The organism is Halomonas sp. DN3 (assembly GCF_024137905.1).
In the GTDB taxonomy this organism is placed as follows: domain Bacteria; phylum Pseudomonadota; class Gammaproteobacteria; order Pseudomonadales; family Halomonadaceae; genus Halomonas; species Halomonas litopenaei.
This window is the reverse complement of the sequence record NZ_CP099965.1, coordinates 4365654-4479509: the sequence shown is the minus strand read 5'-3', so window position 1 is coordinate 4479509 and position 113856 is coordinate 4365654. Positions and strand designations below refer to the sequence as shown.

Annotated in this window: 108 protein-coding genes (2 of these 108 running past the window's edge); 64 read left to right on the top strand and 44 right to left on the bottom strand. The window is 65.8% G+C overall.

Annotated features, from left to right (window positions below; genetic code table 11):
* From NKF27_RS19440 to NKF27_RS19405, 8 genes are all read left to right on the top strand, one after another.
* Positions 1-951 carry the 3' portion of a branched-chain amino acid ABC transporter permease gene (locus tag NKF27_RS19440; RefSeq protein ID WP_231498583.1) on the top strand. Its footprint begins 84 nt before the window's first position, so 951 of the gene's 1035 nt are visible here — the last part of the coding sequence; the start codon falls outside the window, past its left edge; the stop codon is at positions 949-951.
* Complete coding sequence (locus NKF27_RS19435) at positions 944-1696, top strand: ABC transporter ATP-binding protein (protein WP_108132113.1); 753 nt, start codon at positions 944-946, stop codon at positions 1694-1696. Before NKF27_RS19440 ends, NKF27_RS19435 begins: the two co-directional genes overlap by 8 nt.
* Positions 1696-2391 (top strand): ABC transporter ATP-binding protein, encoded by a 696-nt coding sequence (locus NKF27_RS19430; RefSeq protein ID WP_108132114.1) that lies wholly within the window; start codon positions 1696-1698, stop codon positions 2389-2391. The genes NKF27_RS19435 and NKF27_RS19430 overlap by 1 nt, the downstream gene beginning before the upstream one ends.
* 27 nt (positions 2392-2418) lie before the next feature.
* The gene (locus NKF27_RS19425; protein ID WP_253554404.1) at positions 2419-3711 is read left to right on the top strand and encodes a Zn-dependent hydrolase; all 1293 of its coding nucleotides are present in this window, start codon (positions 2419-2421) and stop codon (positions 3709-3711) included.
* The gene (locus NKF27_RS19420) at positions 3708-5147 is read left to right on the top strand and encodes an amidase (protein WP_253554402.1); all 1440 of its coding nucleotides are present in this window, start codon (positions 3708-3710) and stop codon (positions 5145-5147) included. The genes NKF27_RS19425 and NKF27_RS19420 overlap by 4 nt, the downstream gene beginning before the upstream one ends.
* Before the next feature lie 439 nt (positions 5148-5586).
* Positions 5587-6558, top strand: coding sequence for a tripartite tricarboxylate transporter substrate binding protein (locus NKF27_RS19415; RefSeq protein ID WP_253554399.1), 972 nt, complete (start codon positions 5587-5589; stop codon positions 6556-6558).
* A 46-nt stretch (positions 6559-6604) separates the two neighbouring features.
* Positions 6605-7156, top strand: coding sequence for a tripartite tricarboxylate transporter TctB family protein (locus NKF27_RS19410; protein WP_253554396.1), 552 nt, complete (start codon positions 6605-6607; stop codon positions 7154-7156).
* A 3-nt stretch (positions 7157-7159) separates the two neighbouring features.
* Complete coding sequence (locus NKF27_RS19405) at positions 7160-8674, top strand: tripartite tricarboxylate transporter permease (protein WP_253554394.1); 1515 nt, start codon at positions 7160-7162, stop codon at positions 8672-8674.
* A 203-nt stretch (positions 8675-8877) separates the two neighbouring features.
* Here the strand turns inward: NKF27_RS19405 and hmpA are convergent, their stop codons facing one another.
* A complete protein-coding gene (gene hmpA / locus NKF27_RS19400; RefSeq protein ID WP_253554393.1) occupies positions 8878-10062 on the bottom strand; it encodes an NO-inducible flavohemoprotein in 1185 nt (394 codons plus the stop codon).
* 489 nt (positions 10063-10551) lie between these two features.
* Here hmpA and norR point away from each other — a divergent pair, with 489 nt between their 5' ends.
* From norR to NKF27_RS19360, 8 genes are all read left to right on the top strand, one after another.
* On the top strand, positions 10552-12141 hold the full coding sequence (gene norR, locus NKF27_RS19395; protein WP_253554390.1) for a nitric oxide reductase transcriptional regulator NorR: 1590 nt from the start codon (positions 10552-10554) through the stop codon (positions 12139-12141).
* A 223-nt stretch (positions 12142-12364) separates the two neighbouring features.
* On the top strand, positions 12365-13549 hold the full coding sequence (locus NKF27_RS19390; RefSeq protein WP_253554388.1) for an NnrS family protein: 1185 nt from the start codon (positions 12365-12367) through the stop codon (positions 13547-13549).
* A gap of 6 nt (positions 13550-13555) precedes the next feature.
* Positions 13556-13945, top strand: coding sequence for a SirB2 family protein (locus NKF27_RS19385; protein ID WP_253554385.1), 390 nt, complete (start codon positions 13556-13558; stop codon positions 13943-13945).
* Positions 13946-14231: 286 nt separating this feature from the next.
* Positions 14232-14684: a cytochrome c gene (locus tag NKF27_RS19380; RefSeq protein WP_253554383.1), complete on the top strand. Its 453-nt coding sequence runs from the start codon at positions 14232-14234 to the stop codon at positions 14682-14684.
* A gap of 82 nt (positions 14685-14766) precedes the next feature.
* Positions 14767-16107, top strand: coding sequence for a cbb3-type cytochrome c oxidase subunit I (locus NKF27_RS19375; protein ID WP_108132122.1), 1341 nt, complete (start codon positions 14767-14769; stop codon positions 16105-16107).
* Between the two features lie 52 nt (positions 16108-16159).
* Entirely contained in the window at positions 16160-16987 is an 828-nt protein-coding gene (locus tag NKF27_RS19370) for a CbbQ/NirQ/NorQ/GpvN family protein (RefSeq protein ID WP_301271167.1), read from the top strand.
* Between the two features lie 8 nt (positions 16988-16995).
* The gene (locus NKF27_RS19365) at positions 16996-18987 is read left to right on the top strand and encodes a nitric oxide reductase activation protein NorD (protein WP_253554381.1); all 1992 of its coding nucleotides are present in this window, start codon (positions 16996-16998) and stop codon (positions 18985-18987) included.
* A gap of 5 nt (positions 18988-18992) precedes the next feature.
* On the top strand, positions 18993-19193 hold the full coding sequence (locus NKF27_RS19360; protein ID WP_108132212.1) for a hypothetical protein: 201 nt from the start codon (positions 18993-18995) through the stop codon (positions 19191-19193).
* A 40-nt stretch (positions 19194-19233) separates the two neighbouring features.
* Here NKF27_RS19360 and NKF27_RS19355 read toward each other — a convergent pair whose 3' ends face one another.
* The 6 genes from NKF27_RS19355 to NKF27_RS19330 form a co-directional block, all read right to left on the bottom strand.
* Complete coding sequence (locus tag NKF27_RS19355) at positions 19234-19581, bottom strand: hypothetical protein (protein WP_108132124.1); 348 nt, start codon at positions 19579-19581, stop codon at positions 19234-19236.
* Positions 19578-20009, bottom strand: a complete 432-nt coding sequence (locus NKF27_RS19350) for a hypothetical protein (protein WP_253554380.1) — start codon at positions 20007-20009, stop codon at positions 19578-19580. Before NKF27_RS19350 ends, NKF27_RS19355 begins: the two co-directional genes overlap by 4 nt.
* Before the next feature lie 5 nt (positions 20010-20014).
* Positions 20015-20581 carry a cytochrome c oxidase subunit 3 gene (locus tag NKF27_RS19345; protein ID WP_253554379.1) on the bottom strand — a complete coding sequence of 189 codons (567 nt, stop codon included), beginning with the start codon at positions 20579-20581 and terminating at the stop codon, positions 20015-20017.
* Between the two features lie 83 nt (positions 20582-20664).
* Positions 20665-21135 (bottom strand): hypothetical protein, encoded by a 471-nt coding sequence (locus NKF27_RS19340; RefSeq protein ID WP_253554378.1) that lies wholly within the window; start codon positions 21133-21135, stop codon positions 20665-20667.
* Between the two features lie 16 nt (positions 21136-21151).
* Positions 21152-22477 carry a cytochrome D1 domain-containing protein gene (locus tag NKF27_RS19335; RefSeq protein ID WP_301271166.1) on the bottom strand — a complete coding sequence of 442 codons (1326 nt, stop codon included), beginning with the start codon at positions 22475-22477 and terminating at the stop codon, positions 21152-21154.
* Positions 22474-22728 (bottom strand): cytochrome c, encoded by a 255-nt coding sequence (locus NKF27_RS19330; protein WP_231498585.1) that lies wholly within the window; start codon positions 22726-22728, stop codon positions 22474-22476. Before NKF27_RS19330 ends, NKF27_RS19335 begins: the two co-directional genes overlap by 4 nt.
* Before the next feature lie 786 nt (positions 22729-23514).
* Here NKF27_RS19330 and NKF27_RS19325 point away from each other — a divergent pair.
* The 19 genes from NKF27_RS19325 (at position 23515) to NKF27_RS19235 (ending at position 48148) form a co-directional block, all read left to right on the top strand.
* On the top strand, positions 23515-25239 hold the full coding sequence (locus tag NKF27_RS19325; protein WP_253554377.1) for a nitrite reductase: 1725 nt from the start codon (positions 23515-23517) through the stop codon (positions 25237-25239).
* Between the two features lie 62 nt (positions 25240-25301).
* Complete coding sequence (locus NKF27_RS19320) at positions 25302-25793, top strand: Lrp/AsnC family transcriptional regulator (RefSeq protein ID WP_045993516.1); 492 nt, start codon at positions 25302-25304, stop codon at positions 25791-25793.
* A complete protein-coding gene (locus NKF27_RS19315; RefSeq protein WP_253554376.1) occupies positions 25790-26326 on the top strand; it encodes an AsnC family protein in 537 nt (178 codons plus the stop codon). The genes NKF27_RS19320 and NKF27_RS19315 overlap by 4 nt, the downstream gene beginning before the upstream one ends.
* 16 nt (positions 26327-26342) lie before the next feature.
* Positions 26343-26879 carry an Lrp/AsnC family transcriptional regulator gene (locus NKF27_RS19310; RefSeq protein WP_240184217.1) on the top strand — a complete coding sequence of 179 codons (537 nt, stop codon included), beginning with the start codon at positions 26343-26345 and terminating at the stop codon, positions 26877-26879.
* Positions 26854-27402: an AsnC family transcriptional regulator gene (locus tag NKF27_RS19305; RefSeq protein WP_253554375.1), complete on the top strand. Its 549-nt coding sequence runs from the start codon at positions 26854-26856 to the stop codon at positions 27400-27402. The genes NKF27_RS19310 and NKF27_RS19305 overlap by 26 nt, the downstream gene beginning before the upstream one ends.
* Positions 27390-28568 (top strand): heme d1 biosynthesis radical SAM protein NirJ, encoded by a 1179-nt coding sequence (gene nirJ / locus NKF27_RS19300; RefSeq protein ID WP_253554374.1) that lies wholly within the window; start codon positions 27390-27392, stop codon positions 28566-28568. Before NKF27_RS19305 ends, nirJ begins: the two co-directional genes overlap by 13 nt.
* Before the next feature lie 13 nt (positions 28569-28581).
* Positions 28582-29385: a uroporphyrinogen-III C-methyltransferase gene (cobA, locus tag NKF27_RS19295; RefSeq protein ID WP_253554373.1), complete on the top strand. Its 804-nt coding sequence runs from the start codon at positions 28582-28584 to the stop codon at positions 29383-29385.
* Entirely contained in the window at positions 29382-31001 is a 1620-nt protein-coding gene (locus NKF27_RS19290; protein WP_301271165.1) for a nitrite reductase, read from the top strand. Before cobA ends, NKF27_RS19290 begins: the two co-directional genes overlap by 4 nt.
* A gap of 440 nt (positions 31002-31441) precedes the next feature.
* Complete coding sequence (locus NKF27_RS19285; RefSeq protein WP_045993511.1) at positions 31442-32479, top strand: amino acid ABC transporter substrate-binding protein; 1038 nt, start codon at positions 31442-31444, stop codon at positions 32477-32479.
* Between the two features lie 155 nt (positions 32480-32634).
* A complete protein-coding gene (locus NKF27_RS19280) occupies positions 32635-33810 on the top strand; it encodes an amino acid ABC transporter permease (protein WP_222516371.1) in 1176 nt (391 codons plus the stop codon).
* A gap of 159 nt (positions 33811-33969) precedes the next feature.
* Positions 33970-35046 carry an amino acid ABC transporter permease gene (locus tag NKF27_RS19275; RefSeq protein WP_045993550.1) on the top strand — a complete coding sequence of 359 codons (1077 nt, stop codon included), beginning with the start codon at positions 33970-33972 and terminating at the stop codon, positions 35044-35046.
* A gap of 77 nt (positions 35047-35123) precedes the next feature.
* Positions 35124-35852: an amino acid ABC transporter ATP-binding protein gene (locus tag NKF27_RS19270; RefSeq protein ID WP_045993549.1), complete on the top strand. Its 729-nt coding sequence runs from the start codon at positions 35124-35126 to the stop codon at positions 35850-35852.
* A gap of 284 nt (positions 35853-36136) precedes the next feature.
* Positions 36137-37474, top strand: coding sequence for a VOC family protein (locus tag NKF27_RS19265; protein WP_253554371.1), 1338 nt, complete (start codon positions 36137-36139; stop codon positions 37472-37474).
* A gap of 267 nt (positions 37475-37741) precedes the next feature.
* Complete coding sequence (locus NKF27_RS19260) at positions 37742-38503, top strand: sulfite exporter TauE/SafE family protein (RefSeq protein ID WP_253554370.1); 762 nt, start codon at positions 37742-37744, stop codon at positions 38501-38503.
* A 160-nt stretch (positions 38504-38663) separates the two neighbouring features.
* Positions 38664-41513: an HD domain-containing phosphohydrolase gene (locus tag NKF27_RS19255; RefSeq protein ID WP_253554368.1), complete on the top strand. Its 2850-nt coding sequence runs from the start codon at positions 38664-38666 to the stop codon at positions 41511-41513.
* A gap of 140 nt (positions 41514-41653) precedes the next feature.
* Positions 41654-44524 carry an HD domain-containing phosphohydrolase gene (locus NKF27_RS19250; protein WP_253554366.1) on the top strand — a complete coding sequence of 957 codons (2871 nt, stop codon included), beginning with the start codon at positions 41654-41656 and terminating at the stop codon, positions 44522-44524.
* A gap of 208 nt (positions 44525-44732) precedes the next feature.
* Positions 44733-46265 (top strand): D-alanyl-D-alanine carboxypeptidase, encoded by a 1533-nt coding sequence (locus tag NKF27_RS19245; RefSeq protein ID WP_253554364.1) that lies wholly within the window; start codon positions 44733-44735, stop codon positions 46263-46265.
* Positions 46266-46505: 240 nt separating this feature from the next.
* Positions 46506-47381 (top strand): DMT family transporter, encoded by an 876-nt coding sequence (locus tag NKF27_RS19240; RefSeq protein ID WP_045993504.1) that lies wholly within the window; start codon positions 46506-46508, stop codon positions 47379-47381.
* 203 nt (positions 47382-47584) lie between these two features.
* Entirely contained in the window at positions 47585-48148 is a 564-nt protein-coding gene (locus NKF27_RS19235) for a cytochrome b/b6 domain-containing protein (protein WP_253554362.1), read from the top strand.
* 46 nt (positions 48149-48194) lie between these two features.
* Here NKF27_RS19235 and thiE read toward each other — a convergent pair whose 3' ends face one another.
* The 10 genes from thiE to NKF27_RS19185 all read right to left on the bottom strand — a co-directional run bounded on the left by thiE (position 48195) and on the right by NKF27_RS19185 (position 55413).
* Complete coding sequence (gene thiE, locus NKF27_RS19230) at positions 48195-48857, bottom strand: thiamine phosphate synthase (RefSeq protein ID WP_301271164.1); 663 nt, start codon at positions 48855-48857, stop codon at positions 48195-48197.
* 39 nt (positions 48858-48896) lie between these two features.
* Positions 48897-49715, bottom strand: coding sequence for a hydroxyethylthiazole kinase (gene thiM, locus NKF27_RS19225; RefSeq protein ID WP_253554360.1), 819 nt, complete (start codon positions 49713-49715; stop codon positions 48897-48899).
* Positions 49716-49863: 148 nt separating this feature from the next.
* Positions 49864-50151, bottom strand: coding sequence for a hypothetical protein (locus NKF27_RS19220; RefSeq protein ID WP_045993501.1), 288 nt, complete (start codon positions 50149-50151; stop codon positions 49864-49866).
* 363 nt (positions 50152-50514) lie between these two features.
* Complete coding sequence (locus NKF27_RS19215; RefSeq protein WP_045993500.1) at positions 50515-50850, bottom strand: hypothetical protein; 336 nt, start codon at positions 50848-50850, stop codon at positions 50515-50517.
* A complete protein-coding gene (locus NKF27_RS19210; protein ID WP_253554358.1) occupies positions 50847-51635 on the bottom strand; it encodes an ABC transporter ATP-binding protein in 789 nt (262 codons plus the stop codon). The genes NKF27_RS19215 and NKF27_RS19210 overlap by 4 nt, the downstream gene beginning before the upstream one ends.
* Entirely contained in the window at positions 51623-52384 is a 762-nt protein-coding gene (locus tag NKF27_RS19205) for an ABC transporter permease (RefSeq protein ID WP_253554357.1), read from the bottom strand. The genes NKF27_RS19210 and NKF27_RS19205 overlap by 13 nt, the downstream gene beginning before the upstream one ends.
* Positions 52381-53427, bottom strand: a complete 1047-nt coding sequence (locus NKF27_RS19200) for an ABC transporter substrate-binding protein (protein WP_253554355.1) — start codon at positions 53425-53427, stop codon at positions 52381-52383. The genes NKF27_RS19205 and NKF27_RS19200 overlap by 4 nt, the downstream gene beginning before the upstream one ends.
* Positions 53428-53659: 232 nt before the next feature.
* Positions 53660-54298, bottom strand: a complete 639-nt coding sequence (locus tag NKF27_RS19195) for a peroxiredoxin (RefSeq protein ID WP_108132145.1) — start codon at positions 54296-54298, stop codon at positions 53660-53662.
* 91 nt (positions 54299-54389) lie between these two features.
* Positions 54390-54836, bottom strand: coding sequence for a C40 family peptidase (locus NKF27_RS19190; RefSeq protein ID WP_240184218.1), 447 nt, complete (start codon positions 54834-54836; stop codon positions 54390-54392).
* Positions 54837-55068: 232 nt separating this feature from the next.
* Complete coding sequence (locus NKF27_RS19185) at positions 55069-55413, bottom strand: hypothetical protein (protein WP_045993496.1); 345 nt, start codon at positions 55411-55413, stop codon at positions 55069-55071.
* Between the two features lie 166 nt (positions 55414-55579).
* On the opposite strand from NKF27_RS19185, the gene NKF27_RS19180 reads away from it, so the two are divergent.
* Complete coding sequence (locus NKF27_RS19180; RefSeq protein ID WP_253554353.1) at positions 55580-56545, top strand: ABC transporter substrate-binding protein; 966 nt, start codon at positions 55580-55582, stop codon at positions 56543-56545.
* A 150-nt stretch (positions 56546-56695) separates the two neighbouring features.
* Here NKF27_RS19180 and NKF27_RS19175 read toward each other — a convergent pair whose 3' ends face one another.
* The 4 genes from NKF27_RS19175 to NKF27_RS19160 are packed head-to-tail and all read right to left on the bottom strand — an operon-like array spanning position 56696 to position 59641.
* On the bottom strand, positions 56696-57838 hold the full coding sequence (locus NKF27_RS19175; protein WP_253554351.1) for a zinc ABC transporter substrate-binding protein: 1143 nt from the start codon (positions 57836-57838) through the stop codon (positions 56696-56698).
* Positions 57839-57878: 40 nt separating this feature from the next.
* Positions 57879-58781 carry a metal ABC transporter permease gene (locus NKF27_RS19170; RefSeq protein ID WP_108132148.1) on the bottom strand — a complete coding sequence of 301 codons (903 nt, stop codon included), beginning with the start codon at positions 58779-58781 and terminating at the stop codon, positions 57879-57881.
* Entirely contained in the window at positions 58782-59501 is a 720-nt protein-coding gene (locus NKF27_RS19165) for a metal ABC transporter ATP-binding protein (protein ID WP_253554348.1), read from the bottom strand.
* A complete protein-coding gene (locus NKF27_RS19160) occupies positions 59501-59641 on the bottom strand; it encodes a hypothetical protein (RefSeq protein ID WP_181248609.1) in 141 nt (46 codons plus the stop codon). The genes NKF27_RS19165 and NKF27_RS19160 overlap by 1 nt, the downstream gene beginning before the upstream one ends.
* Before the next feature lie 247 nt (positions 59642-59888).
* Between NKF27_RS19160 and NKF27_RS19155 the strand changes: the two genes are divergently transcribed.
* The 3 genes from NKF27_RS19155 to NKF27_RS19145 all read left to right on the top strand — a co-directional run bounded on the left by NKF27_RS19155 (position 59889) and on the right by NKF27_RS19145 (position 61729).
* Positions 59889-60437 (top strand): outer membrane beta-barrel protein, encoded by a 549-nt coding sequence (locus NKF27_RS19155; RefSeq protein WP_052704403.1) that lies wholly within the window; start codon positions 59889-59891, stop codon positions 60435-60437.
* A gap of 362 nt (positions 60438-60799) precedes the next feature.
* Positions 60800-61087: a hypothetical protein gene (locus NKF27_RS19150; RefSeq protein ID WP_253554346.1), complete on the top strand. Its 288-nt coding sequence runs from the start codon at positions 60800-60802 to the stop codon at positions 61085-61087.
* A 57-nt stretch (positions 61088-61144) separates the two neighbouring features.
* On the top strand, positions 61145-61729 hold the full coding sequence (locus NKF27_RS19145; RefSeq protein WP_253554344.1) for a DUF4202 domain-containing protein: 585 nt from the start codon (positions 61145-61147) through the stop codon (positions 61727-61729).
* 740 nt (positions 61730-62469) lie between these two features.
* On the opposite strand, the gene hydA is transcribed toward NKF27_RS19145, so the two are convergent.
* From hydA to NKF27_RS19120, 5 genes are all read right to left on the bottom strand, one after another.
* Positions 62470-63951, bottom strand: a complete 1482-nt coding sequence (gene hydA, locus NKF27_RS19140) for a dihydropyrimidinase (protein ID WP_301271163.1) — start codon at positions 63949-63951, stop codon at positions 62470-62472.
* A gap of 44 nt (positions 63952-63995) precedes the next feature.
* Positions 63996-65297, bottom strand: a complete 1302-nt coding sequence (locus tag NKF27_RS19135; protein ID WP_253554339.1) for a TRAP transporter large permease — start codon at positions 65295-65297, stop codon at positions 63996-63998.
* Entirely contained in the window at positions 65294-66022 is a 729-nt protein-coding gene (locus tag NKF27_RS19130) for a TRAP transporter small permease subunit (protein ID WP_253554337.1), read from the bottom strand. The genes NKF27_RS19135 and NKF27_RS19130 overlap by 4 nt, the downstream gene beginning before the upstream one ends.
* 74 nt (positions 66023-66096) lie before the next feature.
* Entirely contained in the window at positions 66097-67170 is a 1074-nt protein-coding gene (locus tag NKF27_RS19125; protein WP_253554336.1) for a TRAP transporter substrate-binding protein, read from the bottom strand.
* Positions 67171-67252: 82 nt separating this feature from the next.
* Entirely contained in the window at positions 67253-67987 is a 735-nt protein-coding gene (locus NKF27_RS19120; protein ID WP_253554335.1) for an aspartate/glutamate racemase family protein, read from the bottom strand.
* Between the two features lie 436 nt (positions 67988-68423).
* Here NKF27_RS19120 and NKF27_RS19115 point away from each other — a divergent pair, with 436 nt between their 5' ends.
* The 7 genes from NKF27_RS19115 (at position 68424) to NKF27_RS19085 (ending at position 74540) form a co-directional block, all read left to right on the top strand.
* A complete protein-coding gene (locus NKF27_RS19115) occupies positions 68424-69131 on the top strand; it encodes a GntR family transcriptional regulator (RefSeq protein WP_045992404.1) in 708 nt (235 codons plus the stop codon).
* A gap of 450 nt (positions 69132-69581) precedes the next feature.
* Entirely contained in the window at positions 69582-70577 is a 996-nt protein-coding gene (locus NKF27_RS19110; RefSeq protein ID WP_253554334.1) for a TRAP transporter substrate-binding protein, read from the top strand.
* Positions 70574-71149: a TRAP transporter small permease gene (locus tag NKF27_RS19105; protein ID WP_253554333.1), complete on the top strand. Its 576-nt coding sequence runs from the start codon at positions 70574-70576 to the stop codon at positions 71147-71149. The genes NKF27_RS19110 and NKF27_RS19105 overlap by 4 nt, the downstream gene beginning before the upstream one ends.
* Positions 71146-72426 (top strand): TRAP transporter large permease, encoded by a 1281-nt coding sequence (locus NKF27_RS19100; protein ID WP_253554332.1) that lies wholly within the window; start codon positions 71146-71148, stop codon positions 72424-72426. The genes NKF27_RS19105 and NKF27_RS19100 overlap by 4 nt, the downstream gene beginning before the upstream one ends.
* A 126-nt stretch (positions 72427-72552) precedes the next feature.
* The gene (locus tag NKF27_RS19095) at positions 72553-73296 is read left to right on the top strand and encodes an aspartate/glutamate racemase family protein (protein ID WP_253554331.1); all 744 of its coding nucleotides are present in this window, start codon (positions 72553-72555) and stop codon (positions 73294-73296) included.
* A gap of 88 nt (positions 73297-73384) precedes the next feature.
* Complete coding sequence (locus NKF27_RS19090; RefSeq protein WP_108132156.1) at positions 73385-74107, top strand: GntR family transcriptional regulator; 723 nt, start codon at positions 73385-73387, stop codon at positions 74105-74107.
* Between the two features lie 154 nt (positions 74108-74261).
* Complete coding sequence (locus NKF27_RS19085) at positions 74262-74540, top strand: hypothetical protein (RefSeq protein WP_045992400.1); 279 nt, start codon at positions 74262-74264, stop codon at positions 74538-74540.
* Here the strand turns inward: NKF27_RS19085 and NKF27_RS19080 are convergent.
* Positions 74511-75680, bottom strand: coding sequence for a C45 family peptidase (locus NKF27_RS19080; protein ID WP_253554330.1), 1170 nt, complete (start codon positions 75678-75680; stop codon positions 74511-74513). The two genes, NKF27_RS19085 and NKF27_RS19080, sit on opposite strands and share 30 nt — an antisense overlap.
* A 274-nt stretch (positions 75681-75954) precedes the next feature.
* Here NKF27_RS19080 and NKF27_RS19075 point away from each other — a divergent pair, with 274 nt between their 5' ends.
* Positions 75955-76188 (top strand): hypothetical protein, encoded by a 234-nt coding sequence (locus tag NKF27_RS19075; RefSeq protein ID WP_045992398.1) that lies wholly within the window; start codon positions 75955-75957, stop codon positions 76186-76188.
* Positions 76189-76275: 87 nt separating this feature from the next.
* On the opposite strand, the gene NKF27_RS19070 is transcribed toward NKF27_RS19075, so the two are convergent.
* Both NKF27_RS19070 and NKF27_RS19065 read right to left on the bottom strand, forming a co-directional pair.
* A complete protein-coding gene (locus tag NKF27_RS19070; protein ID WP_108448679.1) occupies positions 76276-77529 on the bottom strand; it encodes a dicarboxylate/amino acid:cation symporter in 1254 nt (417 codons plus the stop codon).
* A gap of 238 nt (positions 77530-77767) precedes the next feature.
* Complete coding sequence (locus NKF27_RS19065) at positions 77768-78541, bottom strand: dienelactone hydrolase family protein (RefSeq protein WP_222568742.1); 774 nt, start codon at positions 78539-78541, stop codon at positions 77768-77770.
* A 251-nt stretch (positions 78542-78792) separates the two neighbouring features.
* Between NKF27_RS19065 and NKF27_RS19060 the strand changes: the two genes are divergently transcribed.
* The 3 genes from NKF27_RS19060 to NKF27_RS19050 all read left to right on the top strand — a co-directional run bounded on the left by NKF27_RS19060 (position 78793) and on the right by NKF27_RS19050 (position 80904).
* Positions 78793-79998 (top strand): ABC transporter substrate-binding protein, encoded by a 1206-nt coding sequence (locus tag NKF27_RS19060; RefSeq protein WP_045992395.1) that lies wholly within the window; start codon positions 78793-78795, stop codon positions 79996-79998.
* A gap of 280 nt (positions 79999-80278) precedes the next feature.
* Positions 80279-80575, top strand: coding sequence for a type II toxin-antitoxin system RelE/ParE family toxin (locus tag NKF27_RS19055; RefSeq protein WP_253554328.1), 297 nt, complete (start codon positions 80279-80281; stop codon positions 80573-80575).
* Positions 80576-80592: 17 nt separating this feature from the next.
* A complete protein-coding gene (locus NKF27_RS19050) occupies positions 80593-80904 on the top strand; it encodes a HigA family addiction module antitoxin (RefSeq protein ID WP_253554326.1) in 312 nt (103 codons plus the stop codon).
* Positions 80905-80995: 91 nt separating this feature from the next.
* On the opposite strand, the gene NKF27_RS19045 is transcribed toward NKF27_RS19050, so the two are convergent.
* From NKF27_RS19045 to NKF27_RS19010, 8 genes are all read right to left on the bottom strand, one after another.
* Entirely contained in the window at positions 80996-82312 is a 1317-nt protein-coding gene (locus NKF27_RS19045; RefSeq protein WP_045992394.1) for a branched-chain amino acid ABC transporter permease, read from the bottom strand.
* Positions 82312-83316 carry a branched-chain amino acid ABC transporter permease gene (locus tag NKF27_RS19040; protein WP_045992393.1) on the bottom strand — a complete coding sequence of 335 codons (1005 nt, stop codon included), beginning with the start codon at positions 83314-83316 and terminating at the stop codon, positions 82312-82314. Before NKF27_RS19040 ends, NKF27_RS19045 begins: the two co-directional genes overlap by 1 nt.
* Before the next feature lie 28 nt (positions 83317-83344).
* Positions 83345-84049, bottom strand: a complete 705-nt coding sequence (locus NKF27_RS19035; RefSeq protein ID WP_045992392.1) for an ABC transporter ATP-binding protein — start codon at positions 84047-84049, stop codon at positions 83345-83347.
* A 108-nt stretch (positions 84050-84157) separates the two neighbouring features.
* Positions 84158-84928 carry an ABC transporter ATP-binding protein gene (locus NKF27_RS19030; RefSeq protein ID WP_045992391.1) on the bottom strand — a complete coding sequence of 257 codons (771 nt, stop codon included), beginning with the start codon at positions 84926-84928 and terminating at the stop codon, positions 84158-84160.
* Between the two features lie 89 nt (positions 84929-85017).
* Entirely contained in the window at positions 85018-86463 is a 1446-nt protein-coding gene (locus NKF27_RS19025) for a sodium-dependent transporter (RefSeq protein ID WP_045992390.1), read from the bottom strand.
* Between the two features lie 170 nt (positions 86464-86633).
* On the bottom strand, positions 86634-86939 hold the full coding sequence (locus NKF27_RS19020) for a hypothetical protein (protein WP_108132161.1): 306 nt from the start codon (positions 86937-86939) through the stop codon (positions 86634-86636).
* Positions 86940-87291: 352 nt separating this feature from the next.
* Positions 87292-89118, bottom strand: a complete 1827-nt coding sequence (typA, locus tag NKF27_RS19015) for a translational GTPase TypA (protein ID WP_253554322.1) — start codon at positions 89116-89118, stop codon at positions 87292-87294.
* Between the two features lie 166 nt (positions 89119-89284).
* Positions 89285-89815 (bottom strand): glycosyltransferase family A protein, encoded by a 531-nt coding sequence (locus tag NKF27_RS19010; RefSeq protein ID WP_253554320.1) that lies wholly within the window; start codon positions 89813-89815, stop codon positions 89285-89287.
* Between the two features lie 514 nt (positions 89816-90329).
* On the opposite strand from NKF27_RS19010, the gene glnA reads away from it, so the two are divergent.
* The 5 genes from glnA (at position 90330) to NKF27_RS18985 (ending at position 96436) form a co-directional block, all read left to right on the top strand.
* Positions 90330-91736, top strand: a complete 1407-nt coding sequence (gene glnA, locus NKF27_RS19005) for a glutamate--ammonia ligase (protein WP_253554318.1) — start codon at positions 90330-90332, stop codon at positions 91734-91736.
* Positions 91737-91887: 151 nt separating this feature from the next.
* Positions 91888-92541 (top strand): DUF4124 domain-containing protein, encoded by a 654-nt coding sequence (locus NKF27_RS19000; RefSeq protein WP_253554316.1) that lies wholly within the window; start codon positions 91888-91890, stop codon positions 92539-92541.
* Between the two features lie 299 nt (positions 92542-92840).
* The gene (gene glnL, locus NKF27_RS18995) at positions 92841-93890 is read left to right on the top strand and encodes a nitrogen regulation protein NR(II) (protein ID WP_253554315.1); all 1050 of its coding nucleotides are present in this window, start codon (positions 92841-92843) and stop codon (positions 93888-93890) included.
* Complete coding sequence (ntrC, locus tag NKF27_RS18990) at positions 93883-95298, top strand: nitrogen regulation protein NR(I) (protein ID WP_253554314.1); 1416 nt, start codon at positions 93883-93885, stop codon at positions 95296-95298. The genes glnL and ntrC overlap by 8 nt, the downstream gene beginning before the upstream one ends.
* A gap of 169 nt (positions 95299-95467) precedes the next feature.
* A complete protein-coding gene (locus NKF27_RS18985) occupies positions 95468-96436 on the top strand; it encodes a hypothetical protein (protein ID WP_253554313.1) in 969 nt (322 codons plus the stop codon).
* Between the two features lie 86 nt (positions 96437-96522).
* On the opposite strand, the gene NKF27_RS18980 is transcribed toward NKF27_RS18985, so the two are convergent.
* Positions 96523-98340 (bottom strand): aminopeptidase P family protein, encoded by a 1818-nt coding sequence (locus NKF27_RS18980; protein ID WP_253554312.1) that lies wholly within the window; start codon positions 98338-98340, stop codon positions 96523-96525.
* Between the two features lie 2 nt (positions 98341-98342).
* Positions 98343-99926 (bottom strand): peptide MFS transporter, encoded by a 1584-nt coding sequence (locus tag NKF27_RS18975; RefSeq protein ID WP_045992381.1) that lies wholly within the window; start codon positions 99924-99926, stop codon positions 98343-98345.
* 301 nt (positions 99927-100227) lie between these two features.
* Between NKF27_RS18975 and NKF27_RS18970 the strand changes: the two genes are divergently transcribed.
* From NKF27_RS18970 to NKF27_RS18940, 7 genes are all read left to right on the top strand, one after another.
* Positions 100228-101184, top strand: a complete 957-nt coding sequence (locus NKF27_RS18970) for a hydroxymethylglutaryl-CoA lyase (RefSeq protein WP_253554310.1) — start codon at positions 100228-100230, stop codon at positions 101182-101184.
* Between the two features lie 67 nt (positions 101185-101251).
* Positions 101252-102505 (top strand): CaiB/BaiF CoA-transferase family protein, encoded by a 1254-nt coding sequence (locus tag NKF27_RS18965; protein ID WP_253554298.1) that lies wholly within the window; start codon positions 101252-101254, stop codon positions 102503-102505.
* 175 nt (positions 102506-102680) lie between these two features.
* Positions 102681-103667 carry a tripartite tricarboxylate transporter substrate binding protein gene (locus tag NKF27_RS18960; protein ID WP_253554292.1) on the top strand — a complete coding sequence of 329 codons (987 nt, stop codon included), beginning with the start codon at positions 102681-102683 and terminating at the stop codon, positions 103665-103667.
* A gap of 5 nt (positions 103668-103672) precedes the next feature.
* The gene (locus tag NKF27_RS18955; RefSeq protein WP_045992378.1) at positions 103673-104152 is read left to right on the top strand and encodes a tripartite tricarboxylate transporter TctB family protein; all 480 of its coding nucleotides are present in this window, start codon (positions 103673-103675) and stop codon (positions 104150-104152) included.
* Between the two features lie 2 nt (positions 104153-104154).
* Positions 104155-105651, top strand: a complete 1497-nt coding sequence (locus NKF27_RS18950) for a tripartite tricarboxylate transporter permease (protein ID WP_253554280.1) — start codon at positions 104155-104157, stop codon at positions 105649-105651.
* 230 nt (positions 105652-105881) lie between these two features.
* Entirely contained in the window at positions 105882-107219 is a 1338-nt protein-coding gene (locus tag NKF27_RS18945; protein WP_213229398.1) for a deoxyguanosinetriphosphate triphosphohydrolase, read from the top strand.
* 174 nt (positions 107220-107393) lie between these two features.
* Positions 107394-109112 carry a BCCT family transporter gene (locus NKF27_RS18940; RefSeq protein WP_253554277.1) on the top strand — a complete coding sequence of 573 codons (1719 nt, stop codon included), beginning with the start codon at positions 107394-107396 and terminating at the stop codon, positions 109110-109112.
* A gap of 116 nt (positions 109113-109228) precedes the next feature.
* Here NKF27_RS18940 and NKF27_RS18935 read toward each other — a convergent pair whose 3' ends face one another.
* On the bottom strand, positions 109229-110008 hold the full coding sequence (locus tag NKF27_RS18935; protein WP_253554274.1) for a RimK family alpha-L-glutamate ligase: 780 nt from the start codon (positions 110006-110008) through the stop codon (positions 109229-109231).
* A gap of 151 nt (positions 110009-110159) precedes the next feature.
* Here NKF27_RS18935 and NKF27_RS18930 point away from each other — a divergent pair, with 151 nt between their 5' ends.
* Entirely contained in the window at positions 110160-110903 is a 744-nt protein-coding gene (locus NKF27_RS18930) for a ribonuclease I (protein WP_253554272.1), read from the top strand.
* Here NKF27_RS18930 and NKF27_RS18925 read toward each other — a convergent pair.
* Positions 110900-111817: a nuclease-related domain-containing protein gene (locus NKF27_RS18925; RefSeq protein ID WP_253554270.1), complete on the bottom strand. Its 918-nt coding sequence runs from the start codon at positions 111815-111817 to the stop codon at positions 110900-110902. The two genes, NKF27_RS18930 and NKF27_RS18925, sit on opposite strands and share 4 nt — an antisense overlap.
* 165 nt (positions 111818-111982) lie before the next feature.
* On the opposite strand from NKF27_RS18925, the gene NKF27_RS18920 reads away from it, so the two are divergent.
* Entirely contained in the window at positions 111983-112867 is an 885-nt protein-coding gene (locus NKF27_RS18920) for an NAD-dependent protein deacetylase (protein ID WP_253554269.1), read from the top strand.
* Positions 112868-112901: 34 nt separating this feature from the next.
* On the opposite strand, the gene NKF27_RS18915 is transcribed toward NKF27_RS18920, so the two are convergent.
* The 3 genes in view from NKF27_RS18915 to panC are tightly spaced (at most 41 nt apart) and all read right to left on the bottom strand, a layout consistent with a single transcriptional unit that may run on beyond the window.
* The gene (locus NKF27_RS18915; protein WP_253554267.1) at positions 112902-113276 is read right to left on the bottom strand and encodes a translation initiation factor Sui1; all 375 of its coding nucleotides are present in this window, start codon (positions 113274-113276) and stop codon (positions 112902-112904) included.
* 41 nt (positions 113277-113317) lie between these two features.
* Positions 113318-113698 carry an aspartate 1-decarboxylase gene (gene panD, locus NKF27_RS18910; RefSeq protein ID WP_045993299.1) on the bottom strand — a complete coding sequence of 127 codons (381 nt, stop codon included), beginning with the start codon at positions 113696-113698 and terminating at the stop codon, positions 113318-113320.
* Positions 113699-113709: 11 nt separating this feature from the next.
* On the bottom strand, positions 113710-113856 hold the final stretch of the coding sequence (gene panC, locus NKF27_RS18905) for a pantoate--beta-alanine ligase (RefSeq protein WP_253554265.1). The gene runs 702 nt beyond the window's last position; the window shows 147 of its 849 coding nt (coding positions 703-849); its start codon lies beyond the right edge, outside the window; the stop codon is at positions 113710-113712.

Sequence of the window (113856 nt, the reverse complement as noted above, 5' to 3'; positions counted from 1 at the left end):
GCGATGCTGGCGGTGATGGTGCTGCTGCCGCTGGTGCTGCCCTCCGCCACCCTGGCCACCGAGATCCTGATCTTTGCCATGGCCGCACTGGCCTGCAATCTGCTGCTCGGCTTCACCGGGCTTCTGTCCTTCGGCCAGGCGATCTTCTTCGGCGCCGGTGCCTACATCAGCGCGCTGGCGATGATCCACCTCGACGCAGGACTGATCGGCGCGCTGCTGATCGCCGTGGTGGCGGGCTGTGTGCTGGCACTCGGCGTGGGCATGCTGTGCATCCGGCGCAAGGGCATCTACTTCGTGATGCTGACCCTGGCGCTGACCCAGATGGCCTACTTCCTAGCCTACACCCTGAGCGACTGGACCGGCGGCGACAATGGCCTGCTCGACGTGCCGCGCCCGCCGCTGGCGGTGGGCGAGACGACCCTGATCAGCTTCGCCTCGCCGCTGGCCTTCTATGCCCTGGTGGCCACCCTGTTCGCGCTGATCTACGTGGTGGCCCGGCGCATCACCGACTCGCCGTTCGGCAGCACCCTGCTGGCGATCCGCGAAAACGAGCAGCGCGCCTCGGCGCTGGGCTACGACACCCGCCTGTTCAAGATCATGGTGTTCGTGCTGTCCGGCGGCATCACCGCCCTGGCCGGGGCGCTCTACGGCATGCTGCTGAACTTTGTGCCGCTGTCCAATATCGAGCTGTTGATGTCCGAGCAGATCCTGATCATGACCATCATCGGCGGGACCGGCTCGCTGTTCGGTTCGCTGCTGGGCGCCGGCGCCATCGTGCTGCTGGGCGACCTGCTGTCGTCGATCTGGCCGCGCTGGATGCTGCTGCTGGGCGTGGCGCTGATCGCGGTGGTGATCTTCATGCGCGGCGGTCTGTGGGGCGGGCTGTCGAGCCTGCTGGAACGACGCCGTGGCAACCACGCCGAACCGCACAAGGAGGCCAGCCATGACTGACGTACTGCTGGAAACCCGCGACCTGGCCTTGGCCTACGGTGCCTTTCGGGCGGTGGACGGAGTCAGCCTGCGCATCGCCCGCGGCAGCATCCATACCGTGATCGGACCCAACGGCGCCGGCAAGACCAGCCTGTTCCATTGCCTCACCGGTGAGCGTCGGCCCACCGCCGGGCGCATCCTGCTTGATGGCCGCGAGATCACCAGGGAGCCGCCCCACGGCCGGGTCGGCCTGGGCATGTCGCGCTCCTTCCAGGTCACCAGCCTGTTCCAGGAGCTCAGCGTCCACGAAAACCTGCGCCTGGCCGCCCAGGGCATCGACGGCTGGCGCGCGCTCAACTTCTGGCAACGCCTGAACAAGCGCCGCGAGCACCTGGCTCGGGCCGACGAGATCCTCGAGCGCATCGGTCTTGCCGAGCGCGCCGGGGTGGCGGCAGGGGAGCTGTCCCACGGCCAGCAGCGCATCCTCGAGGTGGGCATGGCGATCTGCCCGCGGCCCAAGCTGCTGCTGCTGGACGAGCCCACCTCGGGCATGGGCATCGACGATATCCCCAGCATGACCTCGCTGATCGGCGAGCTGGGCAAGGACCACAGCATCCTGCTGATCGAGCACAACATGAGCATCGTGATGTCGATCAGCGACACCATCACCGTGATGAACCGCGGGCAGGTACTGGTCGAGGGCGACCCCGAGACCGTGCGCAGCGATGCCCGCGTGCGTGACGCCTATCTGGGGGAGGCCGCCTGATGCTCGAGATCAAGGATATCCACAGCTACTACGGCAAGAGCCATGTGCTCGAAGGCGTCTCTTTGACGGTGGGCGAGGGCGAGCTGGTGACCCTGCTGGGGCGTAACGGTGCCGGCAAGACCACCACCCTGAAGAGCATCATGGGACTGGTCGACACCCCCGCCGGCAGCATCGAACTCAACGGTCAGTCGCTGCTTGGCCAGCCGCCATTTCGCATCGCCCGCCAGGGCGTGGCGCTGGTGCCGGAGCACCGCGGCATCTTCAGCATCCTAAGCGTGGAGGAAAACCTGCAGATCGCGGTACGCGCCGGCAGTCGCTGGCAGATGGCCGACATCTATCGCTGGTTTCCGCGCCTCGAGGAGCGCCGCCGCAACCGCGGCAACGCCCTGTCCGGGGGCGAGCAGCAGATGCTGGCGATCGCCCGGGCGCTGCTCAACGACCCGCGGATCCTGCTGCTCGACGAGCCCACCGAGGGCCTGGCCCCGGTCATCGTCGACGAGATCGTCAAGATCCTGAAGGCGATCCGCGAGGAGGGCCTGTCGGTGCTGCTGGTCGAGCAGAACCTGCGGGTCTGCGAGGCGGTGGCCGACCGCCACTACATCCTCGAGCAGGGCCAGATCGTCTACACCGGCAGCGCCGACGACTTCCGTGACGATCCCGGCGTGCGTGATCGCTACCTGGCCCTGAGCGCCTGAGACCACTCTTTTGCAAGGACGATACCCATGACCGTTTCCGTGACCCCATCCGAGGCTGCCGGCGCCGTGCTCAAGAGCGACGGCGAGCGCCTGTGGCAATCCTTGATGACCCTGGCCGAGCTGGGCGCGACCCCCAAGGGGGGCGTCAATCGCCAGGCGCTGACCGAGCTCGACCGTCAGGCCCGTGACCTGTTCATCGACTGGTGCCGGGCCGAGGGCTGCCAGATCCGCATCGACGCCATCGGCAACATCTTCGCCCGACGGGAGGGCAGCGAGCCCGGCCTTCCGGCGGTGATGACCGGCAGTCATATCGACACCCAGCCCACCGGCGGCAAGTACGACGGTTGCTTCGGCGTGCTGGCCGGGCTCGAGGTCATCCGCACCCTCAACCAGCACGCCATCACCACCCGGGCTCCGGTCGAGGTGGTGGCCTGGACCAACGAGGAAGGCTGCCGTTTTCCGCCCTGCATGATGGGCTCCGGGGTGTTCACCGGCGAGCTTGGCCTCGATGAGATGCTGGCCCGCTGCGACGACGAAGGGGTCAGTGTCGGTGAGGCGCTGGACGCCATCGGCTATCGCGGCAGCGACCGTGTGGACCTCGACGAGGTGAAGGCCTACTTCGAGGCCCATATCGAGCAGGGGCCGCTGCTCGAGGATACCGCCACCACCCTGGGCGTGGTGATCGGCGCGCTGGGGCAGAAGTGGTTCGATGTCACCCTGACCGGCGTCGAGGCCCACGCAGGCCCCACTCCCATGCACCTGCGCAAGGACGCCCTGGTCGGCGCCGCCGAGATCACCCTGGCGGTCAACCGCATGGCCAACGAGGCGGCGCCCCACGGGCGCGGCACCGTCGGCGTAATGACGCCCCACCCGGGCTCGCGCAATGTGATTCCCGGCCAGGTGCGGATGACCGTCGACCTGCGGCATCTGGAATCGGACGCCCTCGAGGACATGGCCGCCCGGCTCGCCGAGGTGGTGGCCGAGGTCAGCCAGCGTCACGGTCTGCGGGCGGAACTCACGCCCACCGCGGACTTCCCGCCGGAGGCCTTCGACGAGACCTGCGTCAAGGCGGTGCGTGCCGGCGCCGAGGCCCATGGCCTGTCGCACATGGACATCGTCAGTGGTGCCGGTCACGACGCCATCTTCCTTGGCCGGGTGGCGCCCACCGCCATGATCTTCGTGCCCTGTGAAGGCGGCATCAGTCACAACGAGATCGAGTACGCCACGCCGGAGGACCTGCACGCCGGCTGCAACGTGCTGCTCCACGCGGTGCTGGACAGCGCCGGCGTCGCCGCTCGGGCCGAGGGAGGGCAGCGATGAGTCAGGCAACGCTCCCCCCTGGGCGCCAGGCCAGCGACGAGCCGGCCCTGGCCGAGCTGGGCGCCTGCCAGGCGCTCGAGGCCTTTCGCAAGCGACGATTGACCCCGAGTCAGGTGATCGAGGACTGCCTTGCGCGGATCGCCCGGGACAACCCAAGGGTCAACGCCTTCGCCCATGTCGCCGGCGACGAGGCGCTGCGTGCCGCCGAGGCCTCCACCCGGCGCTGGCGCGAGGGCACGCCATGCGGCCCGCTGGATGGCATCCCGGTCACCATCAAGGATTTGACGCTGACCCGTGGCATGCCGACCCGCATGGGCTCGCGCACCAGCGACCCGGACGCCGCGGTGGCGGTGGACGCCCCGGTCAGCGGCTTTCTGCGCCAGGCCGGAGCGATCATCGTCGGCAAGACCCTGTCGCCGGAGTTCGGCTGGAAGGGGGTGACCGACAATCCGCTCCACGGCGTCGCCCGCAATCCCTGGAATCCTGCGCTGACCCCGGGGGGCTCCTCCGGGGGCGCCGGGGCGGCGGCGGCGCTCAACCTCGGCATGCTGCACCAGGGCAGCGACGCCGGCGGTTCCATCCGCATCCCCTGCAGCTTCACCGGCACCTTCGGCATCAAGCCGACCTTCGGCTGGGTGCCCCAGTGGCCGGCCAGCGCCATGAGCACCCTGTCGCATCTGGGACCGATGACCCGCAGTGTCGAGGACAGCGCCCTGATGATGAGCCTGCTGGCGCAGCCGGACGCTCGCGACGGCTACCTTGGCGGCCCCTGTCCCATCGACTGGCGCGCGCCGCCGCCGCAGGACCTGCGTGGCTGGCGCGTCGCGCTGAGCCTGGATCTGGGCTACGTCCAGGTAGCGCCGGATATCCGCGCCCGGGTGGAGCAGGCCGCCAGTGAACTCGAGGCGCTGGGGGCTCGGGTCGAGCGCCTCGACCCGGGCTTCGAGGATCCCATCGACACCTTCAATACGCTGTGGTTCTCCGGCGCCTCCCAGGCCCTTTCGAGGCTGTCGCCACAGCAGCAGGCGCTGCTGGACCCCGGCTTTCTCGAGATCGCCCGTCGCGGCGCCGATATTCCCCTGGCCGAGTATCTCGACGCCCGCCGCCGGCGCGCCGAGCTGACCGCTTGCATGGCCGACTTTCATCGGCGCTTCGATCTGCTGGTGACCCCGACGATGCCGATCTCGCCCTTCGAGGCCGGGCATAATGTACCGCCGGGCGGCCCCTACCGGGAATGGATGGACTGGACCCCCTTCACCTATCCGTTCAACCTGACCCAGCAGCCGGCGGCGTCGCTGCCCTGTGGGCTGGACGACCAGGGGCTGCCGGTGGGGCTGCATCTGGTGGGGCCAAAATTCCGCGATGACAGGGTCATGCAGGCGGCCGCGCTGCTGCAGGCGCGCCTGCCTCGGCCGAGCCCGCCGGGGCTGGGCTAAGGCGCTGCGTCCTCCAGGGCGGATAAAGTAGATGATGCGGCGAGGGTGATTGAGAGTAGACCGCAAACGACAGCGGGGCCGATCGGCCCCGCTGTCGTTTTTCATGGCGCCCGATTCATGCCGCGCCTTCTTGTGGCGCCCAGTGCCGCGCTTTTCTGATGGCGCCCGGGGCCGCGCCTTCTTGTGGCGCCCGGGGCCGCGCCGACAGACGGATATCCCTCACTAAAGTCGCATTTCGCAGTCGTCATGCTCTGGCTATCTTGGGTACACGAATACTTTGTATGATGTAATACCTTAAGTGCAAGAGCCGAAGTAGTCGTCACAAGAGCAGCAACCACAAGAGCAGCAGTCCCCACAGGAACGGCCACACCGCCTTGCGTCGGCCGTCCCCGCAAGCCAACAACAAGCACTGCCCTGACGGTGGCAAGGAGTGGAAGAGATGCGCAAGTCGATGAGCATGACCCTGGGTGGCCTGGCGCTGGTCGCCAGTGCCTCGGTCGCGGCGGACTATCCGGAGCGCGACGTTCGCATGATCGTGCCCTGGGGCGCCGGCGGCGGTACCGACGGTATCGTGCGCAAGATCTCCAATCTGGCCGAGGAGCCGCTGGGGGGCACCGTCTACGTCGAGAACATCGAAGGCGGCATGAGCGCCAACGGCCTGGTGCAGGCGCTGGGCGCGCGCCCCGATGGCTACACCCTGATCGCGCTGACCTACGACAGCGTCGTCACCATCCCGTGGCAGGGAATGCTGGCCGGCTACGATATCGACAAGCTGGATCTGATCGCGCGGATCACCAGTGAGCCGGACGCCGTCGTGGTGCCGCAGGATTCGCGCTTCGATAGCCTCGAGGCATTGATCGAAGCCGCCAAGGCCGCGCCCGGGGAGATCCGCGCCGGTATCCAGAACATGGGCTCGCGGACCCACCTGACGCTGCTGCAACTGCAGGATCAGGCCGAGGTGGAGTTCAAGATCGTCTCCTATCCCGGTGGTGCGGCGCCCCAGAAGGAGGCCCTGCTCAACGGCGAGGTGGACCTGGCGCTGACCAGCCTCGGTGACTTCGAATCGCTGATCTCGGCGGGTGACGCCCGTGGCCTGGTGGAGTTCACCGACGTCCAGAGCGAGAGCTTCCCCGACGTGCCCCCGGCAACCGAGCTGGGCTACGACATCCAGATGGGCAGTTTCGTGATCCTGGCGGCGCCTGCCAATACGCCGGACGACGCCGTGACGGCCCTCGAGGCGGCCTATCAGCAGGCCTACGACAGCGAGGAATTCCAGACCTGGCTGGTCGACGTCGGTGTCACCCCCAACTGGCTGGGCACCGATGAGGTCGAGGATTGGGCCGAACAGACCCAGGGTGAGCTATTCGCGCGCATGGATGAGCTGAAGGAAGCCGGCCTGATCGGCCAGTAAGCCCGCGCCGCCACCGCGGTGGCGGCTCTTTTCCGGAGGACTCCCGATGAAATCGCTCTCCCGCCTGGGGACCTGGCTGACGGGGCCGACAGGTGTCGTCGTCTGCCTGTTGGCCCTGACCCTGATCTATCTGCTCGAGGCGTTCAAGATAGCCCCGCCCATCAAGAACGGGGCCCTGACCGCCTCCTTCTTCCCGGTAGCGCTCGCCGTGGTCATGCTGCTGGCGCTGGGTGGCGTGATCCTCGCCGATCGACGCGAGGCGGCCAGTGGCGAGGCAGGTGGTGAGGCTGGTGGTGAGGCCGGCGCCGGGGAAAGCGACGAGGGCGGCGACAACCGTGGCGATGCAAAGGTGGCGGCGTGGCGAGGGCCGGTGGCGGTCACCCTGCTCACCGCCGTCTATATCGCCCTGTTTGCCCACATTGGCTACTTCATCGCCACCTTCCTCTACGCCTTCAGCATGACGCTGGCCTTCGCCACCGGGCGGCCCTCGCCGCAGGCGCTGGCGTTCAAGGCGCTGGTGGCCGGCGTGATCACCCTGCTGGGATACGGGCTCTTCGAGCTGGTGTTCCAGGTTCGCCTGCCGACGCCCTGGATCTGACCCATGGACTATCTGATCGAACTCTCCAAGGGCCTTGCCGTGCTGATGCAGCCCGACATCCTGCCCTACCTGATCGGCGGCTACCTGATCGGCACCTTCTTTGGCGCCGTGCCGGGGCTCACCTCGATGCTGGCCATCGCCCTGCTGTTGCCGTTGACCTACAGCCTCGACATCACCGCGGCGCTGGTCGCCTGCGCCGCCATCTTCATGGCCGGCATGTGCAGTGGCAGCATCACCGCCACCACCATCAATATTCCCGGTGCCCCGGCCTCGATGATGACCGCCATCGAGGGCTACCCCATGCAGCAGCGGGGCGAGGGCGCCAAGGCGCTGGGCCACGCCGCCCTGGCGTCGATGATCGGCGGTGCCCTGGGCGCCATCATGCTGATGGTGATGGCGCCGCTGGCCACCGAGGCGGCGCTGCTGATTCGCACGCCGGGCAAGTTCTCGCTGATCGCCTTCGCCCTGATCGTGATCGTCATCTCCCAGCGTGGGGCCATCTCCAAGGGCCTGGTCGCCACCACCCTGGGGGTGATGGTGGCCACCGTCGGTATCGATGTGATGCAGCCGGTCACCCGCTTCACCTTCGGCACCGGCGTGCTGATGCAGGGCATCGACATCATGCCGCTGGTCATCGGCGCCTTCGCCGTCAGTGAGCTGCTGGTGCAGTCGCAGAACCGCGCCTCGCGCACCGTCGAGGTCGACGCCATCAAGGCCAGCGTCATTCGCCGTCGGGACTTTATTCCGCCCTGGAGCGAGGTGCGTGAAATCGGCGTCTATCGCTACGTCAAGACCGCCATCATCGGCTACAGCGTCGGCGTGCTGCCGGGCGCCGGAGGCTCCATGGCGGCCTTTGTCGCCTACGCCGAGTCCATGCGCAGCTCACGCCACCCGGAGAAGTACGGCAAGGGTTCGGTGGAGGGCATCGCGGCGGCGGAGGGCGCCAACAACGCCATGTGCAGCGGCGCCTTCGTGCCGATGCTGTCGTTCGGCATTCCTGGCGATCCCACCACCGCTATCGTGCTGGGCGTGCTGGTGATCAACGGTCTGCAGCCCGGGCCGCAGTTCCTCGACAGCCAGCTTGCGCTGGTGGCACCGATGTTCATGGCGCTGCTGGTGGCGGCCCTGGTGATGGTGCCGCTGACGCTCTACGTGCTGGGACCCTGGTTCGTGCGCATCGTCTCGATCCGCCGCGATGTGCTCTACGCCAGCATCGCGGTGATCGCGCTGGTCGGCTGCTACGTGGCTACCTACTCCATCTTCCAGATGGGACTGGCGCTGGTGTTCGGGGTGCTCGCCTTCCTGCTGCGGCGTCAGGGCTATCCGGTGGCCTGCCTGCTGCTCGGCTTCGTGCTCGGCCCGAGCCTGGAGGAATACTGCCGACGCTCGCTGTCGCTGTCCGACGGCAACCCGCTGATCTTCCTCACCAGTCCCGACAGCCTGTTCTTTCTGGCGCTGACCTGGGTGTTCTACTACTTCATGGTGGTGAGAAAGCCCGAGGCGCGACAGCACGCCTGAGCCTCTGGTTGGTGAAAGATGGCTGGGAGACACGACAAGGCCGTGCCCTCGGGCGCGGCCTTGTCGTGGTGGGCTGAGTGAACGCGACGGTCAGACGTGCTTGTCAGGCGACGCTACTGGTGTTGCTGAGCGGACGCGAGGGACCGAAGTTTTCATGACGGCGGCGCAGCGCAGACACGTCGAACAAGATAGCCAGCTGCGGCTCAGGCGACGCTCTTGCTATGGTCGAGCGGACGCGAGGGGCCGAAGTGCTCGTAGTGACGGCGCTGCTCGGGGATACCCAGTTCTGCCAGATGGCTGTCGATGGCGCTCATGAAGGGCGGCGGGCCGACGAAGTAGCACTGGGCGTCGCCGCCGGGCAGCAGGCGGGCCAGCAGCTCACGCTCGAGGCGGCCCTTGATATCGCCGCCGTCGCCTTCCTCGTAGGCGCACACCCGGGTCAGCAGCTGCGGATAGTCGCGGGCAAGGGCCTCGACCTCGCCACGGAAGGCGTGGTGGTCGATGTTCCGGGCAGCGTGGACGTAGCAGACCCGGCGTCCCTGGGCCAGGGCCTGGCGCGCCAGCGGCAGCATCGGTGTCTGCCCGACACCGCCGCTGATCAGCATCACCGGCGCGTCGCCATCGTCCAGGGTCAGCTCACCGGCGGGGGGCAGCAGTTCCAGGGTGTCGCCGACGCGCATCTGCTGATGCAGGAAGTTGCTGACCAGACCGCCCGGCTCCTGTTTCACCGAGATGCGATAGCTACGGCCGTTGGGGCTGCCGGACAGGCTGTAGTGGCGATGCACGATTGCCTCGTCCACCGCCAGACGCAAGCCGATGTACTGGCCGGGCTCGGCGTCGGCCACCGGCTGGCCGTCGGCCGGCTCCAGGGTGAAGGAGCGAATCACCTCGCACTCGCGCTGGATCTGGGCGACACGAAACTCGCGCAGTCCACGCCAGCCGCCGGGGCGCTCGGCGAAGGCCCGGTAGCGTTCGGCTTCGGCGGCGATCAACAGCGCGGCCAGATCGTTGTACAGGGCCGCCCAGGCGTCGGCGATCTCCGGCGTCACCACCTCGCCCAGCACCTCGCCGATGGCGGCCATCAGGCATTCGCCGACGATGGGGTACTGCTCGGGCTGGATGCCCAGCGAGACGTGCTTGCTGATCACCGTCTGCATCGAGTCGATGACCTCCTGGGGCTGGCGGCGCAGGCCGACATAGGCCAGCACCCCTCGCGCCAGCGCCTTCGGCTGGCCACCGTCGGCCTGATGGGCCTGGTTGAACACCGCCTTGACCTCCGGGTAGCGCTCGAACATCAGCGGATAGAAACGGGCGGTGATGGCGTCGAGGTGTTCGGCGACCAGAGGGGCGGTGGCATCGATGATGGCGTCTTGGGCAGCGGTGGTCATGGCGTCTCCTGTCAGGGATATGGCGCAGCGCGCTCCCACTGTGGCAAAAAACCTTCACCGCGTCGGAGGCCTGGCTCGTTTGGGCCTACTTTTTCTCTACAGCTTGTGAACAGAGCATCGGTTGATATGCCTCGACACCTTCGGTGCTTCCACGGGGTCGGGGCGTATCGCTCGTCGCCTTTCTGTACCCTGTATGGAGCAAGCGATATGCCGCTTCGCTTGAGGTGCGCCAACTTGCCACAGTGCGGGTGATCCAGAGTAGGTAATGAGCGGGCAGTGTGGATCCACAGGGCGCTTGTCGAGAGCGCTGGTCACGCTACCCGGCTCCTTTTTTCTGGCCCGGTTCCCGGCCAGGTTCCCGACCCGATGCTGTCCCGGTATTCGCCCTGGGCAGTGGTACCTCTTGCGAACGAGATCGAGGCTTTATGTCGATCTGACACTACAAGTGCTATCGTTTTGACACTGTTGATAGTCAAAAGGACATTCGAGGTGGTCAGCTTTCTACGACGCCTGCGTGCCCTGCTGCAGCGCCTGGGCGATGAGCAGGGCCCCGAGCTCGCCGAGGCCTGGCAGGGCGTGCTCGAATCACTGGTGGCCCCCACCGCGGCGGATGCCAGCGCGCTGCTGGTGGCGCAGGGCTCCGGCCTCAGGCCGGTGGCTACCATCGGCCTGCCCGAGGGCGTGGCCGGCAGGACCTTCGCCTTGGGCGAGCATCCTCGCCTCGCCGCCATCGCCGAGGCGCCGGGGGTCTGCCGCTTTGCCGCGGACTCGCCCCTTCCTGATCCCTACGACGGGCTGCTGGATGACGGTCTTAGTCCCGTCCATGACTGCCTGGGGGTGGCGTTGCGCGACGGCGATGAGCTGATCGGCATGGTCACCCTGGACGCCCTGACCCCGGGGGCGCTGGCCGAGCTGGATGACCAGGGCCTGCTGGCGGCGGCCGAGTTGCTGGGCACTTGCCTGCGGCTGTCCCGACGTCTGGACGGCGCCCGCCTGCAGCTCGCCCTGCAGCGCGATGACCACGGCCAGTTACCGCGTCGGCTGACCGGCTGGCGCAGTGGCGCCATGCGCAAGCTGATGGCATCGGTGGAGCTGGTCGCCGCCACCGACATGAGCGTGCTGGTGCTGGGCGAGACCGGCGTCGGCAAGGAACGCATCGCCCATGCCCTCCATCACGGCTCGCGACGTGCCGATGGGCCCCTGGTGGTGGTGAACTGCGCCGCGCTGCCAGCCTCGTTGATCGAGAGCGCCCTGTTCGGCCATCGGCGCGGGGCCTTTTCCGGGGCAACCAGCGACCATCGCGGGCACTTCCAGATGGCCGACGGCGGCACCCTGGTGCTGGACGAGGTAGGGGAGTTGCCGCTGGAGCTGCAGCCGAAGCTGTTGCGGGTGCTGCAGGAAGGCGAGGTCCAGCCGCTGGGCAGCGATCGCCTCCAGCATGTCGACGTTCGGGTGGTCGCGGTGACCAACCGGGATCTTGCCCTGGAGGTCGCCCAGGGGCGCTTTCGCGAGGATCTCTATCACCGGCTCAGCGCCTTTCCGCTGGAGGTGCCCCCGTTGCGCCAGCGTCCCGAGGACCTGGCGCTGCTGGTCGGACACTTCCTGGAGCAGAACCGGGTGCGTCTCGGCGTCGGCAACCTGCGCCTGAGCGAGGCCGCGCGGGTGTCGCTGGCGGCCTGGCACTGGCCCGGCAACGTACGTGAGCTGGAGTCGCTGCTGGCGCGTGCCTCGCTGCTGGCATTGGCCTCGGTGGACGTGCTCGGGACGCCCGATGCTCGCCGCCGTAGCGTACGCATCGAGGTCGAACACCTGGGGCTGGCGCCGGCGACAGCCCGGATCACTGGCGCGCCCGCAGCGCAAGGCGACACGTCTCGAAGCGCCGTGTCGCCGGCCGATCGTCCAGCGGGCGAGGCGCGGGATCGAGAGCCCTCGCTGCGGGAGGCCACCGAGGCTTTTCAGCGCGAGCGCATCCGGCAGGCCCTGGACTCTGAAGGCAACTGGGCAGGGGCGGCTCGCCGGCTGGGGCTGGACCCCGGCAATCTGCATCGCCTGGCGCGGCGGCTGGGGCTAAAGGCCTGATTCTGGCCTGGTCATCGCCAAGGGCGTGCGAGGCTGTCGCGGGGCTGGGTTGGGGCTGGGTTGGGGCTGGGTTGGGGCTGGGTTGGGGTGGGGTGGGGGATGCAGGGCTTGCCAGGGTGAGTCAGGTTTGCGGCATCGGCAGTGCCTTTGATGTGCATCATGGTGATGTTGTCCAAAGCGGGCCAGACTTCACAAGACCAAGTGAATTACTCAGGTACTCGCCATGTCATCCGTCGCCGCTCGTCTGCCTCTTGCGCGCCTCGCCTTTCGTCCCTTCTTCCTGCTGGCGGCGGCCTTCAGCGTGGTGGCCCTGCTGGTGTGGCTCGCTTTCTGGCACGGCATCTTCGTGCTGTCGCCCCGGGCGGGCATGCTGTGGTGGCACCAGCACGAGATGCTGTTCGGTGTGGTGGGGGCGGTAGTTTCGGGGTTCTTGCTGACCGCGGTGCAGACCTGGACCGGCCTCAGGGGGCTCCATGGCGCCCCGCTGCTGGGGCTCGTCGCACTGTGGCTGGGGGCCCGGCTGGGGCTGGCCTTTCCCGTCTTGCCCCAGGCGCTGGTGATGGCCCTGGACGTGGGCTTTCTGCTGATCGTCTGCGCCGTGATGGCGGTGATGGTGATCCGGGCGAAGCGCTGGCGCAATCTGATCTTCGTGCCGGTGCTGGCGATCCTCGCCGGTGCCAACCTGGGCAGCCATCTGGGCGTGCTCCAGGGTGACCCTGAGCTGGTGCGCCAGTCGTCCTACCTGGCGGTGCTGCTGGTAACGCTGATCATGGGGGTGCTGGGCGGTCGGGTGATCCCGATGTTCACCGCCAACCGGCTGGGCCTGAAGCGCCGCCCGGCGCTGCCCTGGCTCGAGGGGCTGGCGCTCGGCAGCCTGGCGCTGGCGGTGGTGCTGCAGGTTACACGCACCCTGGGGGCCGATCTGCCCGACAGCTTACTGGCGCTGGCGCTGCTGGCGGCGGCGCTGGCCCACCCGCTGCGCCTGATACGCTGGCAAGGCCGCGCCACCGGACGTGAACCCCTGCTGTGGAGCCTTCACCTGAGCTACGCCTTCGTGCCGCTGGGGCTTTTGCTGTGGGCCCTGGGGCTGTGGGGCGTCGGCCGGGCAGAGCTGGGTGTCCACGCCATCACCGTGGGTGCCATGGGCACCATGATGCTGTCGATGATGTCGCGGGTGTCGCTGGGCCATACCGGCCGTCCCATGCGCTGTCTGCCGGGCATCGGCGTGGCTCTGGGCCTGCTGGTGGCGGCGGGACTGTCGCGCTCGCTGGTGCTGGCGCTGTGGCCCTCGATCACCCACTGGGTCTACAGCCTGAGCATCCTCCTGTGGTGTCTCGGCTACGCCATCTTTCTGGCCCACTACGTGCCGATTCTCGGCAGTCCGCGTGTCGACGGTCAGGACGGCTAGGCTCAGATGTTACCGCTCTACCTCACCCTCAAGGCCCTGCATGTGTCGCTGGCGCTGGTCAGCGGTGCCCTCTTTGCCCTGCGCGCCCTGTGGTCAGTGACCGGCTCTTCCTGGCTAAAGCGCCCCTGGGTGCGTGTGCTGCCCCATCTGCTCGATACCCTGCTGCTGGCGGCGGGGCTGTCGCTGATGGTGCTCACCACCCAGTGGCCTCACCAGACGCCATGGCTTGCGGCCAAGCTGACCGCCCTGCTGGCCTATGTCGGCTTCGGCAGTCTGGCGCTTCGACGAGCTGCCAGCGTCCGAACGCGGGCGCTGTCGGCCTGTCTGGCGCTGCTGATCTTCGTCTATATGCTTGGCGCCGCGCACCGACACAGCGTCCTGTCCTGGCTGGTATAGCCTCTTTATTGCAATGCATTGATTTACCTCAATGGCGTTGGTTTTTTCTCCTGTCGGCGGCGATATTGTCGTCATCTTGTCTCGTCAATTTCATCGTTTATCGCCGATAGTCCTGGCAACTGTTTAAGTGGTTGATGGGGCGAATCAATCAAGAATTTTGGTGATGCATGTCATATTCCGAGTGTTTAACTCAGGTATAGAAGAGCGCTCCTCAATACAATGGTCAACGGGGCCAGGGAGGTCTGACTCTCCGGCACCATGGGCCAAACAATGAGGAGACGTGGTCATGGCCGAGGGTCTGACAAAATCCGCAGCACGCAACATCTTCTACGGGGGCTCACTGTTCTTTTTCCTGATCTTTGTAGCGCTGACTGCTCACAGTCACTGGTACATCGTGACGGAGTCCACCAGCGCACTTCCGCTGACCGATTCGGTACGCGAAGGCAAGCATGTGTGGGAAAAGAACATGTGTATCAACTGTCACAGCATCATGGGTGAGGGGGCCTATTTTGCGCCTGAACTGTCCAATGTCTGGACCCGCTATCAGGGGCGCGAAAATCCCGAGGCGGCAAGGGCGGGACTGGCGGCCTGGATGCGCGCTCAGCCGCTGGCCGTACCAGGGCGGCGCAAGATGCCGCAGTTCGATCTGAGCGACGAGGAAATGACCTCGCTGATCGATTTCCTCGAGTGGACCGACGCTATCGATGATCAGAACTGGCCGCCCCACGTATCGGGATAGGTCGGTGGGTTCGCGTGACATATCGACAAGATCGCAATGGCGTACCCGTCGCGTGAGGGGAAACCGTGGAGGAACATGAAAAATGAAATATGAAACACAGAAGGTGGCCTACGCCTTCTTCCTGGTGGCGATGGGGCTTTTTGCCCTTCAGCTGGTGTTTGGCATCATGGCTGCGCTGGTCTACGTCTTTCCAGACTTCCTGGCCCAGTTGATGCCGTTCAACATTATCCGCGTCAGCCATACCAATCTGCTGATCGTGTGGCTATTGATCGGCTTCATGGGCTGCACCTATTACCTGATGCCGGAAGAGGCCGAACGGGAGATTCATAGCCCGATGCTGGCCTACCTGCAGCTGGGCATCTTTGTGGTGGCCGGGGTCGCCGCCCTGGTGTGCTATCAGCTTGGCATCCACGAGGGACGTGAATTCCTCGAGCAGCCCTTCTTCGTCAAGGTGCTGATCACGGTGTCCTTCCTGATCTTCCTCTACAACACCAGCATGACCCTGCTCAAGGGCCGCAAGACCACCATCAATCTGGTGTTGATGCTGGGCCTGTGGCTGGCGGCGGTATTCTGGCTGTTCGCCTTCTACAACCCCGGCAACCTGGCGGTAGACAAGGTCTACTGGTGGTGGGTCGTGCACCTCTGGGTGGAAGGCGTGTGGGAGCTGATCATGGCGTCGCTGCTCGGCTATCTGCTGATCAAGATGTCCGGTGTCGACCGCGAAGTGATCGAGAAGTGGCTCTACGTCATCGTCGGCCTGTCGCTGTTCTCCGGGCTGCTGGGCACCGGCCACCACTACTACTGGATCGGTACGCCGGGCTACTGGCAGGCCATCGGCAGCATCTTCTCGACCCTTGAGGTGATTCCGTTCTTCGCCATGGTGGTGTTCGCCTTCGTGATGTTCTGGAAGGGGTCGCGCAACCACCCCAACAAGGCCGCGATGCTGTGGACCATGGGCTGCCCGACGGTCGCCTTCTTCGGCGCCGGCGTGTGGGGCTTCATGCACACCCTGTCGTTCATCAACTACTACTCCCACGGCACCCAGGTCACCGCCGCCCATGGCCACCTGGCGTTCTACGGCGCCTACGTGATGCTGATCCTCGGCGTGATCACCTACGCCATGCCGCAGCTGCGTCGGAGCCAGCCGTTCAACCAGGTGCTCAACATGTGGGGCTTCTGGATCCTGACCTCGGCCATGTGCTTCATGACCTTCACCCTGACCTTTGCCGGTGCGGTGCAGACCCATCTGCAGCGGGTGCTGGGGATGAACTACATGGAGGTGCAGGACCAGCTCGGTCTGTTCTACACCATGCGCCTGGGCACCGGCATCGCGGTGACGGTGGGCGCGGTGCTGCTGCTCTACGCGCTGTTCGGTCCGGCCCGTCGGTCGGCCTCTGGCCAGCCGGCGATGTCCGCCAGCTGAACCCGATCGAGGCCGCCGTCAGGCGGCCTCGATAGTCTCGAGGACCCTGTTCATGACCCAAGCAACCCTGTCTCGGTGCGCCTTGCACCAGGACCCTGTGGGTGACGACATCCCCTTCTACCAGCCGACCGGCCAGGAGGTCGCGCTGTTCGAGCACGCCTACCGCCAGCGCCTGCCGCTGCTGCTGAAGGGGCCGACGGGCTGCGGCAAGACCCGTTTCGTGCGCCATATGGCGGCACGTCTCGGGCTGCCGTTGCACACCGTGGCCTGCCACGACGACCTGACCGCCTCCGATCTGACCGGACGCTATCTGTTGAAGGGCGGTGACACCGCCTGGTCCGACGGCCCCCTGACCCGGGCCGTGCGCGAAGGCGGCATCTGCTACCTCGACGAAGTGGTGGAGGCGCGCAAGGACGTGACCGTGGTACTGCACCCGCTGACCGACGATCGCCGTCTGCTGCCGCTGGAACGTACCGGCGAGCGACTCGAAGCGCCGGACGACTTCATGCTGGTGGTGTCCTACAACCCCGGCTATCAGCACATTCTCAAGACCTTGAAGCCGAGCACCCGCCAGCGCTTCGTGGCGATCTCGCTGGACTTCCCCGATGCCGGCACGGAGGTCGACATCGTCGCCCATGAAAGCGGCCTTTCGCGTGGGCGCTGCGAGGCCCTGGTCAACCTGGCGGCACGCCTGCGGGCGATGAAGGGCCAGGACCTGGAAGAGGGGGTGTCCACTCGCCTGTTGATCTACTGCGCCAGCCTGATCCAGGCCGGCATGCCGGTGCTCGACGCCGCCCGGGCGGCCCTGCTCGAGCCTCTCAGTGACGATCCCGATGTGCTCAAGGGCATCGAGGACGTCGTCACCGCCACCTTCGGATAGCCACCACCATGCTGGAGTTTCTCGAGGTCGAGGAGTTCGTCGGCCGTCACTGGCACCGCTGGGCCTCACGTGCCGCCAGTTATCCTGAATATCCCGAGGCGGCGGTGACCCTCGATGAGGTGTCGCGTTCGCTGGGGGTGCTGTTTCGCGCCAGCGGCGGCGAACACGGCGTTACCCTGGATGCGATCGGCAAGCGCGCCTCGCGCCATCGCCTGTCACTGCGTCAGCGCCTGGGCTTCGACGAGGAGGCGCTGGAGGTCTCGCGGCGTGACGACGAGCACCTGCTGCTGCCGCAGCGACTGGCGCTGCTGCCTGAGGTTGAGCTCAATCGCGATCTATATCGCTGGCTGGCCATGTCGCTGGCCGAGCGCCGTCCCGTGGCGCGCTGCGATGATCCGCTCGAACAGGATCTGGTGCGCCTGGCCGAGGCCCGGCGCTCAACCGAGGTGACGCTTGCGCGCTATCCCGGCTTCGTCCGGCGCCATGCCCGGCTGTGCCAGGCGCTGCTCGCCGTGCGTCCTCGGCGCCGCGGCCTGCCTCCGCAAGAAGCTGCGGTAGAGACACTGGTCCGGCGCCTGCTGGGCGACGACCGATCCTTCGATAGCGAGGCCCAGACGCAAGACCGTCCCGAAGGCGACGCGCGCCAGTGGTGGTCCTGGCTCGAGGCGGCGGATGACCAAGGGCGCCCGTCGGTGCGCGCGCCACGGGGGTATCGGCCCTTTCTGCCGGTGCCGCTGTGGGGCGAGGCGTCGACGCTTGAGTGCGTCTCGAGGTCGACCGACGAGGAAGACGAAGACGAGGACGAAGAGACGGCTCCGCCCCAGGCCGCCGAGGTGGAAGGTGCCCGGCGCAAGGCCGAGCGCCGCTATCAGGATCAGGCCGAGCGAGACGACCCGCTGATGCTCAATGCCTCGGAAAAGATGCTGTCCTGGGCGGAGATGGTTAACGTCAACCGCCACCTGGATGACGAGGAGGAAGACGCCGCGCGCGAGGCGGCCGACCAGATCGACGAGATCACCTTGAGCCGCAACCGGCGACGGGCCGCCTCACGCCTGAAGATGTCGCTGGACCTGGCGCCCGACGCCGCCTGTGGCGAGTCGCTGGCCGCTGGTTCCAGCGTCGAGCACCTCTATCCTGAGTGGAACTACCGCAAGGGCCGGCTGTTGCCGGCCCACTGCCGGGTGATCGCCGAACCTGCCATCGAGGAGGGCGAGCCCTGGCAGGGCGACGAGGCGGCGACGCGGCGGGTACGCCGGGTGCGCCGCCAGTTCGAGGCCCTGCGGCCTCGGCGAGAGTGGCTGCGGGGCCAGGCGGACGGTGACGAGCTGGACCTGGACGCCCTGGTCCGCAGTCGCTGCGACCTGGCCGCCGGCGGTCAGGCCAGCGACCGCCTGTTCGTCGACGCCAGGCCCCAGGGGCGTGATCTGGCGGTGTCCATCCTGATCGACGTGTCGCTGTCCACCGATGCCTGGCTGGAAAGTCGCCGCGTGCTGGACGTGGCCCAGGAAGCGCTGATGGTACTGGGCCACGGCATCGCCGGCTGCGGCGACGACGTCAGCATCCACAGCTTTACCTCCCAGCGCCGGCATCGGGTCTGGGTCAGGCGGTTGAAGGCCTTCGACGAGGCCATGGGCGAGCGGGTGGAACGACGCATTTCGGCGTTGACGCCGGGGCATTACACCCGCATGGGACCGGCCATTCGCCACCTGGCCAGGGAGCTGGGCCAACACCCCAGAAAGCATCGGTTGCTGCTGGTGCTGACCGACGGCAAACCCAACGACACCGACTACTACGAGGGGCGCTACGCCATCGAGGACACCCGCCACGCGGTGCGCGAGGCAGCGCGAGAAGACGTGCGGGTATTCGGGGTGACCATCGATCGCGAGGCCAGTCGCTATCTTGGCCGCATCTTCGGTCGAGGGGGCTACGCCATCGTGCCACGCCCGGAACATCTCGCCCTGGCGCTGCCGGGCATCTACCGACAGCTGGTGGCCCAATGAACGTCATGTCTTCGTCACAGACTCGCTGGCGCCAGCGGCTTGCGCTCGCCACCGCCGGCCTTGCGGCGCTGATACTGTTCACGCCGCTGGCCTGGCTGATCCATCACCGTGACTGGGGCATCGTGCTGATGGCGCTGGTGCCCCTTGCGGTCTGGCTCACCCTGCGGCTCTGGCGCCGGCTCGAACGCTGGGCGCTGCGGGGCTGAGTGGTCGGTCGCTCGCCGTTGGCCGTCAGTCGCTAGTAGCTCAGCGCACCAGATCGTTGATGCCGGTGATCTCGTAGCAGAAACGGGCGCTGCCGGTGCGGTAGGTATCGACGCGATAGACGCGCTGGCCAAGGGCCACGGCGGGGGATGAGAAGTTCAGCGCACTCTCGGTGCAGTCGCCGTAGCCCCAGCGGATCTGGTAGTGATCATCGCCCGCTCGATCCAGCACGAAGGGGTAGGTCACCAGTTCCTCTTCCGCGCGGTCGCGGGCGAAGCCGTAGACCTGAGTCGAGGTCAGGTCGCCTCGGTCGTTGACCACCGCCACCAGGCGAATGGTCTCGCCGGGGTCTTCCTCGAAGGTCATGTCGATTTCCACGGCCTTGTTCATCTGGGCTCCTGTGCCTGTCGTTCGATGTGTCGTTCAGTGTGTCTATCGATGTGTCTATCGCTGCGTCGATCAGTGGTGTTATTCGTTGTGGTGCTGTGGATCGAGGCCGGGATGGCGGTCGCATCGGAGGTCGCACCAGGAGCCTCGATCCAGCGAGGCAGCAGTCCCGCAGCCGCCAGCCCAAGCCCCATCGCCCCGACCAGTACCAAGAGTCCCCCTCGCCAGGAGGCAGGGGCAATACGCAGGTTGAGGTAGATGGAGAGAATCTGTTGCGCCTTGACCAGGCTGGCAACAAGCACCAGCGCCAGGGCCCAGAGCGCCAGCGGGCCGCGATGCAGCGCGCCGCTGGCCATGGCGATGAGGGTCATGCCCATCAACAGGGCCCAGGTGCGCCACAGGCGTCTGCGCTGAGTATCCGTGTCATGCATTGTCGTCACCGCACCAGATAGAGCAGGGGATACAGCAGTACCCAGATCAGATCGACCATGTGCCAGAAGGCGCAGACGGTCTCCACGGTGTCTGCTCGCGGGCGCCATATCGCGACGCCCAGCAGGCACAGGCCAAAGATGACGTGGGCGGCGTGGAAGCCGGTCAGGCCGATGTAGAAAGTGAAGAAGTTGCCGCTGTCCGGCAGTGGGCCGGTGAAGAACTCGAGGTGATACTCGACGGCCTTGATCAGACAGAAGGCCATGCCTAGCACCGCGGCCAGCGCCAGCCACTGGCGTATCCGGCGCTCGCGCAGGGCGTGGGGTGGACACTGGGACTGGGTGACCGCCATCGCCGCGGCAAGGCCACTGGTCAGTAGCACCAGGGTATTGAGGCCGCCAAGCAGCGGCTCGAGATGGCGTTGCCCGGCGAGAAAACCCACGGGGTCGAGTACCCGCTGCCAGGCAAAGACGCCAAAGAAGGCGGCAAACACCAGCAGCTCACTGATGATCAGCACCCACATCAACGGGTTGCCCGGCAGGCCCGACAGCGGCCCCCAGCCAGGATTGGGCAAGCCAGACCCCGGTAAGCCAGAGCCCGGTAAGTCAGAGCCTGGAACGCCAGAACCCGGCATGCCAGAGGCGCCGTGATCGAGGTTCACCGGTCGGCGTCCGTAAAGCGCACGCGGCAGCCACCCAGCAGTGGGGACAGGGGGCGCGGGACGGGCAGGTGGTGCAACAGCCGGCGGATGCCCAGGGCGCAGCGTCCCACCATCCAGATGAGCGCCAGGGTGAACCCCAGATAGCCGTAGGCCCAGCCGGTGAGCCCCGGCAGGTCGATGTGTCCGATCAGCCCCCACAGGCCAAGGCCGATCGCCCCGGCCAGCACGCCGTACCAGAAGGTCGCAAGCTGAAAGCGCAGGTGGCTCACCAGTACCGCATCGGTGGGTCTTCTGATGGCCAGCCAAAGATGAGCGACAAGCGCACTGAGCGGGGCGGTCACCACCGCCATGACGCTGCCCAGCATCAGGGCGTAGAGCAGCAGCACCTTGCGCTGCCCGGAAGGCGTCGTGACGACGGTTGTCTGTTGTGATTGCGTCTGGCGAGTTTCCAGCGAAGCAGGGTGCATGGCGTTCTCCCGCGGCCTACAGGCCGATGCGATGGGCCCGATCGGTGAAGAAGATGCCACTGGGCGACTCGGCCTCCAGGGTCGCCAGGCGCTCGAAGGTGTCGGTGTCGTAGACCACCACCTGGTCGGAGTCCCGCGCCGAGATCCAGACCTCCTCGCCGCGCGGGCTGAACTCCATGTGCAGTACCGCCTGGCCGGGGGTCAGGGTGCGGATGATCTCGCCGCTTTCACTGTCGATGACCTGGACCACATCGTTGTCGGGGTGGGCGAAGTTGACCCACAGCTGGCGCTGGTCCGGCCGGCTCATCACGAACACCGGCTGCCCGTGCACCGCAATTCGTCGCTCCAGGCGCCAGTCGTCGAGGTTCGCCATCAGCACCTCGTGGCGACCCACCGCCGGCCACCAGGCGTGGTCGTTGGCGATGGTCCAGCCCTCCAGGTGGGGCATCTTGTACACCGGCAGCTTGTCGTCGCCCTGGCGATAGCCGGACAGGACCGGCTCGACCCCGTTCTCCGGGTGCCACAGATCGAGCCGCGCCAGGTGGTCCTCGCCGAACAGGCCAGCCACGTAGAAGCGCCCGATGGGATCGATCAGGGCGTCGTAGGGCTTCTCGCCGATATCGGAGAAGCGGGTGATGGCGGGAAGCTCGCTGGCACCTTGTTCGTCCGCGATGAGCGTCGAGGCGTCGAGCACCTGGATCTCATCGGCGTCCCACAGGCTGTAGACGAAGCGGTTGCCCGGGGCGTCGACCAGGCCGACCACCTTGGACAGCGCCTGACTGCCGTCATCCCGGGTGTAGCGCGCCGCTACCTCGGCCAACAGCTCAAGGCTGTCGGCGTCGAAAAGCTTCACGCCGCCCGGCTCGTAGTTGGCCACCGCAATGATACGGCCGTCCTGGGAGATGGCCCCGCCGATGCTGTTGCCGGACTGCAGCACCCTGGCGTCGATGGTGGCGCACACCAGATCCACCTTGGTCAGACCGCCGTCGCGGCCGAACACATAGGCGAAGCGCTCGTCGCTGGAGAACTTCACCGAAGCGTGGGACAGATCGCCCAGCCCCTCGACACGAGTGATCACGCGATGCTGGCGGCGGTCGACCAGGGCCAGGCGTCCATCGGCGCGTTCGACCACGACCCCGAGTCCGCCGGTGGCGAGGTTGGCACAGCTGGCCTCCGGTGCGCCGGCGTCGGTACGTGGCGCAACGGCGGCTGAGCCGTGGGGGCTCTGGCCCCAGGCGATCAGGCCGCAGGCCAGTGCCAGGCCCAGCACAAAGCCCGGGGCGTGAAAGCGCCGCAGACCGGTGGCGGCGGGGGGATGGGTGAATACAGAACGGTGCCTCATGGAAGCTCCTGAGCGTCGGTGTGCTTGAGCGTCTCGGCGATCCAGCGGGCCTCTTCGGCGCTCAGCAGATCGCGCCAGGGCGGCATGGCGGTGCCGGGCAGGCCTTCGAGGATGATGGTGGTCAGGGTGTCGACGTCGTAGACCGCCAGACGCTCCTGGGTGAGAGCAGGGCCGAGGCCCCCCTTGAGGGTCATGCCGTGACAGGAACCGCAGTCCTGAAGGAGCAGGTTGCCGAGCGCCTCCGGGTCCACTGCTGCGCCGTTGGTATCTGTCGCTGAAGCGCTGGTCGTTTGCGTCGACGAGGCGCTGGTCTTGTGTGTCGCCGAGGCGCTGGGCGCGGGCGTCGCCGATGTATCGGCAGCCCATGCTCCCATCAGCAGAAGGCAGGCGAGGGCGGTACGCCATCGTGGCACGAGCACTGAGCACGCATGGCGCCCGAAAGGGTGCTGGGAAATAGGTGTAGCCATCGACAAGTGTCCCCCGGCGAAGGTCCCTGTAGGACCCGATAGTGTCCTTGATTCATCGAAAATATTTATTGATATGGGTCGTCGTTTTATCCCGAAGGTGTTGGTGTTTCTTGAAGTGGCAAGCAGTAGTCGAGTTTCGCCTCGCTGTCGATAGCGTCTGAAACCATTGGATGATGCGCGTCAACGTCTTGATCAAAAAGTACTGAAATGCTCCTTTCGAGGTAGCTCCTAAAGTCTTATTTGGTCATTAAGCTTAAGAAATTAAAGGGGAAAAATTTCTGCTGGTGCGCGGAGGAGTGATTGTTGATAGGGGTCAAGAGTCGGCAAGAGACCCAGTGAAATCGTCGGGAATGCGCGCTTCCATGGTAGGCAGGGCAAACGCGAAGAGAGCTGGCGTCTTCGCGGCCTTCATCTGGAAGGAAGATGTGTCGCTTATCCAGGTAAGGGATTGCCATATCAAGGGAAATAACTCGCTCAAGAGAAAGCGGAAAACCTGGCGACATTTTCATCTTGTGGCACGACGTTGGCGACAGGATGAAAGACACGTGGATCATGACTCGAGGTGAAAAGATGACCAGAAGCGTCACGACTCTCAAGCCCCTTGCCGCAGCGATAGCCATCGTGATTGCAGGCCTGGGAAGCGCCCATGGCGCCGAGAAGAACCTGTCTCCGGAAGAGGCGGCCTACCAGAGCAATCCGTCCGGCGTCGACCCGGCGGCGGTGATGATGCCCGATGAAGAGGGCGCCCCTGCGATGACGCGGGAAGAGTTCGATCACGCCAAGGAGATCTACTTCGAACGCTGTGCCGGCTGTCATGGCGTGCTGCGCAAGGGGGCCACCGGCAAGCCGCTGACCACCGACATCACCCGTGAACGCGGCGTGGACTATCTCAAGACCTTCATCACCTACGGCTCACCGGCGGGCATGCCCAACTGGGGTACCTCCGGCCAGCTGACCGATGACGAGATCGAGATGATGGCGAACTACGTCATGCATGAGCCACCGGTACCCCCGGAGTTCGGCCTTGCCGACATGAAGGACAGCTGGACCGTGTTCGTGGCGCCGGAAGATCGCCCCACCGAGCAGATGAACGACCTGAACCTGGAGAACCTGTTCTCGGTGACCCTGCGTGACGCCGGCCAGATCGCTCTGATCGACGGCGACAGCAAGGAGATCGTCAAGATCATCGATACCGGTTACGCGGTGCACATCTCGCGGATGTCCGCTTCCGGGCGCTACCTGTTCGTCATCGGTCGCGACGCCAAGGTCGACATGATCGACCTGTGGATGGAAGAGCCGACCACCGTGGCCGAGATCAAGGTCGGTCTCGAGGCGCGTTCGGTGGAGACCTCCAAGTTCGAGGGCTACGAGGACACCTACGCGGTCGCCGGCACCTACTGGCCGCCGCAGTTCGTGATCATGGATGGCGAGACCCTGGAGCCGAAGAAGATCGTCAGCACCCGCGGCATGACGGTGGGGACCCAGGAGTACCATCCGGAGCCCCGCGTGGCGGCCATCGTGGCGTCCCATCAGCACCCGGAGTTCATCGTCAACGTCAAGGAAACCGGCAAGGTCCGTCTGGTCAACTACGAGAACCTGGACGCCCTGTCCAGCGTCGAGATCGACACCTCCCGCTTCCTGCACGACGGTGGCTGGGACAGCAGCGGTCGCTACTTCATGACCGCCGCCAACCAGTCCAACCAGATCGTCGTCATCGATGCCAAGGAGCGTGAGCTCGAGGCGATCATCGACGTGGGCAAGACCCCGCACCCGGGACGTGGCGCCAACTTCGTCGACCCCGAGTTCGGGCCGGTGTGGGCCACCAGCCATCTGGGCGACAACACCATCTCGCTGATCGGTACCGACCCGGAAGGTCATCCGGACCAGGCCTGGAAGGTGGTGCGCACCCTGGAAGGTCAGGGCGGCGGCTCGCTGTTCATCAAGACCCACCCCGAGTCCGAGCACCTCTACGTGGACACCGCGCTGAACCCCGACGAGGCCATCAGCCAGAGCGTTGCCGTGTATGACGTCAACGACCTGGAAGAGGGCTTCCAGGTGCTGCCGATCGCCGACTGGGCGGATCTCGGCGAAGGACCCAAGCGGGTGGTGCAGCCGGAGTACAACCGTGCCGGCGACGAGGTCTGGTTCTCGGTGTGGAACACCGCCGATCAGTCTTCCGCGCTGGTGGTGGTCGACGACGAGACGCTGCAGCTGGAAGCGGTGATCAAGGACGAGCGACTGGTCACGCCGACCGGCAAGTTCAACGTCTACAACACCCAGCACGACGTCTACTGACGTCCTCGCGGGCCGCTCGCACGGGCGGCCCGCCCCAATTTTTCGCTTTTCGGGAGATGGCCATGGCAACCGACAAGGTGGTCGACGACCTGGACCGCATCGACCGGCGTCTGATCGATCGCTATCAGCGATCGCTGCCGTTGGTGGAGCGTCCCTTTGCGGCCATGGCCGAAGAGCTCGGACTGGATGAACAGGCGTTGATCGAGCGCCTGCAGCGTCTGTGTGACCTGGGCGTGGTGGGCCGTGTCGGCGCGGTGTTCGATCACCGCCAGGCCGGCGCCAGCGAGCTGGTGGCGGTGGCCGTGCCGGACCATCGCCGGGAGGCGGTGGCACAGATCATCAACGCCTGCCCCGGGGTCAACCACAACTACTGGCGCGAGCACCGCTACAACCTGTGGTTCGTGGTGACGGCGCCGGACAGCACCAGCCTGGAACTGCGCCTGACGCGGCTGGAGGCCGAACTGGCCACCCCGTTGCTGCGCCTGCCCATGGTCCAGAGCTATCACATCGACCTGGCCTTCGCCCTGCCCTGGGCGGAGCTGGAGGAAGCATGATCGAGGCCGTCACGTCCACCGCCGGGCGCCGTCCGGCGGGCCCGCTGCAGGCTCAGGATCGCCGTCTGATCAGACTCAGGGCCTGTCTGGAAGAAGGGCTGCCGCTGGTGCCTGAGCCGTTCAAGGTGCTGGCCGAGCAGACCGGCCTGAGCGTCGAGGAGGTCCGTACCTGGATCGGGCACTGGCAGCACAGCGGTTTCATCAAACGCTTCGGCCTGGTGGTCCGCCATCGTCGCCTGGGCCTCGCCGCCAACGCCATGGTGGTGTGGAACCTGCCCGATGATCGCGTCGACGAGGTAGGCCGGCGTCTGGCCGCTGAGCCCGAGGTCACCCTGTGCTACCAGCGGGTGCGTCGCCTCGGCTGGCCCTACAACCTGTTCTGCATGATCCACGGCGTCCGGCGAGTGCGTGTCGAGGCCCAGATCCGTGCGCTGATCCAGCGCCATGGCCTCGAAGACGTCGACCACCAGGTGCTGTTCAGCCGCCAGGCCTATCGCCAGCGCGGCGGACGCTACACGCCCGAGGAACCATGACACCCCCGGAGGAGCCATGAGCTCAGAAACACCGTCCCGGGGTTTTCCCGGCGACCCCGACCGCCACCCACACGACGCTGCCACCGCTCGCCATGACGCGGTGGCTGCGCTGTCTGAGGTAGAGCGTCGGATCATCAACCGCCTGCAATTGGGTGTGCCCTTGACCCCGGACCCCTACGGCGACCTGGCCTTGGAGCTGGGGCTCGGGGTGCGCGAGTTGCTCGACGCCCTGTCGTCGCTGCTCGAGCGAGGGATCCTCAGTCGCTTTGGCCCGATGTTCCAGGCCGAGCGTCTCGGCGGAGCCCTGACGCTGGCCGCCCTGGCGGTGCCAGAAGCCGACTTCGAGCGCGTCGCCGAGGTCGTCAACGCCTTCCCCGAGGTGGCCCACAACTATCGCCGCGAGCACCACTACAACATGTGGTTCGTCATCGCCTGTGATCGCCCCGGCCGTGTCGCCTCGGTGATCGAGGCCATCACCGAGGCCACCGGGCTCGAGGTGATCAACCTGCCCAAGGAGGAGGAGTTCCATGTCCATCTCCACCTGCCCGTCTAGGGGCCACGACGACGTCTCTGTGCTGGACGACGGCGACCGCGCCCTGATCGAAGCCACCCAGGCGGGCCTGCCGCTGGTGGCCGACCCCTGGGCGGCGGTGGGCGCGGCCATCGGCATGAGCGGCGAAGAGGTGCTGGCGCGCTTTCAGCGCCTGCGCCTGACCGGCGTCGTGCGCCGCGTCGCCGCGGTACCCAACCACTACCGCCTGGGCTACCTGGCCAACGGCATGACCGTGTGGGACGTCGATGATCAGCGTATCGATGAACTCGGCCGGCAGCTGGCCGACTGGCCGGGCGTCAGTCACTGCTACCGGCGGCCTCGCCGCTTGCCGGACTGGCGCTACAACCTGTTCGTGATGCTGCACGGCCACCACCGTGACGAGGTCGAAGCCCAGGCCGAGCGGCTGCGTGAATGGCTGGGCGACGCCTGCCGCGACCACCGTATTCTCTACAGCAGCCGCATCCTCAAGAAGACCGGGCTACGGCTCGCCACCGCCAAGGGAGCCTCGCCATGTTCCGAGTGACCCGCTACATCGACAGCCTGCTCGAGCCGACGCCACTGGCGCCTGCCCGCACCCCGCCAGGCCCGGTGGTGATCTGGAATCTGATCCGCCGCTGCAACCTGACCTGTCGGCACTGCTACACGGTGTCGGCCGACGTCGACTTCGCCGGTGAACTGTCCACCGAGGAGGCGCTGAGGGTGCTCGAGGACCTCAAGGCCTTCCGGGTGCCGGCGCTGATCCTGTCCGGTGGCGAGCCGCTGATGCGCCCCGACATCTTCGAACTGTCGCACCGGGCCAAGGAACTCGGGCTGTACACCGGGCTTTCCACCAACGGCACCCTGATCACCGAGGACAACATCGACGCCATCGCCGATGCCGGTTACGACTACGTCGGCATCAGCATCGACGGCCTCGAGGAGACCCATGACCAGATCCGCCAGCGTCGTGGCGCCTTTCGCGAGTCCATGGCCGCAGTCCGGCTGTGCAAGGAACGGGGCATCAAGGTGGGGCTGCGCTTCACCCTGACCCGGGACAACTACGCCCAGTTCGACGACATCCTGGCGCTGACCGCCGAGCACGACGTCGACAAGTTCTACCTGTCACACCTCAACTATGGCGGACGCGGTCATCGTCACCGTAAGCACGACGCCTGGCATGAGATGACCCGCGACGCCATGACCCGACTGTTCGACCGCTGTCGCGCCGAACTCGAGGTGGGTATCCGGCGCGATTACGTCACCGGCAACAACGACGCCGACGGCCCCTTCCTGCTGCACTGGGCCAGGCGCCACTTCCCCGAGCGGGTCGCCGATCTCGAGGCGCGTCTGCTTGCCTGGGGCGGCAACGCCAGCGGCGAGTACATCGCCAATATCGACAACCTGGGCAATGTCCACCCGGACTCCTTCTGGTGGGACCACCACCTCGGCAATGTGCGTGAGCGGCCCTTCTCGGAAATCTGGTGCGAGGCCGACGACGATCTGATGCAGGGCTTTCGCAGTCGTCCGCGGCCGCTCAAGGGACGCTGCGGCGCCTGTCGCTACCTGCCGATCTGCAACGGCAATACCCGGGTGCGTGCCTTCAAGACCCTGGGCGATCCCTGGGCCGAGGACCCGGGCTGCTACCTCGACGATGACGAGATCGGCCTGACCGACGCCGTCTCGCCCAAGATGATTCTGACGACCGGTTGAACGGGAGATCACCATGTCCTTGCAAGCCCTCTACGACCAGCTCGGCGAAGCGCCGCTCGCCTCCGGCGAGGTGGCCATCGTCGGCGCCGGCCCCGGTGACCCCGGCCTTCTGACCCTGCGCGCGCTGTACCTGCTCAGCCAGGCGGACTGCCTGGTCTATGATCGTCTGGTGTCACCGGAGGTGCTCGCGCTGGCGCCCAAGGCGGCCCAGCGCTTCTACGTGGGCAAGGCGGCGCGCTGCCACGCCCTGACCCAGGAGGAAACCAACCAGTTGCTGGTGCGCCTGGCGGTGACCGGCAAGCGGGTGGTGCGCCTCAAGGGCGGCGACCCCTTCATCTTCGGGCGCGGCGGCGAAGAGGCCGAGATGCTGGTGGACAACCAGGTGCCCTTTCGCATGGTGCCGGGAATCACCTCGGCCCAGGGCTGCAGCGCCTATGCCGGCTTTCCGCTGACCCATCGCGACCACGCCCAGGGGGTGACCTTCGTCACCGGCCACGCCCGCGCCGACGGCAGCCTCGATCTCGACTGGCGCTCGCTGGCCAGTCGCCACCACACCCTGGTGTTCTACATGGGGCTGACCAACGCCGAGCTGATTCGCCGCGAACTGCTCGCCAACGGCCTGCCCGCCGACCAGCCGGTGGCGCTGATCGAACGCGGCACCACCCGGGAACAGCGGCGGGTGATCACCCGCCTGGGCCAGTTGCCCGAGACCATCCAGGCCGAGGGGCTCAAGCCGCCGACGCTGATCGTGGTAGGCGAGGTGGTGTCCCTGGCCGGGCGGCTCGATATGGACGCCATGACGGAGGCGGTGGCATGAACACGGCAAGACTGCTGGGCGCGGCCCTGATCGGGCTGATGCCGAGTCTGGTGCCGGGTTTGATGCTGGGTTTGATGCCAGTATCGGCCGAGGCGCAGGCGACAGATTCGGCGCCGCCGCAGCTCTATCAGGATCACTGCGCCAGCTGCCACGGCGCCGACCGTCTGGGCGCCATGGGGCCGGCGCTGCTGCCCCAGAACCTGGGGCGTATCAAGCCCGAAGAGGTTCGTCGGGTGATCGCCGATGGCCGCCCCGCGACCCAGATGCCCGGCTTTACCGACACGCTTGCCGAGGCCCAGGTCGATGCGCTGAGTGACTGGGTGCTGAGTGACCCGCCGGTGACCCCCGACTGGACGCTCGACGATATCCGCGCAAGCCAGGTGGTGTCGCATCCTCCGGTCGCTGGTGAAGACCCTCTTGGCGACACGCCCGAGTTCGTCGCCGATCCGCAGAATCTGTTCGTGGTGGTGGAGACCGGCGATCACCACGCCAGCGTGCTCGACGGCGACACCTTCGAGCGCCTGGCGCGCTTCCCCACCCGCTTTGCCCTGCATGGCGGGCCCAAGTACAGCCCGGATGGCCGCTACGTCTATTTCGGCTCCCGCGACGGTTGGATCACCAAGTTCGATCTCTATCACTTCGCCGTGGTGGCCGAGGTCCGCGCTGGCATCAATATGCGCAATATCGCGGTGTCCGCCGATGGCCGCTACGTGATGGCCGCCAACACCCTGCCCGGCAACCTGGTGCTGTTCGACGCCCACCGGCTCGATCCCATGCGGGTCTATCCCGCCGCCGACGCCGAAGGCAACGGCTCCCGGGTCAGCGCCGTCTACGCCGCGCCGCCGCGCTCGAGCTTTATCGCCGCGCTCAAGGACGTCAAGGAGCTGTGGGAGATCCCCTGGCCGGTGCCGCCTGAACCGGTGGTGGCCACGGGGCATATGGACGAGTCGCTCGACCCCGAGCGCAAGGCTCTGGAGGCCAGGGGCGAGAGCTTCGAGGTCCGGCGTCTGCCGGTGCCGGACTACCTCGACGACTTCTTCTTCGACCCCGAGTACCGCCGCGTCATCGGCGCCTCCCGCGGTGGCGATGGGGCCATGGTCATCGACCTGGACAGCGGCGACAAGCTGGCCGACCTGCCGTTGTCGGGCATGCCCCATCTGGGTTCCGGCATCACCTGGGAGACCGGCGGACGTCGGGTGATGGCGATTCCCCACCTGGCCAAGCCGGAAGTCTCGATCATCGACATGGACGACTATTCGCTGATCAAGACGCTGCACACCGACGGACCGGGCTTCTTCATGCGCAGCCACGAAAACTCCCGCTACGCCTGGACCGACGTGTTCTTCGGGCCGAACCGTGATCGTGTCCACGTGATCGACAAGGACAGCCTCGAGATCGTGCGCACCCTGATCCCGGAGCCGGGCAAGACGTCTGCCCACGTGGAGTTCGACCGCGACGGCGAGACCCTGCTGCTGAGTCTGTGGGAGCGCGACGGCGCGGTGATCGCCTATGACGCCGATAGCCTCGAAGAGATCATCCGGGTACCGATGGACAAGCCGTCAGGCAAGTACAACGTGTGGAACAAGACCCACTATGAAGAGGGCACCTCGCACTAGGGCTTGTCTGAAAAGTGCCTGCGCTCGGTAATACGGCGTTAAAAATCGGCTGGTGCGCCAGCCCGGTCAAAATGCTCATTTACACCCCGTAAACTGCGCTTTCTCACCGATTTTTGCCTTGTCTAACCTTCGCTCGTCGACTTTTCGGACAGCGCCTAGAGGCCTATGTGAAAAGTGCCTGCGATCGGCGGCTTTTCGGACAACGCCCAAGGACGTGGCGCTGTGCTGATACCAGGCGTGCTTGTGGTGGAGATCAGTACGTCTTGCCCGGAGGGGGCGTGCCAGCGGGTACGCTCCTCCCGGGCCTCTTTTCGATGGGGGCTGCCATCGATCTTCAATCCATCGTTTAAAACAAACGTCGACACCAGCATTGACCACGCCGGCCGAGGCTCGGATAGTGAATGGGCGTACAACGCTCATCCATTACTGGAGTTGAATCCATGCGACACAATAACAAGACGTTGCTGACCCTCTCCCTCGCCGCGCTATCCACAGCGGCGCTGGGCGTGACGAGCAGTGCTTCGGCCGCCACCCTGGACGAAGTCACCTCCCGCGGCGAACTCCAATGCGGTGTCAACGTCGGCCTGTCCGGTTTTTCCTCGCCGGACGAGAACGGCAACTGGCAGGGACTCGATGTGGAAACCTGTCGCGCCATCTCGGCGGCGATCTTCGGTGACGCCGACAAGGTGGTGTTCACCCCGCTGACCGCCAAGGAGCGCTTTACCGCGCTGCAGTCCGGTGAGATCGACGTGCTATCGCGCAACACCACCTGGACCGCCACCCGGGACAACTCCCTGGGCCTCAATTTCACGACGACCACCTTCTACGATGGTCAGGGCTTCATGGTGGCCAAGGATCTCGGCATCGAAAGCCTCGAGGATCTGAACGGCGCCTCCATCTGTATCCAGTCCGGCACCACCCACGAGCTCAACCTGGCGGACTACTTCCCGGCCAAGGGCATCGACATCAACACCGTGACCTTCGATACCCCGGACCAGACCGCCTCGGGCTTCGCCAGCGGGCGCTGTGACGTGCTCACCTCGGATACCTCCCAGCTCAGCGCCCTGCGCCTGCAGCTGCCGGAACCGGACAGCGTCGAGATCCTCACCGAGCTGATCTCCAAGGAGCCGCTGGGCCCGGTGGTCGCCCAGGGTGACGACCAGTGGTTCGACATCGTCAAGTGGACGGTCTTCGCCATGGTCAATGCCGAGGAACTGGGCATCACCAGCGACAACGCCGAGCAGATGAAGAATGATCCGCCCAATCCCCAGGTGGCGCGCCTTTTGGGTGTCGACGGCACCTACGGCGAGCAGCTCGGTCTGACCAACGACTGGGCCTACAACATCGTCTCCCAGGTGGGCAACTACGGTGAGGTGTTCGCCGATACCGTGGGCGAGAACTCACCGCTGGGCATCAGTCGTGGCATGAACGCCCTGTGGAACGAAGGCGGCATCCTCTACGCCCCGCCGATCCGCTGATACTGTCCGCTGCGACCCCGGCCATGGCCGGGGTCGTCCGACCCATGACGGATAGAGCGACGACGTCGCGCGCCGGCCCACTTGCCGTTCGCGGGTGAATACCCACGGCCGCGAGACGGGCCGGAGGCAAGCGTCGTCCAGCAAGAGGCTCGCCCATGTCCACGCCCCCTATCGAACGGACGCCGCTATGGCGGCGTCCTGCCTTTCGTGCGCTGATCATCCAGGCGCTGCTGCTGGCAGGCCTCGCCGCGCTGATCGCGATGATGATCGGCAATGCCCTGACCAATCTCGAGGCCAGGGGCATCACCACCGGTTTCGACTTCCTCGGTGAGCGCGCCGGGTTCTCGATCCCCCAGACCCTGATCGACTACTCCGGCGACAGCAGTTACGCCCGCACCTTCGTGGTGGGGCTGCTCAATACCCTGCTGGTGTCCGGGCTCGGCATTCTGGCCGCCACCCTGATCGGCTTCGCCGTGGGTATCGCCCGGCTGTCGCCCAACTGGCTGCTGGCTCGCCTGGCGGCGGCCTTCGTCGAGACCTTCCGCAATATTCCGCTGCTGGTGCAGATCCTGTTCTGGTACTTCGCCGTGCTCCAGGCCCTGCCCAGTCCGCGCCAGAGCATGTCGCTGCTCGAGGCGTTCTTTCTCAACGTGCGCGGGCTGATCGTGCCGGCGCCGGTGCCCGAGCCAGGCTTCGGCCTGACCCAGCTGGCGCTGGTGGTAGCGATCCTGGCGGTGGTGGCCCTTGGTATCTACGCCAGACGGCTGCAGCAGCGTACCGGCAAGGCGCTGCCGGTGTACTGGCTCGGCAGCGCCCTGATCATCGGCCTGCCGTTGCTGGTGTTCGTGGCCAGCGGCAGCCCGCTTGCCTGGGACGTGCCGTCGCTCAAGGGCTTCAACTTCTCCGGCGGTATCACCGTGATCCCGGAGCTGATGGCACTGTGGCTGGCGCTGTCGATCTACACCGCCTCCTTTATCGCCGAGATCGTGCGTTCAGGGATCCAGTCGGTGCCCAAGGGGCAGATCGAGGCGTCCCGGGCGATCGGCCTGCCGGGCAACATCACTTTGCGCAAGGTGGTCATCCCCCAGGCGATGCGAGTGATCGTGCCGCAGCTCACCAGTCAGTACCTGAACCTGATCAAGAACTCGTCGCTGGCGACCGCCATCGGCTATCCCGACCTGGTGGCGGTGTTCGCCGGTACCAGCCTCAACCAGACCGGCCAGGCGATAGAGATCATCGCCATGACCATGGCGGTCTATCTGACCATCAGTCTGGTGGTGTCGGCGTTGATGAACGTCTACAACGCCCGGACCCTGCTCAAGGAGCGCTGAGATGAATACGCCAACCATGCGCTCTGCCATGAGCCGCTTGCCTGTCTTCGTTGGAGGACTGCTGCCATGACCGAGCGTCCCACACCTCCTTCCCAGTCCCCGGTGCACCCCCCGAGTGAGCCCGAGGTGGCGCCGGCTGCCGCGTCCACCGAGCATTCCATGATCGCCGCCCGGCCGGCGCCGGTGGCGCGCCATGGTGTCACCGGCTGGCTGCGCAGTCGGCTGTTCTCGACCCCGCTCAATTCGGTGGTCTCGCTGATCACCCTGGCGGTGCTGGTATGGGCGCTGTCCCCGCTGGTGCAGTGGGCGCTGATCGACGCCGACTGGATCGGCACCACCCGCGAAGCCTGCACCGGCGAGGGCGCCTGCTGGGTGTTCATCAGCGCTCGCTTCGAGACCATCGTCTACGGCTTCTACCCCGAGACCGAGCGCTACCGCGTCGATATCACCCTGGCGCTGCTGGTGGCCACCATCGCCTGGCTGATGATTCCCCGACTGCCGGCCAAGCGCTGGGTGGTGATCTTCGCCCTGGTCGGCTTTCCGGTGATCGCCTGGCTGTTGCTGCTGGGAGGCCACTTCGGCCTGCCGGCGGTGCCCACCCGTGAGTGGGGCGGGCTGATGCTGACCCTGACCGTGGCCATCGTCGGTATCGTCGGCTCGCTGCCGCTGGGGGTGATCCTGGCGCTGGGCCGGCGCTCGCAGATGCCACTGGTGCGCAGCCTGTCGGTAGTGTTCATCGAGTTCTGGCGCGGCGTGCCCTTGATCACGGTGCTGTTCATGGCCTCGGTGATGCTGCCGCTGTTCGTGCCCAGCGAGGTTGAGTTCGACAAGCTGCTGCGCGCACTGATCGGCATCATGTTCTTCTGGAGCGCCTATATGGCCGAGGTGGTGCGTGGCGGCCTGCAGGCGATACCCAGAGGCCAGGAAGAGGCCGCCAAGGCGCTGGGCCTGGGCTACTGGCGGCGGATGGGCCTGATCATCCTGCCCCAGGCGCTCAAGCTGGTGATCCCGGGCATCGTCAACACCTTCATCGCGCTGTTCAAGGACACCTCGCTGGTGCTGATCATCGGCCTGTTTGACCTGCTGGCGATCATCCGTGCCGGGCTCACCGACACCAACTGGCTGGGCTTCGCCACCGAGGGCTACGTGTTCGCCGCGCTGATGTTCTGGATCTTCTGCTTCGGCATGTCACGTTACAGCCAATATATCGAACGGCGTCTACATACCGGCCATTGACGGCCCACAACAACAAATTTGATCGGGAGGCAGCCATGTCTGCTCAAGCGGCGACCACGGCGGATTCGAACACGCCGATGATCGAGATCGACGGCCTCAACAAGTGGTACGGGGACTTCCACGTGCTGCGCGACATCGACCTGACCGTGCAGCCAGGGGAGCGCATCGTGGTGTGCGGGCCCTCGGGGTCCGGCAAATCCACCCTGATCCGCTGCATCAATCACCTGGAGGAACACCAGCAGGGCCGCATCACCGTGGGTGGGGTGCACATGACCCAGGACGTCAAGCGCATCGAACAGATCCGCCGGCACGTCGGCATGGTGTTCCAGCACTTCAATCTGTTCCCTCACCTGTCGGTGCTCGATAACTGCTGCATCGCCCAGACCTGGGTACAGAAGAAACCCCGGCGCGAGGCCGAGGCCACCGCCATGGAGTTTCTCGAGCGGGTGCAGATCGCCGACCAGGCCCACAAATACCCGGGTCAGCTGTCCGGCGGCCAGCAGCAGCGCGTGGCCATCGCTCGCGCGCTGTGTCTGCGCCCGGAGGTGATGCTGTTCGACGAGCCCACCTCGGCGCTGGACCCGGAGATGATCAAGGAGGTGCTGGACGTGATGATCGAGCTGGCCCGGGAAGGCATGACCATGCTCTGCGTGACCCACGAGATGGGCTTCGCCAAGACCGTGGCCGACCGGGTGATCTTCATGGATCAGGGCCAGATCATCGAGCAGGCGCCGCCCCAGGAGTTCTTCAACAACCCGCGCTCGGAGCGTACCCAGCTGTTCCTGAGTCAGATCCTGGGGCACTGAGGCGCCCTGGCTGCGCGCTTGCTCCCGCAGAGCGCGGCAAGGCGGACGGGTGGTACCGCAGGCGAGGCACATAAGCTGGAGGACTGGTAGCGCGGGGTGGCTCCCATGGCGTCGCTGCGAGAGAGACTGCGCCGATAAAGGCGCGGAGTGTCGAGAGCGATGGCGGCGACCACCACCGTGGCATTCCTTTAAGGAATACAACCAGCGATAATTTTCGTTTGTCGCCGCCTCCCCGCTCTGGTCTTATCGGTGGCATCACCGCCTGCCAACCGATAGGAGCCCGGATGTCTTCCGACTTTGTGACCGCCGACGAGATTCGTGACCGCTTTGCCTCTGCCATGTCGGCCATGTACCAGGCCGAGGTGCCTCAGTACGGCACCCTGCTGTCACTGGTCGAGCAGGTGAATCGGCAGACCCTCGAGGCTGATCCGGCGCTGGCCGAGCGGCTCGAGGCCAGCGGCGAGCACGCTCGCCTGGGCGTCGAGCGTCACGGTGCGATCCGGGTGGGCACGGCCGAGGAACTCGCCACCCTGAGGCGCCTGTTCGCGGTGATGGGGATGTTCCCGGTGGGCTACTACGACCTGTCCGAGGCCGGGGTGCCGGTGCACTCCACCGCCTTTCGCCCGGTCTCCGACGAGGCCCTGGCGCGCAATCCCTTCCGCCTGTTTACCTCGCTGCTGCGCCTTGAGCTGATCGAGGACGTCGAGCTGCGCACCCTGGCCAGCGAGATCCTGGCCAAGCGCGACATCTTCACCCCGGGGGTGCGTGAACTGATCGCCACCTTCGAGCAGCAGGGTGGCCTCACCGAGGAACAGGCCGAGCGTTTTGTCGCCGAAGCCCTGGAGACCTTCCGCTGGCACCAGGACGCCACCGTGGACCGCGCCACCTACGAGCGGCTGCACTCGGCCCATCGTCTGATCGCCGACGTGGTCTGCTTCCGTGGCCCGCACATCAATCACCTGACGCCGCGGACCCTGGATATCGACGAAGCCCAGCGCCGGATGCCCGAGCATGGCATGACGCCCAAGGCGGTCATCGAGGGCCCGCCCCGGCGCGCCTGCCCGATCCTGCTGCGTCAGACCAGCTTCAAGGCGCTGGAAGAGACCACCCGTTTCGTCGGTGACGCCGAGGGTAGCCATACCGCCCGCTTCGGCGAGATCGAGCAGCGTGGCGTGGCCCTGACCCCCAAGGGCCGGGCGCTCTATGACCGCTTGCTGGGCGAGGCCCGCAAGGCGACCCAGGGGCTGGACAACGCCGCCCATCAGGCACGCCTGGCCGAGGTCTTCGCCGACTTCCCCGATGACGAGACCACCCTGCGCCGCGAGGGCCTGGCCTACTTCGTCTACCGTGCGCTGGACGAGTTCGACGGTGACGCCTCTGTGGAGGCACAGATCGCCGCCGGCAAGGTGGTGGCCGAGCCGCTGACCTACGAGGACTTCCTGCCGGTGTCGGCGGCGGGCATCTTCCAGTCCAACCTGGGCGGTGAGGAGAGTGCGGTGGGGCAGGGCAACGCCAACCGCGACGCCTTCGAGGCGGCGCTGGGGGCCTCGGTGCGCGATGAACTCGAGCTCTACGCCCGCCGCGAGCGCGAATCCCTGGCGGCGCTTGGCCTGAAACGCTGATCCTGATGATTGGCCTGAGCCTCTTCTCTGTATCAGCCGCTGAATGTGCCCATCGCTGATCCTGTCGTCACGGCTCTTGCCTTCACGGAAAGTACCCGCGCCGATCGATCTTCCGCCCGGAAGATCGATCGGCGTTGGCGTTGGCGTTGGCGTTGGCGTTGGCGTTGCGGGTAGCGAGGCGATGTTGGCGGGCGGGTCGTCAGCGAGTGCGAGCCGTGGCACACAAAGGTAAGCTTCTGGCTTTTCTTGTCTCAGGAGTTTGTCGCCATGGAGTGGCTCGCCGCTATCTCGCCGCTGTCCCCCGTCGTCAGTCTCGGCCTGATCCTGCTGTCCGGTGTCACATCGATGATCAGCGCGTCGCTGGGCGTGGGCGGCGGCACCCTGTTGATCATGACCATGGCCCAGGTGATGCCGGCGGCGGCACTGATCCCGGTGCATGGCATGGTCCAGCTTGGCTCCAATGGCGGACGCCTGGCCATGAGCTGGCGGCACGTTCACTGGCCGCTGCTGGCGACCTTTGTCCCCGGAGCCCTGGTCGGCGCCCTGGTGGCCGGCTGGCTGCTGATTCGCCTGCCCAGCGGGGTGCTGGAGCTGTCGATCGCCGCCTTTGTGCTCTATACCCTGTGGGGGCCGGGGCTGCCCAAGCGCGCCCTGGGCCGCCTGGGCACCCTGATCGCCGGTGCCGTCACTACCCTGTTGTCCAGCTTTGTCGGCGCCAGTGGGCCCATGGTGGCGGCCTTCGTCAAGCAGACCGGAAACTCCCGCCAGGGTACGGTGGCCACCTTCGCCGCCTGCATGACCTTCCAGCACCTGACCAAGGCCTTCGTCTTCGGCGTCGCCGGTTTCCTGTTCGCCGACTGGCTGTGGTTGATCCTGCTGATGATCGGCGTCGGGGTGCTGGGCACCTGGCTTGGACTGCGCCTGTTGCATCACGTGTCGGAGCGGCGTTTCGACACCGGATTCCGGGTGGTGTTGACCGCGCTGTCGCTGCGTCTGGTGTGGCTGGGCATGACGCGGCTGCTGACCTGAACGTCTGGGCAGGCACGGCCGCCATGGGCGAGGGCCAAGACGAAAGATGTGGGCGAAGTAGTGCATAGGGGGTAGTTGCCCCCCGCTCCAGAGCGGCTGAATTGGCATAGAGTGATAGGTAGTCGTCACCGCTGGTCGACTGCCACCCTAGAGCCCTTCAATGCCTCTATTTGCCCGCCGTGAACTCCCGATCCAATGGCTTATCGCCGCCTCCATCGTCGGCATGACGCTGATGATGGCCGGTCTGCTGCTGTGGCAGTCGTGGGATCAGGCTCGGGACTCGCTGGTCGAGGCGCTGCAGCGATCCAGCCAGCAGCTGTCGGCGACGGTGGAGGTCAAGACCCGCTCGTTGATCGAACCTTCCAGGGCGATGCTCGGTGTGCTGAGCAGAGAAACGAGCATCGAGAACTTCGACAGTGCCCGAAGCGATCATCTACTGCCCATGCTGGCGGCGGTGGTCGACGCCCAGGAGGTGCTGGGAGGCGCCTACATCGGCTCCGACAACGGCGACTTTCTGATGGTTCGCGCCATCGAGCGACTGTCGCCCGGGGCGGTATCCGACTCATTGAACCTGGCCGGTGGCACTTACCTGGCGCTGATCCTGCACGGCGACAGGCGGCAAGGCCTGGCTGGCTACTGGCAGGTACTCGACGATGAGGCGAGGGAGCTACGTCGCATCGCCATCGAGAGCCACGGCCTGGACCCGCGCGATCGCCCCTGGTTTCGTCAGGCGCTGGACGAGTACGGCCCGCAGCTATCGGCGCCCTATACCTTCTTCACCAACGGTGAGCAGGGCGTCACCCTGTCCCAGCGATCCCGTGACGGACGCGCCGTGCTTGGCATCGACATGACCTCCGCGGATCTCGGCAAGGAAATCCATGCGTTTGCCACCACCCAGGGGTCACTGCTGGCCATCACTACCCCCGAGGGCGATGTGCTCGCCCACAACGCGGACAAGGATGCAGCGCTGTTGCCGGGGACCTCGCTGGAGGATCTGGGCGAGGCGCCGTTGATCGAGCTCAAGGATCAGGGAGTGCTGGCGACGCCGGTCCGCTACTTCTGTGGTGAGCAGTACTGGTGGGGGCTGGCGCTGCCCTTCGACATGCTCGGCAGTCGACTGGCCTGGCTGCTGGTGGCCATGCCGGAGCGGGAGCTGATGGCGAGCCTGCGTGAATCCCTGTGGCACCGTCTGTTGCTGTCGCTGGGGCTGGTGACGCTGATGGTGCCACTCGGCATCCTGCTGGGTCGCCGACTCGGGCGCCCACTGCGCGAACTGGGTGAGCAGGTACGGACCATCTCCGAGTTCGACCTCGATGCCTATCGCGGGGTCGACTCCCGGGTGCGCGAGGTGGCTCACCTGTCCGGTGCGCTGGACACTCTGGTGCACCGCGTCGGCGAGTTTCGGCGCATCAATCGCATGCTGGGACGCGAGCGCCGACTCGACGTGATGCTCGACGGCATCCTCGATGAGCTGTTGAACGTCACCGGCAGCCACCACGGGGTCATCTATCTGGCCAACGAGGACAGTTCTGGCCGCCTGTCGCCGGTCGCCGAGGCGGGTCAGGGATGGGGCGATGCCTCCTTGCCGGCGACGCTCGAGGTCGACCAGGACTCGGGCCCTCTGCTGGAGGTGCGGCGAGCGCTGGAGGCGCAAGGGTATCTGGTGCAGTCGCTGCGCGACCGCGCCGGCAAGCGTCTCGGGATACTGCTGCTGGCGCACCGGGACGGTGGTCAGGATGATGACCAGTGGCGCACCTTCGTCGCCGAGGTGTCATCGGTGGCGGCGGTGGCCATCGACATGCGCCGCCTGCTCGAGGGCGAGGCGCGTCTGCTGGACGCCATGATTCAGCTTGTCGCCAGGGCCACCGATGCCAAGTCACCCCACACCGGGGGACACTGTACCCGGGTACCGCAGCTGGCGGAGATGCTGATCGATGAGGTGGACCGGGCGCGCCAGGGCCCTTTTGCTGCGGTTCACCTCAGCGAGGAAGAGCGCGCCACCTTCCACCTGGCGGCGTGGCTGCACGACTGCGGCAAGCTGACCACCCCAGACCACATCATGGAGAAGGCCACCAAGCTCGAGACCCGTTATAACCGGATCCACGAGATCCGCACCCGCTTCGAGGTGCTGTGGCGAGACGCCGAACTCGATTACTGGCGTGCCATCGCCCAGGGGGGCGAGGCAACAAAGCTTGACCAGGTACTGCAGCGTCGGCGCCAGGAGCTGCAGGAGGCCTTCGCCTGCGTCGCCGAGGCCAACCATGGCCGCGAGGCGATGGGCGAGGCCGACTGCCAGCGCTTGAAGACCATCGGCGAGTGGCGCTGGCTGCGTTACTTCGATGACCGCCTGGGGCTGTCACGGGCCGAACTGGACAACATGGCCGAAGAACCCCGTCGCGCCTTGCCTGCAGAAGAACGTCTGCTTGCCGATCTGCCCCGTCATCGCATTGCCTGGCAGCGTCCCTGTCCCCCGGTGCATCCCGAGGACCCCGACAATCACTGGGGCTTTTCGATGGAGCCGCCGTCCCTGGCGGAGCACCAGGGGGAGCTCTACAACCTGTGCATCGCCCGAGGCACGCTCAACGACGTCGAACGCTTCCGCATGCAGGAGCACGTGATCCAGACCATCATCATGCTCGAGTCTCTGCCCTGGCCCGCTCACCTGAAGCGAGTGCCGGAGATCGCCGGCAATCACCATGAGCGCATGGACGGACAGGGGTATCCGCGGCGGCTGCGACTCGGCGAGGCCAGCCTGGAAGAGCGGATCATGGCGCTGGCGGATGTGTTCGAGGCGCTGACCGCCTCCGATCGTCCCTACAAGAATGGCCTGCCGCTGTCCCGCGCACTGGAGATCCTGGCTGACATGGTCAAGGACGGCCACCTGGACCCGGCGGTCTTCGAGTTGCTGCTGGATAGCGGCGTGTGGCGGCGCTACGCCGATACCTTTGTGGCCGACCGACAGATCGACCAGGTCGATATCGATGCCATCCGGGCCCGAGCTCGGCGTTGACCTAACGTGGAGCCTGCTGCTGTGTTCGGGATACGCGTCTGCAGATCTGCACATATAGTGGAGAGAGCGCTACCCCTTTCGGCTTAGGGCGTTTCGTCACGCTTGAAAGTCCCGTTTGCCTCGTCACGAGAGGTCCGACCATGTACCGCCATCGACTCGTCATTCCGGTGCAGTGGCTGATCGGTATCGTTATCGTCGGGGTGATGGTGGTGATGGCGGTGGCGCTGCTGGGGTTCTCCTGGCACCAGTCCCAGCGCACGCTGGGGGCGACCCTGGAAGAGACCTCGGCTCAGCTGGTCGACACCCTGGAGGCGCGCACCCAGGCGCTGGTGAGGCCGGCACGGGTGGCCATCGACATGCTGGCCAACGGGGCCCCGGGCGAGGCCGACGACTGGGACGGCCGGCTGGCAGCGTTGCCGCTGATGAGGGCGGCGCTGGAAGCCCATCGACTGGTCGACGCCGTCTACATCGGCTATGGCAGCGGCGACTTCCTGATGTTTCGCGCGGTGGATCGCATGCTGGAGAGCAAGCGTCCCGACCTGGTCGATAGCGGCGGCCAGGACGCGGCCTACCTGGCGCTGGTGGTGGATGCACGCCCTGGCCAGCCACCGCAGAGTGAATGGCATCTGTTCGATCCATCGCTTGCTCCGCTCGGGCGCGAGCGACTCGACCAGTACTTCTTCGATCCGCGCAGCCGTCCCTGGTTTCAGCAGGCACCCGAGGGTGACGCTCCTTTCCTGACCGCTCCCTATGTGTTTTTCAACACTGGCGAAATCGGCATCAGCATGGCGCGCCGCAGCGGTGACGCCGTGGTCGGCCTGGATGTCGCCTCGCGGGACCTTGGCATCGGCCTGGATAATCTGCGGTTGACGCCGCAGACGCGCATGGCGGTGGTCACCGCCTCCGGCCAGGCGCTGGCGACTACCCTGGACACCTCACTGGATCCCGGGCTCGGCAACGCCCGCCAATTGTCTTCTTTCGAGGATCTGGCCATGCCGGTGCTGGCGCAATTGTCGACCACGAACGTCGACCAGCCGCCGCGGCGGTTGTCCCATGACGGTCGCCAGTGGTGGGGGCTGGTGCTGCCCTTTGTCACCCTGGGGGGGGAGGCCACGCGGCTGATTGCAGCGGTCCCGGAAGACGAACTGACCTCCGATGTGCGCCAGATGATGCTGGAGAGTTCGTTGCTGGCGGGGGCCGTGACACTGGCCTTGTTGCCGCTGGGGGTACTGCTGGGACGACGACTGGGGCGTCCGCTGCGGGAGTTGTCCGGACAGGTCGAGGCGCTCGGGCGCTACGATTTTTCCGCCTGCGACGGTGTCGGCTCGCGGGTGACCGAGGTGCGCGGGCTCAGCGTGGCACTGCGCCGGCTGGCGCGTGGTATCGAGGGCTTTGGACGCATCACCCGGGTGCTCAACAGCGAGCCACGCCTGGATCGCATGCTGACCAGCATCCTCGAGGATCTGCTGCGCGGCACCGGCAGTCGCGCCGGCGCCATCTATCTGGCCGATGAACAGGACGAGGGACGCTTCGCTCGGATCGCCAGGGAGGGGGAGGCGAGGGATCCCGATGCGGACCCCCGGAGTCGGGAGCTGCGACTGCAGGAAGGCTCCGAGGCCGAGCTCGAGGCGCTGATCGAGCGCTTTGAGGCGGCCGGCTATCTGTTGCAGCCGCTGCGTAACCGGGAGGGAGCGACGCTGGGTCTACTGGCGTTGGCGCGGCGCTCGCTGGACGATGATGACGCTCACTGGCGTGCCTTCGTCGCCGAAGTGTCGGCGGCGGCTGCGGTGGCCATCGACCTGAGGCGACTGCTGCGTGGTGAGGCGCGTCTACTGGAGGGCATCGTCCAGCTGGTGGCCCATGCCATCGACGCCAAGTCGCCGCATACCGGAAGCCACTGCTCACGAGTGCCGGTACTGGCGGAGATGATCGTCGAGGGCATCGATCGCAGCGAGCACGGGGTATACGCCGAGACTCACTTCGACGCGACCCGCCGCAGCGCCTTCCATCTGGCAGCCTGGCTGCATGACTGCGGCAAGCTGGCGATTCCCGACGAGGTGATGGAAAAGGCCACCAAGCTCGAGGCCCGCTACGACCGTATCCATGAGATTCGCACCCGCTTCGAGGTGCTGTGGCGCGATGCCGACATGGCCTACTGGCAGGGGCGCGCCCACGGTGGCGATCCGGTGACGCTGGAGCGACGGCGCCATGCGCGACAGCAGGAGCTGATCGCAGCCTTTGAATGCGTGGCCGAGGCCAATCGGGGGGGCGAGGCCATCAGCGATGAGCTGCTGGAGCGCCTGACCGTCATCGCCGAGTGGCGCTGGTGGCGGCACTTCGATGATCGGCTCGGGGTGTCGCGAGATGAGCTCAAGCGCATGTCCCGCGAACCCCTGCGCAGGCTGCCCGCGGAGGAGCGCCTGCTGGCCGACCTGCCACGTCACGAGATTCCCTGGCACCGCTCTCGCCCGGCGGTGGCGCCGGACGACCCCGACAATGTCTGGCGTTTCGACATGCGGCCCAGTGAACTGGCCGGCCATCAGGGCGAGCTTTTCAATCTCAGGGTGTCCCGCGGCACCCTCAACGAGGTCGAGCGATTCCGCATCCAGGAGCACGTGGTCCAGACCATCATGATGCTCGAGGCGCTGCCCTGGCCCGCGCACCTGCGTCGGGTCCCGGCCATCGCCGGGAATCATCACGAGCGCATGGACGGTACCGGTTATCCACGCCGACTGGCGATGAAGGACGCCAGCCTCGAGGAGCGGGTCATGGTGATGGCGGACGTGTTCGAGGCCTTGACCGCCGCGGACCGCCCCTACAAGTCGGCCATGACCCTTTCCCGGGCACTGGCGACGCTGGCCGACATGGTGCGGGAGGGCCATCTGGACCCCGAGATCTTCCGGCTGATGCTGGAGCAGCGTATCTACAGCGACTACGCCGAACGCTTCTTGACGCCGGCCCAGCGTGATAGCGTTGATACCGAGGCGCTGCTGGCCCGTGCGGGAGTTTGACCTGACGCAAGCGCGCAGGAGTAGGCCCGCCCCGGCTTTTGCCCAAGTGGACGACGACAAAGGCGCCTGCATGAACGGCTGGTTCGCCCGAAATGGTCTATATAATGCCGAGAATGATGGTGAACGCTCGTCAATTTGGCCTGTACAGGCCGGTTAAGTGGGTCATAATGCCGTCAGTGCAGTCTGGAAATCGCAGGGGTTTGGATAAATGGTGACCACAAGGAATTCCGGGTGGCGTTCGCTGACGATGCTGGTGGCGCTGGTGGTGACCTGTCTGATGGTGGTGCAGTCCGCCCAGGCAGGCAATCCGCGCTACGCAGGCATCGTGGTGGACGCCGAGAGTCATGAGATCCTGTACGCGGAAAACGCCGATGAGCGCCGCTATCCGGCCTCACTGACCAAGATGATGACCCTTTATATGCTGTTCGAGGCTCTGGACGGTCGTACCATGAGTCTGGGCCAGCCGCTGCCGGTCTCTTCCCATGCGGCCTCGATGCCGGCGACCAAGCTGTGGCTCAAGCCCGGTGACAGCATCCCGGTGGAGAAGGCCATCCAGGCGTTGGTCGTGCGCTCCGCCAATGACGTGGCGGTGGTGGTGGCCGAGTCCCTGGGCGGTTCCGAGTCGCACTTCGCCGACATGATGACCCGCAAGGCGCGCAGCCTGGGCATGAACAACACCACCTTCCGCAATGCCTCGGGCCTGCCCAACTCCGGCCAGGTCACCACGGCGCGGGACATGGTCATCCTGGCGCGTCGTCTGATGCTGGACTTCCCCCAGTACTACCCCTACTTCTCTCTTACCGAGTTCACCTGGCGTGGCACTCGCCATACCGGGCACAACCGTCTGCTGACCAAGTACCCGGGCACCGATGGTCTCAAGACCGGCTTCATTCGCGCCTCCGGTTTCAATGTGGCGACCTCGGCCACGCGCAATGGGCGGCGCATGGTGGCGGTGGTCATGGGCGGCTACACCGCCGCTTCCAGGGATGAGCAGATGATGAGCCTGCTCGACCGCGGCTTCCTGCGGGCTTCGCTGGTCGACGGTCGTGGTTTCCTTGCCAATACCGACGTCTCCGGTGGCGAACTGATGGCGCCTCGCCAGCGTGGGTTGATCTCTGCGCCGACGCCGAGCCGTGTCGCTCAGGTGCCATCGACCGCGGTGCGGCCGTCACGGGTCGAGACCGTGGTTCGTCCGGCCACGCCGACGCTGGCCAGCCGCCAGTCGGCGACAGCGCCGGTGCGCTTCGAGTCCGCCGCCCCGATCATTTCCGATTCGCGTCGTTCTTCGTCCGGTCCCGACCCGCTGCGCAACCTGATCGACCAGCCGAGTGCCTCGGCACCCGCCCTGGCATCGATTCCGGTGGCGGCCTCGGTGCCCGACGCGGCAGCGGCGAGGCCTGAGCCTCGCCCTGTGTCGAGTTCCGTGTCGAGCGCGCCGTCCAGCGCGGCCAGCACGAACACCACCAGCGCGAATGCGAACAGCACCATCGCGCAGACCGGCGACTGGGGGGTCCAGGTGGGGGCGTTCAGCGACATGGACAGCGCGCGCAGCCAGGCCAGCCAGGCGGCCGATCGTCTGGCAGGCGAGATGGCCCACGCCCGGGTAGCGGTGGCGCGAGCCGACAATGCCAACATCTACCGTGCCCGCGTGGTGGACCTGCAGGAAGGCCAGGCCCGTTCGGCCTGTCGGCGACTGCTGCAGCAGGGCATGGACTGCATGGTCGTTCAGGCCAGCCTCTAAGCGTCAGTTCGCGCCGGCTTCACGTCGTTCTCCGACAAGGCCCGCCTCCGGCGGGCCTTTTGCTGTATGGCATACACCAGTGCACAGTTCTGGTGCGTCTGTTCTTGCCAGCGAAGCGTTCGCCCCCTAACGTTGTCCCTGTTACCCCCGTCGGCCCCGTGCCGGCGGGGTTCGTTTTTGGGTCAGGTAAGTGGTGGTCGTGAGCCACTTGCCATCAGCGCTGCGGACAGGGAGGAGAGCATGGGGTCATCGTTCAAGGGTATCGGGTTCATGTGTCTTGGCGTGCTGTGCCTGGCGCTCGGCGACGCCATTTCCAAGTGGCTCGGCGAGGTGCATTCGCCGCTGCAGATCATCTTCTTTCGCACCCTGGTGTCGTTGCCGTTGATCATGCTGCTGGCGCACCAGGGGGGCGGCCTGCGCACCCTGTCGACCCGACGTCCTGGGGTGCATCTGATCCGTGGCCTCATCTATACCGGCACCATGGGTTGCTTCGTGCTGGGGTTGACGATGATGCCGCTGGCCGAGGGCACCGCCATCGCCTTTGCCGCGCCGCTGTTTGTCAGCCTGCTGTCGGTCCCGCTGCTGGGTGAGCGGGTGAGCGTGCCGGTGGTGCTGGCGTCGCTGGTGGGCTTTGCCGGTGTATTGGTGATCGTGCGTCCAGGCAGTGAAGGCATCTCGCTGGGTGCCCTGTCGATGCTCGGGGCGGCGGTGTTCTATGCCTTGATGATGATCACCGCTCGGCGCTACGGCGCCCGCGAGCACCTGTGGGCGATGGTGTTCTACATGACCCTGGTGCCCTTTGTGGTGACTGGCGTCGCCCTGCCGCTGGTATGGCAGGCGCCGGCGCTGGAGCATTGGCCGGCCTTTCTCATGTCCGGGGTGCTCGGGGTCGGCGCCACCGCCTTTATTACCCTGGCCTTTCGTCACGCCCCGGCGGCCATTGCCGCCCCCTTCGACTATACCGCCATGCTGTGGGCGGTCCTGCTCGGCTGGATGATCTGGGACGAGGTGCCGGATCTCGGGGTGCTGATCGGCGGCACCCTGATCATCGCCAGCGGCCTGGCGATCGCCTACCAGGAGGGGCGCACCAGCCTCAAGCGCCGCCCCTCGGCCTGAGTCGTCGACCGGCCGCGCATGTTCGCAATGCTTACGCGGCCTGGTCAGACCGGGTGGACCGGACATTGGATGGAACAGGCATCGAGGTTGACCGACATCATGCTGCCGAGGAGGGGGTGCCTGCTGCCCTAAGTCTGTCTTAAGTTGCTGCCGTCAGGCTGCCTGTTACGCGATAAGGCGTATCACCTTCAGGGAGCAGGACGATGTCATCGATTCCGTCACATTCAAAAGGCCGGCAGATCAAGGTGTGGGACCCGTTGGTCCGCATCTTTCACTGGGCGCTGGTGCTGGGGTTCGCCCTCAATTACGCCGAAATCGGCCCTCACCGCTATATCGGCTACACCCTGATGGGGCTGATAGGGCTGCGTGTCGTCTGGGGGTTGGTGGGGCCCTGGTCGGCGCGCTGGTCGAGTTTCTGGCCGACCCCGACCCGGCTCGGAGCGGCGCTCAAGAGACAGGCCGCAGCAGAGGAAGCAAAGGAAGACAGTTCGCCACGGCGCATCACCCATACCCCGCTGGGGGCGGTGATGATGTTGCTGATGCTGGCCTTGCTGGTGGGGCTCGGTACCACCGGCATCTTGATGGTGCACACCGAGCGTTTCCACGATGTGCACTGGATGGAGGAGCTGCACGAGGGCCTCGCCACGGCGGTACTGTGTCTGGTGCCGTTGCACGTGGGCGGTGCCATCCTGGAGGGGCGACGACTGGGCGACAACCTGATCGCCGCAATGGTCCATGGGCGTCGAAGGGTCAGGCCTCGCGTCTGAGGGTCGCGTTCGGCGGTGGGCTGCCTGGCCGGGCTCCCGGGCCGGTTCAGCCTTCCCAGGCCGTCAGCAGGTCCCTCGCGGCGCACGCCGGGTCCGCCTGGCCGCAGATGGCGGAGACCACGGCCATGCCATCGGCGCCGCTTTGACGCACCGCCGAGGCGTGCTCGCGCTTGAGCCCGCCGATGGCCACGCTGGGCAGCGGGCTCGCCGCCACCAGCGAGGCAAGACCATCGAAGCCCAGCGGCGTGGCGTGGTCGCTCTTGGTCGGCGTGGCGAATACCGGTCCGAGTCCCAGGTAGTCCAGTGCCTGGACATCCAGGCGCGACAGCTGGTCGGGGTGCTGCACCGACAGGCCGATGATCGCCGTCTCGCCAAGCAGGCGGCGGGCTTCGCCCACATCGCCGTCGTCCTGCCCCAGATGCACGCCGTCGACCTGTGCCTTTAGCGCGACCTGGACACGGTCATTGATGACCAGAGGAACCCCGTGTTCGGCCAGCGCCGGTTTCAGTCGGCGCGCCAGTTGCACCAGTTCGTCATCGCTGGCGGTCTTGTCACGTAGCTGCACCAGGCTGACTCCGCCGCGTACCGCCGCCTCCACCGTCGCTTCAATCCCCATGGATGCGCACAGCCCGGGGTCGGTGACCAGATAGAGGCGAAGGCTGCGGGGGTCGAACAGGCGCGCATCAAGGCGTCGAGGAGAGTGGGTCACGAGGGGCTCCTGGTACATGAATCGGGTAGGGCGGTCGGGTCAGTCGAGAGACTCGATGGCGAGAGGTTCCCGCCGTAACAGCGTCTCGGGATTGAGCTGATGCAAGGCGTCGATAAAGGCGACGGCGAAGCTGCCAGGACCCTGGGCGGTGCGGCCGGCGCGACTGCCGGCTTCGCCATAACAGGCCAGGGCCGCGCAGGTGGCGACCAGCGGATCCTGATCGGCGGCGAGAAAGGCCGCGACCACACCGGACAGGGCGCAGCCCAGCGCCGTCACGCGGGGCATCAGCGGGTGTCCACCGGGCACGCGCACCAGCCGCCGGCCGTCGGTGACCAGATCGACCTCACCGGTTACCGCTACCACCGCCTCCTGGCGCCGGGCCAGGGCGACGGCCGCCTGCACGGCGTCGTCGCTGGCGGCTGTGGAGTCGACGCCGCGCCCGCCAAGACCGTCCTCGGCCAGGGCGATGATCTCCGAGGCGTTGCCGCGAATGACGCTGGGCCTCAAGTCCAGCAGCCTGGCGGCAGACTCTCGCCGATAGGCGGTGGCGCCAACGGCAACGGGGTCGAGCACCCAGGGAGTCTGGTGCTCGCCGGCACTGGTGGCAGCCTCGATCATGGCCTCGACCCAGTGAGGCGAGAGCGTACCGATATTGATCAGCACAGCGTCGGCCAATGCCGCGAACTCGGCCGCTTCCTCACGCGCATGGACCATGGCCGGTGAAGCGCCCACGGCCAGCAGCACATTGGCGGCGCTGTTCATGGCCACGTAGTTGGTCAGGCTATGGACCAGCGGCGCCGCCTGGCGCAGCCGGGTCAGCCGTGCGCCGATGTCGGCGCCGGTGAGTGTCGTCGTCATGACAGGCCTCCCTGGCGTTGGACGAAGGCGGCGAGGGTCGCCTTGCAGGGAGTCATGATCCGGTCACTGCGCGCCGCTGTAAAGCGGCGATGGTCTGAGATATCCCCCTTGAGCCGGGAGACGGTGAACCGCGACAGCTCGCCGGGCGTCAGCCCAGCAATTGCAGCGCGATCAATACCCCCAGGGCGGCGAGAGCGAGCTCGCGAACCGGTACGCCGTTGCCGCTGTCTGTGGCGTCGTCTCGACGCTCCGAGCTTGCGGTTCGGGGCCACAGGGCGAGGCCACCGAGAATCAGGCTGAGGCTGCCGAGGGGCAGGCTGATGGACGACCAGAAGGCCATCAGGGCGAGGCCGCCGACCAGGGCCAGAGAGATACGAAGAAGCCCCTTGGTGGCGAAGCGGGGGCGAGTACGGGAGACCTGCTGTAGGAAGGGCATGTTCGGAATTCCTTGTCGGTGCAGGGGGCGGGCCAGAAGACAACTACTGACACCATCGCTAGGGCTGCAGCGTAGCGGCTTTGCCTTAACGCGCGCTTAAGCTTTATTGAAAGATTTGTGACAAGGTCTGATGCGCGAATCTGCAAAATGTTCAGTCGGCGAGCTGCGACATTGGTCGAACGCCATTGGCAGAGCGTGGGAATCTTGGGGGGCAGAGGGCGCGTCGCGCCTGGCTCCGTTCTCGCCTTCAAGGGCGACCTGCAAGGGCGACCTGCAAGGGCGACCTGCAAGGGTGACCAGCAAGGGCGACCGCAATGGCCTCCTGCCAAGGCGGTCTGTCTGGACGTGGATCAAACGCGTGCGTCAGGCGCGGATATAGGCCCAGCCCTGGCGCTGGCCCTCGGCCAGGGTGAGTACCGCTGCCTCGACGATGGCCAGTCCCCGGGTGTCGACGATGCCCTGGGCGTCGAGACTGTTGCGACACAGTCTTAACCATGCGTCGGTGTCGTCCGGGGTGGCGACGGCGGCGGCCACACCGCCGGCGTTGGTGATGATCAGCACCTCGGCCTCGGGGCTGGCGGCCTTGAGGTTGCGGGCATTGCGCCTGGCGCGGGCAAGACTCTCGGCGCAGGGAGCGTGAAGCATCACCTTCAAGCGTGAATCGCCCGCTTCACGGGGGGGCAGGCCGGTATCGCTCATGACGCCTCCGGGGCGGCGCCGATCAATGTTTCCAGATGATGGACCTGGGCGCCGAAGTCGGCATGCTCACGGCGATTGTCGGTGGGCAGCGTGATCTCGAGGGTGTCGATGACCCGCGCCGGGCCCCCGCCCTGGTGTCCACCGAGCACCATCACCCGGTCGGCCAGCAGCACCGCCTCTTCGATGTCGTGGGTAACGAAGACGATGGCGGCCTCGGTGCGCTGGCGCAGGTCGATCAACTCGTTCTGCAGGCGACGGCGAGTGATCGCATCCAGCGCCGAGAAGGGCTCGTCCATGAACAGCACCCGGGGCTTTACTGCCAGCGCCCGGGCAATGCCGACACGCTGTTGCTGGCCGCCGGACAGGGTGGAAGGAAAGCGCTCGGCCATGTCACCCAGGCCGACCAGCTCCAGCGGCGCAAGGGCGCGGCGCTGGCGCTCCTCCCGGGACAGCCCCAGTCCCTCGAGCCCGAGCGCCACATTGGCGCGGATGCGTCGCCAGGGAAACAGCCGCGGCGCCTGGAAGACCATCGACCAGGGCCGCGCTCCATCACGTGGGCTCTCGTCCAGCCAGCGCTCGCCTGCCACCGCCGGCAGCAGGCCGCAGAGTGCCCGCAGCAGGGTCGACTTGCCGACCCCGGAGGCACCGACGATGGCGATGAACTCCCGTGGAGCCAGGCGCAGGTCGACATGTTCGAGCACACGCTGGCCGCCGAAGCCCAAGGCCAGGTCATGGGCCTTGAGCACGCAGGCGTCGGCGTTGCGTTCGGCTGTCAGGGTGTCCATATCAGCAGCCTTTTTTGCAGATGCAGGAAGCCCAGGTCGAACAGGGCGTAGAGCGCCGCAATGGTCAGCATGTAGACCACCACGATATCGGTGGCCAGCAGGCCCGAGGCCTCCATCATGCGCTGGCCGATGCCGGGAATGCCGAACAGTTCGGCCGCGACCACGGTCATCCAGCCCTGGCCGAGGCCGGCGCGCAGGCCACCGAGGATGCCGGGGGCCGCCGCGGGCAGGCTGACCTTGGTCAGGCGGGCCAGCAGCGAACCCTGGCCGAAGGCCCTGGCTACCTCGTCATAGCCGGGGTCCACCGCACGCACCGCGCTGTAGCTGGCGAAGTAGTTGATCCAGAACACCCCGATACTGATGATGAAGGCTGCCGCCGATGGCGTGATCCCGAACCAGATGATGGCGAAAGGGATCCAGGCCAGTGGCGGGATCGGGCGCAGCAGGCGCGCCAGCCAGGCGTGCAGGGCGTCGAATACCGGCAGCAGAGCCGCCGCTACGCCCATGGCGATGCCTGCCAGCGAGCCGATGGCCACCCCTACGCTGTAGTGAGACAGGCTCGAGCTGACGACTTCCCACCAGATGCCGTCGACCACCTCGCCCCAGAAGACCGTCGGGATCGCAGTGGGCAGCGGGACCAGATTGCCGGGCAGCAGCCCCAGGCGCAGTGAGATCTCCCAGAGTGCCACAAAGGCGACGAGCCCCAGCGCACCGAGGCCGGTGCGCCGGCTACGAGATACCGACTTCATGGGCTCGTGTCGCCTTCTTCGGCGTCTGCGTCAGCGCTTGCGACCAGGTCGTCGTACCAGCGGGTGTCGAACAGAGTGTCGATGTCGAGGCCCTGCTTGAGGGTGCCGTTGGCCAGCTGGAAGTCATGCATGGTGCGGGTGCCCTCGACGATCGCGTGGGGATCGGCGCCGTAGTTGGCGAAGGGCGAGGACAGTGCAGCCTCTACGGTTTCCAGCGGCACCAGACGCTTGCCGACGAACTCGCGCACCGAGGGGGCGACCTGCTGTGGCGTATCGACCAGGGCGTGGGTCGCTCGCAGGTGAAGTTCGAGCAAGGTGCTGACGGCATCGGGGCGCTGTTCGAGCAGGCTTTCGCGTGCTGCCAGCACCGCGCCGGGTTGACCCGGCAACATGTCCGAGGCGTGGGCCACGATCTGGGCGTCGTCGAGGCGTTCGGTCACGGTGGAGAGTATCGGCTCCAGGGTCGAGGCGGCGTCCACTGCACCGGCCAGCAGCGCCTGCTGGACACGATCGGCGCCCATGGCGACGATCTCGACGGCGTCACTGCCGATGCCCAGGCGTTCGTCCAGCCAGTAGCGCAATACCGTGTCGGGTACCGAGCCCTTGGGGAAGGTGGCGATCTTGGGCCGACGGCCTTCGCGCTCGGTAAAGTCGGCGATGGCCTGGGCCGGGTCGGCGTCGGCCATCAGGCTGGCCAGTTCGCCGCGGGCGACCAGGCCGATCTGCTCCTGGATGGCGGCCGCCAGTACCTTGATCGGTACACCGTTGGCGCGAGCCACCATGGCCGGGCCGATACCGAAGTACATGACGTCGAGATCCCCCGAGGCCAGCGCCTGGACCATCGCCGGCCCGCTGGAAAAGCGTGTCAGCTCAAGTTCCAGGCCGGCCTCTTCGGTCCAGCCTTCGCCCTCCATCACGAATAGCTGAGCCACCGGCAGGATCGGCATATAACCAACCTCCAGCGGACCTTCGTCGGCGGCGATGGCGGTACCAGGCAGAAGCAGGGCGGCGGCGGTCAGCCAGCGGTAAAGGAGCTGGGGCATGGAGCCCTCCCGGAGCAATGAAGTTAATGATCAGCATGATAACGACCGGGGGACGAGGGCGACACGCAGGCGTGCGATCAATCCGTTATATGCTTATTAGGCGTCGGAAGACGCCGACACGACGATGGCCGCCCGGGGCGGCCATCGCTGAGGGGGTAGGCTGTCTGACGTAGCGGTAGATAGAGAGGGGGCGCTGTTCGTCCCCCTCGGACGGTCTCAGTCCTGTTGCTGGTTACTTTTTGCCGGGCTGTTTGACAAAACGCAGGTACGGACGCTGTTCGTCCCAGCCCTCTGGGAACAGGGTCTTGGCCTCGTCGTTGGAGACGGCGGGCACGATGATGCAACGGTCGCCATGGTTCCAGTTCACCGGGGTCGCCACCTTGTAGCCGTCGGTCAGCTGCAGGCTGTCCAGCACCCTCAGGATCTCGTCGAAGTTGCGTCCGGTGCTGGCCGGGTAGGTCAGCGTCAGGCGCACCTTCTTGGCCGGATCGATGATGAATACGCTTCGCACCGTCAGGGTGTCGTTGGCGTTGGGGTGGATCATGTCGTAGAGGTCACTGACCTTGCGATCGGCGTCGGCGAGCAGCGGGAAGTTGAGCCCGTGGCCCTGGGTGTCCTCGATATCGCCGGCCCAGGCGTGGTGATCCTCGATGGGATCCACCGACAGGCCGATGGCCTTGGCGTTGCGTTTGTCGAATTCACCCTTGAGGCGCGACACTTCCCCGAGTTCGGTGGTGCACACCGGGGTGAAGTCCTTGGGGTGAGAGAACAGGATGACCCAGCTGTCACCGGCCCACTCATGAAAGTGAATGGTGCCGGCGGTGCTTTCCTGTGTGAAGTCCGGTGCGGTATCACCCAGTCGTAGCGTCATGGTCGTCTCCTTGGCGGTTGATGGCGACGGGCCCGGACGGACCCGTCGGGTCGATCGGTGAGACCGGGGCGCGGCCTCGTGGCGGCGAGTGTCAGGGCGCCGGCGCGGCCGCCCCGACGAAGCGATCCTGCCAATAGTCTATGGACAGCGAGGTGGTGGTGACCGTTCGCCCGCGTCCGGGCGCGTGGATCATCACATCGTCGCCGGCGTAGATGCCGACATGGCTGACCCCGGGACCCTTGCCGGTAGCGAAGAACAGAAGGTCACCCGGCCGTGCCTCGTCGATGGGCGGCAGGCGCCGGTATTGCTCACGGGATGAGCGCGGCAAGGGGATACCCGCCCGGGAATACGTCATCTGGGCCAGGCCGGAACAGTCCAGCCCGCGCGGATCGTTGCCGCCGAACCGGTAGGGGGTGCCGACGGCGCTGCGCGCCTCGGACAGGATCAGGGCACGTTCCATGGACAGTCCCTGGCCGCCGTCATCGGTGCTCAGCGGGGCCGAGGCACAGCCCCCCAGCAGCACCAGCAGCAGTGCCATCAGGGCTGTCCAAGAGGACCTGGTGTACCACGGCATCGAAGTGGTCATTGCGGCTTTCCCTGCACAGACGAGGCGCCCTCTACGGTACTCCGCCCTACCAGGCAGGCCAAGGGGGCCGAGGCGTAATGTGTCGCTGGCGCCGCAGGCGTAGCGACAACGACAATGACAAGGCGACCAGGGGCGGACGCAACCGACTGGCCGATGCCCCCTGACGACAGGAGATACGTGTGCCCTAACGAAAGGAGATGCGTGTGCCGTTGGCCAGCATCTCGTCGGGGGTCATGGCCTTGCCCTCCACGCCGATCATCTCGTCACCGCACTGGTCGGTCCAGGTCAGGACGCCATGGGTCAGGCCGACGCCGCCGAGTAACTCGCGGATCTCGCCGGTGCCGAGAAAGGTGCGGGTTCGCCCCTTGTCGTCGGCAAGCTCTGTGGTGCCGTTGGCGTGATGAAAGCGCACCGTGTAGATGCCATCCATCGACTCCACCTCGACGATGGGCGAAAACCCGCGGGACAAGGCCTTGGCGAGTGCCTTGAGGGTTATCTGGCGCTCCAGGGTGTAGTCGATGTCAGCCATCTTGGTGTTTCCTCCGGCGAAACGGGCCTCTTAAGACTGGTCCAGCAAAGGACTTCTGGCAAACAGGTAAGTGCGGTGCCGTGACCCAGTCGTTGAAGGCGCGTTCTTGAGGCGGTGTGCCGAGCCGGTATGGTTGATGGCTTCTACAGCTATCGACAGGTGAACCATGCGACACCATTCCATGCCCTTGGCCCTGGCGGCCTCGATCGCGCTCGCGGCTTCCTTCGGCGCCCACGCTCAGGACCAGGAAGATGCCCAGGTTCGTTTTTCCGTGCCCGCCTGGCCCGGTGTAACGGTCAAGACGGCCCTGGCATCCACCCTGCTCGAGACCCTGGGTTATGAGCCGGTCCAGGAAGAGCTGGGCTCCACCATCACCTATCAGGCCCTGCGCCAGGGAGAGCTCGACGCCTTTCTGGCGGCCTGGTTGCCGGCCCAGCAGGGCATGTACGACGCCAGCTTCGAGGATGGCGAGTCCAAGCTCGAGGACCTTGGCAACAACGTCGACGGTGCGCGCCTCGGTTTTGCCGTACCCACCTACGTCTACGAAGCCGGCGTGAAAACGGCGGAGGATCTGGACAAGGAAGAGTTTGCCGACAAGCTGGACCGCACCGTCTATTCCATCGAGGTGGGCTCCGGCATGAGCGACTCGCTCAACAGCGCCGTGGATGAGGACACCTACGGTCTGGGTGACTGGAACCTGTCCGAGACCTCGACGCCAGGCATGCTGAGCGCCGTGGACGCGGCGATCGATCGTGAAGAGTGGATCGTGTTCGCCGCCTGGACCCCGCACTGGATGAACATCGAGTTCGACGTGCGTTATCTGGATGACCCCGAGGACATGTGGGGCCCGGAAGGCGGCCGCAGCGACGTGCGCACCCTGGTGCGCAGCGAGTTGGCCGAGAGCCACCCCAATGCCACCCGTCTGCTCGATCAGCTGGTGTTTACCGCCGATGACCAGAGCGCCATGATCCGTGGCTTCAGCTACGAAGAGCGCGAGCCGGAGGCGGTTGCCGTCGATTGGCTGCGTGAACACCCCGAGGAGACCAAGGGCTTCCTCGAGGGGGTCACCACGCGCGACGGCGAGGAGGCCTGGCCCGTGGTGCGCGATGCACTGGAGATCCCCGAAGCCTGATGTCGGTTGCCTCAAGCGTCGACTGAAGACCGCCGTTTGGAGCGAAAGACGAAAGGACCGCCCCAGGGCGGTCCTTTGTTTTCTGCAGGTCGACAGGACGGCGTGTGGTGTCCACTCGAACTGTCGAGCGAGCGGGTCGTGATGACAGGATCAGTGGTCGTGGTCGTGGTCGTCGTGGCTATCGTGGTGGTCATGGCTATCGTCATGGTCATGACCCTCGGCATCGACCAACCCCTGATGCAGCACCTCGGCATTGTGCAGGATCATTCCCAGGTAGTGAGACGTCATCCCTTCTTCGGACAGGGCGCCGTTGTAGAGTGAGCCGGCGATGGGCACGCCGGTTTCCTCGGACAGTTGTTCCATCAGCGCCGGGCTGGACATGTTCTCGACAAACAGCGCCGGAATCTGGCGTTCACGGATGACGTCCACCATGCGCGCGATATCTGCCGCTGACGGTTCCGCTTCGGTGGACAGACCGACCGGCGACAGGAAGTCGATGCCGTAGGCCCGAGAGAAGTGGCCGAAAGCGTCGTGGCCGACGATGACCTGGGCGTGTTCCGGCAGGTCGTCGAGCAGCGCGAGCACCTGGTCGTGGGCCGCCTGGATATCCTCCATGTAGCTGTCGGCCCTGGACGCGTAGTGCTCGCTGTTGTCAGGGTCGACGGCGATCAGTCCGTCGCGGATATTGGCGACATAGATCAGTCCTGCCGACAGGTCGAGCCAGGCATGGGGGTCGTACTCGCCATGGTCGTGGCTGTCGTGATCATCGTGGCCGTCGTGATCTTCATGGTCTTCATGGCTGTCGTGATCACCGTGTCCGCCGTGCTCTTCATGGCTGTCATGGTCGTGGCCGTCGTGCTCTTCATGGTCGTGCTCTTTATGGTCGTGCTCGTCCCCTTCCTCGTCCTGGCGATGCAGTGATTGGCCGCCATAGGCCAGCAGCGGCACTCCGTCCGTGGCGACAACGGTCTTGCCCTGATAGCCGCTGGCGTCGAGCAGGCGCGTCATCCAGCCCTCGAACTGCAGGCCGTTGAGCACCACCAGGTCTGCCTCGGCCAGGGCCCTGGCGTCGGTCGGGCGAGGGGAGTAGACGTGGGGGTCGCTGTCGGGGCCGACCAGCGAGGTGACCTCGACCCTGTCGCCGCCGACGTTGCGTACCATGTCGGCCAATACACTGAAGCTGGCGACCACCTGGGTGGGCTCGTCTGCCACGGCCTGGGGGCCAAGGGCGAGTCCCGTCAGGGCAATCCAGGCGTGGCGTTTGACGAAGGCATGAGGCAGTGACAGTGGCATGGACGTTGATCTCCGGTTGGTCAGGGGACGGCGGGGCGCGTCAGGCGTGGTCGTCGGCGCGCAGCGGTGTGGCGCGACGACGAAGGCGAGCAGAAAGACTGTGCTGGCGGCCAAACAGCGCCGACAGCAGATAGGCCACACCGGCCAGCAGGATGATGGCCGGTCCAGAGGGCAGGCTCAGGTGGTAGGAAATCAGCAGGCCACCGAGGCTGGCGCCCAGCGCGATCACCACCGACAGCACTATCAGGCCCTCGAGGCGCGTGCTCCAGAAGCGAGCGGTGGTGGCCGGCAGCATCATCAGACCGACCGCCATCAGCGTGCCCAGGGTCTGAAACCCGGCGGTAAGGTTGAGCACGACGAGTCCCAGGAAGACACCGTGGACCAGACCGCTTCTGGTGCCTTGGCTGCGCAGAAACAGCGGGTCGAGGCATTCCACCACCAGGGCGCGGAAGATCACCGCCAGGGTGATCACGATCAGGCTACTGATGCCGGTGATCAGCACCAGGGCGGTGGTGTCCACCGCCAGGATGGAGCCAAACAGCACATGGGTCAGATCGACACTGCTGCCGCCCAGGGCGACCAGCATCACACCGGCCGCCAGCGAGATCAGGAAGAAGCTCGCCATGGCCGAGTCTTCCCGGTGGCCGGTGAGCTGGGACACGCTGCCGGCCAACAGCGCGATCAATAGCCCTGACAGCATGCCGCCAAGGCTCATGATGGGCAGCGAGAAACCGGCCATCAGAAAACCCAGCGCAACGCCGGGCAGGATGGCGTGGGACATGGCGTCACCGATCAGGCTCATGCCGCGCAGCATCAGGAAGACCCCCAGCGGCGGTGCCGCCAGCGACAGCGCCAGGCTGGCCAGCAGGGCACGGCTCATGAAGGCATAGTCGAAAGGGGCGATCAGCCACAGGTACAGGGTGGAAAGCAGCGAGTCGAGCATTCAGACAGATCCAGGAAAGGTCAGCGGCAGTCGAGGTGGGCGGGTCAATTGACCGGTGTGACGCTCCACCAGCGCATCCGGCGTGGCCCAGCGGCCGTGGCCCTGGGACAGGATCAGGACATCATCGGCCAGGCGTGCCAGTTGCTCCATGTCGTGCAGCACGATGATCAGGGTCGCTCCCTGTTCGGCCATCTCGCGCAGCACGTCCATCAGCATCTCGACGGTATCGACGTCGACGTTGGCAAAGGGTTCATCGAGCAGCAGCAGTTCGGCTTCCTGCATCAGCGTCCGACCGATCAGCGCTCGCTGGCGCTGGCCGCCGGACAGCTCGCCCAACGGGCGGTGGGCCAGCTGAGAAATCCCTAGGCGCTCCATGATCTCGCGCCCGCGGCGATAGTGGGCGGCGCAATAGCCCTTGAAGGCGCCATGACTCGGCCAGGTGCCGGTCATGATCAGCTCCTCGACGCTCATCGGGAAGCTCAGGTCCAGCGCCAGCTGCTGCGGCAGCCAGGCGCGGCGCGCCGCCGGGACGGCGCATTCGACGCGGCCTGCGACCGGCGTCAGGTTGCCCATGATGGCCTGGATCAGGGTACTCTTGCCGGCGCCGTTGGCGCCGATGAGCGCGGTGATGGCGCCATCCTGAAAGCGTCCCTCGAGGTGTTCGAGCACGGTGCGCCCACCGCGTGCCAACTGCAGGTCATGCAAGACGAGGCGTGACATCAGTGCCACCACCCGGCGGACCAGGACACCGCCAGCCACAGCGGCAACAGGGGAATCAGCACCAGCATCAGCCGGCGCCGCATGGACAGGGACATCAGCGAGAAGTGGCAAGGCCCTTCGGGACGGTGACGATGGGTCATGCAGGATAGCTCCGGGGCGAATCGATCGAGCAAAATGGTTGAAAGTTATAACATAACAATAGCTGGGGTTCCACGACTTCCCTCCCTCGGGTCATCCGCTTGAGGTAGTCAGCAGATCGTTCGAGGCAGGCGCGGAACTTTCCTTCAATCGGTACTGCAAAGAATGTCTTCCCACGATAGACTGAAAAAAAGTGTCAGGTGTGCCTGGTGTTGCACAACAGGACAACGTTTCTACGGAGTTTTCAGGATGTCACGGATATTGCGGCGGATGGCGCTGGTCGGGGCGGCCCTGGGGCTGGCCCTGCTGACGTCGACCCACTGCGTGGCGGGCGGCAGTACCGGCTTGTACGTCGGTGTCGGCGCCGGCCAGATGCAGGGCGATGACGACTTTGACGACGAGGCGTCGGCGGCCAAGGTCTTTGCCGGCTACAACTTCGGCTGGCTGCCCTTCCTCGATCTGGGGGCGGAGCTGTCCTACCTCAACGGCGGTGAGCTCGACGGTGAGGTCGACGGCACCTCGGCACGGCTCGAGGTGGAGAGCCTGCAGGCCATGGGCATCGCTGGTTTCAGCTTTGGTCCCTTCGGCGTCTACGGCAAGGCCGGTATGGCGGACTGGGACGCCGACCGCAGCGGCAATGGCCTGAACAAGGATTACTCCGGCACCGACCCGGTATTCGGGCTGGGCGCCCGAGTGCAGCTGTTCGATGTGACCGGGCGTCTGGAGGTCGAGCGCATCGATGCCGACGAGATCGGGCACGTCGATAGCCTGACCGGCAGCGTGGTCTATACCTTCTAGCCTGGCCGGTGCGACTCAGGTACCGGTTTCCATCAGGTGCGTTCTACTACTCCGCAGGGCCGACGCCAAAGCGTCGGCCCTGCGCTGTTTTGGTGTCACGTATCGGCCGTTGGTACTAGTCGATTGACGATCTAGCGCCGAATTACGGGGCTTACCGCGCAAAACGTGATGTAGATCATGCTGACTGCCGTGTAGGTGATAACGCACACAAAGGTCAGTCAAAGGGGGTAGGGGAGGAGCAGTATAGAGTATGAACATCTCCCTGCTCGGTGCTGCCCATGCTCACGCTGCCCCACCGGTTCCCGCCGATGCCCGCCCTGTCGATGGAACCTCGCCGCATTTGTCGTTGGATGGCGCTCGTCGTGCTGGCCCTCCTGGCGCTGGTCAGCCTGGTGCCCCATGGCGTGCCCATCGACCTGGCGATCTGGGCCGGGGTACTCAATGCCATGCTGTTGCCGAGCATGGACCTCGTGCTGGGCGTGTTGCTCGAGGGGCTACGCCCGCTGCTGGCTTCCCTTGAGCGTCCGTGGACGCGCCTCGTGCTTGTCGTCTCGGTCGCCACCGCGCTGTGGTGCTTCGCCATCTTTCTGCTGCCGCTGGCGCTGGCCTGCCGTCATCTACGCGGCCATGGTGCGGCGCAAGACTACTGAGATGGCCGTCAGACGGTTACCATGATGGGCAACGCATCGACGCCATCGAGGAATCCCATGACGACAACGCCCATCGACCAGGCCCAGGCAAGGCTCGACGCCTTGCACGCCGAGGACCCTCGCCGCGTGGAGGTGGACGGGGCGTCACAGCCCCAGGAGCTGTGGCACGCCGGGCGCATGAGCGCCTGGCTCGAGCGTCTCGATCCCGAAGCACCGGAGCTGGTGCAGCTTGCCGTGCACAACCAGCACCTGAAACGCTGGGAGGTGCCGCGCAGTGACTATGAAGAGGGCCGCATCGGCTACCTGACCTGGCGACGTGACCAGGGCAAGCGCGCCGGCCAACTGGCGGCGGAGGTGATGCGGGCCTGCGGCTACAGCGACGCTGACGCCGACGAGGTGGCGCGGATGATCCGCAAGCAGGGACTGGGGCGCGACCCCGGCACCCAGGCGGTGGAAGACTGCGCCTGCCTGGTGTTCCTCGAGAACTACTTCGCCGACTTCTCGCGTCAGGTCGATCACGACCACCTGATCCGCATCGTCCAGATGACCTGGAAGAAGATGTCCCCCGCCGCCCACCAGCTCGCATTGGGCCTGCCCATGAGCGACGAGGCCCGCGCCATCGTCGAGGAAGCGCTGGGGTAGCCGTAGTCCCTCTGCGGCGCGAGCCCTGAGCTGGCTTTGCCAACCGTCTGCCGGGGGCGAACGGTGACTGATCGACGCTAAAGCACCTTGGCAATACGCCAAGCCGTTACATTGGCCACAGGTTGTGGCCGATGTCGGTTGATATCACCAAAATCAGGGGGTGTCGGTCGAGTTACGGATGCCTGCGCAGGTCCTGAAGGCGCATGATCAGCATGCCGACCAGATAGACCAGTGCAGGCGACAGGCCGATGGCGGCGCCAAGCAGGAGTTCGTTGAGTGTCATGCATTACCCTCCTCTGTCGCGTCCTCATTGGCTCGAAGGGAGCCTAGCCGGTACGCGATCAGTGCCATCAGCAGCATGCCAAGCCCAATGGCGACCAGGGAAGTGGCCATCTGGGCCCTGGGGTTGAAGGGCGCCAATGGTAGAGCCAATGATGACCCCTGTTGTGACCTTTTCAGATGCCTCCAGCAGCGCCTTCTCCCGATGATGCCTGACATCCATTGTAGCTCCATGGCGTCCTGGTCTCCACGAGGGGCCGTCGGCCCGCAGGAGTCGCCTGAGGACGCAAGCGCCGAGCACAACATGGTGGAGCGTAGCAGCCATGGTGCCAGTCCTCAGGTTCTCTGCTGGATGTTGCCTAGACACCATCTCTCCCAATCGGCCACAAACATCACATCAGGCGGTTTGTAGCCGATTCTTGCCTTGTCTAACCATCGATCGTCGACTTTTTGTATGAAGCCTAGAACCCCTTGGCCTGCCCTCTGGGCCTCGCCGGGGTGGGCTTGTCGCAGCGCAGGAACTGGCCGTCACCGGCTTGGCCGCAGGGCTTGCCGTCGCGGGCGACGATCTGGCCTCGGCACAGCGCCAAGACCACCCGCCCGGTCAGCTCCAGGCCCTCGTAGGGGGTGTAGTCCACCGCGTGGTGCAGGTCGTCGTTGCGCACCGTGACCCGGGCCTCGGGGTCCCATAGGGTCAGGTCGGCGTCGCTGCCCACGGCGATGGTGCCCTTGCGCGGATAAAGGCCGTAGATCTTGGCCGGGTTGGTGGCGGTCAGCGCGACGAAGCGGGTGGCGTCGATGCGCTGCTTGACCACGCCCTCCGAGAACAGGATCGCCAGGCGCGTCTCGAGCCCCGGAATACCGTTGGGGATGCAGGAAAAACTCGCCTCCTCGCCATGCAGCTTCTTGCCCTTGTCGTCCTCGTAGCGGAAGGGCGCGTGGTCCGACGAGAACACCTGGAAAACACCGCTTTCCAGCGCCTCCCACACCGCCTGCTGGGCCGCCGGGTCCCGGGGCGGAGGGCTGCACACGCACTTGGCGCCTTCGAAGCCGTCCTGGTCCAGGTCATCGGCGGTCAGCATCAGGTACTGGGGGCAGGTTTCGCCGTAGACCCGCAGGCCACGGCTCTGGGCCCAGCGGATCTGCTCGATCGCCTGGGGGCCGGAAACGTGGACGATCAGCAGCGGTACGTCGATCAGCTCGGCCAGCGAGATCGCGCGGTGGGTGGCCTCGCGTTCGGCGATGGAGGAGTGGGCCTCGGCGTGGTAGCGCGGGGCGGTGTGGCCCTGGGCTTCCAGCAGTTCGGTCAGGTAGGCGATGCAGTCGGCGTTTTCGGCGTGGACCATGACCATGGCGCCCTCGCGGCGGGCCAGCGCCAGCACCTCGAGCACCTCGCGGTCGTTGAGCTTCAGGTCGTCGTAGGTCAGGTAGATCTTGAACGAGCTGTAACCCTCCTCGATCAGCGCCGGCAGCTCCTCGCGCAGCACCGTCTGGTTGGGGTCGGTGACGATCATGTGAAAGGCGTAGTCGATCATCGCCTTGCCGTCGCTCTCGCGGTGGTAGTCCTCCACCGCCGCGCGCAGCGACTGTCCCTTGAACTGGGCGGCGAAGGGAATCACCGTGGTGGTGCCACCGGCCGCCGCCGAGCGGGTACCGCTGGCGAAGTCATCGGCCATCACCGCGCCGTCACCCAGCGGCTGGGCCAGGTGGCAGTGGGCGTCGATGCCGCCGGGCATCACCCACAGGCCGCTGGCGTCGATGGTCTCGCCGACTGGGCCTGCACCCTCGGCGAGTCCTTCGCCGAGGGCGACGATACGCCCGTCGCGAATGCCGATATCGGCGACAAAGCGGTCGGCGGCGGTGATCACGGTGGCGTTGGTGATCAGAGTATCGAGGCGTTGCATCTTGCTCTCCAGAGACCGGCTCGCGCCGGAGTTATTCATTGTTGTTCAGGTGCTTGGTGCCAAGGCGTGGCGGATATCGCCGATCATCCCATCACCCCCGGCAGCCACAGCACGATGGCCGGCCATGCGGTGATCAGGGCGACGAAGGCGAGCATCACCGCGAGGAAGGGCAGGCTGCCGATCATCACGTCGACGATCGAGCCGCGTCCGCGCACCCCCTGCACCACGTAGAGGTTCATGCCGATGGGCGGGGTGATCAACGAGATTTCCATCATGATCACCAGAAATACGCCGAACCACACCGGATCGAAGCCGAACTGCACCACCATGGGCACCACGATGGGTACGGTGGCGATCATCATCGACAGGGTCTCGAGAAAGCAGCCCAGCACCAGGTAGAACACCACCAGTGCCAGGATCAGCCCCAGCGGCGACAGTCCCAGTTCCGAGACCCACTGGGTCAGGGCGAAGGGGATGCCGAGGATGCCGACGATATAGTTGAGAAAGAACGCCGCAGAGATGATCAGCATGATCATGGCGGTGGTGCGTGCCATGGACAGAAAGCACTCGTGAAGCATGGCGATGGTCAGCTTGCGGTTGAGCGCCGCGAGCAGTAGTGCTGCCACCACCCCCAGGGCGGCGGCCTCGGTGGGGGTCGCCCAGCCGCTGTAGATGCTGCCGATGACGATGGCGAAGACGAACGCCGGCGGCAGCAGATCGACCAGCGAGCGCAGACGTTGGGCCAGCGGCACCCGCGGCTCGCGCTCGCCGGCGACCCCGGGGCGCAGCAGGCTCATGCCCACGATTACCAGCATGAAGGTGGCCGCCAGGGCAAGCCCGGGCACGATACCGGCGATAAACAGGGCGCCGATGGAGGTGTTGGTGATCGCCCCGTAGATGATCATGTTGATGCTGGGCGGAATCAGGATGCCGAGCGTCGCCCCGGCGGCCAGGGTGCCCAGCGCCAGGCGCTCGCTGTAGCCGCGCTCGGCGAAGGCCGGCAGGGCCACGGTGCCGATGGTGGCGGCGGTGGCCACCGACGAGCCGGACATGGCGGCGAACACCGATGAGGCGCCGATGTTGGTGTGCAGCAGACCGCCAGGCAGGCGGTTGAGCCACACCGACAGCGCCGAGTACATGCGCTCGGTGATGCCGGCCCGCAGCAGCAGCTCGCCGAGCAGGATAAACAGCGGAATGGCGGTCAGGATGAAGTCGTTGAGGGTGCCCCACAACAGGTCGCCGAAGGAGAACAGCAGCGGGGTGCCCAGGTAGAGCATGGCGCCGAGGGCGGCGGTGGTGAAGATGGCCACCGCCACATGGATGCCCAGCGCCATCATGGAAATCATCAGGCCAAAGCCCAGCAGTACCTCGGTGACGGAGATCATGGTGTCTTCTCCCGGCCGGCTATCTGGCCATCCGCCGAATGGCCAGGCGTGGCAGCCTCCGCTGCAACATAGTGGCGGCGTGCCTCGTCGAGCTCGTCATCGGCGCTGAGCGGGTCGCAGCCGGCGTTGAGCGCGCCGATCTGGCCGCGCGCCAGCTGGACACCGGCCCGGACGGCGGCGCGCAGGGTGACGATGGCGAACACCGAAAGCCCGATCAGCCACAGCGACTGGGGGATCCACAGCGGGGTCTGCAGCGGGGTGCTGGCCAGGCTGGAGAACTCCAGGGTCTCGCCCAGGGTCGCGCCCGCCCGCCACAACATAAACAGCGAAAACACGCACAACAGCACCAGCGCCACCAGGTTGAGCAGGGCGCGCAGCCGGGGCGGCAGTCGCGTCAGCAGGACGTCAACCCGGGTATGGGCGCGCTGGGTCAGGGCGAAGGCGAAGCTGAAGGCGACACCGATGGCCAGCACATAGCCACCGATTTCGTCGACCCCCTGTAGCGAGAAGGCGAAGAACTTGCGCGCCAGCACCTCGAAGGTGATCAGCGCAGACAGCAACAGCGCGCCGTAGCCGGCGGCCAGAGCGGCACCGCGGGACAGACGGGCAAGTCCCCGGTCGAGCCGGGAGTCCGGTGATACAGCCATCGAGGCGGCACCGGATGCAGCGCCGGGCGATCTGGCGTCGGGTGGCGGATGCGCACCGGAGGGACGGGAATCGGACATCGGGATGCTCCTGGGGACGGGGCCGCCGCATGGGCGGCCCCTGGTCGTGGGCGACAGGGTCGATCAGCCGCCGCTCAGGGCGCGCTGGCGCTCAGGCCGGTGACCTCGCCGACGCTTGCGTTCCACAGCGCAGTGCACTCGGGGTAGCGGGCGTCGCAGGTCTCCGCCCACACCGGCAGCACCGCCTCGGAGGTGATCTGCTCGATGCGCGCGCGGGAGTCCTCGTCGATGTCCACCAGGGTCATGTCGTAGGCGGTGTGGTTCTCGCAGCTCGGCTGACCGGTATTGCAGGCGATGGCATCGTCGTTGACGGTGTAGGCCAGGTCCCACATCTGGTCCTCGAGGCGGGCGAAGGCCTCGCTCAGCGATGCCTGCTGCTCGGCGTCGAAGCCGTTCCAGGTGTCCAGGTTCATGAAGTGGCCCTGCACCGAGTAGGACAGCGGCAGCGGTACGAAGTGATCGGTCACTTCCGGCCACTTGCCGTTGCTGCCGGCCGACGGCGCGGTCACTCCGCAGTCGGCGACGCCGCGCTGCAGCGCCAGGTAGACCTCGCTGAACTGCAGCGTCACCGGCACCGCGCCGAGTCCTTCCACCAGCCGTGACATCGACGGCGTGAACACCCGCACCTTCTTGCCAGCCAGGTCGTCGGCACCGTTGATGTCACCGTTGCAGAACATCATCTGCGGGCCGAATGGCCACAGCGTCATCAGCTTGGCGTTGAAGCGTTCCTGCAGGCGGGCGTCGAAGTCGGCACGGAAGGCGTCCACCGCCTCGCGCTGCTGGTCCAGGTCCGCGGTGACTCCGGCCAGATCGATGCCCTCGAAGAACGGATCGTCGCGGGAGGCCATGCCGATCTGCACCGACATCACGTCGAAGGCACCGGAGCGTATGTTGCGCAGGGCGTCCGCGGCTTCCACGCCGATGGCGTCCATCGGGTTGTAGCTCACCGCCAGGTCGTCACGGGCATCGAGCTCGGCGAAGAAGGGCCGCTCCACGTTGTCCACGTGAAGCTTGTTGCCGGAGAAATTGCCGGCTACTCGCAGCAGGGTTTCGGCCTGGGCCTGGCTGGTGGCCACCAGCAGGGGGGCGGCGATCAGGGCGCCGAGGGTAAGCCGGCGGGTCGCCGTCACGAGGGTGGGAGTTTGCATGGGAGAACCTCATCTTGTTGTTGGTGGTTGTTGCAGGTGCTGATGTTGCTATTGCTGTTGCTGTCGAGAGGACCGGGGTGTGTCAGCCGAGCCGAGGGTCGTGAAACAGCTGGCCCCAGCCGTGGATGGCGCTGGGGTCCTGGCCTGCCAGCAGCAGGCTCTTCCACACGGTGACGCTGACCGAGTCGTAGATGGGGATGCCGAGCTCTCGCTCCAGCTCCTCGACGATGCCGGCCCCGCGCAGGTTGGTGCACAGGATGGTGATCGCCTCCGGCTCTGCTCGGGCGACCTCGCGGACCATCTCGGCCAGGGTCTGCTCATCGTATTCGGAGAACGAGAAGTTGCCGCGGTCGTTGAGGTGACGCTCGGCCACCACCTCGACGCCTTCACGCCGGTAGTTGTCGACGATGGCGGTCTGGATGTCGTCAAGGTATGGGGTGACCAGCCCTAGACGCTTGACCCCGGTGCGCTCGAGCACCTCGTTGAGCGCCAGCACGCTGCTGGTCGCCGGTATGCCGGTGGCTTCGGTGATGGCGGCGCACAGGCGGCGGTCGGCGTCGAACCCGAGCCAGCTCGAGGAGGTGCCATTCCAGGCGATCACGTCCATGCGGGCATCGCTGAGCAGGCGGGCGGCGTCAAGCTGTGGTGCGGGGTCGAACTGGGCCAGGGCCGCCTCGCTCAGCGAGATTTCCTTGACCGTGAAGCGCTGAAAGTGGGCACTGACCGCTGGCATGAGGTCTCGCAGGATGGCGCTGGTGTAGGGCTCCAGCACGGTGTTCGACGAGGGGGTCAGCATTCCGAGAAGGGTGCGTTGCATGGGCGTGGCGATCCTGTGCAAGGTCGTGTTGTTGTTGTGTGGGGCGTGCCCCGGAGGCGGATCGGCGGTGGCCGGTCTTGCCTGTGGCGCGCTACACTGAATCTTGAAAGAAATTCGGAATTCCAAATTTCTACGACCTTTTCAGCATTGCATAACGTCGAGTTTTTGCAAGTACACTGCATCAATCGCCATGACATCTTGCTGTGAAGGCGGCAGTGAACACCTGGCCACCGTCGTGGAATCCGCGCCTTGGGATCTTCGATGGGGTGTGGAAACAACTTTGATTTCAGCGCTTTGTTGAGTGCTGGTGGTCGATGGTCGGCGTGCTGAGCAGTGGGTGCCCGCTCCAGGGCGCTGTGGGCTGAAGCGACGCCCGAGTCCTCCGCAAGCAGCCAGCATGAGCACCCAGGAGCACCGAGGAGCAAAAGGAGCCGCCATGAACGAGTCCCTGGATCAGGACGTGCTGTCACCGCCTCGCCCGGCGCCGCTCAAGCGCTCGAGCCTTTACGAGGCGGTGGCCGAGCGCCTGCGCGAAATGGTACTGGAAGGAGAGCTGGCCCCCGGCAGCCGGATCGCGGAAAAACCCCTGTGCGAGGCCTTTGGGGTGTCGCCGACGCCACTGCGCCAGGCGCTCAAGGTGCTGGCCAGCGAAGGCCTGGTCGAGATGCTGCCCCATCGTGGGGCCCGGGTGACCAGGGTGGATCGTGACGAGGTACGTGATCTGTTCGAGGTCATGGCGGCACTGGAATCGCTGGCGGGCAACCTGCTCGCGGTGCGCGCCTCCGATGCCGACATCGCCGAGATCCGCCGACTCCATGACGAGATGATGGGCTATTTCGCGGACAATCAGCGCAAGCGCTACTTTGCCCTCAATCAACGCATTCACCAGCGTCTGGCGGACCTGTCCGGCAATCGGGTGCTGAAGGACCTGGAGCAATCGCTGACGTTGCGTATTACCCGGGCGCGCTACATGGCCAACCTGGACGCCAGCCGCTGGGAGGAGTCCGCTCGCGAGCACAGCTACTTCGTCGAGGCGCTTGAGGCGCGGGACGCCCAGGCGCTGTCCGAGGCCCTGAGCCTGCATATGCGCAAGACTGGCCAGGCCGTGCTGCAGGGGCTGCCCGACAACGCTGGCGACGACTGACCGCGAGCGTTGCCTGGCGCGGGGCCGGAGGTGCTGGCCGCGCCGTCCCCCGAACCCTTTCTGCCGAACCCTTTCTCCCAAACCTTTGCCCTCGAGCCCCTTTTCCCAGGGCTCTTTTCCCTTCGAGCCTCCCCTCAAGCCCTGCACCAAGGGGCTTGGGCCCACTGCTCCTTGCTACCGGACACTCCCCGCCGTGCACGGCTTGCCACCCATAGTTCGCCACCCACGGCTCGGCGCCCGGAAGATCTCCTGTCGCATGGCCTCCGCATGTCATAAGTCGCTTCTTGCTATATTTTAAAATTACAAATATTTGAAAAATAAGGTTTTTAAAAAAAATAGTATTCAAGATTTGGAATTCTCGAGTGTGTTCGACTAAGGTCAAAGCAGGTGGGCTCGCTTGAGCGTTCCATCACCGATTCCTTACCCAATACCAACAACAAGGATTGCGACATGACGACTCCCTCCCGTCTTTCCCTGCTGGGTGCCGGCGCGCTGGCCCTGGGTCTTTGCACACCGCTGCTGGCCCAGGCAGAAGACCTGCGCTTTGGCGGCAACTTCACCGATGATCACTCCAGCAGTCGCGCCATGGCGCGCTTCGCCGAGACCCTGGCGGAGCAGAGCGATGGTGAGCTGACCGCCCAGCTGTTCCCCAACATGCAGCTTGGCGGCGCCGGCGAGAATCTCGATCAGGTCAGTTCCGGCGCCATCATGGGCAGCTGGATCGGTATCTCCTACCTGTCGCGCACCGTACCGGAACTCGAGGCGCTGAGCCTGCCGTTCGCCTTCGACAGCCGCGAGGATGCCTTCGCGCTGATCGACGGCGAGGTCGGCGAGCTGCTCGACGAGAAACTGGCCGAGGCCGGGTTCGTGGCGCTGGGCTACATGGAACTTGGCTTCCGCCACGTCACCAACGCCGAGCGGCCGCTTGAGTCGATCGAGGACTTTCAGGACCTGAAGATCCGCCTGCAGCCCAACCAGACCCACCTGGACACCTTCCGCGCCATCGGTGCCAATCCGGTGTCGATGGACATCAAGGAGGTCTACGGCGCGCTGCAGCAGGGGGTGCTCGATGGCCAGGAGAACCCCTACAGCATCATCGAGACCAAGCGTCTGGACGAGGTGCAGCCGTACCTGTCCGATACCGGCCACTTCTACGACTACATCGTGGTGGTCGCCAATCGCGACAAGTTCGAAGACCTGAGCGACGACCAGCGTGCCACCCTGATGGCGGCCATGGGCGAGGCGGTGGCCTGGCAGCGTGAGACCGCGGCGGCCGAGGATACCCAGGCCCGCGATACCCTGATCGAGCGCGGCATGCAGTTCACCCCGATCAGCGACGAGACCCGCGCGGCCCTGCGTGAGGCCAGCCAGAGCGTAGTGGATGATCTGCGCGAAAAACTCGGCGCTGAGCTGGTCGACAAGGTGCTCGAGGAGCTGGGGGCATGATACGGGCCTGGCAACGCCTGGAGGCCCACGCGGGCCATCCGGTTCGGCGCCATTTCCTGCATCTGCTGGCGTGGCTGGACCGTGGCTCCTACTACGCCATCCTGCTGGCCATGGGCCTGATGACGGTGCTGGTGTGCGCCCAGGTGGTGGCACGCTACCTGCTCGGCACCAGTATCGACTCCGCCGATGAGCTGTCCCGGTTGTGTTTTGTATGGGCGATCTTTCTGGCCATTCCCCACGGTATCAAGAGTGGCATCCACGTCGGTATCGATGCCCTTGTCAGCCACTTGCCCGCCGGCGCCCAGCGCCGGCTGGCCCAGCTGATGGCGGCGTTGGGGGTGGTACTGATGGTGATCCTGGGGGTGGTGGGAACCGGTGCGGTGATCGACAAGTGGCCGCAGCTGATGCCAACCATGCCGATCACCGCGGCGGTGTTCTATATCGCGGTGCTGATCTCGGCGATCCACTGTGCGCTGCATCTGATCGCCCAGTGCCTGGAGCTTGAGCCGCTGCCTTCCGCCCCGGCTGGACCCGACTCAGGCCATGACCGCGGTGAGGAGGTGCGCCCATGACCCTGGCGATTATTCTGAGCTTTGCGGTACTGGCGCTTCTGCGTATGCCGCTGGCCTTTGCCCTGGGCCTTGCCTCGCTGGTGGGGCTGGTCGTTGGCGGCATGGACCTGGCGGTGCTGCCACAGCGCATGATGCACTCGGTGGACAGCTTTCCGCTGATGGCAATTCCGCTGTTCATGCTGGCCGGCGAGTTGATGGTGGCGGCAGGGATCCTTCAGCGCCTGGTCGATTTCGCCAACTCGTTGATCGGCCGCGTCCACGGCGGGCTCGCCCACGTGGCGATCGTCGCCGGCATGGTGCTGGCGGCGGTCAGCGGGGCGGCGGTGGCCAGTGCCAGCGCCCTGGGCAGTTCGCTGGTGCCGTCCATGCGTCAGCAGTACGACACCGGCTACAGCAGCGCGGTGGTCGCTTCGGCGGCCAACCTGGGGGCGATCATCCCGCCCAGCAACGCGATGATCGTCTACGCCTTGATGGCCGGCTCCAGCGTCTCGGTAGGCGGGCTGTTCATGGCGGGTATCGTGCCGGGACTGGTGCTGGCGCTGGGCTTCATGGGCCTGGCCAGCTTCCTGTCGATGCGCCGTGGCTATCCGCTGGCCGGCGGAGTCATCGGGCTGCGCCACGTGCTGGTGCAGACCTGGCGGGCGCTGCCCATTTTGCTGATGCCGATCGTCGTGGTCGGCGGCATCGTCGCCGGTGCCTTCACCCCGACGGAGGGGGCCGGCATCGCCGTGCTCTACGCGCTGGTGATCGGCTTCTTCGTCACCCGCCAGCTACGCCTGTCGCACCTGCCCCGGGCGATGTTCAACGCCGCGGTCACCGCCGCCATGGTGGGGGCGCTGATCGCCTTCGCCTCGACCATGACCTTTGCCTTCACCATCGATCTGGTGCCGATGCGTCTCACCAGCGCCCTGCAGGGGCTGACCAGCGACCCGCTGATGTTCCTGCTGCTGGTGATGGGGCTGTTGATCCTGGTCGGCATGTTCGTCGAGTCCAACGCCGCCTACATCATGCTGGTGCCTCTGCTGGCGCCGATCGCGCTGTCCTACGGCATCGATCCGCTGCTGTTCGGCTTTCTGTTCGTGATGAACCTGGTGGTGGGCATGATGACGCCGCCGGTGGGGGTGCTGCTGTTCGTGATGTGCGGCATCTCCAATATCAGCCTGAACGAGCTGATGAAGAGCGCCTGGCCCTTCATCGTCTTCCAGCACGTGGTGCTGGTGGCGTGTATCGCCTTCCCCTCGCTGGTCACCTGGCTGCCGCGGGCACTGGGGTACTGAATGATCGAGGTACTGAATGATCGAGGTACTGACGACTGAAGTACGGCATCGACCGAACGACAAGCTACGAAAAGGCCGAGGTGTCGCATCCGGCGCCTCGGGCCGGCCCACTACAAAGAGACTGCCATGAAGCTTCTGGTCATCAATCCCAATATTTCAGACGACGTCAGCGCGCTGATCGAGCGTGAAGCACGGGCGAGCCTGCGCCCGGGCTGCGAGCTGAGCATCGCCACCGCGCCCTTCGGTGTGGCCTACATCGAGACCCGCGCCGAGGCGCTGATCGGCGGCTATGCGACCCTGGGTCTCGCCGCCGAGCGCTACCCCGGCCACGACGCCGTGGTGGTGGCCGCCTTCGGCGATCCCGGTCTGCCCGCGTTGCGCGAGGCCCTGCCGATCCCGGTGGTGGGGCTGACCGAAGCGGCGCTGATGAGCGCCTGTCAGTACGGCGGGCGTTTCTCGATTATCGCCATCTCCCAGCGCATCCAGGCCTGGTACCGCGAAACCGTGGACAGCTACGGCCTGGGCTCGCGGCTGGCCAGTATCCGTGCCCTGGACGAACCCCTGGCGGCCATCGGTAGCGTGCAGCAGGACCAGGGAGGGCGCCTGATCGAGCTGGCCGAACAGGCGGTCAGAGAGGACGGCGCCGACGTGCTGATCCTGGCCGGGGCCCCGCTGGCGGGGTTGGCCCGCCAGGTCGCCGCCGAGCTGCCGGTGCCGGCGCTGGACGGCGTGACCTGCGCCATCACCCAGGCCCAGGCGCTGGTCGATCTCGGTCGCGCCAAGGCCACCGTCGGCAGCTACGCCGCGCCCCCCGACAAGCCGCACAAGGGCTTGAGCAGGGAGCTGGCAACGCTGATCGGCCGGCGTTGACCTCTCGTCTCCGGGCCAGCTCCGTCGCTATACTTGGACGCTGGCCCTATCCTTGTTCCTTTCCCTCACCGGTCGCTGGATCCTGCCCATGACGTCGACAACCGACGACGCCACCGTCGCTTCACCCTCCGATAGAGGCGCGCGTCAGCGAGCGCCTCACCGCCGCCGTATCCAGGCGCCGTCCCTGGCCGATGAAGCCTACGACTTGCTCAAGGGGCTGATCGTCCACGGTGAGCTGGCCCCGGGGGAGCGTCTGCTGGAGCCGGCTCTGTGTCGGCGTCTGGGCATCTCGCGCACACCCCTGCGCGATGCCTTGAACCAGCTGGCGGGCGAAGGCCTGGTGACCCTGCGGCGCAATCGCAACGCCCTGGTCACCCTGCTTGATGGTGATGAGCTGCGTCATCTGTTCGAGGTCGAGGCCGGGCTCGAGGCCATGGCGGTGGAACTGGCGGCCGGGCGCATGACAGAGACCGAGCTCAAGCGGCTGGCCTCACTGCAGACTCGCCTGGAAAAGCAGCACGCCAAGGGCGATCGCGACGGCTACTTCGCCACCAATACCCGTATCCACGCGCTGCTGGTCGAGGCGGCGCGCAATCCGGTGCTGGTGGAAACCCACCAGCGCCTGCTGGGTCGGTTGGAGCGGGCGCGTTATCTGGCGCTGAATCGCCTCGGCCGCTGGCAGGAGTCCACCGATGAGCATCGCGCCATCCTCGATGCCTTGATCGCCAGGGACGCCGACCTTGCCCGCCGCCACATGCACGAACACGTCATGCACACCGGTGTCGCCATCAGCGCCTTGCTGACACGCTGAGTCCTGCGATAGACACGGCGACGGTTGCCTGCTTCTTCTGGTCGCTGAACAGCGATGATCAGGACGAGCCTTGACAGGCCATCCAAACACGACCATATTGCAAACGTTAATGATTCTCATTGTTTTGGGCTATCAGCGTCTGCAGGAGGTCGTCATGTCCTATCGCATCAAGACCGCGCTTCACGGAGCCAACCCGACCCTCGAGATCTTCGACGTCAGCTCGGGATCCATGCGCATGGCGTGGGAGTACCCGAAGGAGGTGGGCAGCGAAGAGAAGGATCCCGAGCTTGCCTCGCTGCGCCGAGAGGAGGCGATCCACGAGCTGTTTCGGCGGCTGTTTCTGCTGACCACCGAACAGTACCTGAAAGGCGAACTCGGCAGGGACGGAAGCGAGGCGTCAGGGTCACACGGCGGTGGGCACAAGGCGCATTGAGTGGGTGGTCTGGCAGGGCTTGCCGTGGCGTAGCCACAGCACCTTGTCGGTCAGATCCATGACCACGCTGAACAGCGTTTCCATCCGCTCGGCTTCAGCGACGCTCGGGTCGAAGTGACGACACAGGCTGTCCTCGCCGGGGGTATGATCACCGAGCAGGTCGAACAACCGCTCGGCGTCGAGGGTGGCGCTCTCGTTGGGGGCTGTGCTCGCTGTACCCCGTTCGTCCGCAGCCAATTCATCCGCACCCGAGTCATCCATGCCCAGGCCGTCGAGCAGTTGCTCGACCAGCGCGTCGAGACGACTCAGGCGGGACCAGGAGTCCGGCTTGGGGAAGTCCTCGACCCAGTGGGTGGCGGTGTCACTGACGAGGTGATTGGTATGGGTGACGACCCCGCGAGCAGGTGCGATGGTTCCCGGTTGCCCGGGGTGAACCTCGAGCCCTTCCGCCTGGCCGCTGCCGTCGGCCAGCAGGAAGTGGGCGGGTGCACAGACACCGTCGTGGGCGATTTGTCGGGCGGCGTCGAGGGTCTCGCACTCGAGCATGGCGCGCAGGGCGATATGGATCGGCAGACCCTCGCCGCAGGTCGCCGAGCGGATGGCATTGAGTCCGACTCCGACACCATTGGCGTTGAGTCCGATCTTGCCGACCATGCCGGCCTCGCCCACGCTGATCAACGGCGGTGCGCCGGGAGCCTGGATCTCGAGGATCACCAGATGGTCGAGTTGGTCGGCGCGCCAGTCCCAGTTCTGGGCGAGCCACTGGCGGCCGGCGTGATAGAGCGAAAAGGCCGAGCAGCCACCGCCGGCGCGGGTCAGCGACACCTCGCTGCGACAGTTGAGGGTCAGCACGTCGGCCAGATCACCGCCGATGCCCTGGGCGATACCGTCTAGCTCCTCGAGGATGGCCGGGTAGCGCCGCTCGATCATCGGCAGGAAGCGTTCGGCGTCGCGTCGCGCCTCGTGCCAGCGCAGGCCCGCCAGGTCATGAAACAGTCGGTCGTAGACGTCGATGCTGGCAATAATCGCCTCACGGTGCTGGTTGCCGTGGGCACGGCCGATGTCGAGGCGGCTGCCGGAGAGCCTGGTGGGTGTCAACGACGAGCAGGAGGGGGTGGGAGAGGACGTGGAGGGGGTCATGAAGTGCTCCCTGCGATCGAAGCGGCTGGCGCCGGGTCGCTGACATGGGTGGATATCCCCTCAGCGTAGCAGTTCTGCGCTTGGCATGGCGTCGTAGAGGTGGCCATCGAGGTGTCTTGGATGAATTTTAATATATTGATATCGTTCAGTTTTTACACGATTCGCTACCCTTCTCGACAATTCCTGGCGAGACTCCCACAGAGCGTTTCACTTTGTTAGTCTGCGAAGTTGTATGCTGCCAGAGAGCCTTACCGGCCATCTCAGGAGACACAACATGAAGACCAGAAACGCGCTGCTCGTATTGGCCCTCTTGGCCCTGCCGTTGTCCGCTCAGGCAGGTGTTGTCGACGGCAAGATCGCCAAGCTGGCTGAGCCGCTGGCCCCTGCAGAAGGGCCCTGCGCCAATCATCACACCACCTACTGCGCGGCTGAACACGCTGGTGCCACGCAGGATGCCGACTTCGACGCCCGCGAGACGGCAAGCCAGGAGCAACAGGGTCACAGCTGAAAGCGCTGATGCTGGCGGAACCCTGAACGACGATGCCCCGGCCAACTGGCCGGGGCATCGTCGTCTGGCAGGGGCTCGGGGTGCTGGTCAGGTCTTGTTGGCGGCGTTGTAGATGTTCTCGTCGAGTTCGCCTTCGCTCTTGCCGACCAGGGTGGTGACCATCAGGTCTCCGGCCACGTTGACGCTGGTACGGGCCATGTCGAGGATGCGATCGACGCCGGCGACCACCGCCAGGGCTTCCAGCGGCAGGCCGATCTGGGCCATGACGATGGACAGCATCACCAGGCCGGCGCCCGGGACACCGGCGGTGCCGATGGAAGCCAGGGTGCCGGTGACGATGATCATGCCGTAGTCGGCCAGGCTCAGGTCGACGCCGATCAACTGAGCGATGAATACCGCGACCACCCCCTGATAGATGGCGGTGCCGTCCATGTTGATGGTGGCGCCCACCGGCAGCACGAAGCCGGCGACACCCTCGGACACGCCGAGGTTCTTCGTCGCGCAGCGCAGCGAGACCGGCAGGGTGCCGGACGAGGACGCCGACGAATAGGCCACCACCAGGGCATCGAGGATGCCCTGCAGGTAGCGCACCGGATTGAGACGACCGAGCAGCGACAGCAGACCGGAGTAGACCACCAGCACGTGGACGACGCTGGCCAGGTAGGCCACGCCGATCACCTTGACCAGGGGCAGCAGCACCTCGGCGCCGTAGCTGCCGGCGACGTGGGCGATCAGACCGAACACGCCGAAGGGCGCCAGCGCCATCACCAGGCTGGTCAGCTTGACCATGGCCTCGGCGAAGCTTTCGAACACCTTGACCACCGGCTCGCCCTTCTCGCCGATCAGGGTCAGCGAAACACCGAGGCCAATAGCGAACACGATGATCTGCAGGATATTGCCGCTGGCCAGGGCGTCCACCGGGTTCTGGGGCACCAGGCCGACCACGATCTGCACCAGGCTTGGGGCTTCCTTGGCCGCGTCTGGGTTGGCCTCGAAGGTCATGTCGAGGCCAACGCCAGGCTGAAACAGCCAGGAGGCGGCCAGGCCGATGGCGATGGCGAAGGCGGTGGTCACCAGATACAGCGCGATGGTCCGCGCGCCGATGCGGCCCATCTTCTGGGGATCACGCATGGCGGTGATACCGACCACCAGGGTCGAGAACACCAGCGGTACGATCAGCATCTTGATGGCGCTGATGAAGATGTCACCGATGGGCTTGAACACGCTGGCGCTTTCGCCCATCAGGGTGCCGACGAGGACACCCAGGGCGAGGCCGACCAGGATCTTCTGCCATAGCGGGATACGGCGCCACAGGCCGGGGGAACGATCGGGGGTGGACATGGGGAGGCTCCAGAAGGACAGGGTGGATGGCCTGCCGTGCAAGGTGGGAAGACGCGACACCCATCGATAGTCAGCAAAATGTTCTCGTTGGCTGCTATCGGATGGGCGATCGGCACGATGGAGGCGGATTCTACCGAATAATCTGCCTCGGTGTTTTCATCCGTTGCACACCTTCTGGTGCTCAGAGGCCACCTGGGCGCGGCTTCCAGGTGGCCGGGCTGTTGACGACGCTAGCGGTTCAGCCCTGATCCTGCTGTTCCAGGGCGCGCCGCAGCAGCTGGTGGAAGGCCGCCCAGGAGGCCTGGTCGGCCCGAGCCTGGTAGCGATCGCTGCCGAATACCGTGAAGGCGTGGGGAGCACCGGAGTAGACCTGGATCTCGTAGGGGGCGCCAGCCGCCTCCAGTTCCTCGGACAGCGCCGCCACCTGGTCCATGCCGATGGAGGCGTCGGCACCACCGTGGGCGACCAGGATCGGTGGCGTATCGGCGGAGTAGCCCTGGCCTTCCGGTGTGTCGAGGCCGCCGTGGAAGGTAGCGAAACCACGCACACCTTCGTCGGCGTTGGCGCGGGCCATCTCCAGCACCACGGCGCCACCGAAGCAGTAGCCCATCACCACGGTGTCTTCGCCGGCGCCCTGTTCACGGGCCTGGGTCAGCCCCGCCAGGGTCAGCCGGCGCATGCGTTCACGGTCATCGTAGAGCACCGCCATCTCGGCCTTGCGCGCGTCGATCTCCTCGGGGCGGTTGCCGGCGCCGTAGAGGTCCACGGCGAAGGCGTCGTAGCCCGCCTCGGCGAGCATGTCGGCACGCTTTCTTTCATAGTCGGTGAGGCCATCCCAGTCGTGGATGATCAGCACGCTGCCCTTGGAAGAGGACGCGGCGGGGGCGAAATAGCCCTGGAAGGCTTCACCGTCCACCTGGTAGTCAACGTTTTGTCCGGCCATGGCGCCGGCGCTGGCGAGAACAGAGCCGAGACCGATCAGGGCAGGGGCGAGCAGGGCGCAACGAGACATGGTGTGCTCCTTGGCGAGTGAGGGGCGTTGGCCCTGCCAGATGGCAGGGCCTGTGCTGAGTATAGAAGCCTGGCCACAGACGCCAGTCCTGAACCCCGTCTTGTTGCATCCAGCCGGCCTAGCGTTGGCGGCGGGGACTTGAGTTTTCCCCGGCGGCCTTCCAGATTGGGGGTATGAAGATCGAGTGGGCGAGCCGCGGCTGACCGCGCTCGTCTCGGCTTCATCTCAGGACAACCAGAGCGAGACCAACAATCATGAAAAAGCGCGTACTGGCGACCGCCGTGGCTGCAACCACCCTGGCGGTCGGCTCCATGGCCCACGCAGAGGTCAAGATCGGATTTCTCGGCGGCTTCACCGGGGGGATCGAGAGCCTGACGCCGCCGATCTACGACGGCGCCCAGCTGGCGGTTGACCATATCAACAACCAGGGTGGCATCCTCGATGGCCAGGACGTGGTGATGCCGACCGGCGATACCACCTGCGGCGACGCTTCGGCGGCGTCCAACGCGGCTGACCGCATGGTCAACACCGAGCAGGTCACCGCCATCGTTGGCGCGCTGTGTACCGGTGCCACCATCGCCGCGGCCAACAACGCGGCGATTCCGGGTGGCGTGACCATGGTGTCTCCGGCCTCCACGGCGCCGGCGGTCACCGACCTCGACGACAATGACCTGGTGTTCCGCACCGTGCCCTCCGATGCCTTCCAGGGCGAGATGCTGGCCAAGTTGCTGATCGACAAGGGCATCGAGGAAGTCGCCGTCACCTACGTCAACAACGACTACGGACGCGGCCTGTCCGACGCCTTCAGCTCGGCCTTCGAGGACGGCGGCGGCAGCGTGCTGGAAAACCTCGCCCACGAGGACAACCGCGCCGACTACCGCAGCGAACTCGGCACTCTGTCGGCCACCGGCGCCCAGACCCTGGTGGTACTCGCCTACGCCGACACCTCCGGCCAGACGGTGGTGCGCCAGGCCTACGAGAGCGGCATGTTCACCCAGTACGTGGGGGCCGACGGCATGGTCGGCGACAGCCTGGTCGAGGCCATCGGCGCCGACGTGCTCGACGGCATGATCGCCACCCGTCCGGGCAGCCCGGACCTTCCCGGCACCGAGATCTTCACTGAACTTGCCAACAACGCCGACATCGACCCCACCGCCGTATTCGCCGCCCAGGCCTACGATGCAGCCTTCCTGCTGGGGCTGGCCATCCAGCAGAACGGCAGTGCCGAGCGCGAGGGTGTGTCTGAGGCGCTGCGCAGCGTGTCCTCTCCCCCCGGTGAGGTCATCCTGCCCGGTGAGTGGGAGAAGGCGGTGGAGCTGATCGCGGCGGGGACCGAGATCAACTATGAAGGCGCTTCCGGTACCCAGGACTTCGACGACAACGGCGATGTGCCTGGTGTGGTACAGGAAATGGCCGTGGAAAACGGCACTTTTACCGGCAAGGGCTTTGTTGAATAGCCGCCATGACGTAAAGTAAGGCGAGTCGTCGACGGACGACAACGCATCCGGGCGGTCGCCTCCGCCCAATGACCGCGCCAATGCTCGCAACAGAGGCGCTCAAGGAAAGCCCCCGGCCATCTGGCTGGGGGCTTTATCATTTGAGTCTCTCGGTTCAGCGTACTGTCGATACGCAGCGGCACCCGCCGCGTGCAGCAATGCGGATGGTCCTTGTGCCTGTACAGCTGGCCAGCGATCCCGTCCTGCCTGAAGTGTAAACAGACTGTTTACGGATGAGGGGTTGGCTGCCTACACTGCATCCATGATCAAGACCTTCAAGAACAAGGCGCTTGCAGCGCTGTGGTCATCCGGTAAATCCAGGATCGACAAGCGTATGCACAGGCGAATCTTGATTCGCCTCGCGGTGATCAACGAAGCCGCGAGGATCGAAGACATCAAATTGCCAGGCTACAACTTTCACGGCTTGCAGGGCTTCGATCCCAAACGCTACTCCGTGCACGTGAACGGGCCCTGGTGTCTGACCTTCGAATTCGAGGACGGCGATGCCTATGGTGTCGAGCTCGAGCAGTATCACTGATAGCAGGGGCAAATCGCATGTTGATACCCGCACAACAACATCCTGACCGCTGTCCGCCGCACCCTGGTGAGGTGGTGGAAGACATGCTCGAGGATGTGGACTACAGCAAGAGTGCCATTGCCAGGATGCTGGGGATTTCACGCCAGCAACTGCACGCCATCCTGACGGCACGCAAACCGGTATCACCGGAAGTCGCCGCGCGGCTTGGCAAGCTGTTCGGCAACGGCCCTGGGCTCTGGTTGCGGCTACAGGCCTCCTATGACGCCTGGCATGCCGAGCGTGACGTCGATGTCAGTGCCGTGCCGTCGCTGGAGGAGGCCGAGTCGTAAGCTGGCGGCCCCTGGGCCGCCAGGATGAGACCATCAGTGACGACGGCCGGCGTCAGGCACTGTCCGCAGTAGCGGTGTCGACGGACACGCCTCAGTCATGGTGCTTGACCTTCTCCGGCAGCAGCCCTTTGGGGGCGACGCGCAGCACCACCGTGATCAACAGCCCGATGACGAATACCCTGGCCTGCAGGGCTCGGCTTTCCAGGTTGCTGGGTAGCTCCCAGCCGAAGCTGGCCTGGCCGAAGTGGGCGATCAACTCCATCACGTAGAGCGCCAGCGGCTCTGACATGATCCAGATGATGTACACCGCCACCGCGCCGAACAGGGTACCGAGGTTGTTGCCCGGCCCACCCAGGATGACCATCACCAGCACCAGGAAGGTGTGGTTGAGCGGCAGGTAGCCGTTGGGGTCGAAGATGCTGTTGAAGCTGCCGAGTGCCGCGCCGCCGAGGCCCATCAGCACGCAGCCCAGCACGAATATCTCGAGCCGGCGGCGATTGATGTCCTTGCCCATGGCGGCAGACGACACCTCGTTGTCGCGAATCGCCCGGATCATGCGGCCCCAGGGGGCGTTGTAGGCTCGGTTGAGCAAAAAGAAGATGCCCAGGATCATCACCGCCGTCACCGACAGATAGAGCGCCCGCGCCAGGGTAAAGCCGACCTCGCCGGGATCGGGTACCGGCCACGGCAGCGGCGACACGGTGGCGGTGCCACGGGTCAGCCAGTCGGAGTTCTTGAGAAAGGCCTTGATGATCTCGGCGATGCCCAGGGTGGCGATGGCCAGATAGTCGCTGCGAAGCCCCAGGCAGACGTGGCCGATAAAGTAGCCGATACCGCCGGCCAGCGCTCCGCCGACCACCCAGCCGACCCACACCGGCAGGCCGAACCCGCCGATGAAGCCCATCTGGCTTTCGATGGCGTCGGTGACCTCACGCAGCTCGCTGATCACCACCATGTAGACGACGAGGCCGATCACCACGGTGATCAGGGTGCGCAGCCAGGACGGCACGCCCAGGCGAGTCATGCGCGACAGCGCGAATACCAGCGCGATACCGACGGCCAGATACCCCAGTACCTTGGCCAGCTCACCGGGCAGCGGGCTATCCCAGAAGGCCGGATTGACCGGCACGCTGAAGGTCATGGCGCAGAAGCCGCCGAGGGCGACGAAGCCCATGACGCCTGCGTTGAACTGGCCGGCGTAGCCCCACTGGATGGTCAGGCCCAGGGCCAGGATGGCGTAGCAGCTGGCTTCCACCAGCATGCGTGTCGAATAGGCCGAACCCATGGCCATGTAGACCGCGCCGACGGCGACGGCGAGGACCACCAGGAGGCTGAGTTCGCGCACCGGAAAGCGGCTCTGGGGCGCGGTGTTGGCGTCGTCGCGGCGATGAAAGTTGTTGGTCGTCATCAGATCACCTTGCCCTTGAAGATGCCGGTGGGGCGCCACACCAGGATGGCGACGAGGATGAAGAAGGGCACCACGATCTTGTACTCGGTGCCGACGAAGGCCAGGTTACTGGGCAGCTCGAGCCACTCGGGCAGGCTGTCGCTGAAGGGCCGCAGCAGCACCCGCCAGTTGAACACCGCCAGGGTCTCGGCGAAGCCCACCACGAAGCCGCCGGCGATGGCGCCGAAGGGGTGGCCGACACCGCCGACGATGGCGGCGGCGAAGATCGGCAGCAGCAGGTGGAAGCTCAGGTCCGGCTTGAACGTCACGTCCATCGACAACAGGGTGCCGGCGATGGCGGCCAGGCCACCGACGATCACCCAGGTCACGGCGACGATGGTGTTGGTGTTGATGCCCGACGCCCGGGCCAGGTCCGGGTTGTCGGACATGGCGCGCATGGCCTTGCCGAGCCGGGTGCGCGACAGAAACAGCTGCAGCCCGATCACCGCCACCAGGGTCAGCACGAACAGATAGATCTGCGGCTCGGTGATCACCACCGGCACCCGGGCGCCCTCGAAGGGCAGCGCCAGGCGGAAGATCTCCTTGCGGTCATCGACGTACAGGCTCTGGCCGCCGGTGCCCGAGAACAGCCGGATCAGGCCCTGCAGCATCAGGGTCACGCCGAGGGAGCCGATGACCATCACGATCGGCTTGACGCCGTGGGCACGCAGCGGCTTGTAGAAGGCCTTGTCGATGCCCACCGCCAGCGCCGCCGTCAGCACCATGGCCAGCGGCAGCATGACGATGGCGGTGGGCACACCGATGACGTCGCCGGCGTGGGGGAACAGCGTCGCCAGCAGCAGCACCATGAAGGCGCCGAAGGTCATCATGTCGGCGTGGGCGAAGTGGGCAAAGCGCATGATGCTGAAGACCAGCGTCACGCCCACCGCGCCGATGGCGTAGATCGACCCGGTGACGCTGCCGGCGATCAGCACGTTGTTGATGAAGAACACGAATTCGTTCAAGGCGATATCTCCGCGCTAGGACTCGGCGTCAGCCGCCGAGGAAGCTCTTGGCCACGTCAGGATCGGCAAGCAGCGCCTGCCCCGTGTCGGTGAAGCGGTTCTGGCCAGCGGCCAGCACGAAGCCCTTGTCGGCGATGGCCAGGGCCTGCTTGGCGTTCTGCTCCACCATCAGGATGCCGACGCCGGCGGCGTTGACCTCCTTGACCCGGTCGAAGATCTCGTACATGTACTTGGGCGACAGCCCTGCAGTCGGCTCGTCGAGCAGCAGTAGTTCGGGTTCGGCCATCAGCGCCCGGCCCATGGCCACCATCTGGCGCTGGCCACCGGACAGCTCGCCGGCGGGCTGATGACGCTTTTCGTGAAGGGGTGGGAAGAATTCGTAGACCTTGGACAGCATGCGTTTCACGTTGCCCGGCTTGAGGAAGGCCCCCATCTCGAGGTTTTCCTTGACCGTCAGGCTGGGAAAGACGTTGTGCTCCTGGGGCACGAAGCCCATGCCCAGTTCTACCAGGCGGTTGGTGGGCAGGTTCTGGATCGGTTCACCGCGCAGCAGGATATCGCCCTGGGTCACGTTCAACTGGCCGAAGATGGCCTTGAGCATGGTCGACTTGCCGGCGCCGTTGGGGCCGACGATGACGCCGATCTGGTCGGCCTCGATGGCCATGTCCACCCCGTTGAGGATGTTCATGCCGCCATAGCCGCCGTGCACCTCGCGTGCATCGAGTAGAGGCATAGTCCTGTTCTCTGCATAAGAGCGCCTGTCGCGCCCTGGTTGTTGTTATCGCCGCGCCTGCAACGGGAGGGTGCCCCGGGTGGCGCGGTGTCTGTTGCCGGGCCGCTGTCAGGCCGCGCCGGCGCCGAAATAGGCTTCGATGACCTCGGGGTTGTTCTGGATCTCCTCGATGGAGCCCTCGACCATCACCGAGCCCTGGGCCAGCACGATCACCGGATCGCACAGCCTGGCGATCATGTCCATGTCGTGCTCGATGACCAGGAAGGTGTAGCCGAACTCGCGGTTCATCCGTTCGATATTGCCGATCAGGTCCCCCAGCAGGGTGCGGTTGACCCCGGCGGCGATCTCGTCGAGCAGCACCACCCGAGCGTCGGTCATCATGGTGCGGCCGAGCTCCAGAAGCTTCTTCTGGCCACCGGAGAGGTTGCCTGCCAGCTCGTTGCGCACATGATTGAGGCCGATGAACTCGATCACCTCCTGGGCCCGGCGCTTGACCTCGGCCTCCTGTGCTCGCACCGCCTTCGGCGCGAACCAGGCCTTGGCCAGGGACTCGCCGGGCTGGTCCGGGGGCACCATCATCAGGTTTTCCAGGGCGGTGAGCTGGGAGAACTCGTGGGCGATCTGGAAGGTGCGCAACAGGCCCTTGTGAAACAGCTCGTTGGCCGGACGATTGGTGATGTCCTCGCCGTCCAGCAGGATCTGCCCGGAATCCAGCGGCAGGGCGCCTGCGATGATGTTGAACAGGGTCGACTTGCCCGCACCGTTGGGGCCGATCAGACCGGTGACGGAGCCTTCCTCGACCTGAATCGAACAGTCGTTGATGACGTGAAGGCCGCCGAAGGCCTTGTTGACGTGTCGTACATCGATGATGGCTGACATCTTGGGTCCCGCCGTGTTGTCTATTGTCGTTGTTGCGTTGGTGTTGGTGGTGTCGTTGCGGTCTTGATTGTCGGGCTTCCCGACGTCCCTCAGCCGCTGGCGGCGTGCTGCTCGGCCATCAGCCGGTAGGCGGCGAAGGCGCCTACCAGTACGCAGGCACCGATGGTCGGCAGCCAGTAGCCCTGGACATAGGGCAGGGCACGCAGAAAGACGAAGGCGACCCCGGTCGGCGCGATGAAGCGCACCAGAAACCGCCACAGCCTGAGCCAGCTGGAGCGCGTGTGCATTTCCTTCATCGATTCGGACTGGGTCAGCGACCAGCCAGCGAACAGCGCCACCAGCAGGCCGCACAGGGGCAGCGTGATGTGGGTCACCAGTTCCAGCACGGCGAAGGCGCTGCGGCCGAACACGTCATGCACGGGGCTGGCCTCGGCCCAGACGTTGAAACTCGCCACCGTGGCGAGCCCCAGCCCCCAGGCCAGCACCGACACCAGGGCCACCGCCAGTACGCGACTGAGGTCGAAGCGCTCGACCAGATAGGCCGCGACCGGCTCGATCAGCGAGATCGCCGAGCTGATCGCGGCCCCCAGTACCAGTACGAAGAAGATGGCGCCGACCAGCGAGCCTGAAGGCATCACCGAGAATGCCAGCGGAAGTGACACGAACATCAGCCCCGGCCCTTCGTCGGCGGCAAGTCCTGCGCCGAACACCAGGGCGAAGATCGCCAGCCCCGCGATTACCGCCACCAGGGTGTCGATCAGGGCGATGGCGAAGGCGGTCAGGGTCAGCGAGGTCTCGCTGGGCATGTAGGCGCCATAGGCCATGATCGCGCCCATCCCCAGACTCAGCGTGAAGAACGACTGCCCCATCGCCTCGAGCCAGCCTTCCAGGCTCAACTCGGACAGCGAGAAGGACAGCATGAAGCGACTGGCTGCCGCCATGTCGCCGCTGGTCGCGGCGTAGAACAGCACCACCAGCAGAATGACCAGCAGGGTCGGCATCAGGATGCGCAGGGCACTCTCCAGCCCACGATGGACACCCCGGGCGACGATGTAGGCGCAGATGGCGAGAAACAGCGTGTGGTAGAGCGTCAGCTTCAGCGGCGATGCGATCAGGTTGGCAAAGTTGTCGGCCAGCATGGCGGCGTCGGCGTCGCGCAGTGACCCGGTCAGCATCTCGCCAAGATAGTGCAGCGCCCAGCCGCTGATCACCGAGTAGAAGCTCAGGATCAGCAGCGCGGACAGGCCACCGAGCCAGCCGATGGTCTCCCAGGCGCGGGAGGTGCGATGACAACGGGTGAGAAAGCGCATGCCCATGATCGGGCAGCGCCGGCTGTTGCGCCCAAGCATGATCTCGGCGATCAAAATCGGGATGCCGACGGCAAAGACGCACAGCACGTAGACCAGCAGAAAGGCGCCACCACCGTGCTCGCCGGCCAGGTAGGGAAAGCGCCAGAGGTTACCCAGGCCCACCGCCGAGCCGACCGCGGCCAGCAGGAAGGTGCCTTTGTGGGTCCAGATGTTATCGCTGCTCATGGGGCTTCCGTCGACATGTCGGCGTCGAGACGCGGTAATGGCTGACCGGGCCGAGGCCCGGTCTGACATGTCAACTTTGCGATACAACCATGGCGCCTGACTAGGGGCGATGCGTTTAGCAGGCGTTGGCGGGACGGGTTTCCGTCACTGGCGGGTTCTGGAACTCGTCGTCAGCTGCTGGTATGGGGAGCCAGGGCGCGGTGATCGTCGCCAAGACGCACGGTATCGCCGATCGACAGGTCGCCGATATTCTTGGTGCGCTCGCCTGTGCGCACGGAGATCAGGGCGACCACGTCGCCGATGCTGGCGGTGTCGTCGTCGACCCTGGCTTCCACCCTGACCCTGACCGAATAGCCATGGTAGCGGCCGGCGATGATACTGCCGACGTGGGCGGTGGGGTATTCGTCGGGCTTGTCGGCGAAGTAGCGCTGAACGCTGTCAGCGCCGGGATCATCCCATTCGACGTGCTTGTGCATTCGCGTATCTCCTTGTTCGCGAAGGATGACGGTGCCCCATTAGCATAGACCGCAACTAGGGCGGTCGCCGTCTTCACCCCTAACGGTTATCAGTCTGCATCAATTGTGGCAGCGCTCGGCCCGGAAAGTTCCACTGAAGTCGCGCCATGGCCGCGCCTGGGCCTCGCCAAGCAGACGACGATGCCCGACGGCCACAAACGACGATGCCCGCCATTGAGAGCCGGGCATCGATATTGTCGATACCGCAAAACGACAATGCCCGCCATTGAGAGCCGGGCATCGATATTGTCGATACCGCAAAACAACGATGCCCGCCGGGAGGCGGGCATCGATGAAGCGAGAAACGCAGCGCTTACTTCTTGGAGGCGCGCTTGCGCTCGTTCTCGGTCAGGAACTTCTTGCGCAGACGAATATGGTTCGGGGTGATCTCGACCAGCTCGTCGTCATCGAGGAACTCGATGGCCTGTTCCAGGGTGAAGCGCACCGGCGGGGTCAGCACGATGTTCTCGTCGTTGCCGGAAGCGCGCATGTTGTCGAGCTTCTTGCCCTTGGTGGGGTTGACCACCATGTCGTTGGCGCGGTTGTTGATGCCGACCAGCATGCCTTCGTAGACCTCGGTGCCGTGGTCGATGATCAGCTTGCCGCGCTCCTGCAGGGCGTACAGGGCGTAGGCCAGGGCCTTGCCGGGAACCATCGACACCAGCACGCCGTTACGGCGCTCGATGGAGGCGTCGGGCTTGAGCGGGCCGTAGTGGTCGAAGCGGCTGGTCAGGATGCCGGTACCGGAGGTCAGGGTCAGGAACTGACCACGGAAGCCGATCAGGCCGCGCGCCGGGATGATGAAGTCCAGGCGGACCCGGCCCTTGCCGTCCGGGTTCATGTTCTTGAGCTCGCCCTTGCGGTAGCCGAGCTCTTCCATGATGGCGCCCTGGTGCTGCTCTTCGCAGTCGATGATGACTTCTTCGTAGGGCTCCTGCTTCTCGCCGTCGATCTCGCGGATGATGACCTCGGGACGACCCACGGCCAGCTCGAAGCCTTCACGACGCATGCTCTCGATCAGCACCGACAGGTGCAGCTCGCCGCGGCCGGAGACGATGAACTTCTCCGGGGACTCGCCTTGCTCGACACGCAGCGCCACGTTGTGGATCAGCTCCTGGTCGAGGCGATCGCGAATGTTGCGGCTGGTGACGAACTTGCCGTCCTTGCCGGCAAACGGTGAGTCGTTGACCTGGAAGGTCATGGACACGGTGGGCTCGTCGACGGTCAGTGCCGGCAGTGCCTCGACGGCGGCCGGATCACAGATGGTGTCGGAGATCGCCAGGTCGTCGATGCCGGTGATGCAGACGATGTCCCCGGCGGTGGCCTGCTCGGTCTGTACCCGCTCGAGACCCAGGTGGGTCATGACCTGGCCGACCTTGCCCTTGCGGGTCTGGCCTTCCTTGTTGATGACCACCACCTGCTGGTTGGGCGAGATGGCGCCGCGGGTGATGCGGCCAAGGCCGATGACGCCGACGTAGCTGGAGTAGTCGAGTGCCGAGATCTGCATCTGCAGCGGGCCGTCGAGTTCGACCTTGGGCGGCTCGACGATGTCGACGATGGACTGGAACATCGGCGTCATGTCGTCGGACAGCTGGTCAGGCTCGGGGCCGGCGATGCCGTTGAGGGCGGAGCAGTAGATGATCGGAAAGTCGAGCTGCTCGTCGCTGGCGCCGAGGTTGTCGAACAGATCGAAGATCTGGTCGATGACCCAGTCCGGGCGTGCGCCGGGGCGATCGATCTTGTTGACCACCACGATCGGCTTGAGGCCCTGATCGAAGGCCTTCTGGGTGACGAAGCGGGTCTGCGGCATGGGGCCGTCGACGGCGTCGACCAGCAGCAGTACCGAGTCCACCATCGACATCACGCGCTCGACCTCGCCGCCGAAGTCGGCGTGTCCAGGGGTGTCGACGATGTTGATGTGGTAGTCCTGTCCCTCGGGGGAGTTCCAGCGGATCGCCGTGTTCTTCGCCAGGATGGTGATACCGCGTTCCTTCTCCTGGTCATTGGAGTCCATGATGCGCTCCTGACCCTCGGCCTTGCGGTCCAGAGTGCCAGACTGACTCAACAGCTTGTCGACCAGGGTGGTTTTGCCGTGGTCGACGTGAGCGATGATGGCGATGTTGCGAAGATTCTCGATCACGACGGGATCCTGCTGGAAAAAGTGGGGCAGCATTATAGGGCCTGGGCGATGACAACGACCAGCCTTGTTGGCGCCAATCTCGGCATCGATCCTCAAGATGCTGAACTATCAAGCACCTGCGAGGCGAAAAAAGTAGGCGAAATCGGCAGAAAGGGCGATCTGACGCTCAGGCGCGCTGTACGACCATCTTGGCGCGACAGGCCTTGAGGCGAGTGGCGAGGTCCTCCACCGCGCTCAGGTCCAGCGACGGGTCGAAGCCTCCCAGTCGATCGAACCAGGTGCGTTCGACGCCCAGGGCTCGGGTCGGAGTCCGTCGCAGCAGGCTGAACAGCGACAGCGGACAGGGACGCGCGGGACGCACCACCGGGCGAGAATCATCGCAGGCGGCTGCCATCATTCGCTCGACCCAGTGGGTATCCAGGGGGCCGAGGCAGAAGCCGAGCATGTGTCCATTGCTGTGGGAGGCGGCCAGGTTGAGGCGACGCCCCATGGGGGCGGGCCGACTACGCACCTGACGATAGCCGACGGTGTTCTGTTCGCCCAGTTCGCCCAGTAGAGGTGGCGCCATATCGCCATCGTCGATGACGAGGATCTCGCCGCTTCCCTGGAAGAGGGCGACCTGCTGGCGTGCTTCCGCGAGCCGGCGAGGCAATTCCTTGCCGGTAAGGCGGGCATCAATGATCAAGCTGATTTTCACGACGACACTCCGAGGAGGGTGACGCCGGCCGGCAGGGGAGGCGGTCGGAGTCGAACGTAATAAAGTGTATCTTTGCGTTGCGAAAGGTTCCAGCGCCCACTGACACCTCGCGATCGCCCCGGCAGAGTTTATAGCTCCTGTCACAAAGTTCCAAAGTGGTGCGTTTCTGTATTTATTGCACTTTTGTGGTGCATTAAGTGGCGTCTGCTAAAGTCTGCATCCCTTTGTGCCCTAAGCTGGCGCAACCGAAGCGGTTTGATAAATAACCTATGAAACAATGTGTTGGAGTTTTTCTGGTCGATGCTGGTGCAATGCTGGCACGCAATCTGCATTGTGGTTGGCAGTGTCATCGTGTCGCGCACGTTGCCATGGGCAGTGTCCCGGGAGCGTGCTACAAAGGATCCCGGTACCCCTTTTGTTCCCTGGATCATCCCCCGTTTCAAACCGGTGACATGGGATTGGCGCCGTTGCGCAACGCTCGAGTCACGAGACAAGTTCCACTCTGGAGGACCACATGTCAGACAAGACCCTCGCCCTGATCAACGAACATGATGTGAAGTGGGTTGACCTGCGCTTCACCGATACCCGCGGCAAAGAGCAGCACGTCACCATTCCGGCCGCTGAGGTCGACGAAGAGTTCTTCGAGAATGGCCAGATGTTCGATGGCTCCTCCATCAACGGCTGGAAGGGCATCAACGAGTCCGACATGATCCTGCGTCCGGAGGACGGCACCGGCTTCCTCGACCCCTTCACCGAAGACGCCACCCTGATCCTGCGCTGCGACATCATCGAGCCGGCCACCATGCAGGGCTACGAGCGTGATCCGCGCTCCATCGCCAAGCGCGCCGAGGCCTACCTGCAGTCCTCTGGCCTGGGCGACACCGCCTTCTTCGGCCCCGAGCCCGAGTTCTTCATCTTCGACGAGGTGCACTGGAAGGCCGATATCGAAGGCGCCATGTACAAGATCAGCTCCGAAGAGGGTGCCTGGTCCACCGACCGCGCCGTCGAAGGTGGCAACCTGGGTCACCGTCCGCGGGTCAAGGGCGGCTACTTCCCGGTTCCGCCGGTGGACAGCTTCCATGACATGCGCGGTGCCATGTGCAACACCCTCGAGGCCATCGGCCAGAAGGTCGAGGTGCACCACCACGAGGTGTCCAACGCCGGCCAGAACGAGATCGGTGTTGCCTTCAACACCCTGGTCAAGAAGGCCGACGAAGTTCAAGAAATGAAGTACGTGATCCACAATGTGGCTCACGCCTACGGCAAGACCGCCACCTTCATGCCCAAGCCGCTGGTCGGCGACAACGGTAGCGGCATGCACGTCCACCAGTCGTTCTGGAAGGACGGTCAGAACCAGTTTGCCGGTGACGAGTACGCGGGTCTGTCCGAAATGGCGCTGTACTACATCGGCGGCATCATCAAGCACGCCCGCGCCCTGAACGCCTTCACCAACGCTTCTACCAACTCCTACAAGCGTCTGGTGCCGGGCTTCGAAGCGCCGGTCATGCTGGCCTACAGCGCCCGCAACCGTTCTGCGTCCATCCGTATCCCGTACACCGCAAGCCCGAAGGGCAAGCGTGTCGAGGCGCGTTTCCCCGACCCGACCGCCAACCCCTACCTGTGCTTCGCGGCGATGCTGATGGCCGGCATCGACGGCATCAAGAACAAGATTCATCCTGGCGACGCCATGGACAAGAACCTCTATGACCTGCCGCCGGAAGAAGGCAAGGCCATCCCGACCGTGGCCGAGAGCCTCGACCAGGCGCTGGCAGCCCTCGACGAGGGTCGCAGCTTCCTGACCGAAGGCGGCGTCTTCACCGATGACATGATCGATGCCTACATCGAGCTGAAGAACGAGGACGTCGAGCGTCTGCGCATGACGACCCACCCGATCGAGTTCGACATGTACTACAGCTGCTGATCGGCACAGCGCCTCGTGCGTTCCGTCGGCCCCGCGATCATCGCGGGGCCGATTTTTTTGCGCGGGCCTTGCGCCTGGGCAAGGGATCCCCTTGGCGCGGGTCGTGGCGGCCGTCATCCTCTTCAGGGGACGGTCGCTGAAGGCAATCACGATGATGCAGGGATGGACGGGCAGGGCAGGCCGGGTGTCGGGCGAGGGCGAAACTGCGCCGCTGATACGGTTGTTGCTGGTGGCGATTGCCTTGCTGGTATCGTCCGGGCTGGCATTGATCGTGGCCGAGGCGGTGCCCGCGAGTACGATCTATCGCAGCGTCGGTGCCGACGGCGTCGTGCGCTACAGCGACACGCCCTCGGCCGGCGCCCGTGAACTGGATCCGCCGCCGTTGTCCAGCGCCCCCGCGCTGGATGTGGCATCGCCCTCCAGGCCTGCGGCGCCTTCCGTTCCAGGTCCAGATGGCGACGCCGATGTCTTCCAGCCCCACGATGTCCTGGCCATCGCCTCCCCGGCGGATGACAGCGTGTTGCCCACTGGAGTCGGGGGACGGCTCAAGGTGCTGGCCGCAATCAGTCCCCCGCCGGCAACGGGGGACCGTCTCGGCTTGGAGGTCGACGGCGTGCTGGCCACCAGCGTCAGCGGCAGCGGTCCTCTGTGGCTCACCAATCTGGAGCGTGGTGAGCATCGCCTGGGACTGGTGGTGCTGGCCCCGTCGGGAGAGGTGCGTCAACGCAGTGCCGACATCGTCATCCATGTGCAGCGTGCCAGCCGCCTGCTTCCCGCCAACCCCCTTCGTCCTGCGCCGCCCTAGTCCGCGATCTCCGGGCCTTGTGCGGACAATGATCCAGACGAGACTGCCCTGCACCAGGTTGGTGCACTAAAATGGTGCGCAAGTGCGCCGGCGGTGACCCGCTTCCTCGACACGAGCACCGTGCTGGCGCTTGCGCGGCGGGAGTGTGCCACAGGCACCAAGGCTGGCCCGCTTCTTGCTTTGAATGTTGTTGTCTGACGCCTGCTCGAGGCCGAGACCTGAACCGCCATCATGGAATGCCGGCTTGGCTTCGTGGCGGCCTCTATCGAGCGGGCGCTTCGCCCCATCAGGATGGACCCATGACGCCTGGCATCATCGAACACCTCACAACTGCGGTCATGCTGCTCGACGGTGAGCTGCGACCGACCTGGATGAACCCGGCGGCCGAGACCCTGCTGGCGGTCAGCGCCAGTCGGGTTGCCGGCGTGGCGCTGACAGACTGGCTCAGCGGCGAGGATGATATCGCCGAGGTGCTGATACGTGCCCGGGATGGACAGCATCCCTATACCCAGCGGGAGGCGCGGCTGGTCCTCGCCGGCGGAGAGCCGCTGACGGTGGACTACACCGTGACGCCGCTGTCGCCCGACGAGCTGCTGCTGGAGATGGAGCCGCGGGATCGGCTGTTGCGAATTTCCCGCGAGGAAGCGCTGCAGTCGCGCCAGGAAACCATGAAGGTGCTGGCGCGGGGATTGGCTCACGAGGTCAAGAACCCCCTGGGGGGTATTCGTGGCGCGGCGCAACTGCTCGAGCGTGACCTGGAGCAGACGCCGGCGCTCAAGGAGTACACCCGGATCATCATCGAAGAGGTGGATCGACTCCGGGATCTGGTCGATTCCATGCTCGGGCCGAACCGGGTGAGTCGACGAGAGCCACTGAACATCCACCGGGTACTGGAACGTGTGCGCGCGCTGCTATTGGTCGAGCAGCCGAAAGTCAGCATCGAGCGCGACTATGATCCCAGCCTGCCGGAGCTGACCGGCGACGAAGCCCAGTTGATTCAGGCGGTGCTCAATGTGGCCCGCAACGCCGTCCAGGCGCTGGTCGAGTCCGAGACACCGAACCCGGTGATGACCCTGAGGACCCGCGCGCGCCGCCAGTTCACCCTGGGCGCCCAGCGCCATCGTCTGGTCTGCGACGTCAGCGTGATCGACAACGGCCCGGGCGTCCCCGAGACGCTACGCGAGACCCTGTTCTATCCGATGGTGTCCGGTCGTGCCGAGGGCAGTGGCCTGGGGCTGTCGATCGCCCAGTCGGTGTTGCACCAGCACGAAGGGCTGATCGAATGCGAGTCCGAGCCCGGACGTACCGAATTCCGTCTGTTGATTCCCCTGGAGATGAGTCATGACTGATACCGCTCGTGTAATGATCGTCGACGACGACCGGGCCATACGCTGGGTGCTCGAGCGCGCCCTGGCGCAGCCGGACCTTGAGGTCGAGGCGGTCGAGCGGGCCGACGGTATCCTCGATCGACTGCTGGCCGAGCCGCCCGACGTGCTGGTCACCGATATCCGCATGCCAGGCATCGACGGACTCGATCTGATGGCCAAGGTGCGCCAGGTGCACCCGGACCTGCCGGTCATCGTGATGACCGCCCATTCCGACCTGGACAGTGCGGTGGCTTCCTATCAGGGCGGAGCCTTCGAGTACCTGCCCAAGCCGTTCGACGTGGACGAGGCGCTGGCCCTGGTGCGACGCGCGGTGGCCCACGTGCGCGAGCGCCAGCGGCCGGTCAGCGTGCCCGAAGGACTCGACGCCGAGATCATCGGCGAGGCGCCGGCGATGCAGGAGGTGTTCCGGGCCATCGGGCGCCTGGCGCACTCGCATATCACGGTGTTGATCAACGGCGAGTCCGGGACCGGCAAGGAGCGTGTGGCGCGTGCGCTTCATCAGCACAGTCCCCGCGCCGCCAACCCCTTTATCGCCCTCAATATGGCGGCGATTCCCCGGGATCTGATCGAGTCGGAGCTGTTCGGCCACGAAAAGGGCGCCTTCACCGGCGCCAGCGCCAGTCGCCAGGGGCGCTTCGAGCAGGCCAACGGCGGCACCCTGTTCCTCGACGAGATCGGTGACATGCCCTCGGAGACCCAGACCCGACTGCTGCGGGTACTGGCCGACGGCGAGTTCTATCGGGTCGGTGGTCATACGCCGGTCAAGGTGGACGTGCGCATCATCGCCGCGACCCACCAGGACCTCGAGACGCTGGTCGCCGATGGCCGCTTCCGTGAGGACCTGTTCCACCGCCTCAATGTCATCCGCGTGCACCTGCCAAGGCTGTCCCAGCGGCGCGAGGATATTCCCCGGCTGGCGCGGCACTTCCTGGTCGAGGCGGCCAAGGAGCTGTCCACCGACGTCAAGGTGCTGACCCGCGAAGCCGAGGAGTTCCTGACCCGGGTGGACTGGCCAGGCAACGTGCGTCAGCTCGAGAACACCTGTCGCTGGCTGACGGTGATGGCCTCCGGGCGCGAGATCCTGGTCGAGGACCTGCCGCCGGAGCTGCGCGGCGGCGATGACAGCGCCGCCGGTGGTGACTGGCGTGAAGCCTTCCGCGCCTGGGCCGACAGCGCCCTGGCCTCGGGCCACACCCACCTGCTCGAAGAGGCGGTGCCGGACTTCGAGCGCATCCTCATCGAGACCGCGCTCAAGCACACCGCCGGACGCAAGGGCGAGGCCGCCGAGCTGCTGGGCTGGGGGCGCAATACCTTGACCCGCAAGCTGAAGGTGCTGCTGCCATCGCTGGCGGAAGACCAGGAGGCCTGAGCGGACATGGGGCGGCAAGACCGGGGGGCGACGGTTTAACCAGCCTGCCCGGACCGGTCTACCCCAAGGGGCATATCATCAGCCTGTTATCGGTGGCCTAGAGTGGTGGCGACGTTGCACCGCTACTCTCGGCGTCGGGGGTAGCGTCACGATTCTGAGGCCTACCCCCATGAACCTTTCACGCTCTCGTCGGCTTGGCCTGGTGGCCATGTCGCTGGTTTTCATCTCGAGCCTCTCGCTTGCCCAGGAACGGTCCGCGCCACGCACCGTACCGGCCAACAGCGAGCCCGCTGCCAGCAGCGAGGATCTTGCTGCCATCGCCAAGGAAACCACCAACCCGGTGGGGTCGGCCTGGATGCTGTGGATGCAGAACGACTACACCCACCTTGACGGCGATGACTTCGACGGTCGCTGGTCCAATTCCTTCAAGTTCCAGCCGGTCATGTCGTTTCCCTTCGAGATGGCCGACGACAACTGGAACCTGGTGGTGCGCCCGGTGTTCCAGTACAACTCGAGTCCGATGGACGAGAGCTTCGGCACCCTGGCCCGGGGTGGCAGTCCGCTGGAGATCGATCCCGACGAGTGGAGCCGCAACGCCCCCCATCGCGGGCGTACCGAGGGGCTGGGCGACACCGCCCTGGTGACCTTGATGGGCCCCGCGCGCAAGGATGGCGTCATCTGGGGCCTGGGGATGACCCAGATCTTCCCCACCGCAGAACATGATGTACTTGGCCAGGGCAAGTTCCAGGCCGGTCCGGCGGCCTTGATCGCGCGCCTGGCGCCCAACCCCGGCGGCTGGAACATGGGCCTGCTGGCCCAGCACTGGTGGTCCTACGCCGGAGAGGATGACCGCGAGCACACCAGCCAGACCGATCTGCAGTACTTTCTCAACTACCGGCTCAGCGGCACCGAGCTGGTGGGCATGACACCCAATGTGCGCATCAACTGGGAAGCCGACAGCGGCGAGAAGGTCAACTTCCCGGTCGGCCTGGGCTATTCCAACGTGGTCCGCATGGGCAGCACCCCGGTGCGCCTGGCCGCCGAGATCCAGCACAGCGTGATCCGCGGCGACGAGTGGGATGCGGACTGGAACTTCCGTGTGATGTTCATCCCGGTGGTCAAGAGCCCGTTCATGTAACGCGGATGTCGTCTACTGATCAGACGCAAAGGGGCCCCGCCATGGCGGGGCCCCTTTGCGTCTGCGGCCGACCAGCCGGCCCGTGATCAGGCAAGCGTCAGCGCTTCGGTACGCGCTTCGAGCCAGGCCAGCGCCTGACCATCGAGCCTCGGTGCCAGCCGGCGCCGGACCTCGTCGTGGTAGGCATTGAGCCAGTCGATCTCGGCCTGATCCAGGGCGAACAGGTTCAGGCAGCGGGTGTCGATGGGACACAGGGTCAGGCTCTCGAACTCGAGGAAGTCGCCAAAGTCACTGGGCGCCGCGGCGCGGTTGGCCACCAGATTTTCGATGCGCACCCCCCACTGGCCGGGGCGGTACACCCCAGGCTCGTTGGAGGTAATCATGCCTTCGCGCATGGCGGTATGTTCGGCAACCGAGGCGCCCGAGCTGATCACCTGGGGGCCTTCGTGGACGTTGAGGAAGTAGCCCACACCGTGGCCGGTACCGTGACCGTAGTCGCGCCCGGTGGCCCACAGCGGTGCCCGCGCCAGGGCGTCCAGCCGCGAGGCGGCGATGCCCTCGGGGAAGCGTGCCCGCGACAGTGCAATCATGCCCTTGAGCACCAGGGTGCAGTCTTCGCGCTGAGCCTCACTGACCGTGCCGACCGGGACCATGCGGGTGATATCGGTGGTGCCGCCTCGGTACTGGCCGCCGGAGTCGATCAGCAACAGGCCGTCGCCTTCGATCACCGAATGGGCCTCCTGGGTCGCGCGGTAGTGGGGCAGGGCACCGTTGGCGTTGAAGGCGGCGATGGTATTGAAGCTTTCGCAGACGAAGTCCTCGTCCTTGGCGCGTTCCTCGTACAGGCGGGCCTCGACGTCCAGCTCGGTGACCCGTTCGCCGGCGGCGAAGGCGGCCTCCAGCCAGGCGAAGAAGCGACACAGGGCCGCGCCGTCGGCTTCCATGGCCTGACGCACGAAGCCGAGCTCGTGGGCTGTCTTGATGCCCTTGGCCAGGGTGCTGGGCTGGAAGGCTTCGACCACGGTCATCTCGTCCGGCAGGGCCTGGCGGGTCCCCAGGGTCAGCCGGGCCGGATCGATCAGCACCCGTTCGTCCCGCGGCAGGGCGGACAGCCGCGCTGCCCAGTCGGCGTAGTCGGCCACCTCGACGCCATCGGACTTTAGTGCTTCAACCAGCTCGGGAGCGAGCTTGCCCGGTGCCACGAACAGGGTAGCGGTGGCGCGACCGATCAGCAGGTGGGACAGGAACACCGGATTGTAGCCCACGTCGGCACCGCGCAGGGTGGTCAGCCAGGCGATGTCGTCCAGCGTCGACACCAGATGCCAGTCGGCGTGGTGCTCGGCCATGGCCGCGCGTACCCGGTCCAGGCGCTGGCGGCGGGTCTCGTCCAGATAGCGGCTGGCGTGGGGTTCGATGGCCCCGCTCGGCAAGCTCGGGCGATCGCGCCAGATCTCGTCGAGCAGGTCGCTGTCGCCGCGCAGGACGACGCCCCGTTCACCCAGGATGTCCTCGAACTGGCGGCCGTGGGCCAGGGACACCACCTGGGCGTCGTAGCCCAGGGTATCGCCGGCCTCGAGGCGCTCGGCCAGCCACTGCATCGGTGCGCTGGCCTGGCCCTGGGTCAGCTTCATCATGCTGATGCCGGTGCCGGCGAGTTGCGCCTCGGCCTGCACGAAGTAGCGGCTGTCGACCCACAGGCCGGCCTCGTCCTGGGTCACCACCAGGGTACCCACCGAACCGTCGAAGCCGGACAGCCACTCGCGTCCGGCCCAGTGCTCGGGCAGGTATTCGCTGTTGTGCGGATCGCTGGACGGTAGCCACCAGGCATCGATGGCGTGGCGGCGCATCGCCTCGCGCAGATCGCTCAAGCGTTGGCGAGCGGTATCGGCACTGGCTGAGGTCATGCTCAGACTCCTGTTCTGACAATGGCTTCGGCGTCCGCGCGGTGGGCGGCCGCCGGATCGATAAGACGGTGATGCTTCAGCATGCGCTTGAACACCGGTACGAGCAACAACAGCACCCCGGCGAAGATCACCAGAGCGATGGCCGACCGCCCGAACAGTTCCGGCAACTGCTGAAGCTCCTCGGCGTTGACGTGACCGCCGATCAAGCCAGCCACCAGGTTGCCGAGGGCGGCGCCGGTGAACCACAGGCCCATCAACTGGCCCTGGGTGCGGCGTGGCGACAGCCCCGACATGGTGGACAGCCCCACCGGCGACAGGCACAGCTCGCCCAGGGTCAACAGCAGCATGCTGCCGACGATCCACCAGGGGGATACCAGCCCTGTGCCTGTCAGTACCTGTTGCGCCGCCAGCACCATCAGGCCGAAGCCGCAGGCCGCGAGCAACAGGCCGAGGACGAACTTCATCGGGCTACCCGGTTCCAGTCGGCGACGACCGAGCGCCGGCCACAGCCAGCCGAACAGCGGGCCCAGCAGCACGATAAACACCGGGTTCAATGACTGGAACCACAGGGTGGGGACTTCCCAGCCCATCACGTTGCGGTCGGTGTAGTTGGCCGCGAACAGGTTGTAGGAGGTGGGTTGCTGCTCGAAGGCGGCCCAGAAGAAGGCGGCGGCGACGATCAGCACAAAGCAGATGGTCACGCGAATACGCTCGTCACCGCTGAGTCCGGAGAACAGCATCAGGTAGGCAAAGAAGCCCAGCGAGGCAACGATCAGCACGCTGGTCATGGCCTCGGCCACCGCGCGGGCGTCGATGGTCACCACGCCGGTGGCGACCAGCGCCACCAGGGCGGCGATCAGAGCCAGGCACAGCGACACGACGGGGCCGACGTGACGACGGCGCTGGGCCGGGGCGTCCCAGGTGGAGGCGCGGCCGCGCTCGGCGTCGGCGCGCTGCATGGCGGGCACCGCCCACAGGCGAAACAGCAGCAGTGCGATCAGCATGCCAAGGCCGCCCATGGCGAAGCCCCAGTGCCAGCCCAACGAGTCCATCAGCAGCCCGGTGAACAACGGCGCGAACAGGCTGCCGATGTTGATGCCCATGTAGAAGATGGCGAAGCCGCCGTCGCGGCGTACATCGCTTTCGTCATACAGGCTGCCGACCATCACCGAGATGCAGGTCTTGAATAGCCCGGTGCCGAGCACGATGAAGATCAGCCCGACGAAGAAGGCGACGGCACCGAGCAGGGCCGACAGCGCGATGGACAGATGACCGAAGGCGATCAGGATGGAGCCGTACCACACCGCCCGGCGCTGGCCGAGCCAGTTGTCGGCAAGCCAGCCGCCGGGCAGCGCGGCCAGATAGATGGCACCACCGTAGATGCCGACGATGGCGGCGGCGGTCTTGGGGTCGAAGCCGAGCCCGCCGTCGAACAGCGAGGCGGCGATGAACAGCACCAGCATGGGGCGAATGCCGTAGAACGAAAAGCGCTCCCACATCTCGGTGAAGAACAGTGGCCCCAGGGCGCGGGGGTGACCAAAGAAGCCCTTGTCGGCGGCCGAGCCGTCGGAGGAAGTGGATTGCATGAAACCAGGCCTTTTCAGGGTGGGAAGGCGAACGTCGACGCCTCTACATCAAGCGCCCCGGGACGGAGGCGGCATGCGAACAGAAAAACGTGTGAAGAACACGATAGTGTGCGAGTCCGCAACAAAAATTGCTGTGGATCACGATTTGGGCGGTGAATTCTATGGAAATCACCGGTCAAGGGGAATACCTCTGCGGTCTGGCACCGTCAGCGTACGGACGTCTCAGCGAAAAGGCGTATGTCCAACATGAGCCAATAGCCTCTATATTGGTGAAATATCGACTTTTAGGGACTTCTTCGCCATGACGTCATCGCCGCCCCAGCGAGCACCTGCCAGGATCGAACTGACCGAAGTGGGGCTTCGTGATGGCCTGCAGAACGAGGCGCGGGTGCTGTCCACCGAGCACAAGCTCGAATTGCTGCACGGGCTTCACCGGGCCGGACTCAGGCGCTTCGAGCTGACGTCTTTCGTCAGTCCCCGGGCGGTACCGGCGCTGGCCGACGCCGCGGAACTGGTGGCCGCCGCCAAGGGGTTGGCGGATGCCCGCTTCAGCGCCCTGGTGCCCAACCTGCGCGGTGCCGAGCGCGCACTGGAGGTGGGCATCGATCGGGTGGTGCTGTTCGTGTCCGCCTCCGAGACCCACAACGCGCGCAACGTCAATCGCTCGATCGACGCCTCCCTGGCCGGTTTCGCCGATATCGTCGAGCGCCTGTCGGGCAGCGGTATCGAGGTACAGGGCGCCATCGCCACGGCCTTCGGCTGTCCCTTCGAGGGTGACCTGCCGGCCGGGCGCATCGGTGAGCTGGCGCGTCGCCTCGGCGAGCTGGGTATCGATGACCTCACCCTTGGCGATACCACCGGCATGGCCACCCCCGCCGTGGTCTCGCGGGTGGTGGGTGAGATCGCCGAACAGGCCCCCGCGGCGCGGCCGATCCTGCACTTTCACAATACCCGGGGTCTGGCGTTGGCCAACGTCATGCAGGGGCTGTCGCTTGGCGTCACGCGCTACGAAAGTGCGGTCGGTGGTCTCGGCGGCTGTCCCTTCGCCCCCGGTGCCAGCGGCAATCTGGCCACCGAGGAGCTGATCTACCTGCTCGAGGAGCTGGGGCATGACACCGGCGTCTCGCTGGAGTCCTTGATCGAGGTGGCGGGGCTTGCCGCGCGGCGACTGGAACGTGCGCCGGGCTCTCAGCTGGCCCGAGCCGGCACTCGGCTCAGGCTGCATCGACCCGATGCGGTGCCCACCGCGAAGGGCTGAGTCAGATCCCTGAACCTGGCAAGACCAGACGACACCACCACAGACATACCGACGGATACGCAAACCTATGGATGCTAGCCCCGGCAGGGATGACAGCGACGACCCGCGGCCATCGACCCAGGACGCCACCGGCCTTGCCCCGGGCAGCCTGGCCGGCATACGTGTGATCGATCTGACCCGGGTGATCTCCGGCCCCTTCGCCAGCCAGATGCTGGGGGATCACGGCGCCGAGGTGATCAAGATCGAGACCCCGGGGGAGGGCGACGTAGTCCGCCGCCAGGGCAATATGGTCAACGGCTTCAGCGCCTACTTTGCCCAGTTCAACCGCAACAAGCGCTCGATCACCCTCAATCTGCGCGAGCCCGAAGGGCGTCAGATCCTGAACCGTCTGCTCGAGGACGCCGACGTGCTGGTGGAGAACTTCCGCCCCGGGGTGCTGGCCAAGATGGGACTCGACGACGACACCCTGAGGCAGCGCTTCCCGCGCCTGGTGGTGGGGCGGATCAATGGCTTCGGATCCACCGGGCCCTACCGCGACCGACCCGCCTACGATTTTGTCGCCCAGGCCATGAGCGGCTTCATGGGCGTCAACGGGGCCGAGGGGGGCGAGCCGATGCGCGCCGCGCCACCGATCAGCGACATGGTGGCGAGCCTCAACCTGGCCTTCGGGGTCAGCGCGGCACTGGTGCGTCGCGAGCGTACCGGCCAGGGCGAGATTCTCGAGACCGCCCTGACCAACGGCCTGGTGGCGATGCTGGGCTATCTGGCGGCGGAGTACTTCGCCACCGGCGAGGTCCCCCGGCGTACCGGCAATGACCATCCCATGCTCTACCCCTACGGCCTGTTCGAGGCCAGCGATGGCGAGGTCGCCATCGCCCCCAGCAGCGAGACCATGGTGCGTCGTCTGCTGGAGGCGCTGGGTCGTGTCGATCTGCTCGAGCAGCCGCGCTTCGCCAACAACGCCCAGCGCATGGCGCACCGCGAGGCGCTGCGCGAGATCCTCAACGAGGTGACGCGCCGGCGCAGTGTGGACGACTGGATCGAACACCTGAACACCGCCGGCGTGCCCTGTGGCCGAGTGCAGGATCTGCGCGAGACCTTCGATGACCCCCAGATCATCGACCAGCGCATGCGCCTGACCCTGGATCAGGGCGAGGCCGGACAGATCGCTACCACCGGCTTTCCGGTGAAGATGCGCGAGGCCCCGGCGATGATCCAGCGACCGGCGCCACAGCTTGGCGAGCATACCGACGAGGTACTGGCCGAACTCGGCTTCGGTGCCGACGAGTGTCGGGCGCTGCGCCAGCGCGGGATCGTCTAGGCTGGGTGGCGGTCCCCGCCGGACAACGCCAGGCGGGTGGCCGCGCAAGATGGCGACTCGACAACCGCCAGGCAATCCGCCAGATGGCCGGTGCCGGCTGGTGACAACGATGCAGGACCGCAGGACCGCAACACCCACAACGAAAACGCCAACAACGAAAAACAAGGAGCCTTCCATGCCCTCGACTCTGACCACTCGCCTCGGCCTGCCGCTGCTCGCGCTCGGCCTCGGTGTCTCGACCTCGGCCAGCGCCCTGCCCATCGACGAGTGCATCGCCCCGGCCGACCCCGGTGGCGGCTGGGACTTCACCTGCCGCAGCGTCGGCAAGCTGCTCGCCGACCTGGAACTGACCGACGGCTCGGTGCAGGTCACCAACATGCCCGGCGGTGTCGGCGCGGTGGCCTTCTCCAACGTGGCCTCCAAGCGTGCCGATGACAGCAACCTGATCGTCGCCACCAGCACCGTGGGCATGACCCAGATTGCCCAGGGTCGCTATCCCGGGGGTGCCGAGACCATGCGCTGGCTGGGCATGCTCGGTACCGACGTCGGCGTCATCCTGGTCGACGACGAGAGCGAGTACGAGTCCCTCGAGCAACTGCTGGAGGCGATCGTCGCCGATCCGACCTCGGTGGCCATGGCCGGCTCCAGCGGTGCCGGTGGCTGGGATCACATTCGGGCATTGATGCTGGCCAAGGCCGCGGGCCTGCCCGGCGACCAGGTCGGCGCCCTGCGTTGGGTGCAGTTCGACGGCGGCGGCCCCGCGGTAACCCAGATGATGGGCAACCACGTGGACGTGGTTTCCACCGACCTGGGCGAGGTCGCCGGCTTCATCGAGTCCGGTGACGTGCGGGTACTGGCGGTGATGTCGGACGATCCGCTGCCCGAGCCCTTCGACGAGCTGCCCACCGCGGTCAGCCAGGGCTATGACGTCACCGGCTACAACTGGCGCGGCTTCTACACCGGCGGCGAGGTCTCCGACGAGGACTACGCCAGCATGGTCGAAGACCTCGAGACCCTTTACGCCAGCGACGAGTGGAAGGACGTGGCAGCCCAGAATGGCCTGGTGCCGCTGTGGCGTGGCGGTGACGACTTCTCGAGCTTCGTCGAGGAATCCATCCAGCGCGTCGAGGCCATCTCGCGCGAGATCGGGGTTATTCAATGAGTCAGATGAGCGACCTCGACGCTCACCAGCATCGCCGGCCGGCCCAGGTCGGCGATCGCCTGGCCGGCGCGGTGCTGCTGGTGCTGGCGCTGGGGGCCTGGTGGCATTCTCATAGCTTCGTCACCGGCTTCATGCAGCCGGTGGGGCCGGGGGCTTTCCCCCGGCTGGTCAGCCTGCCGCTGGCGGCGCTGTCGGCCTACCTGATCCTGCGCCCGGGCTTCAACGAGCGCTGGCCGGATCGTGCCGGCCTGGCCCGGCAGCTGGCGGTGCTGCTGCTGCTGGCGGCCTATGCTGGGCTGCTCGAGCCGCTGGGGTTTGTTCCCGCCACCCTGGCCTGCGCCATCGTACTGACGCGGCTGTTCGGCGCGGCCTGGGGCCAGGCGCTGATCGCCGGCACAGGACTGGCGCTGGGGCTGTACGCACTGTTCGAGTTTGCCCTCGGCATGCCCTTGCCGGACGTGCCCTGGTGGGGAGGGGGACACTGATCATGGAAACGCTTGCCTTTCTTGCCCAGGGCTTCGCCGTGGCGACCCAGCCGGAATTTCTGCTGCTGGCGCTGATTGGCTGCGCCGTGGGAACCCTGATCGGGGCGCTGCCAGGGCTCGGCCCGGTCAACGGGGTGGCGCTGATGATTCCGCTGGCCTTCAACTTCGGCCTGGATCCCACCGCCGCGCTGATCCTGCTGGTCAGCGTCTACTATGGCTGCATGTACGGTGGGCGGATCAGTTCCATCGTGCTCAATATCCCCGGCGACGAGCCGGCGATGATGACCACTCTGGACGGCTACCCGATGGCGCTCAAGGGGCGCGGCGGCGAGGCCCTGGGGCTGTCGGCGGTGGCTTCCTTCGTCGGCGCCACCATCGCCACCATCGGGCTTACGCTGTTCGCGCCGCTGTTGGTGGACCTGGCGATCAAGTTCGGTCCGGCCGAGTACTTCGCGCTGTTCCTGCTGGCCTTTGCCACCATCGGCGGGGTGACCAGCGGCAGCTTTACCAAGAGTTTCATCGCCGCCTGTCTTGGCCTGCTGCTGGGGACCGTGGGCATCGACCCGGTGTCCAGCGTCGCGCGCTACACCTTCGGTACCTTCGAACTCTACGACGGCATCGACTTTATCGTGGCCCTGGTGGGACTGTTCGCCATCTCCGAATGCCTGGTGTTTCTCGAACAGCGCCATGACGCCGACAAGCCGCATATCAAGCTGGGCTCGGCCTGGCCGGGGATGAAGGCGTCGCTGTCCTGCAAGGGCACCATCGGTCGTGGCTCGCTGATCGGCTTCGTCTCCGGGGTGCTGCCCGGCGCTGGCGCCTCACTCGGCAGCTTCCTGTCCTACATGCTCGAGAAGCGCTGGCTGGGAGCCAAGGGTGACTTCGGCAACGGCGACCCGCGCGGCGTGGCCGCGCCCGAGGCGGGCAACAACGCCGCCGCCGGTGGTGCGCTGATTCCGATGCTGTCGCTGGGCATTCCCGGCAGCGGTACCACCGCGATTCTGCTGGCCCTGCTGCTGTCGATGAATATCACCCCGGGGCCGCTGTTGTTCGCCCAGCAGCCCGAGATGGTGTGGGGCCTGGTGGCGGCGCTGTTTATCGGCAACATCATGCTGCTGGTGCTCAACGTACCGCTGGTGGGACTGTTCGCCCGGGTGCTGCAGGCCCCCAGCTGGATGCTGATGCCGATGGTGGTACTGATCGCCTTTGTCGGGGTCTATTCGCTCAACAACAGTCCCTTCGATCTGTACATGATGCTGGCCTTCGGGGTGCTCGGCTATGTGCTCAGAAAGCTCGAGATTCCCACCGTGCCGGTGGTGCTCGGCCTGCTGCTGGGTGGGCAGATGGAGTTCAATCTGCGCCGGGCGATGTCGATCAGCGGTGGTGACTGGAGCATCCTGGTCAACAGCGGCATCTCCATAGGCATCTACGCCTTCGCCGCCACCCTGATCGTGGCCGGGGCGGTCTACGCCATGCTGCTCAAGCGCCGGCTGGCATAGGCATCGCCAGCTCTGGCATACGGAAGCGTCGCCAAAGGAAGTAAGGCCCGGTGGAGGTATCTCCACCGGGCCTTTCTATCGTCTAGCCACCGGGCCTTTCCATCGACTTTCCATCGACTTTCCATCGATGCTCCTTGGGTCTGTCGCGAGGGTCCTGGCGACCACGCGGTCGTGGCCTTGCAGGCGTCGTCCCGGGTGTCAGAATGGAGGGCCACAAGGAGGGGCCATCGATGAAGACCATGAACTGGGAACGACTGCTCGATCCGGGCCGACTGCACGATCCGCGAGGCGGGACCCGTGACGAGGTGGGACGCAGTCCCTTCCACAAGGATCACGATCGCATCGTCTTCGCCGGCTCCTTTCGTCGCCTGGGACGCAAGACCCAGGTGCACCCCCTTACCGACAACGACCATATCCACACCCGCCTGACCCACTCGCTTGAAGTGGGCTGCGTCGGTCGCTCGCTGGGCATGAGCGTGGGCGAGCTGCTGCGTGACCGCCTGCCGGACTGGATCACCCCGGCGGATCTGGGAGTGATCATCCAGGCGGCCTGTCTGGGACATGACATCGGCAATCCTCCCTTCGGCCATGCCGGCGAGTACGCCATCCGCGACTGGTTCAAGTGCGCCGAGGTCAACGGCAGCGGGCTGCTCGAGGGGTTGTCGCCGCTGGAGCGCGAGGACCTGCTGACCTACGAGGGCAACGCCCAGGGCTTTCGTATCGTCACCCAGATCGAGTACAACCAGTTTCGCGGCGGCATGCGCCTGACCGCGGCGACCCTGGGTACCCTGCTCAAGTATCCGTGGACGGTGACCCACGGTGGCAAGGCCGGCAAGTTCGGCTGCTATCAGAGCGAACTCGGCGCGCTTGAGCAGGTGGCCGACCATCTGGGACTGATTCCCCAAGGCGAGCACCGCTGGTGCCGCCATCCGCTGGCCTGGCTGGTGGAGGCCGCCGATGACATCTGCTACGCCCTGCTTGACCTCGAGGACGGGGTGGAGATGGATATCCTGGCCTTCGACGAGGTGGCCGAGATCCTGACCCAGATCGCCGGTGGCGAGCCCTCGGACTACGCCGAGATGAACCGTACCGGCGTGTCTCAGCGCCGGCGTATCGCGGCGCTGCGAGGCGCGGCCATGGAGCGAGCGGTCACCGACGTGGGCCAGGTGTTCGTCGAGCACGAGCAGGAGCTGCTTTCCGGGACGCTTCAGGATGATCTGCTGGAGTTGTGCCACCCGGATCTGGACTGGGGGGTCAAGCTGGCCAAGCAGCTGGCGCGCAAGCGCATCTTTCGCAATACCCGCAAGGCCAAGCTGGAGATCGGTGCCTACACCACCCTCGGTATTCTGCTCGAGGCCTTTATCGGCGCGGCCCACGAGTTGCACCACACCGGCCATTCGAGCTTCAAGCACCAGCGGGTGCTGGCGCTGATCGGCGAGAACACCCCGCTGCCGTCCTGGTCTTTGTACGACAGCTATCGACGCATGCTCGACTTTATCGGTGGGATGACCGACCACTACGCGGTCGACCTGGCCCAGGAAATGGGCGGCAAGCTGCGGGGTGATTGAAAAATTGAGTGTGTTCAGGCGGCAAGCTGCGGGGTGATTGAACCAGGGCGTTCCGGCCAAGGGAGTCCAGCGGCGGACGATAGGGCGTTTGTCGCTGCCCGGCCTAAGTCAATGGATGACGTTTGATGCAGCAAGACTGCGTATACTGGGGAAAACGATAACAAGGTATGGTCCGTGAAAAGGAAATCCTCCCCCGCCTCTTCCGATCAAGGCTTTGATGCGATCGACAAGCCCACCTTCTTCGGTTCGCTGTTTCTTCTCCTTGCTGTCACTCTGCCTCTGGTGGTGTTCCCCGAACAGGGGGCAACCTGGGTCATCGCGGCCAAGAACTTCATTACCAATGAACTTGGTGTGCTGTATCTGGCCCTGGGGCTCGGGGCCAGCGGCTTCATGCTTTTCATCGTGTTCAGCGATATCGGCCAGATCAAGCTGGGTGACCCTGAGGAGCAGCCGGAGTTCTCGACCCTGTCCTGGGCGGCGATGCTGTTCTGCGCCGGTATCGGCGCCTCGATCCTCTACTGGTCGATGATCGAGTGGATCTACTACTACCAGGCGCCACCCTTCCATGTGGAACCTCAGTCGCCGGATGCGGCGCGCTGGGCGGCGGCCTACGGTATCTTCCACTGGGGGCCGGTGGCCTGGTCGATCTATCTGATCCCGGCGATTCCCATTGCCTACTTCTACTACGTGCGCAATCACAGCGTGCTCAAGATCAGCGAGGCGCTGATGCCGGTGCTGGGCGAGAGTCGTGCCCACCGCTGGCCGGGCAAGCTGATCGACGTGCTGTTCGTGTTCGGCATGCTGGGCGGCGGTGCCACCACCCTGGGACTGGCGGCGCCCTTGATCAACGAGGGGCTGCATGAGCTGTTCGGTTTTCCGAAGACCCTGGCGACGCGCATCTTCGTGCTGATGCTGTGTACCGCTATCTTCGGCTACAGCGCCTTCGTCGGCCTCAAGAAGGGCATCAAGGTGCTGTCGGACATCAACTTCTGGCTGGCGGTGTCGCTGCTGACCTTCGTCTTCATCGTCGGGCCGACCCAGTTCATGGCCAGTACCGGCCTGGATGCCCTTGGCAGGGTGCTCAGCAATCTGGTGCACATGGGCACCTGGACCGAGCCCTTCGCCCGCTTCGAGAATTTCCAGGACACCCACTTCCCTCAGGACTGGACCATCTTCTACTGGGCCTGGTGGCTGGTGTTCGCCCCCAGCGTCGGCCTGTTCATCGCGCGTATCTCCCGCGGCCGCACCATCCGCTCCATGGTCGCGGGCTCGATCTTCTTCGGCACCCTGGGGTGCGCCCTTTTCTTCATCATCCTCGGCAACTACGGTCTCTACCTGCAGCTGTCGGGTACCCTGGATCTGGTCACCATCCTTAATGAGCAAAGCCCCACGGCGGCGATCTTCGCTACCCTGTCGACCCTGCCGCTGAGCTACCTGGTGATCTTCGCCTTCACCCTGCTGGCGCTGATCTTCACCGCCACCACCTTCGACTCCATCTCCTACATCCTGGCGGCGGTGGTGCAGAAGGAGGTCGACGAGGAACCGATGCGCTGGAATCGACTGTTCTGGGCCTTTGCGCTGTCGTTCATGCCGGCGGTGCTGATGTTCATCGGTGGGCTCGAGACCCTGCAGACGGCCTCGGTGGTAGGGGGTGTGCCCTTGCTGCTGGTGGCGCTGTTGTTGTGCATCTCGACCGTCCGGGCGGCCCACTACGATCTGCGCTATCAGCCGGACTACACCGACAAGGAAATCTATATCGAGGAATTCCCCGAGGACGACCCCTGGACCGAGGATGGCACCTGGGAGTTGCCGGAAGGGGAGCACCACGGTGTCGATCATGACGACAAGCCCCACCAGGAGGGCGACCCGGCGAGCCATCCTTCACGGCTGTAATCAGCGCTCAGCGCCGACTGCTCGGGCCACCGTCATTGCGACGGTGGCCCGTTTTCTTGTGGTCGATCTTGTGAAGGGGGATAGCTCCGAGAGCGGCGACCAGCAAGGCTCAAGGATCAGGCCGCCTGGCGCCAGCTATCCTGCTCGAGGTGTTCGAGGATCGCCTCTCCCACGCTGGTCTCGGGGGAGTCGATGCCCTGGTTGCCGAACAGGCGGTTGAACTCCAGCACCATCGGGGCGTCGTCGACCATGGCGATGTCGAAGCCGGCGTGATCGATGCCCAGGCGCTGGGCCAGGGTGGTGGCAAGCTCGACGGCGGAGGCCGGCACCGGGTCGTAGCGGATCTCGCCGCCGCGTGCCACATTGGTGCGAAAGTCGCCCAGCGGGCTCTCGCGCCAGTAGGCGGCCAGCACCCTGCGCCCGACCACCACGATGCGCAGGTCGCGTTCGATGGGCAGGTAGCGCTGGGCGTAGAGCAGATTCTCGCTGGACAGGTGATCGATCAGCGCCTCGCGGGAGCGAATCAGGCGCACGCCCTCGCCCATGGAGCTGCGCACCCGCTTGACCACGAACGGGTAGCCGAAGCGCGCCTCCACCTGGTGGATGGCGTCTGAATTGACCCCGAGGATGGCGGTATCGGGCGTTGCCTCGGGGCAGCAGGCCTGGAAGGCGCGGGTCTGTTCGATCTTGTCGTGACCCAGGTGATAGCTGGGTAGACTGGGAAAGACGCGCGGATTGAGGCCGTAGGCCAGGGCATTGATCTGCCAGTATTCGGGGAACAGCAGGGCGTCGGCATCGGCCAGGGCCTGGCGATGGTCATTCATGTGCTCAGGCTTGATGTATCGCGCCCCCGGGACCCCCAGACTCCGTAACGGATCGAAGGTGATCAGGTTCATGAGACAGTCATCCGAGAAAGACGAAAGAGGATTGAAGCGAGGCCGCGCACCTTGCCAACTGTGGTCACCGATTGCAAGGCGACAGGGGGATCGGGGAGCCCGTCGACGGCAACCATGGCGCGCGCTGGCAGCGGTGCTGCTGGCCCTCACCATGGTCGCTGGCGTCCAGGCCCACGAGCCGCAGGAGCAGCGTGAGGCGCTGGAGGACCTCGAGCGAGAGCACTTCGATCATTATGTGCTGGCGCTGACCTGGCATCCCGGGTTCTGCGCCAGCCGTCGTCAGCCGCCACGAGAGTGCCGGGATCCGTCGCTGATGGTCGGGGCCGACGACGGCTTCGTGATCCACGGGCTGTGGCCGTCACGCCCCGTCAGGCTGATCTCACAGGGCGTCAGTGTCAGCGAGTGGCGCCGCCAGGGCTGCTTTCTTGAACGCCCGAGGCCAGCGGGCGACTTCTGCCAGGCAGGGCCTGCCATCGATATCGGCTCATCGCTTGAACAGGAGCTCGACGACGCCATGCCCGGCAGGGCCAGCTGTCTCGACCGTTACGAGTACGCCAAGCACGGTGCCTGCCTGTCGATCAGCGATGATGACTTCTTCGACGGTGCCCTGGCGCTGACCGAGATCGTCAACGCCGGGGCCCTGGGGGACTTCATGCGCGACAACCGAGGTTCGACGGTCAGGCGCAATGCGCTGATCGCGGCCTTCGAGGAGGCTTTCGGACGGGGTACCGGCAGCTCCCTGTCGCTGCAGTGCGGGGGCTCGGGCAACCGACTGCTCACCGAGGTGCGCATCGGCCTGGAGGCGGAGCATATCGATGACTTTCCGGCCAGAAAGAGTTTCGCTCCGGTGGATCATGGACGCTGCCCCAGCCGGATCGAGCTGCGCCGCTTCTAGATGGACGGGCCTTCCAGGTGGCCAAGTTCTCGCGTCAGTGTTCGTCGGTTCAAGGCCTCGATGACCCGGTCGTGCAGCGTCGGATCCATCGGCGCGATACCAGGGCAGGCGTCGGTCAGATGGGCGGCCAGGCCTTCTCCGCTGACCACGGCAAGATCGTCGTCGGGGACCTCACGTTCGATCTTCCAGCCGGGCAGGGCAAGGATGCCCTTGACCGGCACCGGCTGTCCCAGTTCGCGACATAGCCAGGAGGCGACCCAGCGGGTGGCCTGGCGGGCCTTGCGCTGGGGGCGTCGCTCCATCCAGCCGGGAAAGCGCAGGCGCTCGTGTTCGACCACCACGGTGTCCTCGGTCTCGCCGGCGGGGCTGATGGCCGGGGTGCGGGCACGGGTCTCGATGACGAAGACGGCGTGGGGGGTGATCGCCACGTGGTCGATCACGAAGGTGTCGGTGGGTACGTCGTGGAACACGAAGTAGGGATGGGCCTCGGGGCGAATCAGGCGTTCGAGCTCCTGACCCACGGCCAGTTCGCAGGCGAGCCCGAGCTTCAGGCGACGGATACGCTGGTAGTCACGCATCAGTCGGAAGCTGACCACGATCGCCAGCAGTGTGCACAGCACACCGTAGAGCGCCCATTCGATCCAGTTCTGGTGGCGCGAGAACAGCATCCTGCCCATGCCGTAGACCAGCGGGGTCAGCACCAGCACGGGGCCGAGGGCGGCGTTGAGGAACAGGGTGGCAAAGGCGCGATCCAGCCGATCCCGCAGGGCCTGCCCAGGCTCACGCAGTGGATGGGCGTCGAACGGCGAGCGTACTCGCGCGTCGTGCAGGCTTCGGAGTGCCACCACCACCGTGGCGGCCGCCGCGAGGGGGAACAGAAAGAACAGCGGCAGCAGGTAGTCCAGCCAGGCCATCGGCACTCCTTGCCCGTGAAGAATCCCGTCCATTGTAGACAACGACGTGCCTGTTGGGCCATGGCGCCCTTGGTCTTATCGATCGCTCAGGGGTAGTCTTGGCCATGGGGGCAGGGCCGGCGGGCCTGTCCCGGGTGCTGGTGCGCGGTCACAAGGAGAGGAGCAATGACGAATGTCGGCGGCGGTAGCGAGGCTCGATCTTGCGTCAACCGAGAAGCGTCAGCGTCGGCGATGGATGCGCTGTACGCTCTCGTCTCTCGCCACCGGCGCATCGCCGTGCTCAGTGGCGCCGGCATCAGCACCGCCAGCGGTATCCCCGACTATCGCGACGCCCAGGGCGAGTGGAAGCGCTCGCCGCCGATCGACCATCGCGACTTCATGTCTCGCCACGCCTCGCGTCAGCGCTACTGGGCGCGGGCGATGATCGGCTTTCGGGTGCTCAATGAGGCCAGTCCCAACGCGGCGCACCGGGCCATCGCCGAGCTCGAGCAGCGCGGCAAGGTCTCCGGGGTGATCACCCAGAACGTCGATGGACTGCACCAGCGCGCGGGCTCCCGGCGGGTCATCGATCTGCACGGCAGGGCGGATCTGGTGGTGTGCATGAGCTGCGGTGCGCGCCAGATGCGCCATGCCCTGCACGATGAGTTGGCACGCTGCAATCCGCAGTGGGTGGCGCAAACGTCGCCGGTGCGGCCTGCGCCGGACGGCGATGCGGATCTGGAGGCGGACTTCTCTAGCTTTCGGGTGCCCTCCTGTGGCCGCTGTGGCGACGGTATCTGGAAGCCCGATGTGGTGTTCTTCGGCGACAACGTGCCAGCGGCGACGCTGGCCAGCGCCCGAGGGCTGCTCGAGGACAGCGACGCCCTGCTGGTGGTCGGCAGCTCGCTGATGGTCTATTCCGGCTTTCGCTTCGTGCGCGAAAGCGTGAAGGCGGGACGCCCGGTGGCCTGCATCAATCTGGGGCGCACCCGCGCCGATGAACTGTTCGACGTCAAGCTCGAGGCCCCGGCCGATCAGGCGCTGGAAGCGCTGGTCCGGGATCTGGGCTAGGCGCCGCCCAGGCACTTCTCAGACCAGCCATAGCTCAGCCTCCGGCCAGCTTGACCCTGTAGCCTTTCTTCTCCAGGGCGTCTTTCAACACCTGGCGATGGTCGCCCTGGATCTCGATGACGCCATCCTTCAGCGCGCCACCGGTGCCGCAGCGCTTCTTCAGCTCCTTGGCCAGGGCCTTCAGCTCCTTGTCGGCCAGCGGCACGCCGTCGATGGTGGTGACGCCCTTGCCCTTGCGTCCGCTGGTTTCCCGGCGGATTCGCACCACCCCATCCAGGCTGGCCAGGCGCGCCTGGTCCTGGATCTCGTCGCAGCGGCAGGCGTCCTTCGGTTGACGGCAGTCCGGGCAGATGTCGCCGTGTTCGGTGGAGTAGACCAGCGAGCCGAGTTGTTCCTTCAGCGATGCCATGGTGGTGCGCTCCTGTCGGGTGGTGCGATGGTGCGGTCGGATCAGGCCAGCTGGACCGGGATGGCGTTGCTGGTGTGGCTGATCTCGTTGCCTTCCTGGAGGTAGACCAGGGAGGGCTTGTGCTGGTCGAGTTCGCTGTCGCTGTAGTGGGCGTAGCTGCAGATGATCACGCGCTGGCCTTCGCTTGCCAGGTGGGCAGCGGCGCCGTTGACCGAAATCACCTTGGAGCCTTCCTCGGCACGGATGGCATAGGTGGTGAAGCGCTGGCCGTTCTCGACGTTGTAGATCTGGATCTGTTCGTTTTCGCGGATACCGGCGAGGTCGAGCAGTTCACCGTCGATGGCGCAGGAGCCTTCGTAGTTGAGCACGGCGTGGGTCACGCGAGCCATGTGCAGCTTGGCCTTGAGCATGATGGTGTACATCTAGGGGGCTCCTATCGAGGTAGCGTCACAGTGAGGTTGTCGATCAGTCGCGTGGCGCCGAGACGGGCGGCCACCAGCAGGATGGCGTCACGGGTGGTGGTGGTCACCGCGCCGAGGTCGCGGGCGCGCAGCTCCAGATAGTCGGGAGCAAAGCCGTG

Coding starts and splice junctions, on each gene's coding strand:
- NKF27_RS19435 (WP_108132113.1), top strand. CDS start 944: ATGACTGACGTACTGCTGGAAACCCGCGACCTGGCCTTGGCCTACGGT.
- NKF27_RS19430 (WP_108132114.1), top strand. CDS start 1,696: ATGCTCGAGATCAAGGATATCCACAGCTACTACGGCAAGAGCCATGTG.
- NKF27_RS19425 (WP_253554404.1), top strand. CDS start 2,419: ATGACCGTTTCCGTGACCCCATCCGAGGCTGCCGGCGCCGTGCTCAAG.
- NKF27_RS19420 (WP_253554402.1), top strand. CDS start 3,708: ATGAGTCAGGCAACGCTCCCCCCTGGGCGCCAGGCCAGCGACGAGCCG.
- NKF27_RS19415 (WP_253554399.1), top strand. CDS start 5,587: ATGCGCAAGTCGATGAGCATGACCCTGGGTGGCCTGGCGCTGGTCGCC.
- NKF27_RS19410 (WP_253554396.1), top strand. CDS start 6,605: ATGAAATCGCTCTCCCGCCTGGGGACCTGGCTGACGGGGCCGACAGGT.
- NKF27_RS19405 (WP_253554394.1), top strand. CDS start 7,160: ATGGACTATCTGATCGAACTCTCCAAGGGCCTTGCCGTGCTGATGCAG.
- hmpA (WP_253554393.1), bottom strand. CDS start 10,062: ATGACCACCGCTGCCCAAGACGCCATCATCGATGCCACCGCCCCTCTG.
- NKF27_RS19390 (WP_253554388.1), top strand. CDS start 12,365: ATGTCATCCGTCGCCGCTCGTCTGCCTCTTGCGCGCCTCGCCTTTCGT.
- NKF27_RS19385 (WP_253554385.1), top strand. CDS start 13,556: ATGTTACCGCTCTACCTCACCCTCAAGGCCCTGCATGTGTCGCTGGCG.
- NKF27_RS19380 (WP_253554383.1), top strand. CDS start 14,232: ATGGCCGAGGGTCTGACAAAATCCGCAGCACGCAACATCTTCTACGGG.
- NKF27_RS19375 (WP_108132122.1), top strand. CDS start 14,767: ATGAAATATGAAACACAGAAGGTGGCCTACGCCTTCTTCCTGGTGGCG.
- NKF27_RS19370 (WP_301271167.1), top strand. CDS start 16,160: ATGACCCAAGCAACCCTGTCTCGGTGCGCCTTGCACCAGGACCCTGTG.
- NKF27_RS19365 (WP_253554381.1), top strand. CDS start 16,996: ATGCTGGAGTTTCTCGAGGTCGAGGAGTTCGTCGGCCGTCACTGGCAC.
- NKF27_RS19360 (WP_108132212.1), top strand. CDS start 18,993: ATGTCTTCGTCACAGACTCGCTGGCGCCAGCGGCTTGCGCTCGCCACC.
- NKF27_RS19355 (WP_108132124.1), bottom strand. CDS start 19,581: ATGAACAAGGCCGTGGAAATCGACATGACCTTCGAGGAAGACCCCGGC.
- NKF27_RS19350 (WP_253554380.1), bottom strand. CDS start 20,009: ATGCATGACACGGATACTCAGCGCAGACGCCTGTGGCGCACCTGGGCC.
- NKF27_RS19340 (WP_253554378.1), bottom strand. CDS start 21,135: ATGCACCCTGCTTCGCTGGAAACTCGCCAGACGCAATCACAACAGACA.
- NKF27_RS19335 (WP_301271166.1), bottom strand. CDS start 22,477: ATGAGGCACCGTTCTGTATTCACCCATCCCCCCGCCGCCACCGGTCTG.
- NKF27_RS19325 (WP_253554377.1), top strand. CDS start 23,515: ATGACCAGAAGCGTCACGACTCTCAAGCCCCTTGCCGCAGCGATAGCC.
- NKF27_RS19320 (WP_045993516.1), top strand. CDS start 25,302: ATGGCAACCGACAAGGTGGTCGACGACCTGGACCGCATCGACCGGCGT.
- NKF27_RS19315 (WP_253554376.1), top strand. CDS start 25,790: ATGATCGAGGCCGTCACGTCCACCGCCGGGCGCCGTCCGGCGGGCCCG.
- NKF27_RS19310 (WP_240184217.1), top strand. CDS start 26,343: ATGAGCTCAGAAACACCGTCCCGGGGTTTTCCCGGCGACCCCGACCGC.
- NKF27_RS19305 (WP_253554375.1), top strand. CDS start 26,854: ATGTCCATCTCCACCTGCCCGTCTAGGGGCCACGACGACGTCTCTGTG.
- nirJ (WP_253554374.1), top strand. CDS start 27,390: ATGTTCCGAGTGACCCGCTACATCGACAGCCTGCTCGAGCCGACGCCA.
- cobA (WP_253554373.1), top strand. CDS start 28,582: ATGTCCTTGCAAGCCCTCTACGACCAGCTCGGCGAAGCGCCGCTCGCC.
- NKF27_RS19290 (WP_301271165.1), top strand. CDS start 29,382: ATGAACACGGCAAGACTGCTGGGCGCGGCCCTGATCGGGCTGATGCCG.
- NKF27_RS19285 (WP_045993511.1), top strand. CDS start 31,442: ATGCGACACAATAACAAGACGTTGCTGACCCTCTCCCTCGCCGCGCTA.
- NKF27_RS19280 (WP_222516371.1), top strand. CDS start 32,635: ATGTCCACGCCCCCTATCGAACGGACGCCGCTATGGCGGCGTCCTGCC.
- NKF27_RS19275 (WP_045993550.1), top strand. CDS start 33,970: ATGATCGCCGCCCGGCCGGCGCCGGTGGCGCGCCATGGTGTCACCGGC.
- NKF27_RS19270 (WP_045993549.1), top strand. CDS start 35,124: ATGATCGAGATCGACGGCCTCAACAAGTGGTACGGGGACTTCCACGTG.
- NKF27_RS19265 (WP_253554371.1), top strand. CDS start 36,137: ATGTCTTCCGACTTTGTGACCGCCGACGAGATTCGTGACCGCTTTGCC.
- NKF27_RS19260 (WP_253554370.1), top strand. CDS start 37,742: ATGGAGTGGCTCGCCGCTATCTCGCCGCTGTCCCCCGTCGTCAGTCTC.
- NKF27_RS19255 (WP_253554368.1), top strand. CDS start 38,664: ATGCCTCTATTTGCCCGCCGTGAACTCCCGATCCAATGGCTTATCGCC.
- NKF27_RS19250 (WP_253554366.1), top strand. CDS start 41,654: ATGTACCGCCATCGACTCGTCATTCCGGTGCAGTGGCTGATCGGTATC.
- NKF27_RS19245 (WP_253554364.1), top strand. CDS start 44,733: ATGGTGACCACAAGGAATTCCGGGTGGCGTTCGCTGACGATGCTGGTG.
- NKF27_RS19240 (WP_045993504.1), top strand. CDS start 46,506: ATGGGGTCATCGTTCAAGGGTATCGGGTTCATGTGTCTTGGCGTGCTG.
- NKF27_RS19235 (WP_253554362.1), top strand. CDS start 47,585: ATGTCATCGATTCCGTCACATTCAAAAGGCCGGCAGATCAAGGTGTGG.
- thiM (WP_253554360.1), bottom strand. CDS start 49,715: ATGACGACGACACTCACCGGCGCCGACATCGGCGCACGGCTGACCCGG.
- NKF27_RS19220 (WP_045993501.1), bottom strand. CDS start 50,151: ATGCCCTTCCTACAGCAGGTCTCCCGTACTCGCCCCCGCTTCGCCACC.
- NKF27_RS19215 (WP_045993500.1), bottom strand. CDS start 50,850: ATGAGCGATACCGGCCTGCCCCCCCGTGAAGCGGGCGATTCACGCTTG.
- NKF27_RS19210 (WP_253554358.1), bottom strand. CDS start 51,635: ATGGACACCCTGACAGCCGAACGCAACGCCGACGCCTGCGTGCTCAAG.
- NKF27_RS19205 (WP_253554357.1), bottom strand. CDS start 52,384: ATGAAGTCGGTATCTCGTAGCCGGCGCACCGGCCTCGGTGCGCTGGGG.
- NKF27_RS19200 (WP_253554355.1), bottom strand. CDS start 53,427: ATGCCCCAGCTCCTTTACCGCTGGCTGACCGCCGCCGCCCTGCTTCTG.
- NKF27_RS19195 (WP_108132145.1), bottom strand. CDS start 54,298: ATGACGCTACGACTGGGTGATACCGCACCGGACTTCACACAGGAAAGC.
- NKF27_RS19190 (WP_240184218.1), bottom strand. CDS start 54,836: ATGGCACTGCTGCTGGTGCTGCTGGGGGGCTGTGCCTCGGCCCCGCTG.
- NKF27_RS19185 (WP_045993496.1), bottom strand. CDS start 55,413: ATGGCTGACATCGACTACACCCTGGAGCGCCAGATAACCCTCAAGGCA.
- NKF27_RS19180 (WP_253554353.1), top strand. CDS start 55,580: ATGCGACACCATTCCATGCCCTTGGCCCTGGCGGCCTCGATCGCGCTC.
- NKF27_RS19175 (WP_253554351.1), bottom strand. CDS start 57,838: ATGCCACTGTCACTGCCTCATGCCTTCGTCAAACGCCACGCCTGGATT.
- NKF27_RS19170 (WP_108132148.1), bottom strand. CDS start 58,781: ATGCTCGACTCGCTGCTTTCCACCCTGTACCTGTGGCTGATCGCCCCT.
- NKF27_RS19165 (WP_253554348.1), bottom strand. CDS start 59,501: ATGTCACGCCTCGTCTTGCATGACCTGCAGTTGGCACGCGGTGGGCGC.
- NKF27_RS19160 (WP_181248609.1), bottom strand. CDS start 59,641: ATGACCCATCGTCACCGTCCCGAAGGGCCTTGCCACTTCTCGCTGATG.
- NKF27_RS19155 (WP_052704403.1), top strand. CDS start 59,889: ATGTCACGGATATTGCGGCGGATGGCGCTGGTCGGGGCGGCCCTGGGG.
- NKF27_RS19145 (WP_253554344.1), top strand. CDS start 61,145: ATGACGACAACGCCCATCGACCAGGCCCAGGCAAGGCTCGACGCCTTG.
- hydA (WP_301271163.1), bottom strand. CDS start 63,951: ATGAATAACTCCGGCGCGAGCCGGTCTCTGGAGAGCAAGATGCAACGC.
- NKF27_RS19135 (WP_253554339.1), bottom strand. CDS start 65,297: ATGATCTCCGTCACCGAGGTACTGCTGGGCTTTGGCCTGATGATTTCC.
- NKF27_RS19130 (WP_253554337.1), bottom strand. CDS start 66,022: ATGTCCGATTCCCGTCCCTCCGGTGCGCATCCGCCACCCGACGCCAGA.
- NKF27_RS19125 (WP_253554336.1), bottom strand. CDS start 67,170: ATGCAAACTCCCACCCTCGTGACGGCGACCCGCCGGCTTACCCTCGGC.
- NKF27_RS19120 (WP_253554335.1), bottom strand. CDS start 67,987: ATGCAACGCACCCTTCTCGGAATGCTGACCCCCTCGTCGAACACCGTG.
- NKF27_RS19115 (WP_045992404.1), top strand. CDS start 68,424: ATGAACGAGTCCCTGGATCAGGACGTGCTGTCACCGCCTCGCCCGGCG.
- NKF27_RS19110 (WP_253554334.1), top strand. CDS start 69,582: ATGACGACTCCCTCCCGTCTTTCCCTGCTGGGTGCCGGCGCGCTGGCC.
- NKF27_RS19105 (WP_253554333.1), top strand. CDS start 70,574: ATGATACGGGCCTGGCAACGCCTGGAGGCCCACGCGGGCCATCCGGTT.
- NKF27_RS19100 (WP_253554332.1), top strand. CDS start 71,146: ATGACCCTGGCGATTATTCTGAGCTTTGCGGTACTGGCGCTTCTGCGT.
- NKF27_RS19095 (WP_253554331.1), top strand. CDS start 72,553: ATGAAGCTTCTGGTCATCAATCCCAATATTTCAGACGACGTCAGCGCG.
- NKF27_RS19090 (WP_108132156.1), top strand. CDS start 73,385: ATGACGTCGACAACCGACGACGCCACCGTCGCTTCACCCTCCGATAGA.
- NKF27_RS19085 (WP_045992400.1), top strand. CDS start 74,262: ATGTCCTATCGCATCAAGACCGCGCTTCACGGAGCCAACCCGACCCTC.
- NKF27_RS19080 (WP_253554330.1), bottom strand. CDS start 75,680: ATGACCCCCTCCACGTCCTCTCCCACCCCCTCCTGCTCGTCGTTGACA.
- NKF27_RS19075 (WP_045992398.1), top strand. CDS start 75,955: ATGAAGACCAGAAACGCGCTGCTCGTATTGGCCCTCTTGGCCCTGCCG.
- NKF27_RS19070 (WP_108448679.1), bottom strand. CDS start 77,529: ATGTCCACCCCCGATCGTTCCCCCGGCCTGTGGCGCCGTATCCCGCTA.
- NKF27_RS19065 (WP_222568742.1), bottom strand. CDS start 78,541: ATGTCTCGTTGCGCCCTGCTCGCCCCTGCCCTGATCGGTCTCGGCTCT.
- NKF27_RS19050 (WP_253554326.1), top strand. CDS start 80,593: ATGTTGATACCCGCACAACAACATCCTGACCGCTGTCCGCCGCACCCT.
- NKF27_RS19045 (WP_045992394.1), bottom strand. CDS start 82,312: ATGACGACCAACAACTTTCATCGCCGCGACGACGCCAACACCGCGCCC.
- NKF27_RS19035 (WP_045992392.1), bottom strand. CDS start 84,049: ATGCCTCTACTCGATGCACGCGAGGTGCACGGCGGCTATGGCGGCATG.
- NKF27_RS19030 (WP_045992391.1), bottom strand. CDS start 84,928: ATGTCAGCCATCATCGATGTACGACACGTCAACAAGGCCTTCGGCGGC.
- NKF27_RS19025 (WP_045992390.1), bottom strand. CDS start 86,463: ATGAGCAGCGATAACATCTGGACCCACAAAGGCACCTTCCTGCTGGCC.
- NKF27_RS19020 (WP_108132161.1), bottom strand. CDS start 86,939: ATGCACAAGCACGTCGAATGGGATGATCCCGGCGCTGACAGCGTTCAG.
- glnA (WP_253554318.1), top strand. CDS start 90,330: ATGTCAGACAAGACCCTCGCCCTGATCAACGAACATGATGTGAAGTGG.
- NKF27_RS19000 (WP_253554316.1), top strand. CDS start 91,888: ATGATGCAGGGATGGACGGGCAGGGCAGGCCGGGTGTCGGGCGAGGGC.
- glnL (WP_253554315.1), top strand. CDS start 92,841: ATGACGCCTGGCATCATCGAACACCTCACAACTGCGGTCATGCTGCTC.
- ntrC (WP_253554314.1), top strand. CDS start 93,883: ATGACTGATACCGCTCGTGTAATGATCGTCGACGACGACCGGGCCATA.
- NKF27_RS18985 (WP_253554313.1), top strand. CDS start 95,468: ATGAACCTTTCACGCTCTCGTCGGCTTGGCCTGGTGGCCATGTCGCTG.
- NKF27_RS18980 (WP_253554312.1), bottom strand. CDS start 98,340: ATGACCTCAGCCAGTGCCGATACCGCTCGCCAACGCTTGAGCGATCTG.
- NKF27_RS18975 (WP_045992381.1), bottom strand. CDS start 99,926: ATGCAATCCACTTCCTCCGACGGCTCGGCCGCCGACAAGGGCTTCTTT.
- NKF27_RS18970 (WP_253554310.1), top strand. CDS start 100,228: ATGACGTCATCGCCGCCCCAGCGAGCACCTGCCAGGATCGAACTGACC.
- NKF27_RS18965 (WP_253554298.1), top strand. CDS start 101,252: ATGGATGCTAGCCCCGGCAGGGATGACAGCGACGACCCGCGGCCATCG.
- NKF27_RS18960 (WP_253554292.1), top strand. CDS start 102,681: ATGCCCTCGACTCTGACCACTCGCCTCGGCCTGCCGCTGCTCGCGCTC.
- NKF27_RS18955 (WP_045992378.1), top strand. CDS start 103,673: ATGAGCGACCTCGACGCTCACCAGCATCGCCGGCCGGCCCAGGTCGGC.
- NKF27_RS18950 (WP_253554280.1), top strand. CDS start 104,155: ATGGAAACGCTTGCCTTTCTTGCCCAGGGCTTCGCCGTGGCGACCCAG.
- NKF27_RS18945 (WP_213229398.1), top strand. CDS start 105,882: ATGAAGACCATGAACTGGGAACGACTGCTCGATCCGGGCCGACTGCAC.
- NKF27_RS18935 (WP_253554274.1), bottom strand. CDS start 110,008: ATGAACCTGATCACCTTCGATCCGTTACGGAGTCTGGGGGTCCCGGGG.
- NKF27_RS18930 (WP_253554272.1), top strand. CDS start 110,160: ATGGTCGCTGGCGTCCAGGCCCACGAGCCGCAGGAGCAGCGTGAGGCG.
- NKF27_RS18925 (WP_253554270.1), bottom strand. CDS start 111,817: ATGGCCTGGCTGGACTACCTGCTGCCGCTGTTCTTTCTGTTCCCCCTC.
- NKF27_RS18920 (WP_253554269.1), top strand. CDS start 111,983: ATGACGAATGTCGGCGGCGGTAGCGAGGCTCGATCTTGCGTCAACCGA.
- NKF27_RS18915 (WP_253554267.1), bottom strand. CDS start 113,276: ATGGCATCGCTGAAGGAACAACTCGGCTCGCTGGTCTACTCCACCGAA.
- panD (WP_045993299.1), bottom strand. CDS start 113,698: ATGTACACCATCATGCTCAAGGCCAAGCTGCACATGGCTCGCGTGACC.